Below are 111,301 nucleotides of genomic sequence, written 5' to 3'. Positions count from 1 at the left end.
CATAGGTCTGGCCCTTCGCGGGCTGTCCGGTTTGGATCTGCGCGATCACCTTGCCGCGCGCAGTGATATCAAGACCAAGGGTGATATCGCTTTCGAGCGTCATCTGCCCCCCGCTAAACATCACGGCCCGCCCGTCAAACGCCGCCCAACCGTGCCGCCCCCAGAGTGTCAGCCCCCGCCCAAGCGACACTCCGGGACGCAGTGCGCGTTGCTCAGCTACTTCGCCCAAGCCCAATTCGACCGCGATCTTGACCTTTCGCGCCGGGCGTCCAACGGGCCACCGGGCAAAGACGATGGTCTTGGTCATTTGCAGCGCGTCGCCGCCCAGATCAACGCCCAGCGTCAACCGCTCTGTTGCGCCATATTCGGCATAGAGTGTAAAGCTCTGACGTGCGAGGCCGGTTTCGTCGGGCGCATCGAGCTGTCCCGTTGCCGCGATAAAGATTTGCCCTTTGGCGCGCGGCCACGCGCCCGCCTCTGCCATGCCAACGAGCCATGGCAGTATCAGCACTGCAAAGAGCGGGCGTAATTGCATCGTCACCTCTGCATTAACCTTCATTAAAAAGGGTAAAGCGCAGGTTAAGATGGGCCGGGAATTTACCGGGCAGGGGGCGCGTGCTAGGCTTGCTCCCAAAAGGAGGTTTCCCATGCCCCATATCACCACCGACACCGACCATCAGACCGTGCTCACCACCTTTGAGGTGACGCCGGGCACCTGCCAGGATCTGATGGATTTGCTGACCGCCGCCTATCGCGACTTTATCTCGCAACAACCGGGGTTCATTGCTGCGGGTCTGCATGTCAACGATGCCCAAACCCGTATCGCCAATTACTCGCAATGGCGCGCGCGCTCTGATTTTCAGGCGATGCTACGCAGTGATGAGATGCGCGCCCGCAATCGCGAAATCAGTGCACTCTGCAAAGGGTTCGAGCCGGTCATGTATGACGTGGTGGCAACCTTCGGATGACGCAAGACAACAGGCCGACCGACGAGTTGACACGCGAGGTGGCAGCCTTGCGCCGCGAATTGCAGACGCTGAATGCGCATCGCTTTATCCGTGTCCACAATTCCGTGCCGCGCATGTTGGCCTTCAGCTTGGTGCGGGGGCTTGCCGCCGGGCTTGGCACGGTGCTGGGGGCAACGGTGCTTTTGTCGGTGATGATCTGGGCCCTCAGCCAGATCGAGTTTTTGCCGATCATTGGCGATTGGGCGGCACAAATTGCGGCGCAGGTGCGCGACATGCAGAACTGAACCGGGCCTGATCTGGATCATGGCAGAGCGCTGTCCCCTAGGGGATGATGGGCCTATCCAATAGAAAAGGACAGCCCATGTATGCACATATTCTGGTTCCCATATCCTTTGATCAGGACCGCGATTCGAATGCAGCGCTACGTGCCGCGCGGCTTTTGGCGGGAGAGACGGGCCGCATCAGCCTCTTGCATGTGATCGAGCAGGTACCGGGCTATGCAATTTCTTATCTGCCCCAAGGCTATGTGAACGAGGCGCGCAAGGCAATCGAGGTTGAACTGGCCGAAATCGCCGCCTCTTTGCCGAATGCCTCTGCCCATGTGGTAGAGGGGCATTCGGGGCGCACTATCCTCGACTGGGCCGAGGCCCACACTCCCGACTGTATCGTGATTGCCAGCCATCGGCCCGGTATGCAGGATCTTTTGCTGGGTTCTACTGCCGCCAAGGTGGTGCGCCATGCGGCCTGTGCGGTGCATGTAATCCGCTGAGTGGCGGGATGTTTGCGCTCTGGGTTGCACCGTCAGCGGTGCGACCCCACATGCCACACAAGGCAACAAAAGGAGAGCGCCCATGCAATGTCCAATCGACGGCACGCAACTGGTTCTGGCGGAACGCGCCGGGGTCGAGATCGACTATTGTCCACAGTGCCGGGGTGTCTGGTTGGACCGGGGCGAGTTGGACAAGATCATTGATCGCTCCGCCTCGGCGCCTGCGACTGCGGCACCAGCGTACGAGTCGCGCGACCAAGACGATCGCGGACAACGCCCCCGCAAAAAGCGTGGCGGCTTTCTTGAGGATCTCTTCGACTTCTGACGCGCGCCCTTGAAGCGCCAAGATGTTGGGGCTATGCGCAAGAATGGTAAAAATCCTGACGGCCCTGATGACGCTTGCAATCGGCGTTACAACTCTGATGCCCTCCACTGGGGGGCACTCACCGCTTCTTGGGCTGGATAAGTTGGCGCATCTTGTGGCGTTTGCCGCTTTGGTTATTCCGATGACGCTGGCGCACCCGCGGAGTTGGGCGCTGATTTGGCTTGTGGCTTTGTCTTATGGCGGCCTGATCGAGATTGTTCAGCCGCATTTCGGACGCGGAGCGGAATGGGCGGATTTTGTGGCGGACGGGCTGGGGGCCGCGATGGGAATCGCCTTGGCGCTTATACTGCGTCGACGTTTACCCGCCTTTCGGCAGTAGTACTCTTGCAGTACGTGCAAAAAGAACCCTTTTAAGTCATCTTTTTTTCCTGCGCTCTGCAAAAGTTGACCTCGATCAAGTTTCACCATTTGGAAGCCGCCTAGGGTCGACAAAGGCCCAATGTGTGGTGTTCGTTTTGCAAGTGTCATGAGTGGTTCGGGTGTGGGTATCGCGAACGAGGGTCTTGCCCTGAAAATGATTTTTATAAAGAGAACGCCATGATCACGACCCGCCGCCGTTTCCTCAGTATTACTGCTGCCGCTCTTGCGGCCCCCTCTGCCGCCATGGCTGCGCAAACTGCGCATTGGCAGGGTCGCGCCATGGGCGCACCGGCTCGCCTTGCCATTGCGGGTCTTTCCCCTGACGCGGCGCGCCCAGTCTTTGCGGCCATTGAGGCCGAGTTGGAGCGTCTTGAACAGATATTCAGCCTCTTTCGCCCCGACAGTTCCTTGAGCTGGCTCAACCGCTCTGGTCGTTTGGTCGCGCCCCCGCCCGAATTGCTCGACGTGCTGCTATTGGCGGACCGACTGCACCACGCATCGGGCGGTGTGTTTGATCCGACGGTTCTGCCTCTGCTTGAGGTCGGCACATTTGGACACGCGCGCGCCAAGGTTTTTGGGTTGATTGGCTGGAACAAGGTTTACATTGACCCGCGCGAAATCTGTTTTGCCAAGACAGGCATGGCGCTGACGCTGAATGGTATCGCTCAGGGCTATATCAACGACAAGATCGCCGACCTCATGCGTGCCCGTGGCTTGACGGATGTGATGCTTGATATTGGGGAATTGCAGGGTATTGGCCAGTGTCCCTTGCACAGGCCGTGGCAGGCGCGGATCTTTGCCACGGACGGGGCCTATGAGGATCACATCGTTCTGCGCAACCGGGCTGTGTCTACAACGCGACCGTTTGGCGGGCTTCGCCCCGGTGGGGGGGATCACGTTGTCTGCCCCGACGGGCATACGCCTTTTCACTCCATCGTCACAGTCTCAGCACCCAGAGCTGCTGTTGCGGATGGCCTGTCGACCGCGCTTGCGCTCATCCCGCGCGAAGAGACCCTTGCGGTCGTGGCGCAATTTCCGGGCGCACGCATCGAAATGATCCGCTGAGGCGGCTGTTGCGGGCTGTCAGGGTCTGTTGGTCAGATGGTCAAGCCTTGTTTCGGGCTTGTTGATCGCACAGATCCTGACATGCAGCACAGGCCCGGATCGGCGTTGCGCCTTTGTGGTTCGATGGGTATCTTAGGTGCCAGTTTACCGGAACCAAAGGGCGGGTATTGACAATCAAGGTGCATCCCTTTGGCGATTATGCGCACCGTCAGCCCTTGGCCTATGATCCCATTCGCCGGGCCTGCGCGCCCGCGATTACGGTCACGGATACGTTTGATGCGGCGGATATCATTCTGCTTGCCCATACCAAGGACCTCGATCGCCATGCCGAGGCGTTAGCGCCACGACTGGCGGCGCATCAGCGCCTTGTGCTCTTGTCAGAAGAACCACTTTGGGATTGTGTCTGGGCCAAAGATCCGCTCACCCCTGCGCAGGTCGTTGAGACTGAAGCGGGGCCTTTGCCCTATGTTTTCCTCAACCATGTGACATCCGACATCTATGAGTTTGAGCGGATTCCCTACTTCCTTTTGACGGATTACGCCTATCCCACGCGCTATGGGTGTTGGTTCGCGCAAAACGCGCGTCTGTCACAAGAGGATTGGACGGCTCGGTTCGCTGAGGCAAAATGGGATATGGCCTTTGTCGCCGAATACCGGGACGAGCCGCGCTTTGATGCGGCCTTTCCTGAGGCCGGGTTTTACGGCCTGGGGCGTTGGCGGACACGGCTGGCATTGGCCTGCACCGGCGAGCGGCTGTTGCGGATGGGGGCCGGGTGGAATGTGCTGCCGCGCAGGCAGATCCTGCCGGATTGGCATCTTGAGAAATACCTTGATCTGCGCGGTCGCTGCGCTGTGCTTTCGGCGGTCGAGAACACCTATCACCGGTCCTATATCACGGAAAAGCTGTTCGACAGCCTCGCGATTGGCGCTGTGCCGCTCTATGTCGCGGGGGCGGATCACCGGGTTCATGACCTGCTGCCGCAGGGGGCATTTGTCAACCTCAACGGTCTGACGCCAGAGGCGGCGGCAGAGCGGATAGCCGGGTTTGCCGCCGATCCACAGACCTTGTCCGCCTATTGCGAGGCGCAGGCGCGGATGGCGGCGCTGTTCAACACGCCATCCCTACTTTGTGCGGAATACGAGCGCTTGGCGCAGGCGTTGACGCGCAACCTTGCTGCGCTGATCTGATCCGGCATCATTTTCCGCGCGTAAACAGGCGCCGTAAAGGGGCTGTAATGCGCCAACTGCGCGAGGCCAGAACAGCGTTTAGATGCGCCTGCGCTTGGTTCAATTCGGCCTCAAGTGTTTGGACCCTCTGCGCACAGGCGGCGGTTTCTGCCTCTTGCCGTTGCCGTTCGGCATAGGCATGCTCCAGCGCGCGTTGCACCTGATGCAACTGTGCCAACAGGATTTGCTCGCCCGGTGTTGCCTGCGGGTTGGGGTCGGTATGCCGCGTCGTGTTCATGGCCTCTCCTGCAGATGCTTCGCGATCTTATGCCGCTCGAATGGTGGCGTCCATTGTCGTGAGCGGCCCCTTGGCCAGTCGGCTTGCGAATCGCCGCGGACTGCCGCAGGGGATAGACCATGACACACACCGTCACCCTTGATGATTTTACAGGCGTCTGGACGCTTGAGCGGGTCATTCAACATGAGGATGGCGCTTCGGCTCGGTTCAGCGGGCGCGCCGTCTGGAAACCGCACCCCAAAGGTTTGGCCTATCATGAGACCGGCGAGATGGTGCTGGAGACAGGCGCACGGTTTCTGGCTGAGCGGCGCTATCTGTGGTCCGTGGATCTGTCCGTCTGGTTCGAGGATGGGCGGTTTTTTCACACAGTGCCGGCTCAGGGCGGGCTGACCGCGCATTGGTGTGATCCGGATCAGTATGACGGGCATTACGATTTTGCGGATTGGCCCGCCTTTACGGTCACGTGGCATGTGCGCGGCCCGCGCAAGGATTACCGGATGGAGACGCGCTATCATCGTTCAGACGATTTTGCGGATGCGGCGGCGCAGGCGCTTGGCTAAGTTTGCGGTATGACAGAGATTCTTCAGACCCGATTGCCCTATGATCCCGAGGCCGCGCATGCCTTGCCGGGTATTTCCCCGCTCTTGATGGCCGACTGGTTGCAGGTCGATGAGGCCTTTGCCGGTCAGATGGCCGAGCGTGCCCGTCTTTTGTCCGAACAGCGCGCCAAGGTTCTGGCGGTCACAGACGGGGCGGGTCCTGCGGCGGACGAGCTTTTGCAATTTGTGCTGGATTGGTTGCAGGAATACGGCCAAGGTTATGGTGTTTCCGCAAAGCAAGTGCAGCGCCCCGATGGTGTCATTGTGCCGATTGATCGCACTGATCCCATGGGGACTTTGGGGCATCTGGTGCAAGAGGATCTTTGCCTCATGGAACGGCGGGGCGACGAGCATGTTTTGACCGCCGCAGTTCTGTGCTTTCCGGCAAGCTGGCACCTTGCGGACAAGATTGGTCGGCCCCTGACGACCATTCACGTGCCGGTCAAGACCTATGATGAGGCTCTTGCGCGCCGGGTGCAGCGGCTCTTTGATGGGGTGCAGGAGGGGCGGCCGCTTTGGCGGTTCAATGCCTTGCGCTATGCTGATCCAACGTTGCATCAGCCCCGATCAAGGGTGCAACCGAGCGCAGAGGCTGCGTATCCTTATTTGCGCAGCGAACGCCAATGCGTCTTGCGCCTGCCGCAAACGCGGGCCTGCGTGTTTTCGATCCATACCTACGTTTTGGCGCGCAAGGACGTCTGCTGAGCCGGTCTTTGGGATCCCAGATCAGCTCAAGAGCGGCTGTGCCTCCCGTAGGGTGGTATAGGCCAAAAGTGCTGCACCAAGCGGCGGCACATGCAAAAAGAGCGTAAGGCCAAAGGTAACAATCGTCAGCCGCATTGGCAAAGAGGCCTCTGGCACCGCCAATCGTGCGTCCACCGCATCCTCGGGGATGGGATGTTTGGGCCGCGCGCTGCTCTGGCCTCTATGCTCTTGACGGCGGGGTCTGGATTGCCGCGGGGCCGGGGTTGGGCGGCGATGCTGCGTGGCCTCATTGGCGCAACCGGACAGCAGCTCGAATGTCATGTCGAGCAGCGCGCTGCTGATGGGGCGGTTCGCGGCACCGTGCAGGACCGCGTCAAACGGCAGATAGCCGCGCACCCGTTCGACGAGACGCCGGGTGAGCATCTCATAGGCTTCTGGATCAAGCGTGATGTTGCGCTTGGCGTTGCGCGGCCCCACGGCCAGCACCAGATAACTGGGCTGGTCGAAGCCTTGGGCCGGAAGCCAGCCAAGTGCTATGCGCACTGCGTCCCGATCAATCAGCGCGATATCTTCGCCATCCCATGTCAGGCGGCGCAACTGCGGCGCAAGGCGCTGAGACGCGATGTCAAACTCCTCGACAATGTCGGGGAAGTCCATTTCTGGAGGATCGAAAAACTCCAGCGCGGCGATCTGACCGTAATTCTGTCTGCTCATTTCATGCCCCGTTCTTGAGAGGGTTCAGATGAAACCGGACATACTTGGCACGTTTACTGTAGGAGAGGGCGAACGATTCCGCGTTAGCCCCCGTCGATTTGCGCGGCCATCAGGGCAATCGCTTTTTGATAGACCCCGGCGGCGTTCCATTGCTGGATCACGGCGAAATTCGGTTGGCCTTCCTGATAGCCCTGTCCGGGTTGCCAGCCTTTTTGGCGCAGGAAGTTCGCGGTTGACGCAAGCGCGTCGGTGAGATTGTAGAAATCCACCCGCCCGTCGCCATTGGCATCAACCCCGTAGTTTAGGGCATTGCCCGGCAAGAACTGGGTATGCCCCAACTCGCCGTGTTTTGCCCCCTTGGTCTGGGCGGTGATTGCGCCACGATCCACCAACTTCAGCGCGCCAACGGCATGGGGCCGAAAGAAATCAGAGCGGCGGCAATCATAGGTCAGTGTGACGATGGCCGAAACAACGGCACTATCCCCCATGAACCCACCAAAGCCGGTTTCCATGCCGTGAATAGCAAGGAGCACCCCGGCTGGGACGCCATATTGACGCTCTAACGCGTCGTAAAACGCGGCATCCTGTGCGCGCCGCTTGCGACCTTGGGCCACAATGGTGGGAGCCCCGCGAACCTGCATGAATTTCTCAAGACTGTACTTGAAGCTTTTTTGGTTGCGGTCCGCCGCAATGGTGCTGCTGGCATATTGCGCCCCGGCCAAGGCCTCGAGCCCTCTTGGGCCAACGCCCTCGGCGGCAGCCTCCTTGGCAAAGGCGGCCTTCCAATTTGAGAAGCCGTCCGCACTGTTGCCACAGGGCGCGGCGAGGGCGCTCGTGGCCAGCAGGCTGAAACCAAGAGCCATGGTGAGTGGCTGAAGGGGGCGCATCATGGTCGTGAACATTACAATCTCCCGTGAAATAGCTTTCGATTGGAGTGTAACGCGCCACGCGCGCGCCACAAGTGCGCCTCTGCGGGGAATTTTCCGGTCGAGGTCATCCCAATAGGTCCTGCATGGCCTGCAGAGCTTGGGCTGTCGCGCCATTGACCTGCAGGGTGAGGAACAAGCCGGTCATCGCCGCCGTCTGAGAGGCGAGACGCAAGTTCTCGCCGCGCATGAGGTTGACAATGGCGAGCGCGGCAGCAACCGGAAGAGCAAAGAGCCCCAGCGTGATCGTCAATATCCAGACGCTCAGGCGTAGGGGGGCTGTGCTCTCGCGGATGCTGTCAGTTTGTATTGTGGCGGCGGGCGTTGTTTCAAGACTATCGCGAAAAACCGCACGCAACGCGCCAGCTACATGATCCTCCGGAGCGGCGTCGCTCTCTGAGACATAGCGTGCATGCAGCGCTTGATGGGTAAGTTCGATGTCTGGCAAGCGACAACGCGCTGCGGCGGCATTGGGGTGCGGCACGATTTCAGCTTGTGGTGCGGCTGGCTCATACTCGTCCTGAAAGGTGACAGCCTCGAGAAACTCGGCATGACTGAGCAGGGCCAGCGGGTGAATCCATTGCACAAAGTCCGGGGCGAGCGTGCTGTGCAGCGCCCGCAGAACATGTGCCATGACCGACAGCGCCAATTGGGTTTGGGGCGGTGCCTCTGGATCGGTTTGCAAGAGGCTCAGCGCGAGAAAGTGCTCAGCGGGCTGAGACAAAGCGCTAAGCTTGTGGTCCTGCTGGATTTCAATCCGCAGAACAAAATGATCAGAATTCAGGTTTGCCTCGCAATCAGAAAGAATACGCAAGCCTGTTGTCTGCTCATCTAGCCAGTCAAGGACCATGCTGATCCGGTTGCCGATCCTGACGATGTCGAAGTTTCTCGTACCGAGAAATACTAGCCCTGCCGTTACCCTTTGAGTGGAATTGGCCATGGGAGGTTCCATTATCTGCGTTGTGAGTGATCTATCTATGACAACCGAAGGTGGAGCCGATTTGTTTCAAATGAGGATTAATTTGGGCAATTCGTCAAAAATGCTGAGATTGATGCCAAACACGCAACGGTGAAGGGCATAAAAAAAGGGCACCCCGAATGGGATGCCCAGAATTTACAATCACAAGCTGTGCAATCAGCAGCTGTAATACATGCCGAATTCGACAGGGTGCGGTGTGTGCTCGTATTTGTGGACTTCGTCCATCTTGAGCGCGATGTAGGCCTCGATCTGGTCTTTGGTGAACACGTCGCCTGCCAGCAGGAAATCGTGATCAGCGGCCAGACAATCCAATGCTTCGCGCAGAGAGCCACAGACGGTCGGGATGTCTTTCAGCTCTTCGGCGGGCAGGTCATAAAGGTTCTTGTCCATGGCTTCGCCGGGATCAATCTTGGATTTGATACCGTCGAGGCCAGCCATGAGCAGAGCGGAAAACGCCAGATAGGGGTTTGCGCTCGGATCCGGGAAACGGGCCTCTACGCGCTTGGCCTTGGGGCTTTCGGTCCACGGAATACGGACGCAACCCGAACGGTTGCGGGCCGAATAGGCGCGCAGAACGGGGGCCTCGAAACCGGGGATCAACCGCTTGTAGCTGTTGGTGCCGGGGTTGGTGAAGGCGTTCAGCGTCTTGGCATGCTTGAGAATGCCACCGATGAAATACAGCGCCTCTTGGCTGAGGTCGGCATATTTGTCACCGGCAAAAAGCGGCTTGCCGTCTTTCCAGATCGACATGTTCACATGCATGCCCGACCCGTTGTCGCCATAGATCGGCTTGGGCATGAAGGTGGCGGATTTGCCATAGGCATGCGCCACGTTGTGAATGATGTATTTGTATTTCTGAATCTCGTCGGCCTGCTTGGTCAGCGTGCCGAAAATCAGACCCAGTTCGTGCTGGCAGCTTGCGACTTCATGGTGGTGTTTATCCACCTTCATGCCGATCCGCTTCATGGTCGAGAGCATTTCGGCGCGCAGGTCTTGGGCGTCGTCGATCGGGTTTACCGGGAAATACCCGCCCTTGAGGCCCGGACGATGGCCGGTGTTGCCCATCTCGTATTCGGTGTCACTGTTCCAAGACGCGTCAACAGCGTCTACCTGATACGAGACTTTGTTGATGGTGTTCGAGAAGCGCACGTCGTCAAAGATGAAGAATTCAGCTTCGGGGCCAAAATAGGCCACATCGCCGATACCGGACGACTTGAGATATGCCTCGGCTTTTTCTGCCGTGCCGCGCGGATCGCGATCGTAGGATTCGCCGGTGTCGGGTTCAACAACCGAGCAATGGATGCAAAGTGTCTTTTCCGCGTAGAACGGATCGACATATGCACTCTCGGTGTCGGGCATCAGCTTCATGTCGGAAGCCTCGATCGACTTCCAGCCAGAGATCGACGATCCGTCGAACATAAAGCCTTCTTCGAGGAAATCCTCATCGACCAGGTCCGCGACCACGGTCACATGCTGAAGTTTACCGCGCACGTCGGTGAACCGGATATCGACGTAGTCAACATCCTCATCCTTGATCAGCTTGAGAACTGCGTCTTTGCTCATTCTCTTGTCCTTTTCTTGTTAGGGTAGATTTCAGAGCGCGTCCGAACCGGACTCACCGGTGCGGATGCGAATGGCTTGCTCGACGGGGCTGACGAAAATTTTGCCGTCGCCAATCTTGTCGGTTTTGGCCGCGTCGATGATCGCTGCAATGGCCGCGTCCACCTGATCGTCATCGAGCACGACGTCGATTTTCACCTTGGGAAGAAAATCGACTACGTATTCGGCACCACGATACAGCTCGGTATGGCCCTTTTGACGACCAAAGCCCTTGACCTCGATCACCGAGAGGCCCTGAATGCCAGCTTCCTGAAGCGCCTCTTTCACCTCGTCGAGTTTGAAGGGTTTGATAATCGCTTCGATCTTTTTCATCGGCTCGGCCTCTCGCGGTTACGTTTGGAACGTGCAGACCACTTCTCAGCAGGAGGCTCAATCGGTTAAGCTGGATTTTGCAGCGCCCCGGACGGGTTCAAAGAAGTAATTGCCTAACTTTTAGGCAAAATGCCGAAAAAAGCATCGAAAATAAAACGCAGAGGGACCCGGTATGCTAGAAATTCTGACAGCCACTGAAATGCGCGCACGGGAACAGGTGGCCATCGAGTCGGGCGGAGTAACTGGGCTTGATCTAATGGAGCGCGCGGGACGTGCCGTGGTCGAGGCGGTGTTCGCTGAATGGCCGGAACTTGCGCAAACGCCACAAACTGCGGCGGTTCTGTGCGGACCGGGTAACAATGGCGGCGACGGTTTTGTCATCGCGCGGCTTTTGAAGGCGTGGGGCTGGGAGGTGGGTGTCTACCTTTATGGTGATCCGGAGCGGCTGCCACCGGATGCGCGGATCAACCATGATCGGTGGTGCGCCATGGGATCTGTGCATGATCTTGCGCAGGCCTCTGTCGAGGGACTCAAGGTCGCGTTGATGGTCGATGCGCTGTTCGGAACCGGTCTGCGACGACCGCTAGAGGGCGTGGCGCAGCAAGGCTTGAACCAACTGGCGGCACGTGTTGTGGCCGTGGATCTGCCCTCTGGGCTGTGCAGCGACAGTGGGCGGGTGTTGGGCATGGTTTCAAACGCGGTCCGGGCGGCGCTTACGGTTACGTTTCACGCGCCCAAGCTGGGACATGTGCTGGCGGATGGGCCTGCGGTCTGTGGTCGGGTCATGGTGGCAGACATTGGTCTTGCGGCGCAGGCCGAGGGCGCGGTCAGGCTGATCGCGCCTCCGGATGCGCAAAGCCTTAACAAGGCAGAAACAGCACATAAATTTGGCCATGGTCATGCGCTGATCCTGACGGGTGGTGCGGGCACGACCGGCGCGGCGCGGTTGGCTGCGCGCGCGGCGCTTCGGATTGGGGCAGGGGTGGTGACCCTTGGCGTGCCGCCCTCGGCACAGATGGAAGTGGCTGCCCAAATCACCGCGCTGATGTTGCGCCGGATTGAAGATGGCCAAACCTTGCACGCCGCGCTGACGGACAAGCGCATCACTGCGCTCTGCTCGGGGCCAGGAATGGGCACAGCGCGGGCGCGCGACTTGGTGCCGGTGGTGCTGCGCCATGAAAGCGCCCCGCGCGTGGTTCTTGATGCCGATGCGCTGACCGCTTTTGCCGATGCCCCTGAGACTCTCTTTGGCTTGCTGCACGAGGGCTGTGTTTTGACGCCGCATGGTGGCGAATTCACGCGGCTCTTTCCCGATATTGCCGCGCGTTTGGCCGCGCCTGCCACGCAAGGCCCTGCCTATTCCAAGGTTGAGGCCACCCGAGAGGCCGCCAAGCGGGCTGGCTGTGTCGTCCTTTTGAAAGGGGCCGATACCGTGATTGCTGCGCCAGACGGCGCCTGCGCCATTCATGCGGCGGCCTATGGGCGTGCAGCGCCATGGCTGGCCACGGCCGGCGCGGGCGATGTGCTGGCGGGGTTTATCGCCGGGTTGCTGGCCCGTGGGTTTCCCCCGATGCAGGCCGCCGAAACAGCGGCGTGGCTACATGGCGAATGTGCGCGCTGCTTTGGCCCCGGCCTGATTGCCGAGGACCTACCCGAGGTCCTGCCCAAAGTGCTGCGCGCGTTGCCGGATCAGGCCGCGCGGGCGTCAAGCCGCATGTCGGCGTTGCTGGCCAATTCCAACCCGTCGACATAAAGGATGTGGGGGGCTGCGAAATCGAGGCTGAAGAGCGTCATTTCCTGCGCCGCCTCAAGCGTCACAAACTCGCCATCCACCAGCCGTGTCGCGGATACGAGCGCCTGAGTGTCGCCAAAAAGCGCCTTGGCGCGCCAGTCGCGCACAAGCAAAAGCTGGCCAGCAGGCAGGGTCACATCCCGTTCGGGCCGGGTATGCCCGAGCGTGCCCGCCATGATCCGCACCGCCGCCGTGCGCAGCCTGTGCCGAGCGATGCCACGCAAGACCGCCGTGCCGCTATCGCGGGTGATCACACGATCCCCGACATTCAAATCGGCAACGCGCCGCTCGCCGTCGAGGGTGAGAATGATGCTGTCGGCCAACAGGCCGCATGTGTCCACAGGTGGAAAGACGGCCAATCCGCCATCTGACCGCCCGACCGTTTTCGGTTTCATGGCGTGTCTCGCTTGTTTTCTGCCTCAGATTACATCCAGAATATGGCAAGATTGGGTTTATGTCCTGCTTTTTTTCGTCATGATCCTGTCAAGCCAAGCTTAATTTTCCTCTCGCATCCAGCGAGACGCTTTGCTAGACACCGCGCCAGCGGCCTGAAAGGGCGCGCGACGGATGCGGGTGTGGCGAAATTGGTAGACGCACCAGATTTAGGTTCTGGCGCCGCAAGGCGTGGGGGTTCAAGTCCCTCCACCCGCACCAACAGACCGGCGAAATCAGGCCGGATTCCCCTTGCACGTTGGCGGGGGCCTCAATAGAACACGCGTGATTTTGACCGCCGCGGACGCCTCCGCGGCCCGATGCATATGAGAGGACGAAAATGCAGGTCACCGAGACCCTGAACGAAGGGCTGAAGCGCGGCTACAAGATGATCTTGTCAGCCAAGGATCTGGACGAGAAGGTAAACGCCAAGCTCAAGGAGGCCCAGCCGGATATCGAGATCAAGGGGTTCCGCAAGGGCAAGGTGCCGCTGCCGCTCTTGAAAAAGCAGTTTGGCCAGCGCGTGCTGGGCGAAGCTATGCAAGAAAGCGTCGATGACGCGATGAAGGCGCATTTCGAAGCCAAGGGCGAGCGCCCGGCGTTCGAACCTGATGTCAAAATGGCCAATCAAGACTGGAAAGAGGGCGACGATGTTGAAATCGTCCTGAGCTACGAGGCTCTGCCCGCGATTCCCGATGTCGACCTCAAGTCACTGAAGCTGGAGCGTCTGGTCGCCAAAGCCGATGATGCCGCCGTTGATGAGGCGCTCAAGAACCTTGCCGAGAATGCGCAGGATTTCAAGGATCGCAAAAAAGGCTCCAAATCCAAAGACGGCGATCAGGTCGTGATCGACTTTGTTGGCAAGGTCGATGGCGAAGCTTTTGACGGCGGCAGCGCCGAAGATTATCCGCTGGTCATTGGCTCGGGCAGCTTTATCCCCGGCTTTGAAGAGCAGTTGGTGGGCGTCAAAGTTGAAGAGGTCAAGGCTGTGACCGTGACCTTCCCCGAGGCCTATCAGGCCGCGCATTTGGCGGGTAAAGAGGCCGTGTTCGATTGCACTGTCAAAGCAGTGAAAGAGCCTGTCGCCGCTGAGATCAACGACGAGTTGGCGCAAAAATACGGTGCCGAAGACTTGGCCGCGCTCAAAACTCAGATCTCCGAGCGTCTTGAGATGGAATATGCTGGGGCGGCACGTGCGATCCTCAAGCGTCATGTTCTGGATCAATTGGACGAGAAGGTCAGCTTTGACTTGCCGCCAAGCATGGTGGACGCCGAAGCCAAGCAGATCGCGCATCAGCTTTGGCATGAGGAAAACCCTGACGTGCAGGGCCATGATCACCCCGAGATCGACGTGACCGAAGAGCATATCAAGCTTGCAGAGCGGCGTGTCCGTCTTGGTCTCTTGCTCGCAGAGTTGGGGCAGAAGGCTGAAGTGCAGGTGTCGGATGCGGAAATGACGCAAGCGGTTATGAACCAGGCGCGCCAATATCCGGGCCACGAGCGGGAGTTCTTTGAATTCGTGCAGAAGAACCCGCAAATGCGCCAGCAGCTGCGCGCGCCCATCTTCGAAGACAAGGTCATCGACTATGTGGTCGAACTGGCTGAGGTGACGGATAAAGAGCTGTCCAAAGAAGAGCTTGAGAAAGCCATCGAAGCGATGAACGACGAGTAATCGCCAGACACGTTCTGGAAAAAATGAAGGGCCGCCCCGGGGAGAAGTGGGGCGGCCCTCTTCGTTCTAGCGCAAGTGACGTAGACGACAGTGCCGGTCGTCAGTCAGGATCGCGCGCCCCTGGGGGTCAGGCACGTTGATCCATGCGCGAACGAATCTTGTCCTCAAGAGCGGCCTTGAGCCGCAGAGCGGCAATCCGCTCTTTTTCCGAGGTTGCCGAGGCAATTTGCTCATCGCAATATTGCTCGAGTGGTGTTTTCGGTGTGACGTGGCCTGCAATCGCTGGCAGTGCGAGCGCCGCGTCATCGCTGATAAAAACGTCTCCCTCAACTCCGCCAAAGGCGCGGATGCGGTCGATTCGCTCGTCCGTGCAATCCAGCAATGCCGCGAGGGCGGGAACCTTGCCCATATCGGCAGTCTTGCCGACATAGTCATAGGGCGCGTTGCCTGAGCGTTTCAGGACCCGATCCATCACCGGATCAATCACGGTCACAATGTCCGAAACACCCGCACTTTTTGCCGCTTCGAGTGAGGCGATCATCAGTTCGCAGGTCGCGTAAGAGACCGAGTTGCGATCACGTCCGCGTCCGAGGCGACGTGTGTCGACGCAGAAGCGAGTGGATTCCCAAAGGGTTGCGCTGCGCAATGGCGGCTCGCCATCGAGGATATCGGCAAAGACATCGGCCAGCATGTGCGGACCAGTGGTCTGCAGCGCGCGCACGCAGGATACGACATTTCCTTCATCGTCGAGACCCACGGCGTAGGCCGGGTTCAGGTCATCGAACAGATCGCGCTCGCGACCATCCTTCACTTCAACCTGCCAACCGAGTCGATCCCCAAAGACTCGTGCGCGCAGTTTGAACATCTCATCCAGCACATGGCTGAACCTGTCCTTATTGATGGCATCAATTACCAAAATCATCGTTGCGTCTCCCCAAAAGTGGCGTGTCCCGTGTGAGTGGTGTATTCGGCAATCTTGAGGTTAGTAAATTCCACGAAGTATACCATTGGGGAAATCCCGTAGCGGTGCGCACGAACACGCACCAAAGTGTGAAAAAATGTTTGGAAATGAAGGTAATGCTACGCCTTTGATGAAAGGCGGGACCGCGTTCAACGCGGATAGATCAAACCGAGGTTGATCGCACGCCCAATTGCCTGCGGAGTTGTCAGCGCATTGAGCTTTTGGCGCGCAGACCGCAGGTGCACTTCGACTGTGCGGTGCGAGATCGACAGGATATCGCCGATGTCCTGTTGGGATTTGCCGGCTGCTGTCCATTGCAGGATTTCAATCTCCCGGGTCGAGAGAGAAGGGGTGTTCAGCATCCGGGTTAGGGGATCGGACTGAATCACCATGTCATGCATATGCACAGCCGCTGCCTGAAGGTTACCGATGATCCCCGAGATCAACAGTTGCCATTCGCGTTCAGAACAATCGCGATTGATGCTGAGGCCGCCGACATCACCATAGGGGCCATGAATGGGAATCGTTAGCCCTCTATCCGATATCCCGAAATCACGAGCCGCCTGAAAAATGGTTTGAAACTCGGCCCCCCGTTCCAGCCTGTTCCAGTCAACCGGCGCGATACTGTGGCGCGCCTTGAGCAGGGTGGGGTCAATCTCGTAGTACTTGTGCTGGAGATAGTGAGAGGTCCAATCCGCGCCATAGGTCATATGCCCATGTGATTGCCCGCTGATCGGATTCATTCCGGCATAGGCCACATGATCAAGCTCGAACCTGTTGCGCAGATCGTCAAGAAACTGCCTGAAGGGGTCGACCTGGATCATTTACGGTGCCCTCTTCGTCAGGTTGGGCGGACTGTTCGGTAGGGGAATGGAGATGAACAACATGCCCGTTCTACACTTGGGGCAAGTACTCTCATGGCTTTTCCCAAGGGACATTTTTTCAACACACAGGTGCTGCCTGTGGGGGGGCACCGCCCTATTCAGTCTGTGTGGATGTTCCATGTCGGGCGGACCCAAGAGTTGTGGTGACAGGGGAACTGGTTGGCCCCGAAACATTCGTCAGCAAAGACCATGACGATGGGGTTACAGCGCGAGAACCAAAAAAACACCAAACACTACGATCAAACAAAAGTGAACTCATCGTGAAGCGTAGCATTACATGGCTCATCTTGTCGACTACCACGTCACATAGCTGTGCCGCGCAGGGGGCTGCGCGGCACTTTATTCAGAACAATTGCCGAATTCAGGCGTTATTGTCGCGACGATCTGAATAATCGTCGTCGTCGCCGGCGGCACCACCGATGTCGTCAAACAGTTCGGCAATCTCAAAATCTGCGGCCTGATCGGCCTCGGCGGCGGCATCTTGGATGCTCTTGCCAGAGGCTTGCAGGGCTGCTTCTTCGACCGAACGCGCAACGTTCAACTGGATCATGGCAACCACCTCGGGGTGCAGCGTGACGAGAACGTCATGCAGGCCAAGGTCTTTGATCGGGCGGGTCAGGGCAACCTGCTTGCGCTCGACGGTAAAGCCATTCTCGGTGGCGGCATCAGCCGCATCGCGGGTGCTGACCGAACCGTAGAGTGCGCCGCTGTCAGAGGCCTGACGGATGACAATGAACTGCTGACCGTTCAGCTTGTCGGCCATCGCCTCGGCTTCTTTGCGGGTCTCGAGGTTCTGAGCCTCAAGTTGCGCCTTGCGGTTTGCGAAATCAGAAATGTTCTTTTCCGAAGCCGACAGCGCCTTGCCCTGCGGCAGCAGGTAGTTGCGGGCAAAGCCGGGCTTGACGTCGACGACATCGCCCATCTGGCCAAGCTTGGCAACGCGTTCAAGAAGGATCACTTGCATCTGAGGTCTCCTTATTTCACGGCATAGGGCAGAAGGGCGAGGAAACGGGCACGCTTGATGGCGCGCGCGAGTTCACGCTGCTTCTTGGCCGAAACGGCGGTGATGCGCGACGGCACAATTTTGCCACGCTCGGAAATGTAGCGTTGCAGCAGGCGCGTGTCTTTGTAGTCGATCTTGGGCGCGCTATCGCCCGAGAACGGACAGACCTTGCGGCGACGGAAAAACGGTTTTGTAGCCATGGTTTATGCTCCTTGTCTCAGGGGATGGATCAGCGACGTTCGCGGCGTTCGCCACGATCGGGACGGTCCCCACGGTCGGGGCGGTCGCCACGATCAGGGCGGTCGCCGCGGTCGGGACGGTCGCCCCGCTCGTCACGCTTCTGCATCTGAACAGAGGGGCCCTCTTCATGCGCATCGACCTTGACGGTCAGCACGCGCATGACGTCGTCATGCAGACGCATCAGGCGTTCCATCTCTTGCACAGCGCTCGAGGGCGCATCGCTCTTGAGAAAGGCATAGTGGCCTTTGCGGTTCTTGTTGATCTTGTAGGCCATCGTTTTGACGCCCCAATACTCGTGCTCGACGAGTGTGCCACCATTTTCGGTCAGCACGGCACCAAAATGCTCGATCAGGCCTTCGGCTTGCGCGCTGGACAGGTCCTGACGCGCGATCATCACATGCTCATAAAGCGGCATGTTCACTCCATTTCTATCAAGGCGCATTTCATAGGACGGGCTTTGGCTCTTTCGCGCCCCATCCACGAGAGACTGCGCGGTTCATAACGATTGCGAAAGATTGGGCGCGTATACATCGCCCCGCAGGGCGGCGCAAGGCGCATTGATCCGGCCCGCAGAATGCCGCTGACCTGCCGCAATACGGACGAATTTGGTGGGCACGGTTGTGTTGTTCGAGGTGAAAAGGAGTATGACCATGGTTGCCCTTCCGGATTTTGAGCGCGAGTTCACGCACGCACCATTCGATTACTACGAGAGCACTGGCCATGCTCAGGCAGAGGCCCCGGCACTCGATCTTGGTCGCGCCACGCAGACCTTGTGCGGCAGTGCGCTCATCTTTTCGGCCTTCGGTCTCTGGCTGGTTTCTGCGGGGGCGCAGGACTCTGCCATGATGATGATCAAACTTCTTTTTTTTGTAACTCTGCTCTTCGCGGGCCTGATGTGTCTGAGCCGCGCGCGTGCGGTGCAGGCAGGGCCTGAAATTCAGGTTGATGTGATGAACCGCCGCCTCCATGTGATCGCCCCGGTTGCGGGCGGTCGGGCCGCGCGGGTTGCGGTCCATGATCTTGACAGCCTTTCGGAACTGTCGATGCGGGACCGCGTGCTGACAGCGCGCGATGCCGCCGGTCGTCAGATCGTTGCGATGAAGATCGAGGATCGTGCAACGGCCAAGGCCCTGCGTCGTGCTTTGGGCTTTCCAGCCTGAACCAAGCGAGGGCTTGATGTTGGCAGGTGTTCGCCAATCCACAGAGGTTGTTTGAAACTACGGGATTGTGATTTCGTCCCAGAGCGCCAAATGTGAACAGGTAAGTCACATTTCACCCTCTGGAGGTTTCCGATGAAGAATATCCTGCTCGCCACAGCGCTTGCTTTGACCGCGACTGGCGCGGTTGCTGCCCCTGAAAAATATGAGCTAGACCCCAGCCACAGCCAGGTTGTGTTTTCTTACAACCACTTGGGATTTTCCACGACCTACGGCATGTTCTCTGGCTTTGCGGGTGAGATCATGTTCGACGCCGAAGACCCGGCCGCCTCGTCGGTCAATGTGTCGATGCCGGTCATGTCGATGTTCACCGGTTGGGAAAAGCGCGACGAGCATTTCATGTCCGAGGATTTCTTTGGCGCGACCGAGGGCGATATGGTCACCTTCACCTCGACCGGGATCGAGGTTACGGGCGACACCACTGCCCTTATCACCGGCGATCTGACCATGAACGGTGTGACCAAGTCGGTCGTGCTCGATGCGCGCCTCAATCAAAAGGCCGATGCACATCCGATGAATAGCAAGCCTTGGGTCGGGTTTGACGCCACCACAACGCTGCTGCGTTCGGACTTCGGCGTGGATAAATTCACGCCCTTCGTCAGCGACGAGGTTGCGGTGCAGATTTCCGTCGAAGCCGGCAAAGCCGAGTAAGGCGCAATCAGAGTCCCGTCGGGCCGTCCGTGGAGTGCGGGCGGCCCTTTTTATTTCGGGTCAGGTGCCGTAGGCGCGGCTGCGGCCCATCACATCCTCTGCCGCCAGGACCAGCGCATCGGCGATCAGATCAAGATCGGGGCGGGTCAGGCGCGCGGGCAAGCGGGTGTCGCAGGCGCGCATCAACATCGCGCGGGTTTTTGGCAGCACTGGGGCCGCACCCGGCAGAAACTGCCAGTTCCAAAAGGCGCGGGCATTATCGGTACTCAGGCCAAACACCTGCACCTTGATACCGCGGTCCGCCGCCGCTTGGGCAAAGGCGCGGGTGTCGTCTTCGGTCATCCCCTCCAGATTGAATTGGATGGAGTCTGGCGCGCGCTCTTCACGGGGTAATTTTTCGGGCACCTGCATCCAAGGCGAGGTATTGAGCCGCGCCGCGACATAGTCATGGTTGGTGCGCCCATCGCGCACCCGCCGCGCCACCTCGGCCAGTTGAGGGCGGATGATTGCCGCCGACAGGTTGTTGAGCCGCAGATTGTAGAGCGGCAATTGGTTCTGAGCGCGGGCAAACGCCGCCTCAAGGGCTGCATCCGGTGCTGTCAGATGCTTGGCCCAGTTGTGCTCATAAGCACCCGACATGATGACCGCGCGGGCGATCAGATCGGCATCGTCGCTGACCATGATCCCGCCTTCGCCAGCATTGACCAGCTTGTAGGATTGAAAGCTGAAACAGCCGATTTGCCCGATGGTGCCGATGTTGCGCCCGCCCCATGTGGTGCCAAGCGAATGTGCCGCGTCCTCGATCACTGGAATGTTCCGCGCTGCGCAGAGCGCCATGATCGCATCCATATCCGAGGTATGGCCGCGCATATGGCTGATGATGACCGCCTGCACCGTGTCCAGACGTGCCGTGAAATCGGCGATGTCGATGCGGTAATTCTCGCCCACTTCACAGAGCACGGGCACACAATCGGCATGCAGCACCGAAGAGGGCACGGCGGCAAAGGTAAAGCCGGGGATCAAGACCCGCGCATCGCGCGGCAGGCCAAGCGCCTTGAGTGAGAGAAACAGCGCGGCCGAGCAAGAGGACACGGCCAGCGCGTATTTCGAGCCCAGAAGTGCAGCAAACTCCCGCTCCAGCAGCGTCACGGGGGCATTTTCCGGAGCGGTATACCGGAAGAGATCGCCCGATTGCAGCATCCGGTCGATTTCCGCGCGGGCGGCTTCCGGGATGGGTTCTGCGTCATAGACATTAGGGGCAAGGGCCATGTTTTCGGATTTCCTGAAGCTAGGTTTCGGGTTTCCGGAACATATAGGCGTTAATTGTGACAGTTTGTCAAAGAAAACCCCACTGGCGATGGGGCAAAGGGCAATATCACGCTGATGATTGGATCAGAGACCGAGGCGGTCGCGCAGCGAAAACCATGTCATCGCCAGCACCAAAAGTGGGCTGCGCAGGGCGGTGCCCCCCGGAAACGCCGGGGCCGGGACGCGCGCCATGCAGTCAAACCCGGATGCCTCGCCGCGCACGGCCTCGGCCATCAGGCGGCCCGCGTGGGTGGCGGTGCCCACGCCATGCCCGGAATAGCCCGATGCGGTCAGAATATTAGGCGCAAGCCGTGCCAGATAGGGCATCCGCCGCATCGTGATGGCCAGCGTGCCGCCCCACGCATAGTCGAGCTTTGTGTCGCGCAGATGCGGAAAAATCTCGAGCATCGGTTTGCGCACGGTGGCACGGATATCCTTGGGAAAGCGATAGCCATAACTCTCGCCGCCACCGAACAGCAGGCGCTTGTCATGGCTGAGGCGAAAGTAATTGACCACGAACTTTGTATCCGCCACCGCCACGTCGCGCGCCAGCACGCGGGCTGCTGCATCCCCCAAGGGTTCTGTTGCCACGATGAAATTGTTGATCGGCATGACCCGCGCGGCGACCTTGCGCTCGAGCCCGCCAAGATAGCCGTTGCAGGCCAGAATAAGGTGATCCGCCTCGATTGATCCCGCATCGGTGGCAACGCGCAGCTTGGCACCGCGGGTGATCTGATGCACGGCAGAGCCTTCGTGGATACGCACGCCTGCCGCAAGAGCGGCGCGTGCAAGGCCGAGCGCAAGGCCAAGCGGGTGCAAATGTGCGGCCCCCATATCCAGAGTGCCGCCGTGATAGGCTGGCGAGGGACAGAGTGCTGCAAAGCCTGCTGCATCCAGCTTTTCGATCTGCTCATATCCGTATCGCGCGGCCAGATGATCGGCATAGTCGTGTTCCGCCGCCATTTCGCGCGCCGAGAAACAGGCATGTGCCACACCGGGCTTTAGATGACAGTCTATTCCATGTCGCGCGACGAGGGATTTTACCAGATCCTTGGCCTCTTCGGCCAAATGCCAGAGGTGCAGGGCATCCTCTGCGCCCACCAGACGTTCCAGCGCGGTTTGTTCCATCCGCTGACCGCTGCCCAGTTGCCCGCCATTGCGCCCCGATGCGCCAAAGCCCACGCGCTGCGCCTCGAGCAGGACGACATCAAATCCCGCCTCTGCAAGGTGTAGCGCCGCCGAAAGGCCGGTATAGCCCGCGCCCACCACGCAGACATCGGCCCGCTCTGTGCCGCGCAACGGCGCGAACTCTGGCAGGGGTGTGGCCGTGGCCGCATACCAGCTTGGCGGATAGCAGCCGCGCCGGTCGTTGGAATAGAGCAGGTTCATGGCTTCTTCTTGGTGCAAATACTCATTAGCACGCCCCTGCCGCGCGGCTCAGACGTTGAGAAGGAGATGCTCACGCTCCCATGGGCTGATGACCTGGAGGAATTCCTCGTATTCGGTGCGTTTCACGATGGCGTAGACACGGGCAAATTCCGGCCCGAGGATCTCGTGCAGCGCCTTGGCCTCTTCGAACATATCAAGTGCGTCGCCCATGACATTGGGGATATCCGGCTCACCGGAATAGGCGTCGCCCTTGAACTGTTTGTCGGGCCAATCCTCGTTGAGGATACCCAAGAGACCGCAGGCAAGGCTGGCCGCGATGCCCAGATAGGGGTTGCAATCCATGCCCGCCATGCGGTTTTCCACCCGCCGCGCCTCGGGGCCCGAGAGCGGCACGCGAATGCCCGTGGTGCGGTTGTCGCGGCCCCATGCAAGGTTGATCGGCGCGGCGTGATCCTTGACGTAGCGACGGTAGGAATTGACGTAGGGCGCCAGTACCGCGATGGCCGAGGGCAGGTGTTTCTGCAAGCCGCCGATAAAGTGGAAAAACGCGTCGGTTTCACCGCCCTGTGGCCCGGCAAAAATGTTGCGGCCTGTTTCCATGTCGAGGATCGAGTGGTGGATATGCATGGCACTGCCCGGCTCGTCGGCGATGGGTTTGGCCATGAAGGTGGCAAAACAGTCATGGCGCAGGGCGGCTTCGCGGATCAACCGTTTGAAATAAAACACTTCATCCGCCAGCTTTATCGGATCGCCATGGCGCAGGTTGATTTCCAGTTGCCCGGCCCCGCCTTCTTGGGTGATACCGTCGATCTCGAACCCTTGTGCTTCGGCGAAATCATAGATGTCGTCGATCACGGGGCCGAATTCATCGACCGCTGTCATGGAATAGGCCTGACGGGCGGCGGCGGGGCGACCGGAGCGGCCCATCATCGGCTTGATCTCATGCGCCGGGTCGAGATTGCGGGCCACGAGGAAGAATTCCATTTCCGGGGCGACCACGGGGTTCATGCCATGGGCGTGATACATATCGACCACCCGGCGCAGCACGTTGCGCGGGGAAAAGGGGATGGGCGCGCCTTCGCGGTCAAAGGCGTCGTGGATCACCTGCAGCGTCCAGTCGGCCGTCCAGGGGGCGGCGGTGGCGGTGGACATGTCAGGGCGCAGGATCATGTCGCGCTCGATAAAGCCGCCTTCGCCGGCTGCTTCGCCCCAATCGCCTGTAATGGTTTGGAAAAAGATGGAATCCGGCAGGTGAAAGTATTTCTGCCTGGCGAATTTTGTGGCGGGCACCGCCTTGCCGCGTGCGATGCCGGGCAGATCCGAGATGATGCATTCCACCTCGTCTAGGCGGCGGTTCTCCAGATAGGTCTGGGCTGTTTTGGGCAGGGAATTTGTAAGTTCACTTAGATCGGCCATGGCTGGCACCTCGTTTGAAAAACTCCGCCATGCGGGCGGCTATCGTTGCATTTGCGGTGGGATGGTCAAGTTTTGACTTGGCCGCTGCAATCAGGTCTGGGGGCACCACGCCGGGTGCGCGGTGGTGAATAAGGCGGTCAATCATGGTGGCGGTAAACTCTGGATGCGGCTGAATCGTGTAGATCCGATCGCCGTATAGCAGGGCCGCATTCTCGCAAAATGCGCTTGAGCCAACCACTTCGGCCCCTTTGGGCAGTTCCGTGACTTGATCTTGATGCCAAGCGTTGAGGGGCAGGCGCTGGCCTTCGATGTCATAGTCGGTGACGCCCACCTGCCAGCCGCCGCCGAATTTCTCGACCTTGCCGCCCATGGCCTGCGCGATGATCTGATGGCCAAAGCAGACACCCACCAAGGGACGCCCGCTCGCGTGGATGTCGCGGATCAGCTGTTCCAGCGGCGCGATCCAAGGATGGTCCTCATAGGCCCCATGTTTGGAGCCGGTGATGAGCCAGCCGTCTGCGGCGTCCGGTCCGGTAGGGAATTCTTCATCCACCACGTTGTAATGATCAAACTCAAAGCCGTGCCCATCAAGCAGCTGGGCGAACATCACCTCGTAGTCACCCAACTCGTCTTGGACGATGTCGGGGGCGTGGCCGGTTTTCAGGATGCCGATTTTCATGGCGGTCTCTTGATTTGATCAAATTAAGGCGGGGTTGCCCCTTCAGGCTACACCGTTTCGAGATAGGTCTTCCAGTGGTCTTCTTTGGGAATCGGCGACATATAGGCCAATTCCTGACGCTTGGTCATCACGAGGTTGCGGATCAGATCGGGGTGAAAGATGCGCGCCATCATGGCATCCTGTTCAAACCAGTCAATTGCCGTGGCCCAATCTGCGGCCAGTTGCGGCATCTCGACCTCGTAGGCATTGCCGCTGATGGGCGGGGGCGGGGTAAGCCCCTCTTCGATCCCGGTGATCGCGGCGCCTAGAATAGCAGCAAAGCTGAGATATGGATTGATATCGCCGCCCGCAACGCGGTGCTCGATGCGGCGCGCAGCGGGCGGGCCGCCGGGAATGCGGACCGCTGTGGTGCGGTTCTCATAGCCCCAGCCCGCACCGGTTGGCGCATGCGCGCCGGGCACCAGTCTTGCATAACTGTTGGCATGTGGCGCAAAAATCAGCGTGGATGGCGGCATTGCTGCAAGACACCCGGCGACGGCGGCGCGCAGGACGTCGGTGCCAGCCGCTGTGCCATCGTTGAAAACATTATTGCCGGCCTTGTCCATCACCGAGAAATGCATATGCATCCCGTTGCCGGTGTCATCCTCGAAGGGTTTGGCCATAAAGGTGGCGACATAGCCGTGCTGGCGGGCCAAGCCCTTGATAAGTGTCTTGAAAAGCCAAGTATCATCAGCGGCGCGCAGGGCGTTTTGGTGATGCAGGGTCAATTCGAACTGGCCAATCCCCGCCTCGCTGACGGCGGTCTCGACCGGAAGGCCCATTTCCAGACCGGCGTCGTACAAGGCGCTGAGAAATCCGTCGAACGCATCCATCTGGCCGAGCGAAAGAATGCCCGGAGATTTCATGCGGCGGCCATTGCGGGGGTCGCGTATGTTCTTGAGAGTATTGCCTTTTCCGTCCACCAAGGTGAACTCTAGCTCGGTCGCGGCGGCGACATGCCAGCCGTAGGCGGAGTAGCGATCCAGTACGGCGACCAGTGCGTGGCGGGGATCGCCGGCAAAGGGCGTGCCGTCTTCGTGGTGCATGACCATGGGCACAAGGCCCTGTGGCACTTCGAGCCAGGGCAGGGGCACCGGGCCGCGGTCGGTGGGCAGGAGCACGCCGTCGATGTCGCCCGTATCAAAAACGAGGGGCGAGTTTTCAATGTCTGCCCCAAAGATATCAAGATTTAGCGATGAGAGCGGCATACGCACGCTACCTGTGCTGAGTTTGTCGGCATGGGCGGCGGGAAGGCGTTTGCCGCGCATCCGGCCATTGAGGTCACAGGCAGCCACGCGGAAGGTCTGGAACTGTGTAAGATCCATTGGAAGAAAGTCCTGATGATGATTTTGTAACAGCCTAGCCCGGCAATGGGGGGCTTGCCAAGATAATTTGATCAAAAAATTTGAAGGGTGACGAATGGTAAGGTTTGTAAGGTTGGTACGGGGGTTTTGTAAGGTGGTTGGGGGTGAGAGGTCCTCGGGTCAAGCCCGAGGATGACGGGGGATCAGGGCAGGCTTTGGTGCCAGCGGTTTTCGAGCTTTTCGATGGCGGCGATCCGTTCGGCGGTCTTGGGGTGGCTGAGCAACCATGCGGGCATGGCGCCGCCCGCACCGTTTGTTAACGCTTCGAGTTTTTCAAACAGCGATTTTTGCGGGGCGGTGCCGATGCCCGCCTTGGTCAAGAGGGCGGCGGCATAGGCATCGGCCTCATACTCGTCGCCGCGTGAGAGGCGGGCAGCGAGCAGCGTGGTCAGACCATTGGCGATCCAGACGCCCAGACCGGGGATGAAACGCGACAGGATCATTGCAAGGGCGGTGCGCAGGGCGTTCTGCCCGGAAAAGTCGATCATCCGGCGGCGCGAATGCCCCAAGGCGACATGGCCCAGCTCATGCGCGATGACCGAGGCCATTTCTTCGGCTGAAACCTCGCCGGTCTGAAACTTGCGATAGAAACCACGGGTGATGAAAATCCGCCCGTCAGGGGCTGCCAGACCATTTACCGGGTCAATCTCGTAGATATGCACCCGCACGCGGGGCAGGTCGAGCGCACGGGCGAGGCGGTCTGTCATCGCCTTGAGCTTGGGGTCGGCCAATTCGGTCGATTGCGCATCCAATTCCCGCGAGGTGCGCCAGACCGAGAAGCGGTACATGGCGAGCGCGTAAAGGATGGCGAGAAGGATCGGGGTGAATTTCAACATGAGGGGAATATGGGGTGGGGGGAGGGGGCTGGCAAGAAGGGTTTAAGGGGATTGGGGTTCGCTGAGATTTGCATCAAGAGATGAGCCGCGCGGCCCGGCGATCCGCGCGGCGGCGCGACGCGCCTTGTTCCGCGCGGGGTTTCCGAGCAAGGCGCAGGCGAAACCCCGCCTTTCCCGGTGGACGCCGCGCGCGCCCTCGCATAAGTCTGGGCGCGACTGCCCAAGACCGGAGCGCGTGCCATGATCCCACAGGTCTATCTGATCCTCTTCCTTGCCATTCTCGCTGAAACAGCGGGCACCACGGCATTGCAGGCAAGCCAGCAATTCACCCGGTTCTGGCCTTCGGTTCTGGTGGTGGTGGCCTATGCGATCAGCTTTTACCTTCTTGCGCAAACGCTTAAGGTGATGCCCGTGGGCGTGGTCTATGCGGTCTGGTCGGGGCTGGGGATCGTGTTTATTGCCTGTATTGGCTATGTGGTCTTTGGTCAAAAGCTGGATCTGCCCGCGATCATCGGGACCGGCATGATCCTTGCGGGGATCGTGGTCATTCAGTTATTCTCGCGCACAACGACACATTGAGTGTCCAGACTGGGCGGCAAAGGGGCTGGTCAGAACCGCCCCTTGCGGGTAAGGCACCGCCGCAAGAGAAGATGAGGCCGCCCATGACTGAGACCATCACCGAGCGTTGCGAAGCCAAAGGGCTGCGCATGACGGAGCAGCGCCGCACGATTGCGTCCGTGCTGGAAGGGTCGGATGATCATCCGGATGTTGAGGAGCTCTATGCCCGCGCCTCGGGGCGTGATCCTCGGATCTCGATTGCGACGGTCTATCGCACCGTCAAGCTGTTTGAAGAGGCGGGCATTCTCGACAAGCTGGAATTCGGCGACGGGCGCGCGCGCTATGAGGATGCCGAGCGCGACCATCACGATCATCTGATTGACATGAATTCGGGTGAGGTGATCGAATTTGTCGATCCTGAGATTGAGGCGTTGCAAGACAAGATCGCTGAAAAGCTGGGGTATCGCCTGATCGGGCATCGGCTCGAACTCTATGGCGTGCCGATCAAATCCGGTGAGTGACGCGGGCACCGTCAACGCGCGGGTGATGCGGCTGGCGATTGGCAGCCTCATCGTGGGGTTGATCGTGCTGGCGCTCAAGGCGCTGGCTTGGGCGCTTACCGGGTCTCTGGCGCTGATGTCGGATGCGCTGGAGAGTCTTGTCAATCTGGCCACGGCCCTTGCGGTGATTGTCGCGCTGAGGGTGGCGCGGCGGCCTGCGGATGACAATCACCCGTTCGGACATCACAAGGCAGAGTTTTTCTCGGCGGTGCTGGAGGGGGTTTTGATCGTCATTGCGGCGCTCTTTATCCTGCGGGAGGCCTATGACGGGTTTCAGGCCCCGCGCGCGATGGATGCGCCCCTGCTGGGCATGGCGATCAATATGGCGGCGGGGGCGATCAACGCAATCTGGGCTCTGGCGCTTATCCGCAACGGGCGGCGCTATCGCTCGCCGGCGTTGGTGGCGGATGGCAAGCATCTGATGACGGATGTGGTGTCTTCTGTGGGCGTACTCTTTGGGGTGGGGCTGGCGCTGGCGACGGGGTGGCTCTGGCTTGATCCGGCGATGGCGTTGTTGGTGGCGGTCAATATCCTGTGGTCGGGCAGTATGGTGATCAAGGCGTCGCTGAGCGGGTTGATGGATGAGGCGGTATCCGAGGCGGAACTGGCCACCATTCGGCGGGTGATCGAAACGGCGGCCAGCGACGATGCCGCGTTGCAGGCGCATGATCTGCGCACGCGCCATGCCGGGCCGGTCACGTTCATCGAATTCCATCTGGTGATGCCGGGGGCAACCACGGTTGAGGCGGCGCATGATCTTTGCGACCGCATCGAGGCGGCGCTGATGGCGGCACTGCCGGGGGCGCGGGTCACGATCCATGTCGAGCCCGAGCATAAGGCCAAGCATAGCGGTCATGTTGTGCTGTCATAGCTCTGCCGCTTTTTTGGGCAGGTGATCCGGGCTATCACGGGCGTTCCACCGATTTGCAACCCGGCCAAGAAAGTCTGAGATGGAAAACCTGCGCGGCAGTATTCTGATGGTTCTCTCGATGGGCGGTTTCGCGCTGGAGGATATGTTCATCAAGCGGCTGGCGGATACTCTGCCGGTGGGGCAGATCATCATTCTGTTGGGCCTGGGCGGGGCGCTGATTTTTGGCGCGATGACGCGGGCGCAGGGGGGGCGGCTTTGGTCGCGGGATCTGGTGTCTCGGTCGGTGATCCTGCGCAACTGCGGCGAGTTGGTGGGCACGCTGGGATTTGTCATGGCGATTGCGCTGACGCCGCTGTCGTCGGCCTCGGCGATTTTGCAGGCCACGCCGCTTGCGGTCACTTTGGGGGCCGCGCTCTTTTTGGGGGAAGCGGTGGGCTGGCGGCGGTGGGCGGCGATCCTTGTGGGGTTTTGCGGCGTGCTGATGGTGATCCGGCCCGGCATGGCGGGGTTTGAGCCAGCGTCGCTTTTTGCGGTTTTGGCGGTCTTTGGGTTGGCGGCGCGCGATCTGGCGACGCGCCGCGTGCCAAGATCGATCTCCTCCATGCAGCTGTCGACCTATGCCTTTGCCACGCTGGTGCCGACGGGGGTAATTTTGCTGGCGTTTCACGGCACGCCTGCGATGCCCACGGCGGTGAACTGGCGCGATCTGGCGCTGGCGCTTTTGTGCGGGGTGTCGGCCTATTATGCCATCGTGGCGGCGATGCGACTCGGTGATGTGGCGGTTATCACGCCGTTTCGCTATTCGCGGCTGGTGTTTGCGCTGATCATCGGGGTCACGCTGTTTGACGAGCGGCCCGATGTCTGGACGCTGGCGGGGGCGGGGATCATCATCGCCTCGGGCATCTATACCTTTTGGCGCGAGCGGCGATTGGCGCGGCGGATGGCCTTGGCGTGAGGTTCAGCTCGCGGCGGCGGTCAGGTCGTCGATCACCTTGACCCAGAGGTCGGTGGGTTGGCAGCCTGGCACGGCATGTTGACCGCCGACGATGAAGGTGGGCACGCCGGTGATGCCCATCTGGCGAAATTGCGCATCGCGGGTGCGGATGTCTTCGCGGTCGGCTTCGGTGGCCAAAAGGCGCTGGATCATGGCGCCATCCAAGCTGAGGCTGTCGGCGAGATCGGCCAGAACCTCGGGGTCGCCGATGTCGCGGCCTTCGTTGAAATAGGCCTGAAAGAGAGCCATCGCCATGCGGTCCTGACAGCCTTCGATGCCGGCCCAATGCAGCAGGCGATGGGCGTCGAGCGTGTTGGGCGTGCGTTTGATGGCGGCGAAATCAATCGTGAGCCCCGCCGCCTCGGCGCGTTCCAGCACGGGGGCATAGGCGCGGATGGCCCCGTCTTTGCCGCCAAACTTGGTCTCTAGATAGTCGCGGCGGTCCATGCCTTCGGCGGGCATGTCGGGGTTGAGCTGAAACGGATGCCATTCAATCTCGAACGGGTGATCGGGGCGCTGGGCCAGGGCCTGATCGAGCAGGGTCTTGCCGATATAGCACCAGGGGCAGATCGGGTCGGAGATGATATCAAGCTTGACCATGGAGGCCCTCATAGATCGGCCGCAGGGCGCGGCGCAGGATTTTGCCATTGGCCCCGGTGGGCAGGGCCGCGACGTGGTGATAGGCGCGCGGGGCCTTGTATCCCGCGATCCGCGTCCGCGCAAAGGCGTCGAGCGTGGCGGGGTCGAGGGTTTGGGGACCAGTATAGAAGGCCATGATGACGCGCGCATCCTCTTTCACCGCAATATCGGTCACGGCGACGGCGGTGATGCCGGGATGGGCGCTGAGTGCGGACTCGACCTCCATCGGGGAGACGCGGTAGCCACCGGCGTTCATCATATCGTCGGCGCGGCCCAGATAGGTGATGTGACCTGCGGCATCCATCATCCCCTGATCGCCCGTGAGGAACCAATCGCCGGTGAATTTCTCGGCCGTGGCCTCGGGCGCGCCGAGATAGCCCAGCATCAGGCCGGGGTCTGAGCGGTGGATCGCAATGGTGCCTTCGGTGCCAAGGGGCACGGGGGTGCCGTTGGCAAGGATCGCGACCCGGCGGCCTGTCTGGGGGCGGCCAAGTGTGCCGGGGGCGGCGGGATGATCGGGGCTGCCGGAAATGAAGGTTGAGCATTCGGACATGCCGTAGGCCTCGTAGATTGGCGTGCCGGTGGCGTTTTGCCAATGCTGGCGGATGGTGTCCGAGAGTTTTTCGCCTGCCGCCAGCCCGTGCCGCAGATGCGGCAGAGAGAGGGAAGCACCCGGCTGAAAGAGTTTGCGATAGACGCCGGGGGCGGCGGCAAAGATCGTGGCGTCATGGCGTTTGAGCAGGAGCGGCAATTGTTCGGGCGTGATACCGGGCGCGGGGATGAGGGCGGTCGCGCCCATGGTCCATGGGTCCATCAGGCCGGTGCCAAGGGTAAAGGTCCAGTTGAAGGCACCCGCATGGCAGAGCCGGTCATCTGCGCGCAGCCCGTACCAGCCGTCAGACATCATCTGCCGCGCCCAGATGGCGCGATGGGCATGGACCACGGCACGCGGAATGCCCGAGGTGCCGGAGGTATAGATGATATAGGCGGGGCGGTCGGGATCGCCCATGTGCCAATCGGCGGGGGGCAGATCGCGCATCGCCTCAAGGGTGGGTTCATCGAGCGTGGGGATATCGGTTTCAGGACAGGCCACGCCTGCGGCGCGCAGGATCAGCGCCGGTTGGGTGGTTTCGATCATGCCCGCCACCTCGGGCGCGGTCAGTTGGCTGGAGGTGGGAATGGGGATGAGACCAACGGCGATGGCCCCGAGATAGGCAATCGGAAATTCCACCGTATTGCCCAGCCGCATCAAAACCCGGTCGCCGGGGGTGAGACCCGCGCGCAAAAGGCCGGTGCCGGTGCCGCGCACAGCGGCCAAAAGGCGGCCATAGCTCCAGCGGTCGGCTTTGGCGAGGCTGAGGACCGCCAGCGCGATCTTGTCCGGCTGCGCCTCGGCCCGGCCCAGAACATGCGCGGCGAGGTTGAAGGGGGTGGGACAGGGGGCGCTTGGCCCTTGGTCGAATATCGCGGTCATTGCGTTGGCTTAGGAGGCTCTGGCGGCGGTTGCAAGGGTGTCTGCGCTTGGCCTATAGCATGGGGCTATGACCGATCAAGCTTTACCCCCTCTGCTGCGCGTGACGCGCGAGACCGGCGGTGCCGCCGCACCTGAGCCGCTTGATCTGGGTGCGCGGGTGCGCAGCCTGCGCAAGGCGCGCGGTTGGACGCTGGAACAGGCGGCGAAGCAGGCGGGGCTGGCACGCTCGACCCTGTCGAAGATCGAGAATGGCCAGATGTCGCCCACCTATGACGCTTTGAAAAAGCTGGCGCAGGGGTTGGAAATCTCTGTCCCGCAGCTTTTTACCCCGCCGTCGCGCGACCGGATCAACGGACGCATGGCGGTGACGCGCGTGGGCGAGGGCACGCCCAAGGCGACCGCCACCTATGAGCATGATTTGCTGGCCGATGCGCTGAGCCAGAAACGCATGATGCCTTACCGCGCGCGGATTCGTGCCCGCTCGGTTGAGGAGTTCGGCGGCTGGGTGCGCCATGACGGCGAGGAATTTCTGTATGTGCTGACTGGGGTGGTGCGGCTCTTTACCGAGTTTTACGAGCCCATTGAGATGCGCCGGGGCGACAGCGCCTATTACGATGCCACGATGGGGCATAACGTGATTTCGGTCAGTGTCGAGGATGCCACGGTTTTGTGGGTGACATCGCTTGATTGAGGCAGGCGGGCACCACGCGGCCCGGCCATGGTGGAGAATGGCCGGGCCGTCTGCGCCGTGAGTGTGGCCGTTAGTCGACCGGGGCGGCAGGGGTTTGTTGCGATGTTGCGCCGTCGATCACGCTGGGTGGGGCGGTGGTGTCGCCGGTGTTCGACGGGCTGAGCATGCTGAAGGCGATCAGCGCGCCCATCAGGATCACGACAACCAGCAGGCCCGTCAGCCCGCCGCGCGTGCCCGCCGCCGGATCATGGCCGGGTGGGCCATAGCGGTTGAGGTCGCGATTGGCTTGGCGTTGGATGTCATCTTGGGGGATATGCATGAGAGGCTCCTTTCTGACTGGGATCACCATAGACCAGAGGTGGGGTGATCACCGAGCGTGCCCAAGGCCTGTGGGGATTTCCGGCGCTTTGCTGCCATTTTGGGGGGTGTCAAAAGGCAGATTCCCGCTGTAGGCCGAAACTGGCCGCTGGCATGTCTGCGGTTTGGCAAGGATTGGCCGGGTTCAGCGCAGTTTCGGGATGCCACCGGCATGGGTGCTGCGATCCACCACGCCCGCGCGCAAGGACCGCCCGATGCGATGCGCCAGCGCTGACCATGACGCGGCCTGATCGGGAGAGAGTTCGCGCAAGAGCACCGAATCAAAGAGCGCGAGCCATGTAGAGAACATGCCCGGTTGCACATTGCGGGCGTTGACATGGGCGGCCATCGGGCTGCCGTCATAGACGCGTTCGTGCAAAATCGAATTGGCCCAGAAATCGGCCACCTTGGCCTCGTGTGTGGGCCAGTCGGTGACATGGACCGCAAAGATCGGCCCAAGACCGGGATGCGCGCGCACCGCCGCGTAGAACGCGGTCACGACCCGCTCGATCTCGGGTCGGGTGATGGGGAAACGCGGGGGCAGGGTGGCGGTCATGCGTCTTATGTGGCGCGGGGTGCGGGCAGAGGCAATCCCCTGATTTGCTCTGGTGGGGGCGAATTCCTGAAAAGAATTCGGGCCGCTTTCTTTTCAGACAGGCGGGGGCTGCGCCCTCTGGACGCTTGGCCGGAGCGCGCCTATAAGGCGTCGCATGATGAGACGCAAAGCGATCATTATTCGAATTACATGCCCGGCGCTCTGAGACAATCGAGCTGCCGGGACAAGGCGTATGGGCACCCGCGCCACCTTTCACCCCCCAAATTCCAGACCAGTGACAAGGACGCAAACCATGTGCGCCGACACGACACAGACACCGGGCCAGACGCCGGATTACAAAGACACGCTGAACCTGCCCGAGACCGATTTCCCGATGCGCGCCGGATTGCCCGCGCGCGAGCCTGAGTGGCTGGCACGTTGGGCGCGGATCGGGGTTTATGAAAAGCTGCGCGAGCAGGCCGCAGGGCGTGTTCCCTTTACGCTGCATGATGGCCCGCCCTATGCCAACGGGCATCTGCATATCGGGCATGCGCTCAATAAAATCCTCAAGGATATGGTCGTGCGCAGCCAGCAGATGATGGGCCGCGATGCGCGCTATATCCCCGGCTGGGATTGTCACGGGCTGCCGATCGAGTGGAAGATCGAAGAGCAATACCGCGCCAAGGGGATGGATAAGGACAAGGTGGATGTGGTCGATTTCCGTCAGGAATGCCGCAAGTTCGCCGAGGGCTGGATAGATATCCAGCGCGAGGAATTCAAGCGGCTGGGGATCACTGGCTGTTGGGATCGCCCGTACCTTACGATGGATTTCCGCGCCGAACGGATCATCGCGGAGGAGTTCCAGAAATTCCTGATGAACGGCGTGCTTTATCAGGGGTCAAAGCCCGTGATGTGGTCGCCGGTCGAGAAAACCGCGCTGGCCGAGGCGGAGGTGGAGTATCACGACAAGGAGAGCTTTACGGTTTGGGTGAAGTTTGAGGTTGTTGATCCCGTCTCAGGAGACGGTTCAAAACTTGAAAACCGTGATCTTGTCGGGGCTTACGTCGTCATTTGGACCACGACCCCTTGGACTATGCCGTCAAATAAAGCTGTTGTTTACGGTGACGGCATTTCCTACGGACTTTATGAAGTGACGAGCACGCCAGAGGAATGCTGGGCAAAAACTGGCGAGAAATTTATCCTCGCTGACACACGCGCGGAAGATGTCATGACCCGTGCGCGCTTGGAAAAGCAGCATTGGAAACGTGTTCGAGACGTCGATCCAACTGTAATTTCAGGTCTTAGGCATCCTCTGGCTGGGGCCGAAGGCGGGAATGGCGAATGGGATGACCTGCGCGATTTCCGGGCCGCTGATTTCGTGAGTGACGAAGAAGGCACCGGGTTTGTTCATTGCGCGCCCTCGCACGGGATGGAGGAGTTCGAGCTTTACCGCGACTTGGGCATGCTGGAGCAGGTGATTACCTATAACGTGCTGGAAGATGGCTCTTTCCGGCCTGATCTGCCGTTCTTTGGCGGCAAGTTCATCCTTGATCGCAAGGGCAAGGAGGGCAATGCCAACAAGGCGGTGATTGACAAGCTGGCCGAGGTGGGCGGGCTGCTCGCGCGGGGCAAGATCAAGCACAGCTATCCGCATAGCTGGCGCTCCAAGGCCCCTGTGATCTATCGCAACACGCCGCAATGGTTTGCGGCGATTGACCGGGCGGTGGGCGACGGGCAGGACACCTATGGCACCAGCATTCGCGAGCGCGCCTTGCGCTCGATTGATGAGTTGGTGACATGGACGCCCAAGACTGGGCGTAACCGGCTCTATTCCATGATCGAGGCGCGGCCCGATTGGGTGCTGAGCCGTCAGCGTGCTTGGGGTGTGCCGCTCACCTGCTTTGTGAAGAACGGCGCGCAACCCACGGATTCTGATTACCTTTTGCGGAATGAAGAGGTGAATGCGCGTATCCTTGCGGCCTTTGAGGAAGAGGGTGCGGATGCGTGGTATAAAGAGGGCGCGAAAGAGCGGTTCCTGTCGGGCATCGTGAACCCGGACGACTGGCGCAAGGTCGATGACATTCTCGATGTGTGGTTCGATTCCGGCTCGACGCATGCCTTTGTGCTGCGCGACCGCGAGGACGGGTCTGAGGATGGTTTGGCCGATCTATACCTAGAGGGCACGGATCAGCATCGCGGCTGGTTCCATTCGTCGATGTTGCAGGCTTGCGGGACACGCGGGCGCGCGCCCTATCGGGGGGTGCTGACGCATGGCTTTACCCTTGATGAGAAGGGCAACAAGATGTCGAAATCCTTGGGCAATACGGTCGCGCCCGAGGAAGTGGTCAAGCAATATGGCGCGGATATTCTGCGGCTTTGGGTGGCGCAGGCGGATTATACTGCCGATTTGCGGATCGGGCCGGAAATCCTCAAGGGCGTGGCCGATGGCTATCGCCGTTTGCGCAATACGCTGCGGTTCATGCTGGGGGCCTTGGCCCCGTTCACCGAGGCGGATCGCGTGGACCCGGCAGAGATGCCGGAGCTGGAACGCTGGGTGCTGCACCGTCTGGCGGAGCTGGATCACAAGGTGAAGAAAGGCTATGAAACCTATGATTTCCAAGGGGTTTTCCAGCAAATCTTTAACTTCTGCACGCTCGATCTGAGTGCGTTCTATTTCGATATTCGCAAGGATGCGCTTTATTGCGATGGCGACACCGCGCGGCGGCGGGCGGCGCGCACGGTGCTTGATCTGCTGTTCCACCGGCTGACGACATGGCTCGCGCCAGTGCTGGTGTTCACCATGGAGGAGGTGTGGCTGTCGCGCTTCCCCGGTGAGGAGAGTTCCATTCACCTGACGGATATTCCCGACACGCCCGCCGAGTGGCTTAATGAGCCGCTGGCGGCGAAATGGGCCATGGTGCGGCAGGCGCGGCGGGTGGTGACGGCGGCGCTAGAGGTGCAGCGGACAGACAAGGTGATTGGGGCCAGCCTAGAGGCGGCACCGGTGGTGCATATCCGCGATGCCGAGATGCTGACGGCGCTGAAATCGGTGGATTTCGCGGATATCTGTATCACGTCGGATTTGATGCTGACCGGCGATCCGCGCCCCGATGAGGCGTTTCGTTTGCCCGAGGTGGACACGGTCGGCGTGGTTTTCGAGCGCGCGGAAGGCGAGAAATGCCAGCGCTGCTGGAAAATCCTGCCGGATGTGGGGCAGCACAAGCATCCCGGCACCTGCGGGCGCTGTGATGCGGCCTTGGGGTAAGCTAGGCGTCTATTACCCGCCCCGGGTCAAGCCCGGGGTGGGGTTTGGGGCTTAGAGCGCTCTGGCGATCTGGCGCAGCACGGCGATATTGCCGTGTTTGACGCCCGGTTCGCGAAAGGCGCGGTCGGCGGAGGTGGCGATGATCACCACCTCGCGGGCGCGGTCGATGTAGATATATTGGCCGTAAATGCCGTGACCGAAGAATTCGCCGGGTTGGGCATCGGCGGGCATCCACCATTGAAAGCCATATTGCAGATCGCCCGGTGCTGTGGGGGCGGTGGGTGTTGTGGCCGCGCGCATCCAATCCTCGGGCACCACCTGTTGCCCGTTGTAGCGCCCCAGATTGGCGGCCATCAGGCCAAAGCGGGCATAGTCGCGGGTGGTGACGTTGAGGCCACCAAGCGCAAAGGCCACGCCCTCGCCATCGGTGAGGTAATAGGGTTCGGAGTCGAAGCCTAAAGGTTGGATGATCTTTTCCGACAAGAGGTCTGGCAGGCTGCGCCCGGTGGCCCCGCGCAGCACCATGGCGAGAATATGCGTGTCAATCGAGACATATTGCCAGCGCGTGCCGGGGGCGGCATCGCGCGCCGTGAGACCGGCGGCAAAGCCGTCCATCGTGCCGCCAAGGGCCAGCACGCGGCCCATGCGGTTGATGTCTGATGCGTAGTCGAGATAATCCTCGTCAAAGGCAACGCCGCTCATCATCAGCAACACGTGGCGGATGCTGGCGCCGTCATAGGCGCTGCCCGCGAGGCTGGGGGCGTAGCGCGTGACCGGATCATCGAGCGAGGCAATCTGACCCTCGGCTATGACCACCCCGAAGAGGGCCGACAGAAAGCTTTTGGCGACGGACCAGCTTATGCGGCGATCCTCGGGGGCGGTGCCACGGTGATAGCTTTCATGCACCACAGCGCCCCGGTGCAGGACCATGAGCGAGGTCACGTTGCGGGCGGTGATCCAGTCAGAGGCCACGGCGGGCAGGGTCATGGCCGGGCCTGCGGGCAGGGGCGAGACGGGGCCGGTGCCGCGCGGCACGGGCACGGATAAAAAGGCGCGGTCCATATGCGAGAAGTTCTGGACGATGCGGTCTGCGTCAAAGAGGCTGTTGACCGCCCAGAGGCGGGTGATCTGGTCGCGTTTCCAGAGGCCCACCGCTGCCGTAGCAAGGACCAACAGCAGCAGGATCCGTCCCAGCCATTTGAGAGCGTTGCGCATTCCCATCCTCTTCGGTTTTGTCGGCAGTTGAGCAGTGCCGCCGCGCTTGATCAAGCCTTACCTTGAGATCAATGGCCTAACGGAATTTGTCCATCAGCTTTTGCATGGGCGAGCGAGGGTCTGGTGTGGCCTCAGGCTCTGGGGGTGGGGCGCGGTCGGTCTGCACTGGGGCAGGGCGCGCGGGTTTGGGGGGTGTCATGGCCTGCGCCACGGCGTTCTGAAAGCGGTCGGGTTTGCCTTGGGCGAGCCATGGCGCGCCTTTGCCGATGCCGCGCAAAAGATCGTCGAGCCAGTCGGCCTCGGATTTGGCGAAATCCTGAAGGACGTACTGCGCTACGCGGTCTTTGTGGCCGGGATGGCCGATGCCAAGGCGCACGCGGGCATAGGCCTCGCCAATATGCTGATGGATCGAGCGCAGCCCGTTGTGGCCTGCGTGCCCGCCGCCCGTCTTGCAGCGCAGCTTGCCGGGGGCGAGATCCAATTCATCGTGAAAGACGGTGACATCGGCGGGGATGAGTTTGTAGAACCGCACCGCTTCGCCCACGGATTGACCGCTGAGGTTCATGAAGGTCATCGGCTTGAGCAGGACGGTGCGCGCGCCGTCCAAGGTGCCCTCAGAGACCATGCCCTGAAACTTGGACCGCCATGGGCCAAAGCCGTGATCCTCGGCGATGCGGTCAAGCGCCATGAAGCCGATATTGTGGCGGTTTCGTTCGTATTTCGCGCCCGGATTGCCGAGACCTACGAAGAGCTGCATGGGTGGTGCCCCCGATCCTGAATGGGCCACGGTCTAGGGGTTTGGGCGGCGGGAATCAACAGGGCGCGGTGGGGGCAAAAGAAAACGCGGCCCCGATGGGGCCGCGCGGTATAGAATAAGGTCTGGTCCGGCAGGATCAGTCCTCTTCGCCATCTTCTTCTTCTTCGTCATCGCCCTGCGAGCGCAGTGCCGACGGCGCGGAGATGTTGCAGATCACGAAATCGCGGTCCTTGATGACCGGCTCGGAGCCTGCGGGCAGATCGACCATCGAGATCGTGACGACATCGCCGATTTTCTCGACCTTCGAGAGGTCCACGGTGACGTGATCGGGGATATCGCCGGCGAGCACGTTGAGTTCCACCTCGGGGCGCACAACGGTCAGCACGCCGCCCTTGCGCAGGGCCTTGCACTGTTCGGCGTTGATGAAATCAACGTGAATGAACAGGTTGATCCGGGTGGTGCGGCGCAGGCGCATCAGGTCGACATGGGTCGGCAGATCCTTGACCACATCGCGCTGAACGTCGCGGCAGATCACGCGCACATCGTCATGGCCTTCAACCTGAAGGTTGAAGAGCGTCGACTTGAAGCGGCCCTTTTTCAGGCGCTTGAGCAGTGCGTTGAACGGAATGTTGATCGCCAGCGGCTCTTTATCGCCACCAAACACGACACCCGGAACCATACCCGCACGACGGGCTGCGCGAGCGGCGCCCTTGCCTGTCCCCGCGCGTTCCTGGGCTTGAAGATCAGGAATTTCTCCAGCCATTTAATCTCTCCATAAGTTAGGGCGGGGCTCCTCCAAGGCTGTAGTCCCCGCATGAAGCTGCGCCAATAGCCGGGTTTTGCGGATTTGAAAAGCGGAATCTTGTTGCTTGGGGGGGATGCCTGACCTATCCGTCGGTCCCGTGACGCAAGAGGAGCCTGACCCAAATGCCACGCCGCGCTTTCCTGCATGTCGGCATGCCCAAATGTGCAACGACGACGATACAGGCGGCGTTGGTGCAACGGCAAGAGGCGCTGCGGGGGCTGGGGATTGCCTATGAGATGCCCGAAGGGCCAGAGGCAGAGGGGCAGGGCAATGCCGCGCGTCTGGCGATTTCCATTTTGCGACAGCGGGAAGAGGCGATCGCGGCGGCGCTGGATTTCTTTTCCAGCGGGACGGGCGATGTGGTGCTGAGTTCAGAAGCGTTTTCGGCGCTTTATAAATCGGCGGCGGTCATCCAGTACATTGAGGCGTTGCGCGCGCGGGGGTTCGAGGTTTCGGTGATTGCGCTGTTTCGCAGGCAGGATCACTGGCTTGAGTCTGATTTCAAGCAGCATGTCAAAGGTGCCCATACCTGGGATGGCACCATCGCGGAACTGCTGGAAAAGCGCACGCAGCAAGATGTGCTGAACTATGCGCTTTTTACCCTGTATTGGGGGAAATATGTTGGTCGGGATCGGGTGTTCACTGCCGTGATACAGCCGGGGAGTGCGCGGCGCGATCCGGTGAATTTCGTGCTGGAGCAGATTGGCGCGGGGAGCCTGTGCTATGGCGAAGATGCCGATGTGCCACTGGCCAATGTCAGCCCGCCCACGGGCCTGATCGAGCCTGCGCGGCTGCTTAAGCAAGAGATGCGGGCGGCGGGGGCCTCGGCGGGGCAGGTGGATGTGGCGCTGGATCGGTTCTTTGCCGAAGCGCCGGGCGTGATCGCGGTGCCAAAGCGGCGGTTCTTGATGCCGCATGCCCTGCGGCAGGCGGTGGTGGACCGCTGGAAGGGGAGCAATCACGATCTTGTTCGGCGGGCGGAGCATCGCGGGGCGTTTGACGTGGATGTCGCAGAAGACCCTGCGTCGGAGGTGCCGTTGGACGAGGAGGCGCGCGCCGTTCTGGCGGCGTGGACTGCTGCTAGGGGCCCTGCGCCCGCACCTGAGGTGCAGGCGCGGCGCGGGTTCTTGCGGCGGTTGTTGGGGAAGTGACGCGCCTTACACCGTCCAGCGACCGGTGAAATCCTCGGGCACCAACAGGATATCGCGATCGAGCGTTTTCACGTCACGGCGACCGCAGAGGCCCATGGTGCTGTCCAATTCCTTGTGGATGACTTCGAGCGCGCGGGTCACGCCCGCCTCGCCCATCGCGCCCAGACCATAGACAAAGGCGCGGCCAATATAGGTGCCCTTGGCCCCAAGGCTGAGCGCCTTGAGCACGTCCTGACCCGAGCGGATGCCACTATCAAGATGCACTTCGATCTTGTCGCCTACGGCGTCGACGATGGCGGGCAGGGCGCGAATGGCCGAGAGCGCGCCGTCAAGCTGCCGCCCGCCGTGGTTTGACACGATGATGGCATCGGCCCCCACGTTGAGCGCCTCGCGCGCATCGACCGGGTCCATGATGCCCTTGATGATCAACGGGCCGTCCCACATCTTGCGGAATTGGCGGATGCGGTCCCAATCGAGCGCCTGATCAAAGGCCTCGGAGGTCCAGGTGCTGAGCGAGGAGGGATCGGTCACGCCCTTGGCATGGCCCACGATATTGCCGAAGAACCGCCGCTTTGTGCCCAGCATGCCCAGGCCCCAATGGACCTTGGTCATCATATTGGCGACGCTTTTGGGGGTCAGCTTGGGCGGGGCGGAGAGGCCGTTTTTCAGGTCTTTGTGGCGTTGCCCCAGCATTTGCAGATCGACGGTGATCATCGCCGCCGAACATTTTGCATCGCGCGCCCGGTCAAAGAGGCGCTGCATGAACTCATCGTCCTTGAGGGTATAGACCTGCATCCAAAAGGGTTTGGTGGTGTTTTCGGCCACATCCTCGATCGAGCAGATCGACATGGTGGAGAGGGTGAAGGGCACGCCGAATTTCTCGGCGGCGCGGGCTGCCTTGATCTCGCCATCCGCGTGTTGCATGCCGGTAAGGCCGACCGGGGCGAGGCCCACGGGCATGGCCACATCCTGTCCGATCATCTGGCTGGCGGTGCTGCGCCCGGTCATGTCGATGGCAACCCGCTGGCGCAGGTAAATCTTGTCAAAGTCGGTGGTATTCTCGCGGAAGGTCTGTTCTGTCCAGCTGCCGGATTCGGCGTAATCGTAGAACATCTTGGGGACGCGGCGGCGGTAGATCTGTTTGAGATCGGCGATATTGGTGATGACGGGCATGGCGTCCTCCGAAATTGGTTAGTTTCCTTTACCAACGCAAGCGGGGCCGCGCAATCACCCCTGTTGCCGCAGACTGCTGGGCTGTGATGGAATTTGGCGCACGGACCAGCGCCAGAACCGCACCAACATGAACACCCCTGCCAGCGCCAGCCCCGAGGCCAGGCCAAGCCAGATGCCGGGGCCACCCAAGCCAAAGGTGAAGCCCAGAAGGTAGCTAACGGGCACGCCGACCGCCCAATAGCTGAGGGCGGCGATCACCATGGGCACGCGGGTATCTTGCACCCCGCGCAAGAGGCCAAGCGCCTGCACTTGGGCGGCGTCCACCAGTTGAAAGAGGGCGGCGGCGGCAAGAAGCTGATGGCCAATGGCGATGACTTCGGCCCGATCAGGATCGTCGGGGGCCAGAAAGAGGCCCACCAGCAGATCGGGCAGCAGCAGAAGGAGTGCCATGGTCGCGAGCGCCACAGCGGCGGAGAGGCCAAGCACCACGCGCGCGCCGTCGCGCAGGGCCGTGCCATCGCCGCGGCCATGCGCCTGACCTGCGCGCACGGTCGCGACGTTGGAGAGGCCAAGGTGGATCATGAAAATGACCGACGTGATCTGCATGGCGATGCCATGGGCGGCCAAGGGCAGGGTGCCGAGCCACCCCATCATCACCGAGGCGGACGCGAAAAGGCCAACTTCGGCCAGATTGGTCAGGCCAATGGGCCAGCCTAGCCGAAAGACGCGGCCCAGTGCCTCGGGGTCGGGGCGCCAGAAGCGTTGAAAGATGGCGTGTTCAGGGGCGGAGCGATGAACATAGACGCCAAGCACCACAAAGGACGCGATATTGACCCCGAGCGAGGCGATGGCCGCGCCCTGCACGCCAAGTTCGGGAAAGCCGAAATGCCCGAAAATGAGCAGATAGTTGATGGCAGCGTTGAGCGCCACCGCGCCCAGCGTCACCCAGAGCACGACGGCGGTGCGTTCGAGCGCCGCGAGATAGGATTTGAGCACCATCACCATGAGCGCGGGTAGAATGCCCAGCCCAGCGATTTCGAGGTAGTCGGCGGCGAGGGCGGCGGTGGCGGGCTCTTGGCCCATACGGTCAAACAGAGCGCCAGAGCCCAGCATCAGCGGCAGCGTGGCAAGGCTGAAGAGGATCGAGGCCCAGAGGCCCATGCGCGTCACGCGGCGCACCTGGGGGATGGCCCCTGTGGCCTGTGCAGAGGCCACCATCGGCATCACGGCCCAAGCAAAGCCTGAGCCCATGATGAAGAGGACAAAGAACATGGTGCCGCCCAGAACCTCGGCGGCCAAGGCCTCGACCGAGTACCAGCCCAGCATGATTGCATCGGTGAAGGTGATGGCGAATTGCGCCACATGGCTGCCGATCAGGGGCAGGCCAAGGCCCAGCACGGCGCGGGCATGTTGGCGATATGTGAGCCGGGGTTGCATGGTCTTGGCGTTAGACGGGGGCGGGGCGGGGTGCAACCCTCGTCAGAGCGTGCCCAGCATGAGATGCGTCGAGAGTGCCGCAATGATCACGCCTGCCGCGATTTCAAAGAGCGGCAGGGCACGGGCGGTATCGCCAGCGGCGAGACGCGCCAGCGCGCCTTCGCGCAAGGTGACAGAGGCGAGGGCCACGGCGAGGGTGACGCTGGCGGTGCCAAGGCCCATCGCGAAAGCGCCAAGGATGCCCGCGAGGTCAAGGTCCATGCGCCAGGTGAGGATGAGGAGGAAGAGCGCACCGGTGCAGGGGCGGATCGCCACGGCGCCAATCAGGGCGGCGGCGTCGCGCCAGCCGGTGACGGCCTCGGCCTCGGCCAGAGTTGGCCCGTGTTTGTGCCCACAGGAGGAACAAGGCGCGTCGTGGTCATGGTGATTATGGTGATTATGGTCAGCGTGGTGGTGGTGGTCATGGTGCCGGGCGGGGCGGGATGCCCGCCAGCGGCGCAGGCCGCGAAAGGCCAGCCAGAGGCCGACGAGGGCAATCGCGGCGAAACTGGCGGGGGCCATGATGTCCTCGGCCAGATCGGTCATATGCTGGCGCGTGAGGTCAAAGAGGAACACGCCGGAGTAGACCAGCAGCACCGCCGCTGCGGCCTGTGCAAAGCTGGAGGCGAGCGCCAAGAGCGACAGGCGAAATGCGCTGACGCGTGCGGCCATGCCGTAGCCACCGATCAGGATCTTGCCATGGCCCGGCCCCGCCGCGTGAAAGAAGCCATAGGCAAAGCAAAGGCCCAGCAGCCCCGCCAGCGCCCCCGGTTCGCCCGCACGCAATGCGCGCAGAAGGCGGGCCATGGCCTGTTGCGTCTCGGCTTGTCCGGCGCGGGCCCAAGTTGAGACTTGCGCGGCCCCGCCAAAGCCCCAGAGCCAGATCACAAGGGCTGCGAGCGCAAGGGCCGCAAGGCTTAGGACGGGGCGGCGCATGTGACCGAAAGGCTCTCGGAAAAGAGATTGCCGATCTCGACCCCGGAATATTGTTCCTCGGCGCTGAGTTCGCTCAGCATCTGGCGGAATTGTTCCTGGCTTTCGTCAAGGTCGGGTTCGGTGATCGTATAGACGCAGCCCTTGGGCAGGGTGATGGGACCGGCAAGGCTATGGGCTACGTAATAGGTGGGATCGTACGCCTCGATGCGCAGAGCGTCGGCGTTGACTGGGCCGAAGGTGCGGGTATGGGTGGCAATGATGCGGCCATTGGTGAGGGCAATGCCGGTGGGGATCGGGTGATCAAGGGCAATCTTGGTCTCGCCCTGATACATGTAAAGATCGCCCTCAAAGCCGTCTGGCCACTCGATCAGATCAAACCCTTTGAGCTGGGCCAATTCCGCCTCGGTCAGGGTGCCGTCGCCATCGGGGTCTAGGCCCATGTCGGTGAGGATCAGGAGGGAAAAGAAATCATCATAGCTCCAGGTCACCTCGACCTCTGACAGGCGCCCTTGGGTATCCGCGGTAAAGCGCAGGGCAACATCAACAAACACATGCGGATGCGCGCCCAAGCGGGCGGCGGGCAGGCAGAGTGTTGCCGCGAGGGCCATCGGGATGAGCGGTTTCATACCGTCAGACTTAGGCGCGTGGCGCGCCTGCTGCAAGGCGCGTTTGCGGGGGCGGAATGCCCCGCGCGAAAGCTCGCCTAGGCCTTGATCACAAAGGATTGGCCGCTGGTCAGGGAGAGCACGTTTTCCGGCTTGTCGGCGAAAAATTCGTCAATCGCCTTTTTCGCGCCGGGGCAATCACCAGAGCCGTAATCGTCGCAGAGGATGACGCCGCCCGGCTTGACCCGAGGATAGAAGAATTCGACCGAGGCGAGTGTCGGCTCGTAAAGGTCCACATCGACATGGACGAGCGAAAATTCCTGATCCGCGACATCGTTGAAACGGTCGGGAATCCAGCCTTTGTGCAATTCCAGACGGTCGCCAAAGGCGCTGAGGTTCTGGCGCACGATATCCTCTGGCACGGCCAGATCACCCTTGGACCACTCCGATTTGCCACCCGATTGCACATCGGCGTCGCTGGGTTCCGACAGACCTTGGAAGGAGTCAAAGATGTGCAGGCGTTTGGTGCTTTGCGCGCCCGCGCCGGTCAGCAGGAAAAGCGAGGATTTGCCATAGCGCACGCCGCATTCGGCGAAATTACCCTCAATCGCGCGCACCATGCGGGCAGAGGTCATCAGCGTAAAGCAGCGATCATGTGGGCTGCCTTCGATGCCGCGGGCCTCGGCCATGTCGCGGGCGGCGATGAATTCGGGGTCTGTGAGCCAGATCAGATGCGGTTTGTAGACCTCAAAGCGCTGCCGCGCGGCCAGACGCTTGGCCAGTTTGTAATGGCCGCGGCGGTATTTTTCCCGCCCGAAAAGAAGCCCGCCGAGCGAGTCGAGTGCCTTGATGATCACGGATTGCCCCTTGTCTGACGCCTCAGGCGGGCCCTTTGACCGCCTGAGCGGTCTCTTGGCCCAGACCGGGGCACCGCGTCAAGGGGCGCGTCGTCGTGTCTCATCGGCTCTTGCGGTCCTCGGGGTGCAGGGATTTGCCCAAGATGTGATCGCTTTTGTGCAGCACATGCTGTGCGTTCGAGACGATGAGCGGATCGGGGGCCTGAGCGATTTTGGGGTCTTTGCCGGGGTAGTCGAGAGAGCTCAGGAAGTGCCGCATGCAATTGAGGCGCGCGCGTTTCTTGTCGTTCGACTTGATCACTGTCCAGGGCGCGTCGGCGGTGTCGGTGTAGAAGAACATCGCCTCTTTCGCCTCGGTGTAGTCGTCCCATTTATCGAGGCTGGCCTTGTCGATGGGGCTGAGTTTCCATTGCTTGAGCGGATCGGTTTCGCGGCTGGCAAAGCGGGCGCGCTGTTCGCCCTGCGTGACCGAGAACCAGTATTTGTAGAGCCGGATCCCCGAACGCACCAGCATCCGCTCTAATTCGGGGGTCTCGCGCATGAATTCGAGGTATTCATGCGGCTGGCAAAAGCCCATCACCCGCTCGACCCCGGCGCGGTTATACCAAGAGCGGTCATAAAGCACCATTTCGCCCGAAGTGGGCAGGTGTTGGACGTAGCGCTGAAAATACCACTGGCCGCGTTCTTGATCGGTGGGTTTGTTGAGGGCCACGACACGCGCGGCGCGCGGGTTGAGATGTTCGGTGAAGCGTTTGATTGTGCCGCCCTTGCCCGCTGCATCGCGCCCCTCGAAGATCAGCACAAATTTCTGCCCCGTCTCTTGGGCCCAAAGCTGCACCTTGAGCAATTCGGCCTGAAGATGCGCCTTTTGGGTCTCGTAGCTGCGGCGACCCATGCGGGTTTCATAGGGATAGGCCCCGCTTTCGAAGGCGTCACGCAGGGAATTGGGATCGTTCTCAGCCGGGGTGACAAGGAGGTTTGCCGCTGCAGGTGCCGGGGTTGGTTGCTCAACCGCAAGCTCGGGCAGGGTGGTGGGGATGGCCGCAGGTTCGGGCGTAGGCAGGGAGGACAGGGGCGACTCGGTCATGCGGCACTCCGTTTTGGATCAATGATTAATCCCGGAATGATATATGAATTTTTTGTGTCACACTTTGCGCCAAGTCAAATTTTGCGGGCAGAGCAGAGTGGGAGCTTGCCCGCGTCTCAGACCCCGGCTGCGCGGGCAAAGGCCACGAGCGCTGCGGTTGATCCGTCGCGCGTGGGGTTGGTGTCGCCGGTGAGCATGGCATCGACATCGACCGCCAGTACCTTGCCCAGTTCCACCCCCCATTGATCAAACGAATTGATCCCGAGGATCACGCCTTCGACGAACACGCGATGTTCGTAGAGCGCAATGATCTGGCCCAGACGGCGCGGCGTCAGCCGGTCATAGATCAGCGTGGTCGAGGGGCGGTTGCCGGGAAAGACGCGGTGGGCGGCCTGCCGCTCAAGCTCGGGGCCGGTGTAGCCTGCGTCGCGCATCAGCGCGCGCGCCTCGTCAAGCGAGCGCCCGCGCAAGAGCGCCTTGGATTGCGCAAGGCAATTGGCCACGAGCAGGCGGTGGTGATGCGCAAGCTCTGGCTCGTGCCCGGTGGCAGCCACGAGAAATTCGCAAGGAACCACGGCGGTGCCCTGATGGATCAGCTGATAAAAGGCATGTTGGCCATTGGTGCCCGGCTCTCCCCAGACGACGGGGCCGGAGGGGCGGCTGAGCGCTGCGCCGGACATGCTCACGCGCTTGCCGTTCGATTCCATTTCAAGCTGTTGCAGATAGGCGGGCAGGCGCGCGAGGCGTTGGTCATAGGGTAATACGGCGCGGGTGCCGTGGCCCAGGCCCTGATGATGCCAAAGGCCGATGAGACCGAGCATAAGGGGCATGTTCTCGAGCGGGGTGGCGGTTTGGAAATGCTGGTCCATCGCCTCGGCACCGCGCAGAAAGTCTTTGAACCGGTCTGGCCCGATGGCGATCATCAGCGGCAGGCCGATGGGCCCCCAAACCGAATAGCGCCCGCCCACGTAATCGCCAAAGCCGAATACAGCGCTTGCGTCGATGCCCCAGTCAGCGGCCCTTGCGGCGGCAGAGGATACGGCGGCGAATTGTGGCCCGGGATTGACCCCGGCGCGGGTCATCCACGCCTGCGCCGTGGCCGCATTGGTCATGGTTTCGATGGTGGTAAAGGTCTTGGAGGCGACAATCACAAGGGTGGTTGCCGGGTTCAGCCCCGCCAATGTATCGGCGATGTCGGCCCCATCGACATTCGAGACGAAATGGCAGCGCGGCCCGTCGTGATAGGGGCGCAGCGCGCGCACCGCCATCTCGGGGCCAAGGTGCGAGCCGCCGATGCCAATATTGACAACATCCGTGATCGGCCCCTGCCGGACGGTATCGGCAAAGCGGGCCATGCGGGCGCGGGTTTCGGTAATCTCGGCCATGATATCGCTGCCCTCGACCATCACCGGCTGGCCCGAGAGATTGCGGAGCGCGGTATGCAGAACGGGGCGCGCCTCGGTTTCGTTTATCGCCTCGCCCGCGAACATCGCGGCGCGGCGGGCCGCAACGCCTGCGGTTTGGGCGAGCGTCAGCAGGGCGGCGCGGGCAGGGACGGTGAGGGCGGTTTTGGAGTAGTCAAAAAGCATCCCGTCAAAACGGGTTGAAAAGGTCTCGGCGCGGGTGGGATCGCTGAACAACCCGGTGATGTCGATATCTCGCGCCGCTTTGGCGACCTCTTCCACCTCTGACCACATTTTGAAATCCTCTCAGGGGCACCAATGTACTCTGGCTCCCGCTAGCACGGCGGCAATCGGGGCCTCAAGGGGGCGCATATGCTGTGCGCGCTCGAACGCCGCACGTTTCTGTGTGCCGGTGATGACCACGTGTTTGCAAAGGGCCCCATTCAGGACATGCGCCGACAGGGTGACGCGCGGCTCTTCCAGACCCGGCGCGCGCATCGGCACGAGGATGGGCGCATCCTCGGCCAGCGCATCGGCGAGGCGATCGGCACCGGGAAAGAGCGAGGCGGTGTGCATATCTGTGCCCATGCCCAGCAGGCAGACATCAATCGGCAGGGCGGGGGCGATGTTGGTTTCCAACTCGGCCAGCACCTCCTCGGGTTCTGGCGATTTGGCATAGAGCGGCAGGTAGCGCGCCGCGGCGGCGCGGTCGCGCAAGAGGCGTTCACGCAGAAGGCGGGTGTTGGAGCGCAGATGTACCTCGGGGCGCCAGCGTTCGTCTGAGAGCAGGATATCGACCCGGTCCCAGTCAAGATCGAGGCCACAAAGCCCGTCAAAGATTGGCCCCGGTGTGGTGCCGCCGGGCACGACAAAGAGCACGCGGTCGCGGGTGCGCAGGGCGTTGCGCAGGTCGGTCGAGAGCACATCCACCAGCCCCATGACCAGCATTTCGTCATCGGCATAGTCTACGAAGGTCATGGTCGTATCTCCCGCCAGCGGCGTCCATCGCGGTGCATGAGCATCAGCGCATCATCTGGTCCTGAGGAGCCGGTGGCATAGTCGAGGGGCGTCGCGCCTTCTTCCTCCCAATCGGCGATAATGGGATCCGTCCAGGCCCAGGCTGCCTCGACCTCGTCGCCGCGCATGAAGAGGGTTTGATTGCCGCGGATCACATCCATGATCAGCCGCTCGTAGGCATCGGGGAAATCCGCCTCTTCCGGCCCTAGCGCCTCGGCAAAGGTCATGTCGAGGGGCACGTCGATCAGGCGCATGCCGCCCGGCCCCGGTTCCTTGATCGTCACGCCCAGCTCGATCCCCTCATTGGGTTGCAGGCGGATCGTGAGGATGTTGCGGTGTCGCCCGGCATCAGCGCCAAAGATCGAATGCGGCGCATCCTTGAACACCACGGCGATTTCGCTGGCGCGGTCGCGCAGGCGTTTGCCGGTGCGCAGATAGAACGGTGTGCCCGCCCAACGCCAGTTGGAAATATGCGCCTTTAACGCCACGAAGCTTTCGGTTGTGCTGTCGCGGTTGCCCACCTGATTGCGGTAGCCGGGTTGCGTGCCGTCGCCCTCATACTGGCCGCGCACCACATTGCGCCGTGCCACGGGATCAAGGGCGCGGATGACCTTGAGTTTCTCGTCGCGCACGGCGTCGGGTTCGAATTTCGCCGGCGGCTCCATCGCGATGAGGCACAAGAGCTGCATCATGTGGTTTTGCACCATGTCGCGCATGGCACCGGATTTGTCATAGTAATCACCACGCCCGCCGACGCCGACGGATTCCGCCACTGTGATCTGGATATGATCGACATATTGGCTGTTCCAGAGCGGTTCAAAGAGCACGTTGCCAAAGCGGATCGCCATCAGGTTCTGCACGGTTTCCTTGCCGAGGTAATGATCGATTCGGTAGATCTGACCTTCGCTGAAATGTCGCGCCAGCGTGCGGTTGAGGTCACGCGCGGTCTCGAGATCACGGCCAAAGGGTTTTTCCACCACGATGCGGCTGCGTTCATCGGCCATGCCGTGTTTGTGCAGGCGTTTGGCCAGATCGCCAAAGAGGGCCGGGGCCACCGAAAAATAGAAAGCGCGGATGCGGTCGGGGCGCATGAGGGCGGCCAGCGGTTCCCAGCCTTCGGTGCCGCGCGCATCGAGCGTGACAAAATCGAGCAGGTCGAGAAAGGCGGTGAGATCCTTTTTGCGGGCTGATTCCTCGCCGCCGAATTCGGTGATCGCGGCGCGCGCCATGGCGCGATAGCCGTCGCGGTCCATGTCGCCGCGTGCGGCACCGATCAGGCGCACATCGCCTTCGATCTGGCCTGCGACAAAGCGGCGGAAGAGGGCGGGCAAAATCTTGCGCCGTGCCAGATCGCCGGTGCCGCCAAAAATCACCAGATCGAAGGGATCGACCGGGATCACCCGAGAGGCCATGGCCCATCTCCTTTGCTCGTCATTCGCCCGTTTTTCGGGCGCAGTATCCGCCGCGGCAACTCTAACATGTTGGGGCGTCTTCACAATGGCGTCAGAACGCTTCTCTTGCCAGAGCGGGAGAGGTAGATAGGAAAAGAAAATCAGTTCGTGGATGACTTTATGAAAGATACCGTCACCGGCCCAGCCAATCAGGGCAAGTTTCAAGACCCGGCGCGCACCGCCAAGGGTGATGTGCGGGCCTCTGTTGCGCTAAGCCATCCTGAGACCTTGTGGTTCAACACCGGCACGCTCTGCAACATCGAGTGCCGCAACTGTTATATCCTGAGTTCGCCCAGCAATGACGCGCTGGTTTATATCTCCGAATCGGAGGTGCGCGACTATCTAGGGCAGGTGCGCGCGCGGGGCTGGCCGCTGCGTGAGATCGCGTTTACCGGCGGCGAGCCCTTTATGAATCCCGAGATGATCGGGATGGCGCGGGCGGCGCTGGAGGCAGGGTTCGAGGTGTTGATCCTGACGAATGCCATGCGCCCGATGATGCGCAAGACGATGCGCGCAGGGCTGCTTGATCTGGGGAAGACCTGGGGCGAGAAGCTGACCTTGCGGATTTCGGTCGACCACTGGTCGGAGGCTTTGCATGACGAAGAGCGCGGCGCGGGGGCCTTTGCCAAGACGCTGGAGGGCATGTGCTGGTTGCGTGACAATGGCATCCGAATGACCGTGGCCGGGCGCACCGTCTGGGGCGAGAGCGAGGCGCAGTCTCGTGCGGGGTATGCGGCGTTTTATGCGGAACACGGGTTTGAGATTGACGCCTATGATCCGGGTGCCACCGTGCTTTTCCCCGAGATGGACGAGGGGGCCGAAGTGCCCGAAATCACCACGGCCTGTTGGGATATTCTGGGCAAGCGGCCCGAGGACATCATGTGCGCCTCGTCGCGCATGGTGGTCAAGCGCCGGGGGGCGGCGCGGCCTGCGGTGGTGGCCTGCACGCTGCTGCCTTATGCGCCCGAGTTCGAGTTGGGCGAGACGCTGGCCGAGGCCGAGCGCGACGTGGCGCTGAACCATCCGCATTGCGCCAAGTTCTGCGTGCTGGGCGGGGCAAGCTGTTCGCGGTGAGGGGGGCTTGAGGTATCGGTAACGCGCCGCGCCTTGACTCCGCGCATTGGGGATTGGGGCAAACGTCCCCTCCAAGCCCCTCACGCCGCCTCACTCGCCCTTGAGCAGCCGATCCGCCTTTTTGCGCACCAGCACAGAGCGGAGGTCGTGCATCGCCAAGAGAAGCGAATCCGTCACCTGTTCAAGCTGGTCATCGGTCGCCTTGGACTGCACCCAATGGGTCGTGGTGTTGAGGTAATCCACCGCGCGCAGGATATCGTCGATGTCGCGATATTCGACCAGTTTCAGCCGTTCCTCCATCCACGCTGTGATGGCGGCACTGTCGGCGTCGGTCAGGGCACGTTCGCCATGCGGCTTGATTTCAGATTTGCGGATGTTGACGGTGGCGATCTGTTCCATCTCGATCCGGCGCTGCCGGTTCTCGGTATCAACCCGGAACACGAAGGCCCCGTTTTCACGGACCCTGAAATAATATTCTGGCAGATCACCCGCCATCCGTCCCCCTAGCTCAGCCCTTTGCAGAACGTCTGAATCCGCGTGCAGGCCTCGTGCAGCGCTTCATCGGAGGTCGCATAGCTGATCCGGAAATTCGGGGATAGCCCAAAGGCTGCGCCAAAGACCACGGCGACGCCGGTTTCCTCCAGAAGGGCCGTGGCAAAGGCCTCGTCATCGGCGATCTTGGCCCCGCCTGCGCTGGTCTTGCCGATCAGCCCGGCAATGGAGGGATAGACGTAAAAGGCCCCGTTGGGGGTGGGGCATTCCAGGCCCTCGATCTCATTGAGCATCGCCACAACCAGATCGCGACGGCGGGCAAAGACGGCGTTGTTCTCGGCGATGAAATCATGGCTGCCGTTCAGCGCCTCGACCGCCGCCCATTGGCTGATAGTGCAGGGGTTCGACGTGCTCTGCGACTGGATCTTGCGCATGGCCCCAATCAGGTCTTGCGGACCTGCCGCATAGCCAATCCGCCAGCCGGTCATGCAATAGGCCTTGGAGACACCATTGCAGGTCAGCGTTCGATCATAAAGCGCTGGTTCCACCTGAGCGGGGGTGCAGAATTCAAAGCCGTCATAGGCGAGATGCTCATACATATCGTCGGTCATGATCCAGACATGGGGGTGACGCATCAAAACGTCGGTCAGACCCTTCAATTCATCCCAGGTATAGCCCGCCCCGGTGGGGTTGCTGGGCGAGTTGAAGATGAACCAACGGGTTTTGGGTGTGATCGCAGCTTCGAGCGCCTCTGGCGTCAGTTTGAACCCGGTTTCGATACCCGCAGGGGCAATCACCGGCTCGCCGCCTGCCAAGAGCACCATGTCGGGGTAGCTGACCCAATAGGGCGCGGGGATCAGCACCTCGTCTCCGGGATTGAGCGTGGCCATGAGGGCATTGTAGAGGATTTGCTTGCCGCCTGATGCGACGCTGACCTGGGCTGGCACATAGTCGAGCCCGTTGTCGCGCTTGAACTTGGCGCAGATTGCGGCCTTCAATTCCGGGATACCGTCAACGGCGGTGTATTTGGTCTTGCCCTCTTCGATGGCGCGGATGCCCGCGGCGCGGATATGTGCGGGCGTGGCGAAATCCGGCTCTCCAGCCCCAAGCCCGATCACGTCCCGCCCGGCTGCCTTGAGTTCCTGTGCCTTGGTGGTCACGGCGATGGTGGGCGAGGGTTTGACACGCGACAATGTCGCGGAAAGACGGGACATGACCGGCTCCGGTTTGAATTCACTCATGGAATGTCTTAGGGTGCGCTCAGTGCATGATCAAGCACGATCACTTGAAAGGAAGACGATGACCGCAGACAACACCGACGGCTGGTTCGATCCCGATGCCACCACCTTTGGCGACCGTGTGACCGGCGCGCGCGAGCGCTCTGGCATGAGCCAGTCTGATCTGGCGAAGCGGCTGGGCGTCAAGCTCAAGACGCTGAAGGCGTGGGAGAATGACCTGTCGGAGCCACGGGCCAACAAGCTGTCGATGATGGCGGGGATGCTCAATGTCTCGCTTTTGTGGCTGTTGTCGGGTGAGGGCGAGGGGCCGGGCGCGCCCGAGATGGGCGAGCTGTCGCGCGATGTGATGGATATGCTGACCGAGATCCGCGACATCCGTGCGCAGATGACCCGCGCGACCGACCGTCTGGGGCGGCTGGAAAAGACGCTGCGCGCCAAATTGCGGGAGGAGGCCGGTGAGTGACACGCCTGTAGAGGCGCCCGGCGCCGCTGACGAGCCGCCCGCCCACCGGATCAAGCGCCTGCGGATGCGGGCCATGCGCCGGGGGATCAAGGAAATGGACATCATCCTGAGCCGCTATGCCGAGGCGCGGCTGGGGGCGATGGATGCGGCCGCACTTGACGGGTTTGATGCGCTGTTGTGCGAAAACGATCAGGATCTTTATCAATGGGTCACGGGCCAAGCCGCGCCACCGGCGCAGTTCGCCCCCTTGGTGGCAGAGATCGCGGCAGAGGCCAGCGGGGGAAAGTAGATCGCATTTTAGGTGGTTTGGCCGCGATTTACCGAATGTTCGGGTTTTTGCCAGATGGTCCCCAGCGAGCAGTATCGCATGGAGACCAACATGAGCTATCACAGCCCCCTGACGACGAGCGCTATCCAAAGTGCCTTTATCAGCAGCTACCTAGACGCGCTATCGCTGGTGGAGCGTTTGCACCGGCTTTTGCTGGATGTCATCAAGGACGAGTTCGAGCGCGTCGGCGTGTTGGAAATCAACGCGGTGCAGGCGCTGTTGCTGTTCAATATCGGTGACCACGAGGTGACAGCCGGTGAGCTGAAGACGCGCGGCTATTATCAGGGCAGCAATGTCAGTTACAACCTCAAGAAGCTGGTGGATATGGGCTATATGCACCACCAGCGTTGCGAGGCGGATCGCCGGTCTGTGCGGGTGCGTCTGACCGAAAAGGGGCGCACGATCCGCGATCTTGTCGGTGATCTTTTTGCGCGGCATGCCGAGGGGCTGGAGGGGCGCGGCGTGCTGGGCCCCGATGGGATTGACCAGATCACCGCCTCGTTGCGGCGGGTGGAGCGCTATTGGACCGATCAGATCCGCTATATTTATTGAGGTAGGGGGCGGGGCGTGGGATGGGGCAGGGCACCCAGCATGAGATCGTTGATTTCACGGTAGAGTTTGCGCGACATCGCGCGCTCGAAATCCTCGAACCCTTGGGCGATTTCGAGAAAAGCCCCCGGACCACGCAGCACCTCGCGGCGGTAGTATTGCGTGACCTGCTGATCGTGCCCTTCGATGACCAGACCATTCACAGTGATGTTGTCAAAGGGGAAATGTTTGTAGGCCAGATCCGGGCCGAAGCCCTGATTGTTGACCCCGTCGCCCGAGACGTCAATCACCTGACGATCGCAGCGGGGGCCGCGCGCCATGAGCGCCGCCCCATAGCCCAACGCCGAGCCAAGGCCGGTGGGATAATCGCTGGTCGAGCGCTGCATGCCCGCAAGCACCGCCACTGCGCCGGTGATGTCGGCATCGTTGCGCAAGAACGTCCAATCGAGATGCAGCTTGTCCTGAAAGCGGCCGCTCCACTCGTAGACCGCCAGCGCCACATCGCCCGACCCGCCGCGCAGGATGGCCTCGCGGATGTCGGGCGCGTTCAGCGCCGAGGCAAGCCCGACCCGTTGCAGCCCATATTCCGCGTCATCGACCGAAGAGGACACATCAAGCGCGAGCACCAGCGCAAGGCGGCATGCACCCTGCGCCGGGGCCGCAAGGCTTGCGGCCAGAAGACAGGCCGCGAGCCTTACCAATGGCCGATATTCTCCATGCTGGCCCATGGCTCTGCCGGGGGCAGGGCGTCGCCCTCTTGCAAAAGCTCGACCGAGATATTGTCGGGGCTGCGCACAAAGGCCATGCGCCCGTCGCGCGGGGGGCGGTTGATGGTGACGCCATTGTCCATCAGGTGCTGGCAGAGGTCATAGATATTGCTGGTTGCATAGGCAAGATGGCCGAAATGCCGGCTGTCCGAGGGCAGGCCCTCGTCGCCATCCCAATTGTAGGTCAGTTCGACCGGGCAGTCCTCTTGTCCTTCGGGGGCCATGAACACGAGCGTAAAGCGCCCGCCCTCATTATCCCAACGGCGGGTTTCCTTGAGCCCGAGAAGGGCAAAGAACTGTTGTGTCGCCTCAAGGTCTTTGACCCGGACCATCGTGTGCAGGTATTTGATGCGCATGGTCATCCTCCGTGATTGCAATGGGTTGGAGGATAGTGGCCCGCGCGCCGGTGTCGAGGGCAATCTGGGATGGGCTGGGCGCTAAAACTCGGACCGGATCCCGAGCGTGATCGAGGTTTCCTCGACATCGAAACGGCTGATGTTGGATTCGCTGCGTTCGGTGGTCACGGAGAGGGTGGGCACAAAGCCCATGTAGCCCCAGTCGTTGAACGTGGCCGTGACCCCGCCGAACACCGAAGTGTCATCGCGCCCGCCCGGCACGACGATGAACCCAACCTGATAGCTGGAATAATCCAACTGGCTGATGCCAAGCGAGAATTCGAGGTTTGCCGGGCCAAGGGCGCGGCCCATCTGATAGCTTGCGATACCGGTCCATTGATCCGAGGCGCGGTTGACGCCATTGCTGTCAGTGTCGCGATACTGCACCTGAAATCCGATCTGACCGCCCCCCGTCAGGTTGACGCCCAGACCGGCAAAGCCGGTGGCGACGGTGCTGTCGGCCCCGCGCGGGCTCTCGTAGAGTTGATCCTCGAAGCTGGCCCCGAAACTAAGCTGCAGGCGCGCGCCTAGGCGCTGATGCCGCGTGGCCCCGACCCGCGCAAAATCATAGAGCGGATCCCCCCCATACCAGACGCGCCCGCCGTCGAGGTCGAATTTCCAGGTCACGGCCTCGGAGGTGCCGCGCAGATACTGGCTGAGGCCCAGTTCCAGCACGGTTGAGGACAGATCATCACCGCTGAGCCCCGGCACCGGGTCTGAGATATCGACCCGCCGCGCGTTGACCCGGCCACGAAGCCGCGTCTCATGGGTCTCGCTCTTGCTTAGGCGATAGGAGAGGGCGGCCTGTGCGGTGGTGACAAAGCCCGAGAGCGCCTGGGCCGAGGGGCTGAGTGTGCCCACCACCGGCACGCCGTCGATCACGTTGAGCGGGCTGTTGGCGCCGTTGTTCACATTGTCCGAGGGCGTGGTGGAAAAGCGAAAGTCGAACCGCAGCGGATTGCGCGCGCGCACGTTCTGAAAGGCGGTGACGGTCTGGGCGCGGGCCACCTCATCGGGGGCGTGATCAACCGCGCGGCGCAGCCAGAATTGCGAGCCGGTGAACCTGTCATCGGCAAAGCTGAGCTGGGCCGCGAGATTGGCGGCCTGAAAGCGCTGCTCATCCGTTTTGGCGTGCCAATAGGCAAGAGCCGCTTTCTTTTCCGCCGCGCCATAGGCCTTGGCCTGCGAGAGCGCCAAAGCCTGATAATAATGCGCGCGGGGATTGCGGCGGTCGGCCTGCAAGAGGCCTTTGCTGAGGTCATAGGCAAGGCGAGGCTGGCCTGCGCCCAGCGCCTGAGCGGCCAAGGCGTCGGCCTGGGCGAGGGTGAGGTTGGCCGGCGTTGCCGCGCCAATCCCTGCCAGACCGAGCGCCGAGAGAAAGACCCCCGCGCGCAGCAGGTGCCGGATATGACGCGGTCTGAGTGCGAAGCCTGTCTGCGCCTTGGTGTTCAGAGTTGCGGTCATCCCGCCGCCTCTAGCGATCAAGCACGAAGATTCCGGTTTCCAGTTCGTTGTTCAGTCCGAGCGGGTTGCCCGGCCCGTCGAATTCGTTGAGTTTGATCCCGCCAGCGACTTCTGTTGCGCCGGTGCCGCCAAATACGCCGGCGGAAGAACCAATACTGGTGCCGGTCACACGGTCGGCGGGAAAGGCGGATTGATCGTATTCAACCGTTCCACTGAACGTGCCGCCCTCGGTGATCTCTGCGTTGATCAGAACGAGCGACGGCAAATCAATCACGACGCCACCCGGTGTTTCGGAGAGGCGCCGGTTGATAATATTGCCCTCGATCTGGCGATCCCCGAAATTCGCGCGCAGCACCACATCGCCTTGGGTCGATGCGGCCTGGGTGGGGATCAGTTCCGGGGCAAGTCCGGCGGGGGGTGGCAGCAAGTCGCCCCCTTGGGAGTCAAGGTTGGTTATGCCGACATAGCGGCCGGTATAGACCACCTCGCCACTTGTCGGCTGGGTGTAACTGCCGGTTCTCTCAAAGAAGGCCCCAGTAAAGAAGCGGTTGCGCGGTCCGCCGGTGGCGGCAACCCCGGCAGTCACGGCACCCGAGGTCTGGCTTTGCGCGGCAAAGGCGGTGCTGTGGCGGGATGCGCCGTCTTGCTGGATTGTGTAGGCTTGATAGCCCGGCACGTCGAGCGCTGCGGCGCGGTTATAGGTAACCGGGTCAGTCGTGCCGTCAAAAGAAAGCCCTTCGACGGTCAGTGTCTGGGTCACGGGATCGAATGCTACCCCGGTTACATCCTGTGCGATTTCGGCCGGCACGCTGCTGCCCGCAGGGGGCGGTGTGGTGGTGTCGTCGTCTTCGCCTCGACCGTCAAACGGGTTGGATGATCCGCCACCCCCACAGCCGCCCAACAGGGCAGCGGCCATCAGGCCTGCCACGATGTGTTTCATGATGAGACTGCCCTCAATATATGTTTATTGTTTGTTTTGCGGTCAGCCTCAGGCCATTGCATTTAAAAGTCAATTCCCGATACATCTGCGGATTGCAAAAACTGCTGTGCTGTGGCGCATGGGCAAACACCCGATATGGGCTTTGCGTGGGGGGTATCCCCAAGATATAGTGATCTCCGACTCGTTCTTGTGATGAAAGGCCTCGCCATGCCCCTCTCTCCTGACCAAAAGGCCGAAATCGACGCGCAGCGCGCTCAGAGCCATAGCACCCTGCGCGCCACGGCGGCGGGGATGGAACAGCATCTCTACACCGCCTATCCGGTGCTTGATCACGGCTTTGTCCGGGTGATCGACTATATGGGTGATGATGCCGCCATCGTGCAGGCGGCGCGCGTGAGTTATGGCGCGGGCACCAAACATGTGCAGAATGATGAGGGGCTTATTCGCTATCTCATGCGGCACTGGCATTCGACGCCGTTCGAGATGTGCGAATTGAAGCTGCATGTGAAACTGCCGGTATTCGTGGCGCGGCAGTGGATCCGGCATCGCACCGCCAATGTGAATGAATATTCCGCGCGCTATTCGATATTGGATCGCGAGTTCTACATTCCCACGCCCGATATGCTGGCGGCGCAATCGACCACCAACAATCAGGGGCGGGGGGCCGCGCTTGAGGGCGAGGAGGCGCAGCGCGTGTTGCGCATCCTGACCGAGGACGCGATGCGCTGCTATGACCATTACGAGGGCATGATTTCGCAAGAGGGCCAGCAGGGGCTGGCGCGGGAATTGGCGCGGATGAACCTGCCCGCCAATATCTATACGCAATGGTATTGGAAGGTGGATTTGCACAACCTTTTGCATTTCCTGCGCCTGCGCGCGGATGCCCATGCGCAATATGAAATCCGGGTCTATGCCGAGGAGATTTGCCGCCTTGTGGCCGATTGGGTGCCCTATGCCTATAAGGCGTTCGAGGATTACCGTATGGGGGGCGCGAATTTGTCTGCCCCCGCGCTGGAGTGCGTGCGGCGGATGCTGAAAGGCGAGGTCGTGACGCAAGAGACCTCGGGCATGAGCAAGGGGGAATGGCGGGAGTTTGAGGGGGTTTTGAACGGTCCGGCGTAGCGGGGGCATAGCGGGCATCGGACCCCGTAGGGTGCGCATTCATTGCGCACCGTTCCGCCAGAGGGACCACATGCGCGGGGTCGGGGGTTTGCGGCGGTGCCATTGGTGCGCAATGAATGCGCACCCTACGGGAGCGTGTGGTGCCGCTGGTGATGGTGCGCAATGAATGCGCATCCTACGGGGTTGGTGCCAGTGGTGATGACGGCGCATCCTAGGGCCAATCGGCGGGGCCGTCGCGGTGGATCGAGGAATAGGGCCAAGCCTCGGGGCGGTCGGCCAACCCATGTTTGACCGGGTTGATCCAGCAATAGCGGATTGCGGCGGTTTTGTCCGCTTCGCTGCGGAGATGATGTTCCCAGAACCGCCGCTGCCAGATGCCATGTTCGCGCCGGCCTGCGTGGCTGGGGCGGCGCGGTGTGGGGGGCATGGCGCGCGAGAACCGGGCTTTGATCACGCTCCAGCGGGTCGAGAAATCCCTATCACCGTCCGGCAGGGTCCAGACACAATGCATATGGTCGGGCAGCACAACCCAAGCGTCAATGGCGAAGGGCCGTTCGGCTTTGGTGCGCCGGACCGCCGCGCGCAAAGCTGCGATTTCGCGGGTGAGCAGCTGTGAGTGTCGGTTGGCGAGCGTCACGGTGAAAAAGACGCAGGCCCCGGCAATCTGGGGGCGGATGTAATTGGACATGGCTTCAGAGAACCATGGCAGGGTTAAGAAATCGTTGCTGGCCTTGGGAGGGGGCGGTGCCGAGGCCCCGGAGCGCCGCGCCAGCAAGCCTTAGCCCCCTCGCCCCTTAAGTGGCGTGCCAGTCGAGCGGGAATCCGGGGTCAAAGACGGTGACGGGCCCGTCGGCGGTGTCGATCTTTTGGGGGTATGTGACCGGATCGCCTTTGGTCAGGGTCAGCGTGGTCTCATTGGCGGGCAGGCCATAGAAGGCAGGGCCGTTCAGCGATGTGAAGGCCTCAAGCTGCGCAAGCGCGCCCTCTTCTTCGAACACATGCGCAAGGATGGACATCGTGTTGGTGGCGGTGAAACAGCCCGCGCAGCCACAGGCGCTTTCCTTGAGCGGGTCGATATGCGGCGCGCTGTCGGTGCCCAGGAAAAAGCGCGCATCGCCAGAGGTCGCGGCGGCGCGCAGGGCAAGGCGGTGCTCTTCGCGTTTGGCCACGGGCAGGCAGTAGTAATGCGGCTTGATCCCGCCCACGAGGATGTGGTTGCGGTTGATCACAAGGTGATGGGTGGTGATCGTGGCCCCAAGATCGCGATCATGGGCGCGCACATAGTCCACGCCGTTAGCGGTGGTGATGTGTTCCATCACCACGCGCAAACCGGGGGTGGCGCGGCGCACAGGATCGAGCACACGGTCGATAAAGACCGCCTCACGGTCAAAGATGTCAACGCTGGGGTCGGTCACCTCGCCATGCACGCAGAGCGGCAGGCCGATTTCGGCCATTTTCTCGAGCACGGCGCGCACTTTGTCAAAATCGCGCACACCGCTTGCGGAATTGGTGGTGGCACCGGCGGGGTAAAGTTTGACCGCAGTCACCAGCCCGCTGGCATGGGCGGCGGCCACATCCTCGGGGTCGGTGTTTTCGGTGAGGTAAAGGGTCATCAGCGGGGTGAAATCCGCGCCCTCAGGCATCGCGGCCATGATCCGCGCGCGGTAGGCGGAGGCATCCTGCCCCGTGACCACTGGCGGCACCAGATTGGGCATCACGATGGCGCGGGCGAAATGGCGCGTGGTTTCAGGCAGGACGGCGCGCAGCATTGCGCCATCGCGCAGATGCAGGTGCCAATCGTCGGGGCGGCGGAGGGTCAGGATCTGGCTCATGCGCTTGCGCATACACAATCGCGCGGGCCAAGACCAGAGGCGGATCAGAGGGTGTTAGTCGTCTGATTGGTCTGTCTGCTGGCCTTTGGTCTGCACATGCTTGAGCGCGCGCCGGAAGCGCGGGCCGCCGACGCCGCGGCCAATGGCGTTGCGGCAATGCAGGACGGTCAGGGCATCGCGTTCGTCCGCCATGAGCCGTTGAAGCACATTGGCGAGATAGGGCGTATCCTCGCGCCGTTTGCGGTAGAGCTGTGCAAGGCTGAGCCGCGTCAGGCGGTTGGCGCTGACTTGGGCCAGCAGGCGGAACAGCACGCCCATGCGCAGCAGCGCCGGTTCGATCTGATACCCCAGATAGCGGGTGCGGAATTTCATCACATTGGAGCGGGTGAAGAGGGCGGCATGCATGGCGTCCAGCTCGACCTCGGGATCGTAGATCAACACGGCAGAGGCCGCGGCATCCAGCATATCAGGGGCATAGCCGTAGCGGTCGCAGAACGAGACCCGCCGCATGCGCAGGAATCGGTCGTCCCATTCGGCGACGCGCGGATCGAGCGTGGCTTGGGGGCTGAGCATGACGACCTTGGCGCCGGGGGCCGCGACCGAAAAGGCCGCCGCCGCATAGCCGCAGGGGCCTGCACCGTAAAAGATTACCTGTTCGAAATCGTCAAAGAAGCCATCGTCGATCAGCCGGTCGAAATAGCCATAGACCCGCTTGTCGCGAAACCATGTGTCGCGCTCGCTGATGAGGCAGAGATGCGACCAGCCCAACGCCTTGGTCAGGGCCCAGCCCAGCGGCTGCGCCTGCGGAGAGAGCGTGGGCAGGCGATGAAACGCCTCGAAAGACACAAGCAGCGTGGGCTTGCGTTCGATCAGCACGGCGGCGTGTTTATCGCCCAGACGTTCGGCATAGCCATCCTCACCCGCAAGCTCGTTGGCGCGCTCGCACCAGGCGGCCCAATCCAGACCGGAGAGGTCGGCGTCAAAGATGTCGGCATTGTCCTGCATGGTCGCTCTTGTCCTCGGTCGTAGCGGCACCGTTCGAATGCGGGCCTGTTGAGACGGATCATGCCGGTGAAATCAGGCAAAACTTTGGAGAAACCGTGGGTATTCCGGGGGCGGGTCATCCAGGCCCTACCATAGCCGCCCTTGACCCGCCGGGGGTTGCGATGCAGTTCTGGTGCAAGCGAGGGCGACGGGAGGCGACAACGTGCAAAAACCCACATCCATTGACGCGGTGCAAAGTCTTTTTGCCGGGCAGGATTATGTCTGTGGCCGGGCCTTGGGCACGGTGACCTATCTGGCGCTGACGCTCGGTCGCCCGCTCTTTCTGGAAGGGGAGGCCGGCACCGGCAAGACCGAGATCGCCAAGGCGCTGGCACGGGCGTTGGGGCGGCGATTGATCCGGTTGCAATGCTACGAGGGGTTGGACGCGGCAAGCGCGGTTTATGAGTGGAATTTCACCGGGCAGATGATCGCCATCCGCGCCGCCGAGGCATCGGGGGGCGTGGACCGCAGTCATCTCAAGGACGAGCTTTTCACGCAAGAGTTCCTAATCGAGCGTCCGCTCTTGCAGGCGATGCGCCCACAACCGGGTGGCGCGCCGGTGTTGCTGATTGATGAAATCGACCGCACCGATGAGCCCTTCGAGGCATTTTTGCTGGAAGCGCTCAGTGATTTTCAGGTGACGATTCCAGAGCTTGGCACGATCCATGCGCCCGAGCCGCCGATTGTTATCCTGACGTCCAACCGGACCCGCGAGGTGCATGATGCGCTCAAGCGGCGCTGTCTGTACCACTGGGTCGACTATCCGACCTTTGATCGCGAGATCGAGATTTTGCAGGCCCGCGCGCCCGAGGCCGCAGAGGTTTTGAGCCGCGAGATCGTGGCCTTTGTGCAGCGGTTGCGCACCGAGGACCTGTTCAAGAAGCCGGGTGTGGCGGAAACGATTGACTGGGCCAAATGCCTGCTGGCGCTGGATGTGATCAGCTTAAGCCCCGAGGTGATCGCCGATACGCTGGGCGCGATTTTGAAATATCAGGACGATATCGCAAAATTGCAGGGCTCCGAGGCCAAGCGCCTGCTGGATGAAGTGCGGGCGGGGTTGGAGCCGACGTGATGTTTCAGCTGGCTCAAAATACCTCGGGGGTGTGGGGGCAGCGCCCCCACGTCGCGCCATGACCGACTATGCGCCGCTTGACCTTCCGGACGACCCGAAACTCACGCATAACATCACGCATTTCGCGCGGGCCTTGCGGGCGGCGGGGGTGCCGGTTGGCCCCGGGCGGGTGATTGACGCAATCCGGGCGGTGGCTGTGGCAGGGTTTTCCAGCCGGATTGATTTCTTTTACACGCTGCGCGCCTGTCTGGTGACGCGACCAGAGCATCTGCTTGTTTTTGCGCAGATTTTTCGCCTCTACTGGCGTGATCCGCGCTATGTGGAACATATGATGGCGATGATGCTGCCCGCCATTCGCGGCGTGCAGGAGGACCGTAGCGCGCAGGCAGCCGAAAAGCGTGCGGCAGAGGCGCTCTTGGATGGGGTGATGCGGGATGCCCCCCAAATCGACGAGCGCGACGACGATGAGGTCAAGATCGAGATCGACGCCACGGCCACGATGTCGGGCGAGGAACGGTTGCGACGGCTTGATTTCGAACAGATGAGCACGGCGGAAATGGCGCAGGCCAAGCGCATGTTGGCGCGGCTTACACTGCCGGTGAAGCCCTTTGCCTCGCGGCGGGGTATGGCGGCGCAAAGCGGCGCACGGTTGGATGCGCGGCGCACGCTGCGTGCGGGGCTGCGCCATGGCGGAGAATTGCGCCGCTTGCATTGGCAAAAGCCGCGCGAGCGCTGGCCCAATCTTGTGGTGCTTTGCGATATTTCAGGTTCCATGAGCCAATACAGCCGGATGGTTTTGCATTTTCTTCATGCTGTCGCCAATACCAAGGGGGCGGGCTGGGCGCGGGTGCATGCCTTTACCTTTGGCACGCGGTTGACCAATATCACCCGGCAACTGGCAACGCGGGACGTCGACGCGGCCCTTGCTGCCGCTGGAAAACAGGCGCAGGATTGGGAGGGTGGCACCCGGATTGGGGCCTGTCTGCATGCGTTCAATCGCGATTGGTCGCGGCGGGTGATGGGGCAGGGGGCGGTGGTGCTCTTGATCACCGATGGGTTGGACCGCGACGCGCCCGAGGCGCTGAGCCACGAGATGGAGCGGCTGCATCTCTCGGCGCGGCGGCTTATCTGGCTCAATCCGCTGTTGCGCTGGGAGGGGTTCGCGCCCAAGGCCCAAGGGATCAAGGCGATGTTGCCGCATGTCGATGCGTTCCGCGCGGGGCATTCCATCGCCACGTTGGAGGAGCTGGCCGAGGCCATTTCGCGCCGCGACGACAGTGGGGAAAAGGCACGGCTGATGGCGGCGATGCAAGGGAGATGAGCAAGATGGACCGTTTTGACGATATCCCGGAGACAGCCCTTGCCTGGCATCGGGCGGGCAAGGGGGCGGCCTTGGCCACGGTGGTCGAGACCTGGGGCAGCGCGCCGCGCCGGGTGGGCAGCCAATTGGCGATTTCTGGCGCGGGCGAGATTGCCGGGTCGGTTTCGGGGGGCTGTGTCGAGGGGGCGGTTGTGCTCGAGGCGGTGGAGGCCATCGAGACGGGCAAGCCGGTGCTCTTGGACTATGGCGTATCGGATGGCGATGCCTTTGCCGTGGGGCTGGCCTGTGGCGGCACCATCCGGGTGTTGGTGGAGCCCATCGGATCGGTGATGCCCGAGGCGCTGCTGAGCGATCTGGTTCTGGCGCGGGATGCCCGCGTGCCGGTGGCCTATGTCACCGGGCCGGATGGGCGGCGGCTGGAGCGCGAGGGGCATGACGCGCGGTTTCGCATGGACCGCTCTGGCTTTGAGGAGGATGGCGCAACCTTCGTGGCCATTCACAACCCGCCCCTGCGCCTGATCATCGTCGGGGCGGTGCATATTGCCCAAGCGCTGGTGCCGATGGCGCGGATTGCGGGCTATGATCCGCTGCTGATTGATCCGCGCGAGAGTTTTGGGTCTGAGACGCGGTTTCCGGGCGAGACGGTGGTGCAGGACTGGCCCGACGAGGGGGTGCGCGCCTTTGGTCTGGATGCGCGCAGCGCGCTGGTGCTGTTGACGCATGATCCCAAGCTGGATGATCCGGCGCTGATCGAGGCGCTGCGTTCTGAGGTGTTTTACATCGGCGCGCTGGGATCGACCCGCACCCATGCCAAGCGGGTGGCGCGGTTGCAGGAGGCGGGATTTTCAGAGGCAGAGATTGCGCGCATTCATGGCCCCATCGGTCTGGATATCGGGGCGGCGGGCCCATCGGAAATCGCGGTGAGCATCCTTGCCGAAATGACGCGCGTGCTGAGGAAAGGCGCATGAAATTTGGCCCCGTGCCGCTGGACCGGGCCGAAGGGGCGATTCTTGCGCATTCCGAACAGGTGGGGACGGGGCGGTTGCGCAAAGGGGCTGTGCTTGACGCCGATCAGATCGCGGCGTTGCGCGCGGCCGGGTATCGGGCGGTCACAGTAGCGATGCTGGACCCCGAGGACATGCATGAAAATGACGCGGCGGCGGCATTGGCGGCGGCCTTGGCTGAGGGGGCTGAGGCGATGACGTGCAGCGCGCCCTTTACAGGCCGGGTCAATCTGATTGCGGCGCGGCCCGGTGTGGTCTGTCTTGATGTGGCGGCGATCCATGCCGCCAATGCGGTTGATCCGATGATCACCGTGGCCACCGTGGTGCCGCATCATCAGATCCACGAAGGCGGTATGATCGCGACGGTCAAGATCATCGCCTACGGCGTGCCCCGTGCGGCGCTGGAACGCGCGGCCGAGGCGGCGCGGGGCGCGGTGCGGCTGGCGGTGGCGCAGTATCGCACGGCAAGCCTGATCATTACCGATGTCCCCGGCGGGCCGGGGGACAAGGGGCGCGATGCGATTGCGGCGCGTGTCACCGGGCTGGGCATGGAGATGGTGGACACGCTGATCTGCCCGCATGACGAGGCAGCGCTGGCGGCGGCGATCACCCGCGCCAAGGGCGAGATCGTGCTGATTCTGACCGCTTCGGCCACGTCGGACCCGTTTGACACCGCCCCGCAGGCGCTGCGCGCGGCGGGCGGAGAGGTGGAGCGGTTCGGCATGCCGGTGGACCCCGGCAATCTGCTTTTTCTGGGGCGCTTGGGGGCGCGGCCTGTTATTGGCCTGCCCGGATCGGCGCGCAGCCCGGTGCTGCACGGCGCTGATTGGGTTTTGGCGCGGGTGGCCTGTGATCTGCCCTGCGGAGCGGCAGAGATTGCGGCGATGGGCGTCGGCGGCTTGCTCAAGGAAATTCCCACCCGGCCCCAGCCGCGCCGGGGCGGGCGTGGCTGAGGGGCAAGAAACCGGGTTCTCAAGGGGCAAGAGGCATGCTTTAGTCGCACTGGACAGCGGGGCCTTTCCTACTAAGGTCTCATGAGGAGACGGACAATTCAAACCGGGAGGAGCCAATGCCTGAGGTCAAAATGACCGTGAATGGCAAGCCAGCGTCGGGCCAGATCGAGGGCCGCACGCTTCTTGTCGAATTTCTGAGAGAGACCCTTGGCCTGACAGGCACGCATGTGGGCTGTGACACCAGCCAATGTGGGGCCTGCGTGGTGCATGTGGATGGCAAGGCCGTGAAATCCTGCACGATGTTTGCCGCCGAGGCCGAAGGTGCCGAGATCAAGACCATCGAAGGCATGGCCGAGCCGGATGGCACGCTGCATCCGATTCAGCAGGCGTTTCAGGATCATCACGGCTTGCAATGCGGGTTCTGCACGCCCGGTATGGTGATGTCGGCGGCGGCGCTCTTGGCAGAGAACCCAACGCCAAGTGAGTCTGAGGTGCGCGATTACCTCGAGGGCAATCTTTGCCGCTGCACGGGCTATCACAATATCGTCAAGGCGATTTTGGCGGCCAGTGGTCAGGACGTGAGCCGGATCGCGGCGGAATAAGGCGTATTAGGGGGCGCTGCCCCCGCGCCTGCGGCGCACCCTCGGAGTATTGGGGGAATGATGAAAGCGCTGCGGGTTTGATGGGGGAAACCCCGCATCATTCAGGGAGGAGAATGTCATGCCAAAAGACGGCGGCATTGGCGCCAGCACCAAGCGGCGCGAGGATATCCGGTTTCTGACCGGGAATGGCAATTACACCGATGACATCAATCTGCGCGGGCAGGCCTATGTGCATTTCCTGCGCTCGGATGTGGCGCATGGGCGGCTGAACAAGGTCGACACGCGCACGGCAGAGAGCATGCCGGGGGTGTTGCGGATTTTCACCGGCGCGGATTTCGAAGGCGTGGGCGGGCTGCCCTGTGGCTGGCAGGTCACCGACCGGTTTGGCGAGGTCATGCAAGAGCCGGGGCATCCGGTGCTGGCGCGCGGCAAGGTGCGCCATGTCGGCGATCCGATTGCCGCCGTGGTGGCCGAGACCTATGCGCAGGCGCGCGATGCCGCCGAGGCGATTGAGCTCGACATCGAGGAATTGCCGGCGGTTGTGGACATGAAGAAGGCGCTGGAGGCGGGCGCGCCGCTGGTGCATGACGAGTTGAAGAACAACCTCTGTTATGATTGGGGGTTTGTCGAAGAGAACAAAGGCGCGGTGGATGAGGCCTTTGCCAAGGCGGCGCATGTCACCACGCTGGAACTGATCAACAACCGGCTGGTGGCCAATCCGATGGAACCGCGTGTGGCGGTGGGCGATTTCAACCGCTCAACGGGCGATTCGACGCTTTACACCACCAGTCAGAATCCGCATGTGATCCGCTTGCTGATGGGGGCCTTTGTGCTGGGTATCCCCGAGCACAAGCTGCGCGTGGTGGCGCCCGATGTGGGTGGTGGATTCGGATCCAAGATCTTTCACTATGCGGAAGAGGCGTTTTGCACCTTTGCGGCCAAGGCGCTCAACCGGCCGGTGAAATGGACCAGTTCGCGGTCCGAGGCCTTTATGACCGATGCCCATGGGCGCGATCACGTGACCAAGATCGAATTGGCGCTGGATGCCGAGAACAACTTTACCGCTGTTCGCACCGATACTTATGCGAATATGGGGGCGTATCTGAGCACCTTTGCGCCGTCGGTGCCCACCTGGCTGCATGGCACGCTGATGGCGGGGAATTACCGCACGCCGCTGATCTATGTGAACGTCAAGGCGGTGTTCACCAACACGGTGCCGGTGGATGCCTATCGTGGCGCGGGCCGCCCCGAGGCGACCTATCAATTGGAGCGGGTGATCGACAAGGCGGCGCGGGAATTGGGTGTTGATCCCATCGCGCTGCGTCGTCAGAACTTTATCACCCAGTTCCCCTATGCCACGCCCGTGGCGGTGGAATATGACACCGGCGATTACCATGCCACGATGGACAAGCTGGAAGAGATCGCGGATTTCGGTGGTTTCGAGGCGCGGCGTGAGGCAAGTGCCGCCAAGGGCAAGCTGCGCGGTCTGGGCATCAATTGCTATATCGAGGCCTGCGGCATCGCGCCCTCGAACCTTGTCGGGCAATTGGGCGCGCGTGCGGGTCTTTACGAGAGTGCGACGGTGCGGGTGAATGCCACCGGCGGGCTTGTGGTGATGACCGGCAGCCATAGCCACGGGCAGGGGCACGAGACCTCTTTCGCGCAGGTGGTGGCCGAGATGATCGGCATTGACGCCAATATGGTCGAGATCGTGCATGGCGACACCGCCAATACGCCGATGGGGATGGGCACTTACGGGTCGCGGTCCATCGCGGTTGGTGGCTCGGCGATGGTGCGTGCGACCGAAAAGATCATCAACAAGGCCAAGAAGATCGCGGCGCATCTGATGGAGGCCTCGGAGGCCGATATCGAGCTGAAAGATGGCAAGTTCAGTGTTGCGGGCACGGATAAATCGGTGGCCTGGGGCGATGTGACCCTCGCCGCCTATGTGCCGCATAACTATCCGCTGGCGGATATCGAGCCGGGTCTGGAAGAGACGGCGTTTTATGATCCGTCGAATTTCACCTATCCCTCGGGGGCCTATGCCTGTGAGGTTGAGGTGGACCCGGACACAGGGAAAGTCACGATCGAGCGCTTTGCCGCCGCTGACGATTTCGGCAATATCATCAATCCGATGATCGTGTCGGGGCAGGTGCATGGCGGCATTGGTCAAGGGATTGGTCAGGCCTTGCTGGAATCCTGCGTCTATGACGAGAACGGACAGCTTCAGACGGGCAGCTACATGGATTATGCCATGCCGCGTGCCGATGATGTGCCGTTCTATCAGGTGGATCATTCCTGTCAGACGCCCTGCACGCACAACCCCTTGGGTGTGAAGGGCTGTGGCGAGGCCGGGGCGATTGGCAGCCCGCCTGCGGTGGTCAATGCGGTGATTGATGCGCTGCAACGGTCGGGGCGGAACATCACCCATATTGATATGCCGCTGTCGCCGTCGCGCGTCTGGCAAGCGATGCAAGGGTAAGGAGAGCGATCATGTATGCATTCGATATCGAACGTCCCGCTACCATCGCTGATGCCATTGCGGCGCTGGGCACAGAAGAGGCACAGGCGCTGGGTGGGGGGCAAACCCTGATCCCGACGCTGAAGCAACGGCTGGCGGCACCTGCCAAGCTGGTGTGCCTGTCGGCGATCAAAGAGATGCAGGGGATTTGCACCGCTGATGACGGGGCGCTTTGCATCGGTGGGGGCACCACCCATGCCGAAGTGGCAGCCGGGGCCGGGGCCTATCCGGCGCTGGCGGGGTTGGCGGGGCATATCGGTGATCCGGCGGTGCGCAATCGCGGGACCATCGGCGGGAGCCTTGCCAATAACGACCCCTCTGCCTGTTATCCGGCGGCGGTGCTGGGATCGGGGGCGACGGTGATCACTTCCAACCGGAGCATCGCGGCGGATGACTATTTTCAGGGCATGTTCACCACGGCTCTTGAGGATGGCGAGATCATCACCGAAGTGCGTTTTCCTGTGCCGGAAAAGGCCAGCTATCAAAAGTTCGAGCAACCGGCCTCGCGCTTTGCGCTCGTGGGGGTGTTTGTTGCCAAATACGCCGGGGGTGTGCGCGTGGCCGTGACGGGCGCGTCGGAAGAAGGTGTGTTCCGCTGGGCCGAGGCCGAGGCGGCGCTGTCGGGCAATTTTGCGCCCGAGGCTTTGGAGGGGCTGACCCTGTCGGGGGATGGCATGATCTCGGACCTGCATGGGTCGGGGGCATACCGCGCGCATCTGGTTGGTGTGATGACGCGGCGGGCGGTTGCGGCGGCACACTGAGCGCTGTTAGACTGCGGTGAGGTTTGAAATGGCGGGTCTCGGGACCCGCCATTTTCATGAGGGACAGGGGACGACATGCAAGAAATCGACAATCCGTGGCGTGGTGAGGGATTGCCTGAGACGGTTCTGACCGGCGCACCATGGCCAAGCGTGGATGTGGGCGCGGTGCAAGCACTTTTGGGGCGGTGCCCGGCAGCGGCCGAAACGCCGCTGGTGCCTGTAACGGGATTTGCGCCAAAGGTCTGGGCCAAGGATGAGCGTGGCCGAATGGGGCTGGGCAGTTTCAAGGCGCTGGGGGCGGCCTATGTGATTGCCCATGAGGCGGCAGAAACCGGGGCCGAGGATATGAGCCACGCGCTGGCGGGGCGCACCTATGTGACGGCGAGTGCGGGCAATCACGGAATGTCGGTTGCGGCGGGGGCGCGGTTATTCGGGGCGCGGGCGGTGATCTATCTGGCGGAAACCGTGCCCGAGGGGTTTGCCGCGCGACTGCGTGCCAAGGGCGCCGAGGTGGTGCGCGAGGGGCAAGAGTACGAGGCCAGTATGGTCGCGGCGGGGCGCGCGGCGATGGATAACGACTGGACCCTATTGTCGGACAGTTCCTGGCCCGGTTATCTTGATTTGCCGCATCGGTTGATGGAGGGATATCTGGCCATGGCTGAAGAGGCCGCGCGCCAGATGCCGGAAGTGCCTACGCATATTCTGTTGCAAGCGGGGGTAGGCGGGCTGGCGGGGGCTTGCGCGGCATGGTTTCGGCAGGTCTGGGGCGATGCGCCCCGGATCATCGTGGTGGAACCTGACCGCGCGCCAGCCCTTTACGAGAGCATTCGCGCGGGACGCGCCCTAGAGACAAGCGGGCCGGTGTCCAATATGGGGCGGCTGGATTGCAAGGTGCCATCACTGATCGCGCTCAAGGGATTGGCGCGGGATGCGGATGCGTTCGTGACGATCACGGATGACGAGGCCGAGGCGGTGCTTGAGGGGTTGGCGGCGCAGGGGCTGGCGACGACGCCTTCGGGGGCGGCTGGGGTGGCGGCGATTGCGGGGCTGGCGCTTGGTGCGGGCGCGCGGGTGCTTTGTATTCTCAGCGAAGGTCCAGAGGCGTGAGGCGCGGGTTCGCGCCGGCAGAGTTCAAGGCGCGGTTGCGCGCGGCGCAAGCAGGTATGGCCGAGATAGGGCTGGGCGCGCTTTTGCTGACAACCGAGCCGGAAATCCGGTATTTCACCGGCTATCTGACCCGGTTTTGGGAAAGCCCAAGCCGCCCTTGGTTTCTGATCCTGCCTGCGTCGGGTGATCCGGTGGCGGTTATCCCTACGATTGGCGCGGCCCTGATGGGGCGGACATGGGTGCGCGATATTCGTACATGGGCGGCCCCGGACCCCGAAGATGATGGCGTGTCGCTCTTGGCCGAGACGCTGCGCGAGATTGGCGGGCCGGTGGGTGTGCCCTCTGGCCCTGAGAGCCACTTGCGCATGCCTTTGGCGGAGTTTGAGCGGGTCAAGCGCGCGAGCGGGTTGGTGTTTCGTGACGAGGCCGGGATTGTTGCGGGGCTGCGGGCCATCAAATCCGAGGCCGAAATCGTCAAGATCGCGCATATTTGCGATATTGCGGGGCGGGCCTTTGACCGGGTGGGCGAGATTGCGGAACCGGGCGTGCCACTGAGCGCAGTGTTTCGCGATTTTCAGCGGCTCTTGCTGGAAAAAGGCGCCGATTGGGTGCCCTATATTGCCGGAGGCGCGGGCCCGATGGGCTATGCGGATGTGATTTCGCCCGCCGGAGAGACACATCTGGCGGCGGGCGATGTGCTGATGCTGGATACGGGCGCGGTCTGGGATGGCTATTTTTGCGACTATGATCGCAACTTTGCCATAGGCCATGCCACGGCAGAGCAAAGTGCGGCGCATGCGCGGTTGATCGAGGCGACAGAGGCCGGGGAAGAGGCGGCGCGCGCAGGCGCGACCGCCTTTGACGTCTGGCAGGCGATGGCGCGGATCACCGGGGCGGATGAACGCTCGGGGCGATTGGGGCATGGTTTGGGGATGCAATTGACCGAAGGCCTGTCGCTAACGGCCAAGGATCACACGGTGCTGAGGCCCGGCATGGTGATCACGCTAGAGCCGGGGGTAGAGGTCGCGCCGGGGATGATCATGGTGCATGAGGAAAACATCGTGATCCGCGAGGGACGGGCGCAGCGGCTTTCCCGGTTTGCACCGCCCAACCTGCCGGTGATCTGAGCGGGCTGGATCTGAGCGGTCTGCCCGAAAATCCGGCAGCGCGAAAAAAAAGGCCGAGCACTAAGCTCGGCCGAAGTCCAACAGGGAGGTATGAGGGTGACTGCCTTGCGGCTATCACCGTCACGATTGGCAAATAAGGGTGCAGTTCTGTCCAATCAAGATGAAATTTGCCGCAGGTGCAGCATGCCCGCTATGCGGTTTGCGCATGGCTTAAACCAAGCCTGCTTGAAACCTTAGCTAACTGCCTGTTCCTTAACCGTTTTGCGGTAGGAGATGATTTCGTCTTGCACGAAATCCCGAAAGGCGGCGATCCGCTTGGAATGGCGCAGCTCTTCTGGATAGGCGAGAAATACCGGCACTTCGACGGATTGGACCTCTGGCAGGACGCGGACAAGCTGCGGAAAATCGCGGATCAGGTAATCGGGCAAAACGCCGATGCCCAGATCATTCAGCACGCCCTGCAACACCCCAAAGTAGTTGTTGACCGTCAGCAAAGACGAGATGTCGTTGGTCATCAGCTCGTTGACCAGCATCGCGCCCGCGCCCACCTGCGCCGAACGTGGATTCTGGCAGATCAGGCGATGCGCGCTCATGTCTTCTAGCGAGGAAGGTTCACCATGGGCGTCAAGATACGATTGCGTGGCATAGAGGCACATATGCACGCTCATCAACCGCTTGCGGATGAGGTCGGCCTGAGACGGTTCTTTCATGCGAATGGCAACATCGGCCTCTCGCATCGGCAGGTCGAGCACGCGTTCTTCGAGCATGAGGTCAATCTTGAGGTCGGGATATTTTTCGTAGAGTTTGGGCAGGCGCGGGGCCAGCCAAAGCGTGCCGAAACCGGTGGTGGTGGTGACGCGCAGATCACCGAACACCTCTTCTTCGCTGTCACGAATGCGGGCGGTGGCGGCGTCCAAGCGTTTCATCATCGCGCGGGTCGCATCGAACAGCAATTCGCCTTGTTCCGTGAGAATCAGTCCGCGTGCATGACGGTGAAACAGCGTAGCGTTGAGCGATTCCTCAAGCGCGCGCACCTGCCGACTGACGGCGGATTGCGACAGGTGTAGCTGCTCTCCGGCATGGGTGAGACTGCCCGCGTCTGCAACGGCATGAAAGATTCTGAGCTTGTCCCAATCCATAACTTTCACTTTCTTAGGAAACTGGCACCGATAACGTAATAGCAGATAATCATCCATCACTTATAGGACAGCTGCGACATTTTCACAAAAATCTACTTGGTAGGTCATAATTTATGACCTAATATTGCCCTATATTGAGGCATGGCCCTCAACCAAGGGAGGCACGCTATGACCACGCAAAAGGTGACGCTGAACGACCGTTTCGATCTGGAAAAATCGCCGGTTCTTTTGAATGGAACGCAGGCGCTGGTGCGGCTGATGCTGATGCAGGCAGCGCGCGACCGGGCTGCGGGATTGAACACCGCAGGCTATGTGACAGGCTATCGCGGTTCGCCGCTTGGGGCTGTGGATCAACAGATGCTGCGGGCAGAAAAGGTGCTGCGCGCGGCTGAGGTGCGGTTCGAGGAAGGGCTGAACGAAGATCTGGCGGCGACTGCGCTCTGGGGATCGCAGCAGGCGGAATTGCGTGGCGAAGGCAAATATGACGGTGTTTTTGGCCTTTGGTATGGCAAGGGGCCGGGGGTGGACCGCTCTGGCGATGTGATGCGGCACGCCAATATGGCGGGCACCTCAAAGCATGGCGGCGTTCTGATGGCGATGGGGGATGACCACACGGGCGAGTCGTCTACCGTGCTGCATCAGAGCGAATGGGCGCTGGTTGATGCCTATATGCCGGTGGTCAGCCCGGCGGGGGTGCAGGAGATCTTGGACTATGGCATTTACGGCTATGCGCTCAGCCGCTTTGCCGGGGTTTGGGTGGGTCTCAAGACGATGAAGGACACGGTCGAGGCGACATCGGTTGTGGATGGCCGACCGGACCGGGTGCAGCTTGTGACGCCCGATTTGCCGATGCCAGAGGGCGGGCTGAACATACGCCTGATCGACACGCCGCATGCGCAAGAAACGCGGATGATTGATTTCAAACGCTTTGCCGCCGAGGCGTTTTCGCGTGCCAATGGCATGGACAAGCGCATGTTGGGCAAAGCGGGGGCCAAGATCGGTTTTGTCGCGGCGGGCAAGAACTGGCTCGATCTGGTGCATGCGCTCGACCTTTTGGGGGTTGATGCGGAAGAAGCGGAGCGGTTGGGGATCACGACCTACAAGGTGGGGCAGGTCTTTCCGCTCGACATGCAGGGATTTCACGATTGGGCCGAGGGGCTCGACCTGATCGTGGTGGTTGAGGAAAAGCGCAAGCTGATCGAGGTGCAGATCAAAGAGGCGATTTTTGACGACCGGCGCGGGCGGCGCGTCTATGGCTGGTACAAGGGCGGCGCAGGTGGCATGCACCGCGAAGAGCTGTTCCCGACGCGCGGCGCGCTTGATCCCATATGGATCGCGGAAAAGCTGGGCGGTATCCTGATCGAAGAGGGGCGCGGCACGGACCGGATCAAGGCCGGGCTGGAGGCGCTGAGCGAGGCGCGGCGCAATGACAACGCGGCCGAGATTGCAACCCGTCTGCCCTATTTCTGTTCAGGCTGCCCGCATAACACCTCGACCCGGTTGCCCGAAGGCGCGCGCGCCTATGCCGGGATCGGCTGTCACTACATGGTGCAGTGGATGGACCGCGAGACGACCGGCTTTACCCATATGGGCGGCGAGGGGGCAAATTGGATCGGCGAGGCGCCGTTTTCGACGCGCAAGCATGTGTTCCAGAACCTTGGCGACGGCACCTATAACCATTCGGGCGTGCAGGCCATTCGCGCGGCTTTGGCCGCGGGCACGACGATCACCTATAAGATCCTTTACAACGATGCCGTGGCGATGACCGGCGGGCAACCGAATGAAGGCGGGTTGAACGCCCCGCGCATTGCCGCCGAACTGCGGGCCATGGGGGTGCAACATCTGGCTGTCGTCTATGACGAAAAAGAGGATGTTGACCTTAAGTCTTTCCCGCAAGGCATTGAATTTTCGGAACGATCTGATCTTATGGCGGTGCAGGAGCGATTGGCGGACATCGAGGGGGTGAGTGTCATCCTTTATATCCAGACCTGCGCCGCTGAAAAACGCCGCCGCCGCAAGCGGGGCAAGTTTCCTGATCCGGATCGTCGCGTGTTCATCAATACCGATGTCTGCGAGGGCTGCGGTGATTGCGGGGTGCAGTCGAATTGCGTTTCGATTGTGCCGGTGGAAACCGAACTGGGCCGCAAGCGGGCGATTGATCAATCGAGCTGCAACAAGGATTTTTCCTGCCTCAAGGGGTTTTGCCCGTCGTTCGTGACGGTGGAAGGCGCGAAGATCCGGAAAGACAGCACCGCCGAAGTGACCCTGCCCGAGATGCCAGCCCCCGCGCTGCCCGCGATTGACGGGACCTATAATGTGGTCATCACCGGGGTGGGTGGCACCGGGGTTGTGACCATCGGCGCGGTGATGGCGCAGGCGGCGCAGATTGATGGCAAGGGGGCGGGCATGATGGAAATGGCCGGTCTCGCGCAAAAGGGCGGGGCGGTGCATATCCATTGTCGGCTGGCCGAAAATCCCGGTGATATCAGCGCCATTCGCGTGGCGACGGGCGAATGCGACGCGCTGATTGGGGGCGATCTGGTGGTCTCTGCCGGGGCCAAGACCTTGGGCTTGACGCGGGCGGGCCGCACCGGGGCAGTGGTGAACAGCCACGAGATCATCACCGGTGATTTTACCCGCAACACGGAATTCACCCTGCCTGCCGACCGGTTGCGTCTGGCGCTAGAGGCGCGGTTGCGTGACGCGGTGCAGATGTTCGACGCCTCGGATCTGGCCAAGGCCGTGATGGGGGATTCGATCTATTCCAACATGATGATCTTTGGTGCTGCGTGGCAGCGGGGTTTGATCCCGCTCAGCCATGACGCCATCACCGAGGCCATTCGCCTGAATGGGGCGGCGGTGGATGCCAATCTGCGGGCGTTCGAGGTGGGCCGTTGGGCGGCGCTCTATCCGGCGGAGGTTGAGAAACTGTTGACGCCCAAGGTTGTCGCCAAGCCAAAAACGCTGGCGGAGCGGATCGATTATCGCGTGGCGCATCTGACCGCCTATCAAAGCAAGCGTTTGGCGCGACGGTATCTGCGCCTGCTTGATGGGATCACCGATGAGGGGGTCAAGGACGCGGTGGCGCAAGGCTATCACAAGCTTTTGGCCTATAAGGACGAATACGAGGTGGCGCGGCTGCATCTGGAGACGGCGCAGAAGGCGCGCGCCGAATTTGGCGGCGATTTCACACTGAAATTCCACCTTGCCCCGCCGATGTTGTCCAAGATGGGCAGCGACGGGCGACCGAAGAAGCGCGAATTCGGTTCCGGCATCCTGCGGGCCTTTGGCGTATTGGCGCGGCTCAAGGGGCTGCGCGGCACGCCGCTTGATCCTTTTGGCCGCACCGCAGAGCGGCGGATGGAGCGGGCTTTGATTGTGCAATACGAGCTTGATATGGCCGAGGTTCTGCCCAAGCTGACGGCGCAGACCCGGGACGCGATCATTGCGCTGGCGCTTTTGCCCTTGTCGATCCGGGGGTTTGGCCCGGTCAAGGAGGGTAACGCCGCCAAGGCCGCAACCCGGCGCACAGAGCTATTGGCGGTCATCCGATCGGGCGGAACGGAAATGGCACAGGCTGCAGAATAGGTGTCACGATAATGTCACGTGATCTGGTCACGTCTGTCGCATAACTCTATGAAACGCGACTCAGCCGAGGATCGCCTATGCGCCAAGACCGCCAAATCGCCCGTGACATTTCTTATTCCTATTCTGCTCAGACCAAGAGCGGGCGGGCGCTGATCCGCACGATGGAAAACCTGACCGGGCGGATCGAACTGATCAAGCGCGCGGCAGGCTATGAGACCGAGGTTTTGCAGGGTCGCGATTTCTGGGAAGTGATCGTCGAGCGCTATGGGCTCACGCTGGATGTGGTGGGGGGCAGTCTGTCGAATATCCCGAAAGAGGGGCCTTTGGTGCTGATTGCCAATCACCCTTACGGCATTCTTGACGGGTTGATGATGGGCCATATCCTGAGCCAGACGCGCGGTGATTTCCGCATTCTGGCGCATCAGATTTTTCGCAAGGCCGAGGATCTGAACAAGGTCATCCTGCCGATCAGTTTCGACGAGACCAAGGAAGCGGTCGCGCTTAATTTGGCCACCCGCAAGACGGCGCTTGATTATCTGGGGCAGGGGGGGGCTATCGGCATCTTTCCGGGCGGCACCGTCAGCACGGCGGCCAAGCCGTTTTCGCGCCCGATGGACCCCGGCTGGCGTGGATTTACCGCCAAGATGATCGCCAAAAGCCAAGCCGCTGTGGTGCCGGTTTATTTCGACGGTCACACCAGCCGCCTCTTTCAACTGGCCAGCCATCTGCATGTGACGCTGCGCATGGGGCTTTTGATCAAGGAATTCCGCAAGCGGGTGGATACGCCGGTGCGCGTGGTGGTGGGTGATCCCATTCCGCGCAGCACGCTGGCGCAATATGCAGGCGATACGAAATCCCTCATGGCATTCCTGCGCGCCAAGACATATGAATTGTCCCCAAGCCCGATTGTTGCCTCTGAAATCGGGTTCGAGTTCGAATAACGGCACTGGACGCGGGACATGGCGGTAGGAATTTTCGACAGCGGGCTGGGTGGCCTGACGGTGTGGGATGCGGTGAGCAAGCGCCTTCCGGAGGTGCCTCTTGTGTATCTGGGCGATAACGCCCATGCGCCTTATGGCGTGCGCGATGCCGATGACATCTATGATCTGACCACCTCATCGGTGGAGCGGCTGTTTGCGGCGGGTTGCGATCTGGTTATTCTCGCGTGCAACACCGCCTCGGCGGCGGCGCTGCGGCGGATGCAAGAATCCTGGGTGCCGCGTGACAAGCGGGTTCTGGGGGTCTTTGTGCCGCTGATCGAGGCGCTGACCGAGCGGCAATGGGGCGACAATTCCCCGCCGCGCGAAGTGGCTGTGAAAAACGTGGCGCTCTTTGCCACGCCTGCGACGGTGCGCAGCCGGGCGTTTCAACGCGAATTGGCGTTTCGTGCCATCGGTGTCGATGTCGAGGCGCAGGCCTGTGGCGGCGTGGTCGATGCCATCGAAGACGGCGACATGATCCTAGCCGAAGCGCTGGTGCGCAGCCATGTTGACGCGCTCAAGCGCAAGATGCCGCATCCCGAAGCGGCGGTTCTGGGCTGCACGCATTATCCGCTCGTGCAAGAGGTGTTTCAGGACGCGCTTGGCCCCGATGTGGCGGTTTATTCGCAGCCCAATCTGGTGGCGTCGAGCCTTGCCGATTATCTCGGGCGGCATCCAGACAAGATCGGGGCGGGCGCTGAGGCTGCATTCTTGACCACCGGTGATCCCAAGCGGGTGTCGAGCCGGGCGACGCAGTTCTTGCGACGAGAAATCAAGTTCTCTGCGGCCTGAGCCGTGCCGGATCTTACGGCTGTCGCAGGCATGACGTCGCCTTGTGGCGTGGCCTGAATTGAAATATTCTCAACCTATCTGAAAGTGAGGTCACAATGACCCATAACATCGCCATTCTGGGTGCCTCTGGCTACACCGGGGCCGAGCTTGTTCGGCTGATCGCCACCCATCCCAATATGCGGATCACCGCATTGGCCGCCAATTCCAAGGCGGGGCAAAGCATGGGGCAGGTGTTTCCACATTTGCGGCATCTCGACCTGCCCGATCTTGTCACTATCGAAGAGATTGATTTCTCGGGCATTGATCTGTGTTTCTGCGCCTTGCCGCATAAGACCAGCCAAGAGGTGATTGCAAACCTGCCGCGCGATCTGAAGATTGTCGATCTCTCGGCGGATTTCCGGCTGCGTGATCCGGCTGCTTATGAAAAATGGTATGGCAATCCGCATGCCGCGCCAGAGGTGCAGCAAGAGGCGGTCTATGGTCTGACCGAGTTTTACCGCGAGGATATCCGCAGCGCGCGGTTGGTGGCGGGCACCGGGTGCAACGCGGCGACGGGGCAGTATATCCTGCGCCCGCTGATTGCGGCGGGGGTGATTGATCTGGATGAGATCATCCTTGACCTCAAATGTGGCGTGTCGGGCGCGGGGCGCAGTCTTAAGGAAAATCTGCTGCATGCGGAATTGTCTGAGGGCTATCACGCCTATTCGGTGGGCGGCACCCATCGGCATCTGGGCGAGTTCGATCAAGAGTTTTCCGCTCTGGCCGGACGCCCCGTCGAAATACAGTTCACCCCGCATCTCATCCCCGCCAATCGCGGGATTCTGGCCACTGGCTATGTCCGGGGGGAGGCGGCGCAGATTCATGCCACGCTGGCGGCGGCCTATGCCAATGAGCCGTTTGTTGTGGTTCTGCCGATGGGCGAAACCCCGAGCACGCGGCACATTCGCGGCAGCAATTTCTGTCATATCGGCGTGGTGGCGGATCGGCGCGCGGGACGGGCGATTGTGATTGCCGCGCTGGATAATCTGACAAAAGGTAGCAGCGGGCAGGCGTTGCAAAACGCAAATCTGATGTTATCTGAGCCTGAGACCACGGGGCTGATGCTTGCCCCGGTCTTTCCGTAAGGGTGACACCGATGAAATCGCTCAAGAAAAAGCGCCGCGTTCAAATCATCGCGATAGCTGCTGTGGCGCTTGTGATGGCCACGGCCCTGATTGGCTATGGCATGCGGGACGGTATCAACTTCTTTCGTTCGCCCACGCAGGTGTTGGCCGAACCGCCCAGCCCGTCAGAAGTGTTCCGCATCGGTGGGCTGGTCGAAGAAGGCAGTCTCAAGCGTGGCGAGAGCGAGACCATCCGGTTTAACGTGACCGATGGCAATGGTGTGGTGGCTGTGACCTATCGTGGCGTTCTGCCTGATCTTTTTGAGGAAAATCAGGGCATGGTCGGCACTGGCAGTTACCGCGACGGGATCTTTGTCGCCACCGAGATCCTCGCCAAACATGACGAGACATACATGCCCAAGGAAGTGGTTGACGCGCTCAAGGCGCAGGGCGTCTATCAGGAGCCGGACGGCAGCTAAGGCTGCCACCGGCCTATTTGAAAGTTTTCCAAAGACATCCGCCGGTCATGCAAGGCCGGTGCGCGCGCTGAAAAAGGGTGGCGTTAACGCTTGGTTCTGATGCTGAGGCTCGTATTCCTCGGAAGAAGGCGGCAAGCGGATGCAAACTGTTGAACAGATAGCGCAAGAGATCGTCGCGCGTGAAGGCGGCTATGTGGATGATCCTGACGACCCCGGCGGTGCAACGAATTTTGGCGTGACAATTCATACGATGCGGCGCTTGGGGCTGGACCTGACGCGCGATGGCGTGGTGGATGCCTTGGACGTCCGGGCGTTGACGCGGGATCAGGCGGTGTCGCTGTTCATCGACCACTATTATCAGCGTCCGGGCATCGCGCGGCTTCCACAGAGCCTGCGGCCGAGTGTCTTCGATATGTATGTCAACGCCGGGTCCAATGCGGTCAAGATCCTGCAACGGCTCTTGCGTGAGATGGGGCAGGAGATCGAGGTGGACGGCGTGATCGGGCCGCAAACTGCGGCGGCGGCAGAGGCCGCAGCCAAGGCGGCCCCGGATCATATTGCCGATGCTTATGGCATTGCGCGGCGCAATTATTACCTGCGCCTTGCCGATGCCCGCCCGGAAAGTCGCAAATTCGCGCGCAGTCGCACGGGGGGCAAAGGCGGCTGGATCAAGCGGGCCGAAGTGTTCATCTCGCCGCGCTTTCACCTGAGTCAGGCTCAATTCAACGCGAGGATCAGCGCATGGTGATGGATATCTTGCGCGCGCTCTTTGGCAGCGGGGCCAATGTGGTGCGCGAAACCGCCGAAGTGTTTCGCGTCAATGCCGAGGCCGCCGACCAGCGCAGTATCGAGACGCAGCGCGCGGCGCTCGAGCAGATGGCGGGCGAGTTCCGCCTGGAGAACCGGGGGCTGTTTGACCGCATCATTGACGGTCTCAATCGCATTCCGCGCCCGGCGATGGCGCTTGGCACGATTGGTCTTTTTGTGGCGGCGATGGTTGATCCGCTGTGGTTTGGCGAACGCATGGCGGGGCTTGCGCTGGTGCCAGAGCCGCTTTGGTGGTTGTTGGGGGCGATTGTCAGTTTCTATTTCGGCGCGCGCTATCAGGCCAAGGGGCAGGATTTTCAACGCTCGATTGCCAGCACCGTCGCCCGCGCGCCGCATGTGGCCGAGAGCATCCGGACCCTGCGCGCGCTCAACCCCTCCAGCCCCGGTGTGGCGGACAACGGCGGGGACGCAGATCTGGCGCTGACGGCTTTGACGCCGGCCGACAATCCGGCGCTGGCGGAATGGCGGCGGCGGGGCTGAGCCCGCGACAATGTGGTCCGGTATTGACGTCGATTGCGATTGGCCAGAGCGTGCTCCTGTCCTATATTCGGGACATGATTACAGAACTCGGTCACTTCGCCCTCATCCTCGCCTTTCTGGTGGCCTGTGTTCAGGCCACCATCCCCTTGATTGGCGCCTATAAACGCTGGCCGGGCTGGATGGCCCTTGCCGAACCCGCAGCCACACTTCAGTTCATGCTGACGGCTGTGTCCTTTGCCGCGCTCACATGGGCCTTTGTGATCTCGGATTTCTCGCTGCGTCTTGTGGTGCTCAACAGCCACACGGATAAGCCGATGCTTTACAAGATTACCGGTGTCTGGGGTAATCACGAAGGGTCGATGCTGCTTTGGGTGTTGATTGTGACGCTGTTTGGCGCGGCGGTGGCGTGGTTCGGCTCTAATCTGCCGCCGTCGTTGCGCGCGCGGGTGCTGAGCGTGCAGGCCATGGTGGGTGTGGCGTTTTTCCTGTTTATCCTTCTGACGTCGAACCCGTTTTTGCGTATGGCGGTGCCGCCCTTCAACGGGCAGGACTTGAATCCGCTCCTGCAAGATCCGGGCTTGGCCTTTCATCCGCCGTTCCTGTATCTTGGCTATGTCGGTCTTTCGATGACCTTTTCCTTTGCCGTGGCGGCGTTGATCGAGGGGCGGGTGGATGCGGCCTGGGGGCGGTGGGTGCGGCCCTATACGCTGGCAGCCTGGATTTTCCTGACAATCGGTATCGGGCTTGGGTCTTGGTGGGCCTATTACGAATTGGGTTGGGGCGGGTTCTGGTTCTGGGACCCGGTTGAAAACGCCAGTTTCATGCCTTGGCTTATTGCCGCAGCCCTGCTGCATTCCGCAATCGTGGTGGAAAAGCGCGAAAGCCTGAAAAGCTGGACGATCCTGCTTGCGATCATTGCATTCGGGTTCTCGATGGTTGGTGCCTTCATCACCCGGTCGGGCGTTCTGACCTCGGTGCATGCCTTTGCCACTGACCCGGAGCGTGGCGTGTTCTTGCTGGCGATTCTTGCGGTGTTCATGGCTGGCGCGCTCACGCTCTTTGCGGCGCGGGCGGGGGTGATGCAGGCCAAGGGCGTGTTCAGCCTTGTCAGCCGCGAATCCGCGCTCGTCCTCAACAACCTGCTTTTGGCGGTGGCGTGTTTTGTGGTCTTTATCGGCACCATCTGGCCGTTGATCGCCGAGATGTTGTTTGATCGCAAACTGTCGGTGGGCGAGCCGTTCTTTAACGCGGCCTTTACCCCCTTCATGGTGGCGCTTGGGCTGGTTCTGCCGGTGGGGGCGATGCTGCCGTGGAAGCGGGCCACTCTGGGCCGGGTCATTCGGCAACTGGCCCCGGCGTTTGCGCTCGCTTTGGCGATTGGCGCACTTGCTTGGGCGATGCAGACCGGGCGTTCGGCGCTTGGTCCGGTGGGGCTGTTTCTTGCGGCGTGGCTGATTGGGGGCGCTGCGGTTGATCTTTGGTCGCGCACCGGGCGCGGAGACGGGCGTTTGTCGCGCCTTACGCGGTTGCCGCGGGCCGACTGGGGCAAAGCGGTGGCGCATGCTGGCCTTGGCGTGACCATGGCCGGTATCGCGGCGATGATGGCCTGGCAACAAGAGGATATTCGCGTTCTCAAGATCGGTGATCAGTTCGACATTGCGGGCTACACGCTGCGCCTTGACGAGGTTCACGACGAGGAAGGCCCGAATTATCTGTCCACGATGTCGACGTTTACGCTGTCCAAGGATGGGGTTGAAATCGCGACAATGACGCCTGAAAAGCGCGAATACCCTGTCGCGCAGATGCCAACCACCGAAGCGGCGCTCGACAGTGGCTTTTTGCGAGACATCTATGTTGTGATCGGTGATCCGCAGATTGGCGGGGGCTGGGCGGTGCGCAGCTATTACAAGCCTCTGGCCAATTGGATTTGGGGTGGCTCTATCCTGATGGCGCTTGGCGGGTTCCTGTCGCTCAGCGACCGACGCTACCGGGTGGCTGCGGGCGCGCGCAAGGTGCCGCAGGGGGTGCCTGCGGAATGAAACGCCTGATCCTTGCGCTCTGCGTGATTGCCGCGCCGGTGTTTGCGGTGCAGCCGGATGAAATCCTTGATGATCCTGCACTTGAGGCGCGGGCGCGGGATATTTCCTCGGGCTTGCGCTGTCTGGTGTGTCGCAACGAGAGCATTGACGATTCCAACGCGGAACTGGCGCGCGATCTGCGTCTTTTGGTGCGCGAGCGTCTGGTGGCGGGCGACAGCAACGATGAGGCCGTCGATTTCATCGTTGCGCGTTATGGCGAATACGTGCTGCTCAAGCCGCGGTCGGGCGGGGCCAACATGCTTTTGTGGTGGGCGGGGCCGCTCATGCTGGGGGCTGGCCTTCTTATTGGCGCGGCCTATTTGCGAGGCCGGGCGCGCACGCCCGAGACAGAGGTTGCCCGGCTTAGCGAAGCCGAGGAAAACCGTCTGCGCGAAATCCTCAAGGAGTGACGCGCGGTTTCGCTTGGCGCGCGGGATGGTCTGGGGTTTGATGCCGCAAACCAGACTGAAAGGCGCGAATCCGTGAAAGACTATCAAACCATCACACTGGAGATCGCCGACGGCGTGGCGCTTCTCAGCCTCAATCGCGCGGATAAGATGAACGCGCTCAACACCCAGATGCGGGCCGAAATCACCGATGCGGTGATCCATGCCGGGCGAGAGGCACGGGTTGTGGTTCTGACGGGCAACGGCAAGGCGTTCTGCTCGGGGCAGGATCTGAGCGATGGCGGCAACGCCACCACGCTTGATCTGGAGCGGGTGCTGCGCGAGGAATATGTGCCGATGCTGCGCGCCATCACCGATTGCCCGGTGCCCACGATCAGTGCGGTCAATGGGCCTGCGGCAGGGGCAGGGGCCAATTTGGCGCTGTCGGCAGATGTGGTGATCGCAACCGAGAGTGCCTATTTCCTACAGGCCTTTGCCCGGATTGGCCTTATTCCCGACGCGGGCGGAACCTATGCGCTGCCGCGCCAGATGGGCATGGCCAAGGCGATGGGCGCGGCGCTTTTTGCGGAACCGATCACGGCCCGACAAGCCAGCGACTGGGGCATGATCTGGGAGGCGGTGGACGACGCAGGTTTTGACGCCCACTGGCGGGCGCGGGCGGCAAAGCTGGCCATGGGGCCGACGCAAACCTATGGGGCGATCAAACAGGCGATCCGCAGCACGTGGGACAACACGCTTGAGGGGCAATTGGACCTTGAGGCCAAATTGCAGGGCGCCTGCGGGCAGACCCGCGACTTCAAGGAAGGCGTGGTGGCATTTCTGGAAAAACGCCCCCCGAGGTTCGAGGGGCGCTGAACCGGTTATGCGGCGACTGCCGGGGGGCGCGCAATGAGCGCGACATCGGCGGCTGTGAGCGTGCTGCCTGCGCCCAAGATACGGGCCACCGCGATCCCATCCGCGAGCACGGTAACATCCCCTGCGGCGTTGGTGGTCAGTGTTACAACAGGCGGGGCTGCATCTGGGGTGGCTGCCGTGTAGACATAGGCGATCTGATCGTCGGCCCGGTCGAAATCGGTGATCGTCGCGATATCGGCCCCGCGACCCCATTCGCCAAGCCAGAACTGATCTTCGCCGACGCCGCCCGTGGCGGTATCGTCGCCGCCGATGATAAGCACATCGTTCTCGCTGCCCCCTGACAGGTTGTCGTCGCCGCTTGTTTCTTCGGCTGAGCTGCGCGCAAAATCGTCAAGCAGAGCACGCGGGGTCGCAGGATCAAGGCCCTGTGCCGCAATGTCTGCGGCGCTGCCAGAGCCAAGCTGTATATCAATGCCAATGATCAGGTCGTTGCCCGCGCTACCGAACAGGACATCGCGCAGGGCACCGCCGATCAACACGTCATCGCCCGCTTCGCCCCAAACGCTATCCGAGCCACTGCCGCCGTCCAGAATATCGTTACCAGCCCCGCCGAACACCTGATCATCGCCGCCGCGCGCACCAACCACGTCGTTGCCTTCGAGGGCCGTGATTTCATCGCCGATTGAGCGCCCGGTGATCAAATCGTTGCCGGTGCTGCCAGTAATCTGGTTGAGCGGGGTTTCACGTTCGATGATCACGATTTCTGCTGCCGTCAGCGTGCTGCCCGCGCCTGTCACCTCGGCTACGGGTACGCCATCCGCAAGTATGATCGCATCCCCCGCCGCATTGGTGGACAGGGTAATGACCGGTGTTGCCGCGCCAAGCGCAACCGGGCTGTGGTAATAGACGATCTGATCTACAGCCGGCTCATAATCGGTGATGGTGGCCGTGTCTGCGCCCCCAACCCACTCGCCCAGCCAAAAACGATCAGCCCCAAGGCCGCCCGTCGCCGTATCATCGCCCCCGATCACGAGCACGTCGTTACCGCTGCCGCCCAAGAGCGTATCGTCGCCGCTGAGATCCTCTGACGGGGTGCGAATGAGACCTTCAAGCAGGGCCTCTGGTGTTGCGGAGTTCAGATTGAAGGCCGAGATGGCCGCCGCACTGCCAGAGCCAAGAGGAATATCGAGCCCTAGAATGAGGTCATCGCCGGAATTGCCCTGAAGCGAGTCGCCCCCGGCCCCCCCGATAACCACGTCATTCCCGACCCCGCCCCAGAGGATGTCAGCGGCGTTGCCGCCAAACACGACGTCATTGCCATCCCCCGCAAACACCTCGTCACGCCCTCCGCCAGAGGCGATGAGATCATTGCCGCCGCGGGCTGTGATTTCATCGCCAACGTTGCTTCCGTCGATGAGGTCAGCCCCGTTCGTGCCCCTCAGGATGTTCAGGCCGCTTTCGGTGCTGCTGTCATCTGCTCTCTCGGAGAGGATGACACTTGCTGGAGTCAGAGTTGTGGCGGCCCCCAAAACGCGCGCAATGACTACGCCATCAACGCTGAGCAAGGCGTTGCCATCGTCATCCGGCGCAACAGAGACTTGCGGAGCGGTGCCGTTGGACACGTAGCTATAGTCTATGAAGTCGGAGGCCGGGACATAGTCGGTGATCGTGGCCACAGTGTCCGCTTCGATCCAATCCCCGATCTGGAAACGGTCCTCACCGGCCCCACCAGTGCCAAAATCGCCACCACTAAGGAATAGCGCATCTTCTCCGTCGCCGCCGATCAGAGTGTCGGAGCCATGCTGATCCGTGCCGATACTTGGGCGCAAGGCGTCAATGGTCGGATTGCTTTGGATCAACCTATTCAATTCATCACCGGTTTGGCTGTTCAGGCCACCGTCAATGCCGATGAGCACGTCGTCGCCTGCGCCGCCTTCGATCAGGTCGTCGCCCCGGCCCCCGATCAGAACGTCGTCGCCGCCGTCGCCAGAGAGCGTGTCGGCACCGCTGCCGCCCAGGATGATATCAACGCCCGTGCCGCCCTGAACAAAATCATCGCCGCCGCCTGCCGATACGATATCGTCACCGCCGCGCGCCGTGATTTCGTCGGCGCGTGCGGTTCCATCAAGGATATCATCGCCAGGTGTGCCGGATATGGTATCATCAGTGTTGATGTCGTTAGTGTTGGTGTCGTCGTCGTCCTCGTTGACTTCGTCGATCACAAACGCCGTAAGTCCTACGCCTGCCAAAAGGCCAAGTAAAAGCAAACCACCCATTACTCAGGGTCCCCCCAGACCAATCAAATAAACATTCGCATCCGTGAATTCACTTACCCGTTCAGATATTCCCCAAACACGTTGAAAATCAAGTATAAAGTCGATTGATCCCGGGCTCCTGACAGGGGCTGGAAACAATGCGATACGGGGATTGGAATTGTTCTGATTGGTACTCTAAACAAGAAAAACCCCAGCCGTTGGAGCCGGGGTTCGTCTTTGATGATTTCAGCGCTTAGCGCTTTTCGATGTCAACATAGTCGCGCATCGTCGCCCCTTTGTAGAGCTGGCGCGGGCGCCCGATCTTGAGCTGCGGATCGGCGATCATTTCCTTCCACTGCGAAATCCAGCCAATGGTGCGGCTGACCGCGAAAATCGGCGTGAACATCGATGTCGGAAAGCCCATCGCCTCGAGGATGATGCCCGAGTAGAAATCCACATTCGGGAAGAGCTTTTTATCCGCGAAATAGGGATCGGCGAGCGCTTGCCGCTCCAACTCCTTGGCCACCTGAAGCGTCGGGTTATTCTCGACGCCCAGCAATTCCAGAACCTCATCGGCGGATTGTTTCATCACCTTGGCGCGGGGATCGAAATTCTTGTACACCCGGTGGCCAAAGCCCATCAGGCGGAACGGATCGTCCTTGTCCTTAGCGCGCGCGATGAATTCGGGGATGCGGTCTGGCGTGCCGATTTCCTGCAGCATTTCAAGACAGGCCTGATTGGCGCCGCCATGTGCCGGACCCCAGAGGCAGGCGATGCCCGCAGCCACGCACGCAAACGGGTTGGCCCCGGAAGACGACGCCAGACGCACGGTCGAGGTCGAGGCGTTCTGTTCGTGATCGGCATGCAGCGTGAAAATCCGGTCCATCGCGCGGCTCAGGATCGGGTTCACGACGTAATTCTCGGCCGGAACGGCAAAACACATGCGCAGGAAGTTCGACGCATAATCGAGCTCGTTGCGCGGATATTCGAACGGCTGCCCGATGGTGTATTTGAACGCCATCGCAGCGATGGTCGGCATCTTGGCGATCAGGCGGATCGAGGCCACTTCGCGCTGCCAGGGGTCGGTGATATCCGTGCTGTCGTGATAGAACGCGCTGAGTGCGCCCACCACGCCCACCATGATCGCCATCGGATGCGCATCCCGGCGAAAGCCGCGGAAGAGGAAATGCATCTGTTCGTGGATCATCGTGTGGTTGGTGACACGGCTTTCGAAATCCTCAAGCTGTGCGGGGCTGGGCAGCTCGCCGTAGAGCAGCAGATAGCACACTTCGAGATAATGCGATTTCTCGGCCAATTGGTCGATCGGATAGCCGCGATGCAGCAGTTCACCCTTGTCGCCGTCGATAAAGGTGATGGTGCTGTCACAGCTTGCCGTCGAGGTATAGCCGGGGTCATAGGTGAATACGCCCGCATCGGCATAGAGCTTGCGGATGTCGATGACATCCGGGCCCGCCGTCGGGGAATGCAGCGGCAATTCATAGGTCTTGCCGTCGATTTCCAGCTTTGCCACTCTCTTGACTTCTGACATCAGGGGTCCTCCCTCTCAGCGCCCGATTACGCCATGCGCGTATCGAGCTGAATAAACGTAGTGCCTTGCCAAGGGATTAATCCCCTCCGCAGGCCGCATCGGTCAACCGGGCGATGGTTTCATCCCGCCCAAGGACCAGCATCATGTCGAACACGCTTGGTGTCGCACTGCGGCCCGCCAGAGCCGCCCGGAGGGGGCCTGCCAGCTTGCCGAATTTCATTCCATGGTCTTCGGCGAATTGGGTCGCCAGACCCTCGATATCCTCACGTGTCCACGTAGCAGTTTGCAACTGCGGCGTCAATTCTTTCAGTATACCACGGGATACTGTGTCAAGCTGCTCTGCCGCCTTCTCTTCGGGCTGAATTGGCCGTGTTGCAAGAATAAACGCAGCCTTATCAAGAAGTTCCGGAAAGGTCTTGGCACGTTCCTTGAGGCAATACATGCCGCGAGAGAACAGCGTCAATTTCGTGTCGTCAAGCGCGGGTTGCCCCGTTGCGGCCAAAAACCCCTGCAATTCATGCAGCAGCGCAGCATCGTCAGCGGCGGCGATATGCTGACCACAGAGATTCTCCAGCTTTTTGAAGTCTAGCCGCGCCGGGGATTTGCCGATTCCCTTAAGGTCGAACCACGCCTGCGCCTGTGCGTCGTCAAAGAATTCCGCATCGCCATGGCTCCAGCCAAGACGCGCGAGATAGTTGCGTATCCCTGCCGCGGGATAGCCCATCTTTTGATATTCCTCGACGCCAAGCGCGCCATGCCGCTTGCTCAGCTTCTTGCCGTCGGGTCCGTGAATGAGCGGGATATGGGCGTAAACCGGCAGAGGCCAGCCCATCGCCTGATAGATCATCATCTGCCGCGCGGCATTGTTCAGGTGATCGTCGCCCCGGATGACATGGGTGACACCCATGTCGTGATCATCGACCGCCACGGCCAGCATATAGACCGGCGTGCCATCGCTGCGCAGCAGGACCATATCGTCAAGCTGATCGTTGCGAATGGTCACATCGCCCTGCACCTCATCCCGGATCACGGTCACGCCGTCGCGGGGGGCCTTGATTCGGATCACATGGGGCATGTCAGTGGGGTGCTGATCGGGTGTCGCGTCACGCCACGGGCTGTGATACAGGGTGGATCTGCCCTCTGCGCGCGCGGCTTCGCGGAAGGTTTCGATCTCGTCCTGTGTGGCAAAGCATTTATAGGCCATCCCTTCGGCCAGCAATTTGCGTGCCACCTCGGCGTGCCGGTCGGCGCGTTCAAATTGGCTGATCGCCTTATCATCGTGGTCCAGCCCAAGCCAGGCCAACCCATCGAGAATCGCCTGTGTCGCCTCGGGGGTTGAGCGCGCCCGGTCGGTGTCTTCGATCCGCAGCAGGAACTTGCCGCCGCGCCCGCGCGCAAACAGCCAGTTGAACAACGCCGTGCGCGCGCCCCCAATGTGCAGATAGCCAGTGGGCGAAGGGGCAAAGCGGGTCACGACCTGTTGCGACATGGGGCAGATTAACCTTTCGGTAACGATGATTGGGCTAGCGTTGTCGTCTGTCTATCGGCCTGTCATGGGGGAAACAAGCCTTGGGCATCTGGCACCGGTTTGAGGCTATCTGGCTCGCACAACGCGGCGCGCTTTTTCCTTGGGTGCCGGTTGGTCTGGCCTGCGGTGTGGGGACATATTTCGCACTGCTGCGCGAGCCGTCGGTTGCGGCGCTGTGGGGCTGTGGCGGTGCGGCGCTTTGCTCTGCGCTTTTGGCTGCACGGGGGCGGGAATGGTCCGGCCCGCTGCTCTGGACCGTGGCGCTGGTGCTGGCGGGCTTTGCTCTTGCGGGCTTGCGCGCGCATCTGGTGGCGGGGCCGGTGCTGGGTTGGCGCTACTATGGGCCTGTCGAGGGGCGGATCGTGGGCATTGACCGCTCGGCCTCGGATGCGCTGCGCCTCACGCTTGACCGCGTGGTTCTGGAACGCACAGACCCCGCGCGCATGCCGGGCCGGGTGCGGGTCTCGCTGCATGGCGATCAGAGCCATTTCATGCCGCTGGCGGGGCAGCGGGTGATGATGACGGCGCATCTGGGCCCGGCGGGCGGTCCGGTCGAGCCGGGCGGCTTTGATTTCCAACGCCATGCGTGGTTTCTGGGGATTGGGGCGGTGGGCTATACCCGCACGCCGGTTCTGCGGCTTGAGGCGGGGCAGGGCGGACAGCCGCTTTTTCGCGCGCGCATGGCCCTGTCGCAGCATGTGCAAAGCCGCCTGCCGGGGCAAACCGGCGCCTTTGCCGCGGCGATCATGACCGGCGACCGCGCAGGACTGAGCCTTGTCACGCTCGAGGCGATGCGGGTTTCGAACCTCGCACATCTCTTGGCGATTTCCGGGTTGCATATGGGGCTATTGGCGGGGTTCGTCTTTGCCGCCTTTCGCCTTGGCTTTGCCGCTGTCCCGCGCCTTGGCCTGCGCTTGCCCGCCAAGAAACTTTCTGCCTTTCTGGCGCTTGTTGCGGGGGCCGGGTATCTGGGCCTTTCTGGCGGGAATGTCGCAACCGAGCGCGCCTTTGTCATGGTGGCGGTGATGCTGGGCGCGGTGATCCTCGAGCGGCGCGCCTTTAGCCTGCGTGCTGTGGCGGTGGCGGCGATCATCGTGTTGGTGTTGCAGCCCGAGGCGCTGCTTGGTCCCGGCTTTCAGATGTCTTTTGCGGCAACGGTGGGTTTGGTTGCGGTGTTCGGCTGGCTGCGCGATGCGGGGTGGTCTCGTGGTCCTCGCTGGCTGCGCCCGGTGTTGGCTGTGGTGATCTCTTCCGCCGTCGCGGGGGCTGCGACAGCACCGGTCGCCGCTGCGCATTTCAACCAATACGCACAATTCGGCCTTTTGGCCAATCTGGTGAGCGTGCCCTTGATGGGGGTGTTGGTGATGCCTGCGGCCGTTCTGGCCACGCTCTTGTTGCCGCTCGGGCTTGATTGGATCGCGCTGCGGGTGATGGAGCTTGGCTTGCGCTGGATTTTAACGGTGGCAGACTGGGTTGCGGCCTTGGATGGTGCGCGTGTGCCGGTGGTGGCCCCCGGCCCCTATGTGCTGCCGCTCCTCGCGCTTGGGGCGCTCTTTATCGTGCTCTGGCAGGGGCGGGGGCGGATTTTGGGGGTCTTGCCGGTGATGGTCGCCGTTGCGCTCTGGGGGGCGGCGGACCGGCCTGTGATGATCGTGTCGGATACGGGGGGGCTGATCGGGATCATGACAGAGGCGGGGCGCGCGCTCAATAAACCTACAGGGGGTGGGTTCGTGGCTGACAACTGGCTTGAGAATGACGGCGATGATGCCAGCCGCGAGGTGGCTTTTGCCCGCTGGTCCGAGGATCTGGCCTTGGCCCATGGTGTGCGGGTGATGGCAGGCAAGGCGGCCACCGATATGCCGGATTTTTGCGACGGGGTCATGCTGGTTGTGATGAGCGTCACGCCAGATCCGCCCCCGGCGCAACACCGTGATTGTCAGATTGTCACGCCCGAGACGCTGCGCAAAACGGGATCGCTCGCGCTTCACCTCGATAAGGCGGGCCCGCGGCTTGTCAGTGCGCGCGACACCAACGGTGTGCGCCTCTGGAATTCTCAGTAGCTGCGGATCAACCCGACCAACCGCCCCTGAACCCGAACCTGATCCTCTGGGAAAAGGCGCGTTTCATAGGCGGGATTGGCCGCCTCAAGGGCGATAGCATTGCCGCGCCGATAAAAGCGTTTGAGCGTCGCCTCTTGATCCTCGATCAGGGCCACAACGATATCGCCATTATCCGCAACCGATGTTTCACGGATGATCACCACATCGCCATCGTTGATCCCGGCCTCGATCATCGAGTCGCCACGCACCTCAAGCGCATAGTGATTGGCGGCACCCCGGATCATGTTGCTGGGAACGGAAACATTGTGCTGCGCATGGGCAATCGCCTCGATCGGGACACCGGCAGCGATGCGCCCCATCAGAGGCACCTCAAAGGCATGCGCCACCTCGACCGGTTGGGCATTGGCGGGGCGGGGGGCATCGGACAGATCACCGTCAATGACGCGGGGCGAAAAGCTGTGCCGCGCTTCGCCGCCCAAGCTTTCAGGCAGGCGCACAATTTCAAGGGCCCGCGCGCGATGTGCCAGACGCCGGATGAAACCGCGTTCCTCCAACGCTGTGATCAAGCGGTGAATGCCGGATTTCGAGCGCAGATCAAGCGCTTCTTTCATTTCGTCAAAGCTGGGTGGAACCCCGTCCCGCTGCACACGCTTTTGGATAAACTCCAGCAAATCGAGTTGTTTCTTGGTCAGCATGGGCCGCGTCCTCTTACGGGTCAGTTTGTTTTGTTCTACACATGTTCCCGTTTTGTGTCAATCAGTGTGGCGGATCTTGGTTGGATGCTGTGCCTGCGCCATTGCATCGCGGGTGCGGGGGGGATATGCGCTGCGCCAAACCGTATGACCCTGTGACAGCAAAGGGGGGCCAGATGATTCCGACACCCTATTACCTGATCGACGAAGACCGCCTGTTGCAGAACATGCGCAAGATCGAGCGCCTGCGTGCGCTCTCGGGGGCCAAGGCGCTATTGGCGCTGAAATGTTTTGCCACGTGGTCGGCCTTTCCAACGATGAAGCCCTATATGGATGGCACCACGTCATCGTCGCTGTTCGAATTGCGTCTGGGGCGTGAGAAATTCGGTCAGGAAACCCATGCCTATTCGGTGGCCTGGTCCGATGCCGAGATTGAAGAGGCGGTATCCTACGCGGATAAGATCATCTTCAACACCGTCGGGCAGTTGCAACGCTATGATAGCCAATCTGCCGGAATTGAACGGGGTCTGCGCCTCAACCCCCGCTTTTCGACATCGAGTTTTGATCTCGCCGATCCTGCGCGGCCCTTTTCGCGCTTGGGCGAATGGGAAGTGAACAAGATCCTTGGGGTGATCGACCGGATTTCCGGCGTCATGATCCATTACAATTGCGAGAACCGCGATTTTGATCTTTTCGACCAGCAGCTAACCCGCATTGAAGACGAATTTGGGCCGGTGTTGGAGCGGTTGCAATGGGTCTCGCTTGGGGGCGGGATTCATTTTACCGGCGACGATTATCCGCTCGAGGAATTGGCCGCGCGGCTCAAGCAGTTTGCCGAGAAGTTCGACGTGCAGGTCTATCTGGAGCCGGGCGAGGCGGCCATCACCGGCACGACCACGCTTGAGGTGACGGTGCTTGACCTGCTCGACAATGGCAAGGATCTGGCCATCGTCGATTCCAGCACCGAGGCGCATATGCTGGACCTTCTGATCTACCGCGAAAGTGCAAAGCTGCCACAAGACGGCGCGCATACCTATCAGATCTGCGGCAAATCCTGCCTTGCCGGGGATATTTTCGGCGAGGCGCGCTTTGCTGCGCCGCTGAGCATCGGTGATCGGATTTCAATCGGTGATGCCGCCGGTTACACGATGGTCAAGAAAAACTGGTTCAATGGCGTGAATATGCCCGCCATTGCCATCCGGCGCGCCGATGGGCGCATCGACGTGATCCGCAGCTTTACCTTCGAGGACTTTGCCGCCTCGCTCTCATGAGGACTACTCGCTCTTTTTTCCGGGGCTGAACGCCCTCCTTCCCCTGTCCTGCAAGAAAAGGAGACAGCAGAAGTGAAACGTAACGTGCTCATCATCGGTGCTGGTGGCGTGGCTCAGGTCGTCGCCCATAAATGCGCCCAGAACAACGATATTCTGGGCGATCTGCACATCGCCTCGCGCACGCAGGCCAAATGCGACGCGATCATCGCCTCGGTTCACGAAAAATCGGCGATGAAGGTGCCGGGCACGTTTGCCAGCCATGCGATTGATGCCATGGACAGCGCCGCCGTGGCCGCGTTGATCCGTCAAACCGGGGCAGAGATCGTGATCAACGTCGGCTCGCCTTTTGTGAATATGTCGGTGCTCGATGCCTGTCTCGAAACAGGCGCCGCCTATATCGACACGGCCATTCACGAAGACCCCGCCAAGATCTGCGAAACGCCCCCTTGGTATGGCAATTATGAGTGGAAGAAGCGCGATCTTTGCGCGCAAAACGGCGTGACCGCCATTCTGGGGATCGGCTTTGATCCCGGTGTCGTCAACGCCTTTGCCCGTTTTGCCGCTGACGAATACATGGACAAGGTGACGTCCATCGACATCGTGGATATCAACGCAGGCTCGCATGGGCGCTATTTCGCGACCAATTTCGATCCCGAGATCAATTTCCGAGAGTTCACCGGCACGGTCTATTCTTGGCAAGACGGCGCATGGCAAGAGAACAGCATGTTCGAGGTTGGGCGCGATTGGGATTTGCCCGTGGTTGGCACCTGCCGCGCCTATTTGTCGGGCCATGACGAGGTGCACTCGCTGGCGGCCAATTATCCAGAGGCCGATGTGCGGTTCTGGATGGGTTTTGGCGAGCATTACATCAATGTCTTCACCGTGTTGAAGAACCTTGGCTTGCTGTCGGAGCATCCGGTAAAGACCGCCGAAGGGCTAGAGGTGGTGCCGCTCAAGGTGGTCAAGGCCGTGTTGCCTGATCCGGCCTCATTGGCCCCGAACTATACCGGCAAGACCTGTATCGGGGATCTGGTCAAAGGCACCAAGGATGGCGCGCCGGTTGAGGTCTTTGTCTACAACGTGGCCGATCACAAGGACGCGTTCGAAGAGGTTGGCAGCCAAGGGATTTCCTATACCGCCGGTGTGCCGCCGGTCGCGGCGGCAATCCTGATCGCGCAAGGGGACTGGGACGTGGGCGCGATGCGCAATGTCGAAGAGCTAGACCCCAAGCCCTATTTCCCGGTGCTGGATCGTTTGGGCCTGCCGACGCGGGTGCAGATCAACGGCGTCGACAAGGCTTGGAACGAATAGTCTGAAACCTTGGGGCAGGTGGGTTTCTCAACCTGCCCCAAGCCAGTGCTCAGGCGCTTTCCTTGCGGGCAAACCGCGCGTCAAGATCATCGCCCATAGAACCCAGATCGAATTCGAAACCGCCCTCTGATTTCGTGGCTTTGGTGGGTTTCGCCTGAGAGGCGGCCTTGCCACGCTTGAGCGGGATGACCGAGTTGGTCGCAGTGCTGCGGGTCTCGCGTCTGATCTCGCTGACGGGCTGTTCCACGACCTTGAAGAAGCCCATGGCGACCGTCAGCTCATCAGCGAGGCTGGCAAGCTGGGTTGCGCTGCTTGACAGTTCCTCTGAGGCTGCGTTGTTGGTTTGGGTCACAAGGTCAAGCTGCTGGATTGACAGAGCAATTTGCGACGAGCCGCTCGAAAGTTCGCGCGAGGCATCGCTGATTTCCGTGACCAGGCCCGAGGTGCGCTCGATATTGGGCACCAATTCCGCCAACATCGTCCCGGCCCCAACAGCCGTGCTTACGGTGGTGGCGGAGAGGGATGAAATCTCGGCTGCGGCGGTTTGGCTGCGTTCGGCCAGCTTGCGCACCTCTGCGGCCACAACGGCGAAGCCTCGGCCATGTTCCCCGGCACGGGCGGCCTCGACGGCGGCGTTGAGCGCCAAGAGATCGGTTTGCCGCGCAATTTCCTGAACGATCATGATGCGATCCGCAATCGTCTGCATTGCACTGACAGCGTCAGCCACGGCGCGGCCACTTGTGCGCGCATCCGCGGCGGATTTGATTGCGATGCCTTCGGTCGTTTGCGAATTCTCGGCGCTTTGCTTGATATTCGCGGTCATCTGTTCCACCGCAGACGAGGCTTCTTCTGTTGCCGCAGCCTGATCAGAGGCCCCGCGCGCCAGCTCTTCCGAGGTTTCCGCCAGTTGCGCCGCGCCAGATGACACGTTGCGTACCGAGTTTGTGACATCGGACACGATATCGCGCAGACGCAGAACCATATCGTTGATCGACGCTTGCAAGGTCGACACCTCATCGCGACCGCGCACGTCGAGCGTATGGCGCAGATCGCCCTTGGAAATGCCATGGGCCAGATCTGCGGCCTTTGCCACCCGCCGCGAGATGGAGAGCGTGATCACCGTTGCTGCAGCGAGGCCGACCAGCAGCGACAGGATCAGCATCAGAATGAGATTGAACTTGGCAGTTTCATAGGCTTCGGTTGCCTCCGCGGCGCGCACATCCAAGTTACCGATGATCGTCTCGCGCATCTCTTGCAGCGCGGCACGAATTTCCACACCCATATCCATCAGGTCAGTGTGAAACAGCGTGTTGGCCGCATCGCCATTGCCTGCGGCCTCAAGCGAGATCACGCGGGTGTTCATCGCAAAGGCGCGTTTGTGCAGATCTTCGAAGGCTTCCAACTCGGCCACCAGCTTGGGGCTTTTTGCCATTCCGCGCAGTTCGACGATCTTGTCGTCGACGATAGAGGCCTGCGCCACGACGCCTGCCTTTATCTTATCGAGATGACCCGTGGGGGCATTGGGCAGGCCAATCAGGTAAGAGGCTACACCAGTCAGAACCATCAATTTTGCTTCGAACATCTCGTTGATCACGCCGAGTTCTGTCACTTCCAGGCGCATGATGTCCTGAAGTTCCTGATCGGCGGCTCTGAGGTCCCTCAGGGCCATAACGACCGAGGCGCCAAACAGGGCAAAGATAAAGATGTAGGTTGCGGCTAGTTTGGCTTTGATACTCAATCTCATGGTCGGTCCTTTGGTCTGGCCGCGCCGCAACAGACTGCGGGTGCGGAGGAAATTAAGAGGGCGAAACACCGAAACGCTTGGCTCGCTGGTGCGCGCCCGGACCGGACGGCGCTGGATGCGCCGTGGGTGTTTGGCCCCAGATGTGTTTCAGTCTGTCCCGCCTGTGATGATCACCCTTCGCAGGGCTGGCGTGAGGCTCTCCTCACAGCTTTGAACGACCCGCAACATCACGGCTATTAGCTATCCTGATGGGTATGTTGTGGGCCAACGGGGCGGGGTTATTTCAGGGCTAGGCCCTTATACGGGCGATTTTTGCGCGCGACCGGTGGCAAAGCCGCGCTGGTGCGCGCGTTAGATCGCGCCGCAAACTTTCGCGACAAACGCTGATCTTTCGATGGGCCCAGCCGGTCTTTGGCGCTTGTAAACAATGCCAAGGCGCGACCGTTGAACGCGAAGACACCTGTTGAACCCGACAGTTCTGAAAAGGTCACGTTGACGACCCTTTCGGATCTGTCCCCAAGAACGGACCACAGACCCCATGACCAAGAAACTGCCTCTGACGGGGGATTTGAAGATCGCCGCGGCAGACGATCTTGCAAAGCAATTGAGCACTGCCCTGATCTCGGGCGATGTCACCCTATGCACCAAGAAACTCGTCAGCATTGATGCCGCCACCATTCAGGTATTGGTGTCGGCCTTTGTGACAGCGCAGGGCGCTGCGCATCGGTTTGCCGTCGACATGCCTGCGCAAAGCGTTTTGGAAACCGCGTTTGACCGGCTGGGGCTCTTGCCTTTGCTGGTGGTCGAGAATGGCGTTCTTGTCGGGATCAGGGACGCTCAGATTGTGCAGGTGGCGGCATGAAAACGGTTTTGGCAGTCGACGATTCCCCATCTATCCGGCAAATGGTTGGGCTGACCCTGCGCGGGGCTGGCTATAATGTCATCGAGGCCGTCGATGGGCAGGACGCTTTGGAAAAGGCCACCACGCTCAAGATTGACGCGGTTCTGACCGATCAGAACATGCCGAACTTGGATGGTCTGGGCTTTATCCGCGCCTTTCGCGCCCATCCCAGCAGTCAGGGTATCCCTGTCATCTTCTTGTCCACCGACTCGGCCGATGCGCTGAAGCAAGAGGCGCGCTCGGTCGGTGCCCTTGGCTGGATGGTCAAACCCTTTTCACAGGCGCAACTGCTGAGCGTCATTCAGAAGGTTCTGGGATGATGGACAATGACATTTCTGCGGTCTTTCTTGAAGAGGCCAGAGAGCTTCTTGAAAGCCTTGAACAGGGCCTGCTGAGGCTACAAGCTGACCCGAACAACATGGACCTGATCAACGCGGCCTTTCGGGATTTGCATACGATCAAGGGGTCCGGTGCGATGTTCGGGTTTACGGACCTTGCCGCCTTCATCCACAAATTCGAAACCGCGTTTGAAAAGATCCGCTCGGGTGAGATCAAGGTCAGTGCCTCGCTGATCCGCGTGGCGCTGCGCGCTGCAGATGAGATCAAGGGCTATTTGGCCGGAGAGGCCGCCTTGACCCCCGCACGTCAGGCGATCCTGGACGATCTTGAGCAGGCCGTAAGCCCCGACAAGGCGCTTGGCGAGCCCCTCGCGGAGACATCTTCTGACGCCGGATGGCGATTGGATTTTCGGCTGGCCTCGGATGCCCTGGCTCTTGGCGCGCGGCCAGAGGTGCTCTTGGACGAGTTGCGCGGGCTGGGGGCCACCAACCTTGTGGCGGACATCCGTCGCATTCCGTCTCTGGACCGGATCGAGGCGCAGGCCTGCCTATTGGGATGGTCCATGGACCTGCCCGCTGCGGCCCCTGAGGACGACATCAAGAGCGTTTTCATGTTCCATGAGGGCAACATGGAGTTCAACCTCGTCAATCTTGCGGCGCCTGTGGCGGATGTCGCCGTTGCTGCGCAACCTACCGAGGCTGCGCCAACCGGCCCTCAACCTGCCCAGCAAAGTGCGACGATGCGCGTGCCCGCCGAGCGTCTGGACGAGTTGATGGATCAGGTGGGCGAGTTGGTCATCGCCGAGGCCCGCCTGAGCGCTCTGGCCAACAGCAGCAAAGATCCTTCGATCATGGCTGCCGCCGAGGATATTCAGCGCCTCTCTGCCCGGATGCGCGACACCACCATGAGCATCCGCATGGTTCCCATCAGCTCGATCATCGGCCGGTTCCGCCGCCTTGTGCATGACCTTTCCGAAGGTTTGGGCAAAACGGTCAATTTTGTTGTCACCGGGGCGGATACCGAACTTGATAAAACCGTGATCGAACGGCTGGGTGATCCGCTGGTGCATATCATCCGCAACGCGATTGATCATGGGCTAGAGACCGATGAGGCGCGCGCCGCCGCCGGCAAACCGGATTGCGGGACTATCGAGCTTAGCGCCGAACATCTGGGGGCCGAGGTGGTGATTTCGGTCAAGGACAACGGGCGCGGTCTGGATCGCAACAAGCTGCGGGCACGGGCCATTGATCAAGGCTTGCTCACGCCGGACGCCACGCCGTCCGAGGCCGAGCTGTTCGCGCTTATCCTCGAGCCGGGATTTTCCACAGCGGCCAAAGTCACAGAGCTTTCGGGGCGCGGGGTTGGCATGGATGTGGTCAAACGCACGGTCGAAGGTCTGAGAGGCCGGATCGTGATTTCGTCCGAGCCGGGCCATGGCACAACCTTAACCCTGCGCTTGCCGCTCACGCTGTCGATCATCGACGGGCTTCTCGTCGAGGTGGGTGGCGATCGCTACATCATTCCGATGGCGGCCGTGCAAGAGATCGTGGAACTTCCCGCAAGCGATGCTGGGGCGGACACCATCTCCAGCTTTTTGCAGATACGCGATTCTCTGGTGCCTTTCCTGCGGCTTAGAACGCTTTTGGACTGTGCCGAGGAACGCAACACCTTGCAGAATGTGATCGTGGTCTCTGCGGCCAGCCTGCGGGTCGGGCTGGCGGTCGACCGCATCCTTGGCACCAATCAAACCGTCGTCAAACAGATGTCGCGCTTGCACGCGGGCGTCAAATCCATCTCTGGGGCGACGATACTTGGGGATGGCTCGGTCGCTCTGGTGCTTGAAGTTGGCAATCTTGTGGAGCTTGCCCGGACCGACCTCAGAAAAATCGAGAAAGCAGCATGACCAAAGACCTCAACAGATCGGCCAAGACCCTGACAGTGGTTGCCCTGCGCCTTGGAGAGCGAATTTTCGCGATTGAGACCAGTGCTGTTCTGGAAATTCTCTCGCCAATTCCCGTTACCCGCGTGCCCCATGGCGGGGCGTTCGCGCAGGGGGTCATCAATGTGCGGGGCGGGGTCGTGCCTCTGGCCGATCTGCGCGTGATCTTCAGCATTCCCACGCCCCCTGTCGATGAAAACACGCGCGTTCTGGTTCTGCAAATGCCGATTGAAAACGAACTGATCACCGTCGGTGTCTCCGCCGACGAGGTGCGCGAAGTGGTGACGATCGACTGTGATCGCATCGAACCCCTGCCACCCACGGGCACGATCTGGCCTGCCGATTATGTGCGGGGCCTCGTCCAAGGCCCCGAAGGCATCACCATCCTGCCTGACCTCAACAACATCTTTGCCGCACATATCGCGACAGCCAACGCTCTCTAGTTTTTCAAAGGTTACATCATGAGACTGACAATAAAGGCAAAACTGACCGCGACATTCCTATTGGTTCTGGGCATGGCTGGATGTGCCATGATCCTGGCATTGAAGGATATGGCAGAGTTCAATCACAGCCTGAATAACATCATGAACGAGAATGTCGCTCGTGTGATGGCATCAGAGGCGCTGATCACCGAGCAAGTTCAAATGCAGCGTGATATTCGTTCCTATCTCTTGGCCGACTCTGCCCTTGATAAACGTGACCTTCAGAAAACGATCAAGGCTGCCATAGACAAGAAGGTGGTGCTTTTCGACAAGCTCTTTGCGATTGCCAGCCCCGAAGGTCGGACCTTGTTGGACGATTACACCAAGGTCGAGGCGGAGCTTTTGAGTGTCTACGCCAAAGCCATGTCCATGAAGGACATGAACCAGCAGTCAGAGGCCGCCAGCTACCTCCAATCCGAGGGTGTGCAACGAGGGCGCGAGATGCAGGGCGTTCTGGACAAGATCAGCAAGATGAACACGGATGGCGTGGCAGAGGTCGTGGTGCAAACCAACGAGCAATTCAACACGTCCCGCAACATCCTGATGTTGCTGATGTCCGCCTCCATCGTGATCGGTGTTGGTGCGGGCGCTTGGGTCACGCTCTCGATCTCCAAGGGGCTTAAAAGCGCTATCGCCATCACGGGTCGGGTCGCCGCAGGCGACTTGACCAGAACCGTGGCCATTCGCGGCAATGACGAGGTCAGCGATCTTCTTCAGTCGGTCAATACGATGGTTGCCAAGCTGCGCGATGTTGTGGGGGATGTAACATCCGCCATCCGCAACGTGGCCTCGGGCAGTCAGCAAATGGCCGCCACATCCGAGGAATTGTCCCAAGGTGCCACCGAGCAGGCCTCGTCCACCGAAGAGGCGTCGTCCTCGGTCGAGCAGATGTCGGCCAATATCAAGCAGAGTGCGGAAAACGCCGCTGAAACCGAGCGTATGGCCGTCAAATCCGCGCAAGATGCCCGCGAGAGTGGCAAGGCCGTGGCCGAAGCCGTCACCGCCATGCAAGATATCGCCAACCGGATCATTGTTGTGCAAGAGATTGCGCGTCAAACCGACCTTCTGGCGCTCAACGCGGCGGTCGAGGCGGCGCGTGCTGGCGAACATGGGCGCGGCTTTGCGGTTGTCGCGGCTGAAGTGCGCAAACTGGCCGAACGCAGTCAGACAGCAGCGGCTGAAATCTCTGCCCTGTCGGCGACCACGGTTCGGTCAGCCGAGAATGCCGGGTCGATGCTCCAAGGTCTTGTGCCCGATATCGAACGTACATCGGTGCTTGTCAGTGAAATCTCTTCGGCCTCGCAGGAACTGGCTGCCGGTGCCACGCAGGTTAATCTGGCCATCCAGCAACTCGACAAGGTGACACAAGAGAACACCTCGGCGGCAGAGGAGCTATCTGCCACAGCCGAAGAACTGTCGACCCAATCCGAGCAGTTGCAGGTTGCGGTGTCCTACTTTGTCTTGGCAGAAAAGGCTGCGGCTGTGCAGGAAAACCCTGTCCCGGCCCGTCCTGCCACCCGAGCAGTCCAAGCCAGCTCGAGCAAATCCTCGCGGACCTCTGGCGGCTTTTCTTTCAATCACGGTGCGAACAAGGATGATCTCGATCATGGCTTTGCATCGCGCGATGCAGCGTGAGGCTGGTGCAATGAACGAGAACACCCAAGTCGTAACTTTTCAATCGAGCGGATCGCTCTTTGCTGTCCCTGTTAACCGGGTGCGGCAGATCCTCGACACGCAACCGATTGCTCCGCTGCCAAATAGCCCGGCAGAACTTTTGGGTCTGATTGACGTGCGCGGCGAGAGCATCGCCGTCACAGACCTCTCGGAGCTCTTGTCCCGAGGGCCGACCGAGGACACATCCGAGACGCGCATTCTTATCCTCAGCCTTGTGAATGGCCAACATGGCGCGACCGTCGGTCTTAAAACCGAGCGGGTGATCGAAGTAACAGAGCTGGACGCGGGCGGGATCAAATCCCCTGCCGATGCGGGCATCACCACTTGGGATGAAAATGTGCTGACGGGTATCGGGCGCCGCAACGGCACCTTTGTCTGCATTCTCAACCTCGAAAAGCTCTTTAGCGAGGGTGTCCGGCGCAAGACCCCAGAATTCGCGTCTCAACGCGCGATCGAGACTTCAGAAGAGTTTACGCTGACATGAGCCTGTCCCGTGCCAAATCCTATCACGACCACTTTGCAGAGGTGATTTCCCGCGAAACCGGGATCAAACTGCCGTCTGGTAAAAAGGTGATGATCGAAAGTCGCCTTCGCCGCCGTGTGCAAAGCCTTGGTTTCAACTCTCTAGAGGACTATTACCGCCACCTCTTCGAGGACGGCGGGTTTGGTGCGGAGCGTGATGATGTCATTGATCTCATCACGACCAACAAGACCGATTTCTTTCGGGAACCGGCCCATTTCCGTTGCCTCATGAATGACATGCTGCCCGAGATTTTGCGGCGCAAGCAGCGGCTCAACAAACCTGTCGATGTCAAGTTCTGGAGTGCGGCCTGTTCGGACGGGTCCGAGGCCTATACGACGGCTATGCTGCTGGAAGAAGCCGTGCGCAACGGGGCCGGGTTTCAATACGCCATCCTCGGCACGGATATTTCCACCCGCATGGTCGAGGCCGCCAAGCGCGCGATTTACACGACAGAGGCCCTCGCGCCTGTGCCCTCTGCCCTGCGCAAACGGTATGTTATGCAAGGTCACTCCGAAGATATGCGCGGGATGGCACGGATTGTGCCAGCCTTGAGAAGCAAGGCTAACTTTACTCATCTCAACCTTATGGATGACACATATCCCGTGGATCAGGACGTGGACATCATATTCCTGCGTAACGTGCTCATCTACTTTGAGCCCGAGGACCAAGCCAGGGTGATCGCCCGGCTGGCCCGCCACCTGACACCCCAAGGGTATCTGGTGGTTGGACATTCTGAATCCATGACCGTGAAACAACCCAATCTTAAGCAGCTTGCCACGGCTGTGTTTCAAAAAGAGTAGACCGCGATGCTGGACATAGCCTGCAAACCTCAGATTTCGGTCTTGATCGTTGACGATTCCGCCTCGGCGCGGGCCATGCTGATGCGGATTGTGGAAACTGATCCGACCCTTAAACTGTTTGGCACCGCGGCGGATGCGTTCATCGCAGTTTCAAAAATGCAATCGGGTCTGCCCGATGTCATGCTGCTTGATATGGAATTGCCGCGCATGTCCGGTCTGGAATTTCTGCGCAAGATCATGGCGCAGCGGCCAATTCCGGTGGTGATCTGTTCCAGCCATGCCGCAGCCGGGTCAGACCTTGCGCTGACGGCGCTTGCCAGTGGCGCGGTCGAGGTTGTCTCGAAACCGGCACCAAAAACGGATGCGGATTTTCAGGAATCCGCTATCGCAATCTGCGACGCGATCCACGCGGCTGCGGAATCCGGCCACAAAGCGGCCCGCAGGGTGACGCCCCCCCGCGAGACCGGCACCAAGCTTTTGGCGGATGCTCTGATTCCGCCTGCGCGGCCCAAAAACATCGCCCATACCTCGCCCATCGTTTGCATCGGGGCCTCTACCGGGGGCACAGAGGCCATCCGCTCGGTTCTGGTGGACCTGCCGGTGACATGCCCCCCAGTCGTGATCGTGCAGCATATGCCTGCCGGGTTCACGACGGCCTTCTCGCGGCGTCTGAACGGGCTGTGCCGTGTCAACGTCAAAGAGGCGGCCGATGGCGATCTGTGCAATCCCGGCGAGGTGCTGATCGCGCCGGGGAATTTCCACATGATGCTGGTCCGGCAGGGGCGCGGGTATGGTGTCAAGATCGTGGATGGTCCGTATATCTGCCGGCACCGCCCTTCGGTCGATATTCTGTTTCGATCCGCCGCCCAGACCGCAGGACATAACGCGCTCGGGATCATCCTTACGGGCATGGGCGATGACGGCGCGCGCTCGTTGCGGGAAATGCGCGAGGCGGGGGCCACGACCCTGGCGCAGAACGAAGAAACCTGCGTCGTCTTTGGCATGCCGCGCGAGGCGATCCGCATGGGGGCTGCGACGCGCGTTGTCGCTCTCTCCGAGGTTCCGGGCGCAATTTCCGCCTTTGCCAATACCCACCAGTTGCGTGCGAGGTAGACCGGATGAATCCTGCCATGCGAACCCTGTTGTCTAACGCCTATATCGACTGTCTCCGCAAGGCGACGGGCACTATCGAGGCGATCTTTCTAAGGGCCGGGCAGGGGCTTGGGACAAGCGTAGAGGACCTTATGCAACTGCGCGAGGTGCTCGCGCGGCTCAGCGTGGTGTTGGGCCCGGAAGAGACCCAGACGCTGCGGATGCTCTGCCTGAACTCTGTCGAGCACAGTGCAGAGATCAGCGGGGATGTGCAGGCCTTTGTCCAGATGGCCGAAACCCTGCGTGCGGGTATCCGCAAAATCCAGAGCAATGTCAGCCATCTGTCCGTGGTTATCCGCACGATGTCTGCCTCGGCCCCGATTTCGCGGATATTGGGGAAATCGCTGACAAGGCAGGAATCCAAGATTGACGAATTCTCGATCGAGCTGGCCCGCATCGCGGCCTCTGCTGACGAGCAACTCAAATCCCTGCAAGCCCATATCGAGATCATCGAGGTCGAGATGGCGGATCTTGATCTGATCTCTTTGAACCTCTCGCGGGATATGAAGGATAGGGTCATGCCGGCGCTTGATGGTCTCGAGGCGCAAATCAGCGAAATTCAACTGGACCGGCATGAATTGGCCACGGGCAATGCTGTAATCGAAGCCGGGATGCGGGACATCTTTGCAGAAATCTCTGCCATCGTCGGTGAACTTCAGACAGGTGACTCTGTTCGCCAGCGGCTGGAGCATGTCGAGGTGATCGCCCGCGCCTCTCTTGGTGCTGCTCTGGCCCAAGAGCGGCCAGAGGCAAGCGATGGGCTGGGCTATCTGGCAATTTGTCAGGCCGAGGCAAGTCGGGATGAAATGGCGCGCGATGTCGCGTCTGTTCTGGTGCGGCTTGCTGCCATACGTCGGAAATCCGATCAGGTTCTCGGGGCGGCGGAACAGGTCTATCTTGATCCCAATGACACCCAGAGAAAGCGGGTTTCGGCGATGATCACCTGTGCCAACCGGCTGTCGAGCGCGCTGCAATCCAGCCAGTCAAATCTGGATGTTCTGCACCGGATTGGCCGAACCACACAGGATCATATCGGGTCGATCCAGACCATCGCGGCTGAAATGGGGCTGCTCGATCATCATATTCGGATGCTTGGCCTCAATACATTCATTGTGTGTTGCAACATGGGTTCAGAGGCGGGCGCGCTTCAGGAACTCTCGCGTCAGGTCTTGTCGCTGACCAAGATATCCAACGAGATCTTTGATCAGATCGCCACAACGACGCGCGCGCTTGCTGCCACGACCATGCCCGATGTGTCGTCAGCGGATGACAAAATGTCTCGCACGGTGGGGTTTGCGCAGGATATTTCCGAGCGGCTGAATGCCACGGATCAGGCGGTTCTTGCGACCAAACAGGGCTGTGCCATCAAGGGCGACGCGCTCAAGATCGCGCTTCACGCGAGCGAGACATCGCTGTCGTCGCTGGTCGCGGCCAAGGCAGAGCTCGGCACTTTCATTACAGGCTTCAATGGTTTGATTTCAAATGAAAATGCAAATCGAAGCCTATATGACGTGCAGCCCTCTGAACAGGATCGGTTAAGCCAGCTTTACGCGATTTACACGATGGATGCCGAGCGCGAGATTCACGACCGCATTTTTGAAGGTGAGGCAACACCTGCCTCCGCATCCGAAATCGCGGTGCAAGCCCCCGGAGACGAACTGGCGGATATCTTCTTTTGAGGGTGATGGGCGGTGCGCTGCCTGACGCGATATCCGCGCCCAGCCCCCATAGCTCAACACAAAGTTAAAACGCGCGCACTCTGACGATGCGCGCGTTTCTGCTGTTTATTCAGTGGCCTACAGGGCACTTCTCAAGCGGGAAGGTGGATCTTGAACCGTTCACGAATGGCCGCGTCCGTCACCGGATCAAACCGGGCAGCCGCCCGTTCTGACAGAATCTTCAACTTCTTTTCCGTGGCTTTGGCGATCAGGTCGGGCTTGCCCAACTCGTCCCACTCCTTGGGCGACGAGCGGTTGGCGATGCAGGGATAAAGATAATCCGTCTGCATCCGCCCCAGCGTTTGATCCGCGCCAAGGTAATGACCGGGGCCACCGATGCAGGTGGCGCGGATCACCTCAAGGCTGAGCGTGTCCTCGTCCACTTCGATGCCACGCGTGCAGCGCAGGGCCTGACCAATAAGGTCATCGCCAAGGATCAGCGATTCAAGGCAGAACCCCAGCAAAGAGGCATGCATGCCCGCCGCCTCATAGACCATGTTCAGGCCCGAAAGGCCTGCCATGACATTCGAGGTTGCCTGTTCCCAGCCTGCCTGCATGTCGGGCAACTTCGCATCGGCGATGCCCGCCGCCGCGCCACCGGGAAGGCCGTAATATTTGTGCATCTGCGCGCAGCCTGCCGTCAGCAGCGCCTGTTCGCCCGATCCCCCGGACATCGCACCCGTGCGCAAATCGCTGACAAAGGGCCAAGTGCCGAAAATGGCCGGAAACCCCGGCTTGACCGCATTCACATAGACGAGGCCCGCCAGACATTCCGCCGTTGCCTGCACGATCGCCCCGGCAATCGGGGCAGGGGCGGTGGCCCCGGCCTGACCGGCCGAGAGAAGCAGCACCGGCATGCCCAAGCGGATACACTCCTCCATCACCAGACAGGATTCTGTGGCGAATTTCATCGGCGGTACGACAAAGCAGTTGGAGTTGCTGACAAAAGGCCGCTCGCGCCATTTATCCTCACCGCCTGCGATCAGATGCAACATCTCGATCGCATCGGCGACAAATCCCGGCTCGGTAAAGGAGGTGCCGACATGCTTCGTGGTGCCCGCACAGCAGGCATAGAGCGTGTTGAGGTCCATCTCGCGGTTGTCGACGATATCGCGGCAAACCATGGGGCGCTGCACGAAATGGATATTGTCGAGTTGGTCCGCGATGCGCGCGGCATCATGCAAGTCTTGCACGGTGCTTTCGCGGTAAGTGCGGGTGTTGACCTCGACCACATGCACCGCCGCCCCGGCGGTGCCGTAATGCACGCGGTTGCCCTGCAACAGCATATCGTGGCGCGGATCGCGGCCAAAGAGCGTGATCTCGCGGTTGGCCTTGGCAATCGTGTCCTCAATCAGCGCCCGTGGGAACCGGATACGCCCGTCAGAGCCAAGGATCGCGCCGGCCCCTGTCAGATAGGCCACGCCAGAGGGGGGCGCATCGGCAAGGCCGATCTGTTCCAGCGCATCCAGCACGGCGTGGTGGATGCGGTCCATCTGCGCCTTGCTCAGCGGGTGATAGGTGCCGCCCTCTTGGCCCGGATGAACGGGGCGCAGATTGGCGGCGAGCGGGTTGGAACGGGCCTCACGGCGGGCAGCGCGGCCACCGGCGCGGCGCGTAATTGTATCGGTCATATCTTGGGTATCCTGTTGGAAAAGAACGGGCTGGTTTTGCTCTGCTCAGGCCGCCACAGGGCCACCGCGCGCGGCACGGCCCCGCTCCGCACCGATGGTGCGGACAACGAGCGCGATCTTGCTGCGTGGGTGCATGATGTTCTCCAACAGATAGTCAAAGAGCATATGATTCTGGCTGGCCTGTCTGTTCCAAATCCGACGCGTGTCGCAAATGCGACCTCGATCGTCGCGCTTGACGGGGGCAAGGGCCGAGGCTACGAGGGGGTATGAACACCGCCCCCTGTATTATCTGCTGCATTTACACCTGAGTTTTCTCGGGCGGGCCGGTCTTGTGTTTCCAAGCGATCACGAAGTTGCTAAGCCCGCCGCGGGACCGCGCGCGAGGACAAGATGACGACGATCAAGCTGCACAACACCCGAACCCGTCGGAAAGAGGAATTCACACCTCTCGATAAGGATAACGTGCGCATGTATGTCTGTGGGCCGACGGTCTATGACCGGGCGCATCTGGGCAATGCGCGGCCCGTGGTGGTCTTTGACGTGCTTTACCGTTTGCTGCGGCATGTCTACGGGGCCGAGCATGTGACCTATGTGCGCAATTTCACCGATGTTGACGACAAGATCAACGCGCGAGCCGCTGAAAGCGGGCGCTCGATTGGCGAGATCACGGCGGAAACGACGCAATGGTTTCTCGACGATATGGCGGCTTTGGGGGCGCTGGAGCCGGACCACATGCCGCGCGCCACGCAGTATATTCCGCAGATGGTGGCGATGATCGAAGGGTTGATCGCCAAGGGCCATGCCTATGAGGCGGAAGGCCATGTTCTTTTCGCCGTCGATAGCTGGCGCGAGGGATATGGCAAGCTGTCGGGCCGCTCGGTTGATGACATGATCGCGGGCGCACGGGTTGAGGTGGCCCCCTATAAGCGCAACCCGATGGATTTCGTTCTCTGGAAGCCGTCGAGCGATGATTTGCCGGGATGGGACAGCCCTTGGGGGCGCGGACGACCGGGCTGGCATATCGAATGCTCTGCCATGGCGCATGAGCTTTTGGGCGAGAGTTTCGATATTCACGGCGGCGGCAATGATTTGATGTTCCCGCACCACGAAAACGAGATCGCGCAAAGCTGCTGCGCCCACCCCGAGGGAGAATTCGCGAAGGTCTGGCTGCATAACGAGATGTTGCAGGTCGAGGGCAAGAAGATGTCCAAGTCTCTGGGCAATTTCTTTACCGTGCGGGATTTGCTGGATCAGGGGATACCGGGCGAGGTGATCCGGTTTGTGTTCCTGAGCACGCACTACCGCAAGCCGATGGATTGGACGGCGGAGAAGGCCGAAGAGGCAGAGAAGACGCTAAGAAAATGGCGGGGATTAGTTCAAGGTGCTGAAACTGGACAAGTTCAAGAAATTGAACTCGCACCGCTTTATGATGATCTAAACACGCATGGCGTCATCCAACGTCTTCGCGCCATGGCGCGAGCGATTGAACTCGGTATAGATACTCCGGAAGGTACAGTAACGCCTGGGGATTTTTTGGCTACAGCACGGATGCTTGGATTACTTGAGGACGGGATGGGGGATTGGATTGCCCAGCATGCCGATGATCTGTCCGATCTTTCACTTACGCTTGATAAAGAGCGCATGAAAGCTAAGCAGACCAAAGACTTCACCATCGTCGATGCGCTGAAATCCGCCCTCACCGATGCAGGCGTCGAAGTTCGCATGACGAAAGACGGTGTAGATCTAATTCCCGGTCCCAACTTCGACCCCGCCAAACTAGAGGCGTTGAAGTGATGCGCCTGTCCGCACACCACCTACAAGCCGCGCGGTGCCCGACCGCCGGGGGGGCGCTGCAACGGCTGTGGTCGGCGCTTTATGGTGCCAAATACTTGAACGGTCGCGCAATGTGCGACGTTGCAAAAGCGCCCGCCCGGGGGGGCGGTCGGGCGCTCGCGCGGCGGCACCTGCGGTGCCTTGATTCCGCGCGGGGGTGCTGAATGACCAAGCACCGCCTCTATCTCTACGACACCACCCTGCGTGACGGGCAGCAGACGCAGGGCGTGAGCTTTGCCACGCAGGAAAAAATCCAGATCGCCCAAGCGCTTGACCGCCTTGGCGTGGATTATATCGAGGGCGGCTGGCCGGGGGCCAATCCCACCGACAGCGCGTTTTTTGACGACGCCCCGAAAACGCGCGCCACG

Annotated in this window: 109 protein-coding genes and 1 tRNA gene (2 of these 110 only partly in view); 59 read left to right on the top strand and 51 right to left on the bottom strand. The window is 61.2% G+C overall.

What is annotated here, in order from left to right; genetic code table 11:
• A protein-coding gene (locus RAK1035_RS17060; protein ID WP_112303108.1) for a hypothetical protein crosses the window boundary here: on the bottom strand, positions 1 to 535 show its 5' portion. The gene continues 125 nt to the left of window position 1, outside the view; 535 of the gene's 660 nt are visible here — the first part of the coding sequence; the start codon lies at positions 533 to 535; its stop codon lies off the left edge, out of view.
• 112 nt (positions 536 to 647) lie between these two features.
• On the opposite strand from RAK1035_RS17060, the gene RAK1035_RS17055 reads away from it, so the two are divergent.
• From RAK1035_RS17055 to RAK1035_RS17025, 7 genes are all read left to right on the top strand, one after another.
• The gene (locus tag RAK1035_RS17055) at positions 648 to 968 is read left to right on the top strand and encodes an antibiotic biosynthesis monooxygenase family protein (protein ID WP_008282318.1); all 321 of its coding nucleotides are present in this window, start codon (positions 648 to 650) and stop codon (positions 966 to 968) included.
• The gene (locus RAK1035_RS17050; RefSeq protein ID WP_008282317.1) at positions 965 to 1,252 is read left to right on the top strand and encodes a DUF5665 domain-containing protein; all 288 of its coding nucleotides are present in this window, start codon (positions 965 to 967) and stop codon (positions 1,250 to 1,252) included. The genes RAK1035_RS17055 and RAK1035_RS17050 overlap by 4 nt, the downstream gene beginning before the upstream one ends.
• Positions 1,253 to 1,329: 77 nt before the next feature.
• Positions 1,330 to 1,737, top strand: coding sequence for a universal stress protein (locus RAK1035_RS17045; protein WP_008282316.1), 408 nt, complete (start codon positions 1,330 to 1,332; stop codon positions 1,735 to 1,737).
• 82 nt (positions 1,738 to 1,819) lie between these two features.
• Positions 1,820 to 2,062: a TFIIB-type zinc ribbon-containing protein gene (locus tag RAK1035_RS17040; RefSeq protein ID WP_008282315.1), complete on the top strand. Its 243-nt coding sequence runs from the start codon at positions 1,820 to 1,822 to the stop codon at positions 2,060 to 2,062.
• 67 nt (positions 2,063 to 2,129) lie between these two features.
• Positions 2,130 to 2,441, top strand: a complete 312-nt coding sequence (locus tag RAK1035_RS17035; protein WP_254683684.1) for a VanZ family protein — start codon at positions 2,130 to 2,132, stop codon at positions 2,439 to 2,441.
• A 218-nt stretch (positions 2,442 to 2,659) separates the two neighbouring features.
• Positions 2,660 to 3,547: an FAD:protein FMN transferase gene (locus RAK1035_RS17030; protein WP_008282313.1), complete on the top strand. Its 888-nt coding sequence runs from the start codon at positions 2,660 to 2,662 to the stop codon at positions 3,545 to 3,547.
• Between the two features lie 167 nt (positions 3,548 to 3,714).
• Positions 3,715 to 4,734 carry a glycosyltransferase family 10 domain-containing protein gene (locus tag RAK1035_RS17025; protein WP_008282312.1) on the top strand — a complete coding sequence of 340 codons (1,020 nt, stop codon included), beginning with the start codon at positions 3,715 to 3,717 and terminating at the stop codon, positions 4,732 to 4,734.
• A gap of 7 nt (positions 4,735 to 4,741) precedes the next feature.
• On the opposite strand, the gene RAK1035_RS17020 is transcribed toward RAK1035_RS17025, so the two are convergent.
• Positions 4,742 to 5,011: a hypothetical protein gene (locus tag RAK1035_RS17020; RefSeq protein ID WP_008282311.1), complete on the bottom strand. Its 270-nt coding sequence runs from the start codon at positions 5,009 to 5,011 to the stop codon at positions 4,742 to 4,744.
• Between the two features lie 119 nt (positions 5,012 to 5,130).
• Between RAK1035_RS17020 and RAK1035_RS17015 the strand changes: the two genes are divergently transcribed.
• Together RAK1035_RS17015 and RAK1035_RS17010 are read left to right on the top strand one after the other, a co-directional pair.
• On the top strand, positions 5,131 to 5,571 hold the full coding sequence (locus tag RAK1035_RS17015) for a DUF6314 family protein (RefSeq protein WP_008282310.1): 441 nt from the start codon (positions 5,131 to 5,133) through the stop codon (positions 5,569 to 5,571).
• Between the two features lie 9 nt (positions 5,572 to 5,580).
• The gene (locus tag RAK1035_RS17010) at positions 5,581 to 6,315 is read left to right on the top strand and encodes a heme-dependent oxidative N-demethylase family protein (RefSeq protein ID WP_008282309.1); all 735 of its coding nucleotides are present in this window, start codon (positions 5,581 to 5,583) and stop codon (positions 6,313 to 6,315) included.
• A gap of 21 nt (positions 6,316 to 6,336) precedes the next feature.
• Here the strand turns inward: RAK1035_RS17010 and RAK1035_RS17005 are convergent, their stop codons facing one another.
• The 5 genes from RAK1035_RS17005 to RAK1035_RS16985 form a co-directional block, all read right to left on the bottom strand.
• Complete coding sequence (locus RAK1035_RS17005; protein WP_008282308.1) at positions 6,337 to 7,029, bottom strand: hypothetical protein; 693 nt, start codon at positions 7,027 to 7,029, stop codon at positions 6,337 to 6,339.
• A gap of 83 nt (positions 7,030 to 7,112) precedes the next feature.
• Positions 7,113 to 7,916: a lytic murein transglycosylase gene (locus RAK1035_RS17000; protein WP_037298573.1), complete on the bottom strand. Its 804-nt coding sequence runs from the start codon at positions 7,914 to 7,916 to the stop codon at positions 7,113 to 7,115.
• 106 nt (positions 7,917 to 8,022) lie between these two features.
• A complete protein-coding gene (locus RAK1035_RS16995; protein WP_232279236.1) occupies positions 8,023 to 8,895 on the bottom strand; it encodes a hypothetical protein in 873 nt (290 codons plus the stop codon).
• Positions 8,896 to 9,090: 195 nt separating this feature from the next.
• On the bottom strand, positions 9,091 to 10,497 hold the full coding sequence (gene glnA / locus RAK1035_RS16990; RefSeq protein ID WP_008282304.1) for a type I glutamate--ammonia ligase: 1,407 nt from the start codon (positions 10,495 to 10,497) through the stop codon (positions 9,091 to 9,093).
• 30 nt (positions 10,498 to 10,527) lie between these two features.
• Positions 10,528 to 10,866, bottom strand: coding sequence for a P-II family nitrogen regulator (locus tag RAK1035_RS16985; protein ID WP_008282302.1), 339 nt, complete (start codon positions 10,864 to 10,866; stop codon positions 10,528 to 10,530).
• Positions 10,867 to 11,038: 172 nt separating this feature from the next.
• On the opposite strand from RAK1035_RS16985, the gene RAK1035_RS16980 reads away from it, so the two are divergent.
• Positions 11,039 to 12,619 carry a bifunctional ADP-dependent NAD(P)H-hydrate dehydratase/NAD(P)H-hydrate epimerase gene (locus tag RAK1035_RS16980; RefSeq protein ID WP_008282300.1) on the top strand — a complete coding sequence of 527 codons (1,581 nt, stop codon included), beginning with the start codon at positions 11,039 to 11,041 and terminating at the stop codon, positions 12,617 to 12,619.
• Here the strand turns inward: RAK1035_RS16980 and RAK1035_RS16975 are convergent.
• A complete protein-coding gene (locus tag RAK1035_RS16975; RefSeq protein ID WP_037298476.1) occupies positions 12,556 to 13,053 on the bottom strand; it encodes a Hint domain-containing protein in 498 nt (165 codons plus the stop codon). The genes RAK1035_RS16980 and RAK1035_RS16975 overlap by 64 nt on opposite strands.
• 174 nt (positions 13,054 to 13,227) lie before the next feature.
• Here RAK1035_RS16975 and RAK1035_RS16970 point away from each other — a divergent pair.
• Both RAK1035_RS16970 and tig read left to right on the top strand, forming a co-directional pair.
• Positions 13,228 to 13,312, top strand: a tRNA-Leu gene (locus RAK1035_RS16970).
• Positions 13,313 to 13,430: 118 nt separating this feature from the next.
• Complete coding sequence (gene tig, locus RAK1035_RS16965) at positions 13,431 to 14,762, top strand: trigger factor (protein WP_008282298.1); 1,332 nt, start codon at positions 13,431 to 13,433, stop codon at positions 14,760 to 14,762.
• A gap of 127 nt (positions 14,763 to 14,889) precedes the next feature.
• Here the strand turns inward: tig and RAK1035_RS16960 are convergent, their stop codons facing one another.
• The 5 genes from RAK1035_RS16960 to rpsF all read right to left on the bottom strand — a co-directional run bounded on the left by RAK1035_RS16960 (position 14,890) and on the right by rpsF (position 18,265).
• Complete coding sequence (locus RAK1035_RS16960; protein WP_008282297.1) at positions 14,890 to 15,684, bottom strand: acyl-homoserine-lactone synthase; 795 nt, start codon at positions 15,682 to 15,684, stop codon at positions 14,890 to 14,892.
• Positions 15,685 to 15,872: 188 nt separating this feature from the next.
• Positions 15,873 to 16,547, bottom strand: a complete 675-nt coding sequence (locus RAK1035_RS16955) for a LuxR family transcriptional regulator (protein ID WP_008282295.1) — start codon at positions 16,545 to 16,547, stop codon at positions 15,873 to 15,875.
• A gap of 421 nt (positions 16,548 to 16,968) precedes the next feature.
• Positions 16,969 to 17,571 carry a 50S ribosomal protein L9 gene (gene rplI / locus RAK1035_RS16950; protein WP_008282294.1) on the bottom strand — a complete coding sequence of 201 codons (603 nt, stop codon included), beginning with the start codon at positions 17,569 to 17,571 and terminating at the stop codon, positions 16,969 to 16,971.
• Between the two features lie 11 nt (positions 17,572 to 17,582).
• On the bottom strand, positions 17,583 to 17,810 hold the full coding sequence (gene rpsR / locus RAK1035_RS16945) for a 30S ribosomal protein S18 (RefSeq protein ID WP_008282293.1): 228 nt from the start codon (positions 17,808 to 17,810) through the stop codon (positions 17,583 to 17,585).
• Positions 17,811 to 17,839: 29 nt separating this feature from the next.
• Entirely contained in the window at positions 17,840 to 18,265 is a 426-nt protein-coding gene (rpsF, locus tag RAK1035_RS16940; RefSeq protein WP_008282292.1) for a 30S ribosomal protein S6, read from the bottom strand.
• Between the two features lie 235 nt (positions 18,266 to 18,500).
• Between rpsF and RAK1035_RS16935 the strand changes: the two genes are divergently transcribed.
• Together RAK1035_RS16935 and RAK1035_RS16930 are read left to right on the top strand one after the other, a co-directional pair.
• The gene (locus tag RAK1035_RS16935; protein WP_232279235.1) at positions 18,501 to 19,010 is read left to right on the top strand and encodes a hypothetical protein; all 510 of its coding nucleotides are present in this window, start codon (positions 18,501 to 18,503) and stop codon (positions 19,008 to 19,010) included.
• A gap of 132 nt (positions 19,011 to 19,142) precedes the next feature.
• Complete coding sequence (locus RAK1035_RS16930; RefSeq protein WP_008282290.1) at positions 19,143 to 19,718, top strand: YceI family protein; 576 nt, start codon at positions 19,143 to 19,145, stop codon at positions 19,716 to 19,718.
• A gap of 60 nt (positions 19,719 to 19,778) precedes the next feature.
• On the opposite strand, the gene RAK1035_RS16925 is transcribed toward RAK1035_RS16930, so the two are convergent.
• The 6 genes from RAK1035_RS16925 to RAK1035_RS16900 all read right to left on the bottom strand — a co-directional run bounded on the left by RAK1035_RS16925 (position 19,779) and on the right by RAK1035_RS16900 (position 26,749).
• Positions 19,779 to 20,987, bottom strand: coding sequence for a DegT/DnrJ/EryC1/StrS family aminotransferase (locus RAK1035_RS16925; RefSeq protein ID WP_008282289.1), 1,209 nt, complete (start codon positions 20,985 to 20,987; stop codon positions 19,779 to 19,781).
• A 123-nt stretch (positions 20,988 to 21,110) separates the two neighbouring features.
• The gene (locus RAK1035_RS16920; RefSeq protein ID WP_008282288.1) at positions 21,111 to 22,415 is read right to left on the bottom strand and encodes an NAD(P)/FAD-dependent oxidoreductase; all 1,305 of its coding nucleotides are present in this window, start codon (positions 22,413 to 22,415) and stop codon (positions 21,111 to 21,113) included.
• A 48-nt stretch (positions 22,416 to 22,463) separates the two neighbouring features.
• Positions 22,464 to 23,831, bottom strand: coding sequence for a glutamine synthetase family protein (locus RAK1035_RS16915; RefSeq protein ID WP_008282287.1), 1,368 nt, complete (start codon positions 23,829 to 23,831; stop codon positions 22,464 to 22,466).
• On the bottom strand, positions 23,815 to 24,510 hold the full coding sequence (locus tag RAK1035_RS16910) for a type 1 glutamine amidotransferase (protein WP_008282286.1): 696 nt from the start codon (positions 24,508 to 24,510) through the stop codon (positions 23,815 to 23,817). The genes RAK1035_RS16915 and RAK1035_RS16910 overlap by 17 nt, the downstream gene beginning before the upstream one ends.
• A 47-nt stretch (positions 24,511 to 24,557) precedes the next feature.
• On the bottom strand, positions 24,558 to 25,874 hold the full coding sequence (locus tag RAK1035_RS16905) for a glutamine synthetase family protein (protein ID WP_008282285.1): 1,317 nt from the start codon (positions 25,872 to 25,874) through the stop codon (positions 24,558 to 24,560).
• Positions 25,875 to 26,056: 182 nt separating this feature from the next.
• Positions 26,057 to 26,749: a M48 family metallopeptidase gene (locus RAK1035_RS16900; protein WP_008282284.1), complete on the bottom strand. Its 693-nt coding sequence runs from the start codon at positions 26,747 to 26,749 to the stop codon at positions 26,057 to 26,059.
• 240 nt (positions 26,750 to 26,989) lie between these two features.
• Here RAK1035_RS16900 and RAK1035_RS16895 point away from each other — a divergent pair, with 240 nt between their 5' ends.
• The 4 genes from RAK1035_RS16895 to RAK1035_RS16880 all read left to right on the top strand — a co-directional run bounded on the left by RAK1035_RS16895 (position 26,990) and on the right by RAK1035_RS16880 (position 29,693).
• A complete protein-coding gene (locus tag RAK1035_RS16895; RefSeq protein WP_008282283.1) occupies positions 26,990 to 27,328 on the top strand; it encodes a DMT family transporter in 339 nt (112 codons plus the stop codon).
• Positions 27,329 to 27,411: 83 nt separating this feature from the next.
• Positions 27,412 to 27,828: a Fur family transcriptional regulator gene (locus RAK1035_RS16890; RefSeq protein WP_008282282.1), complete on the top strand. Its 417-nt coding sequence runs from the start codon at positions 27,412 to 27,414 to the stop codon at positions 27,826 to 27,828.
• Positions 27,821 to 28,738, top strand: a complete 918-nt coding sequence (locus RAK1035_RS16885) for a cation diffusion facilitator family transporter (RefSeq protein ID WP_008282281.1) — start codon at positions 27,821 to 27,823, stop codon at positions 28,736 to 28,738. The genes RAK1035_RS16890 and RAK1035_RS16885 overlap by 8 nt, the downstream gene beginning before the upstream one ends.
• 79 nt (positions 28,739 to 28,817) lie before the next feature.
• Positions 28,818 to 29,693, top strand: coding sequence for a DMT family transporter (locus tag RAK1035_RS16880; RefSeq protein WP_008282280.1), 876 nt, complete (start codon positions 28,818 to 28,820; stop codon positions 29,691 to 29,693).
• Positions 29,694 to 29,696: 3 nt separating this feature from the next.
• Here the strand turns inward: RAK1035_RS16880 and RAK1035_RS16875 are convergent, their stop codons facing one another.
• The gene (locus tag RAK1035_RS16875; protein WP_008282279.1) at positions 29,697 to 30,332 is read right to left on the bottom strand and encodes a DsbA family oxidoreductase; all 636 of its coding nucleotides are present in this window, start codon (positions 30,330 to 30,332) and stop codon (positions 29,697 to 29,699) included.
• Positions 30,319 to 31,845 carry a class I adenylate-forming enzyme family protein gene (locus tag RAK1035_RS16870; RefSeq protein WP_008282278.1) on the bottom strand — a complete coding sequence of 509 codons (1,527 nt, stop codon included), beginning with the start codon at positions 31,843 to 31,845 and terminating at the stop codon, positions 30,319 to 30,321. The genes RAK1035_RS16875 and RAK1035_RS16870 overlap by 14 nt, the downstream gene beginning before the upstream one ends.
• A gap of 67 nt (positions 31,846 to 31,912) precedes the next feature.
• Here RAK1035_RS16870 and RAK1035_RS16865 point away from each other — a divergent pair, with 67 nt between their 5' ends.
• Entirely contained in the window at positions 31,913 to 32,536 is a 624-nt protein-coding gene (locus RAK1035_RS16865) for a helix-turn-helix domain-containing protein (protein ID WP_008282277.1), read from the top strand.
• Between the two features lie 70 nt (positions 32,537 to 32,606).
• Here RAK1035_RS16865 and RAK1035_RS16860 read toward each other — a convergent pair whose 3' ends face one another.
• Complete coding sequence (locus tag RAK1035_RS16860) at positions 32,607 to 32,855, bottom strand: hypothetical protein (protein ID WP_008282276.1); 249 nt, start codon at positions 32,853 to 32,855, stop codon at positions 32,607 to 32,609.
• 183 nt (positions 32,856 to 33,038) lie between these two features.
• Complete coding sequence (locus RAK1035_RS16855; protein WP_008282275.1) at positions 33,039 to 33,449, bottom strand: group III truncated hemoglobin; 411 nt, start codon at positions 33,447 to 33,449, stop codon at positions 33,039 to 33,041.
• 292 nt (positions 33,450 to 33,741) lie between these two features.
• Here RAK1035_RS16855 and ileS point away from each other — a divergent pair, with 292 nt between their 5' ends.
• Positions 33,742 to 36,693 (top strand): isoleucine--tRNA ligase, encoded by a 2,952-nt coding sequence (ileS, locus tag RAK1035_RS16850; RefSeq protein WP_008282274.1) that lies wholly within the window; start codon positions 33,742 to 33,744, stop codon positions 36,691 to 36,693.
• Between the two features lie 51 nt (positions 36,694 to 36,744).
• On the opposite strand, the gene RAK1035_RS16845 is transcribed toward ileS, so the two are convergent.
• The 3 genes from RAK1035_RS16845 to RAK1035_RS16835 form a co-directional block, all read right to left on the bottom strand.
• Positions 36,745 to 37,908 carry a serine hydrolase domain-containing protein gene (locus RAK1035_RS16845; protein ID WP_037298470.1) on the bottom strand — a complete coding sequence of 388 codons (1,164 nt, stop codon included), beginning with the start codon at positions 37,906 to 37,908 and terminating at the stop codon, positions 36,745 to 36,747.
• Positions 37,909 to 37,984: 76 nt separating this feature from the next.
• Positions 37,985 to 38,665, bottom strand: a complete 681-nt coding sequence (gene pth / locus RAK1035_RS16840; RefSeq protein ID WP_008282272.1) for an aminoacyl-tRNA hydrolase — start codon at positions 38,663 to 38,665, stop codon at positions 37,985 to 37,987.
• A gap of 136 nt (positions 38,666 to 38,801) precedes the next feature.
• Positions 38,802 to 39,428 carry a 50S ribosomal protein L25/general stress protein Ctc gene (locus RAK1035_RS16835; protein WP_008282271.1) on the bottom strand — a complete coding sequence of 209 codons (627 nt, stop codon included), beginning with the start codon at positions 39,426 to 39,428 and terminating at the stop codon, positions 38,802 to 38,804.
• A 164-nt stretch (positions 39,429 to 39,592) separates the two neighbouring features.
• Here RAK1035_RS16835 and RAK1035_RS16830 point away from each other — a divergent pair, with 164 nt between their 5' ends.
• Positions 39,593 to 40,621 (top strand): hypothetical protein, encoded by a 1,029-nt coding sequence (locus RAK1035_RS16830; RefSeq protein WP_008282270.1) that lies wholly within the window; start codon positions 39,593 to 39,595, stop codon positions 40,619 to 40,621.
• A 6-nt stretch (positions 40,622 to 40,627) separates the two neighbouring features.
• Here RAK1035_RS16830 and RAK1035_RS16825 read toward each other — a convergent pair whose 3' ends face one another.
• The 9 genes from RAK1035_RS16825 to zwf all read right to left on the bottom strand — a co-directional run bounded on the left by RAK1035_RS16825 (position 40,628) and on the right by zwf (position 50,587).
• Positions 40,628 to 41,794, bottom strand: coding sequence for an alpha-hydroxy acid oxidase (locus RAK1035_RS16825; protein ID WP_008282269.1), 1,167 nt, complete (start codon positions 41,792 to 41,794; stop codon positions 40,628 to 40,630).
• 54 nt (positions 41,795 to 41,848) lie between these two features.
• On the bottom strand, positions 41,849 to 43,231 hold the full coding sequence (locus RAK1035_RS16820; protein ID WP_008282268.1) for an MATE family efflux transporter: 1,383 nt from the start codon (positions 43,229 to 43,231) through the stop codon (positions 41,849 to 41,851).
• Between the two features lie 42 nt (positions 43,232 to 43,273).
• Complete coding sequence (locus RAK1035_RS16815) at positions 43,274 to 44,206, bottom strand: nickel/cobalt transporter (RefSeq protein WP_008282267.1); 933 nt, start codon at positions 44,204 to 44,206, stop codon at positions 43,274 to 43,276.
• Positions 44,188 to 44,832, bottom strand: coding sequence for a DUF1007 family protein (locus RAK1035_RS16810; protein WP_008282266.1), 645 nt, complete (start codon positions 44,830 to 44,832; stop codon positions 44,188 to 44,190). The genes RAK1035_RS16815 and RAK1035_RS16810 overlap by 19 nt, the downstream gene beginning before the upstream one ends.
• A 77-nt stretch (positions 44,833 to 44,909) precedes the next feature.
• On the bottom strand, positions 44,910 to 45,668 hold the full coding sequence (locus tag RAK1035_RS16805) for a TylF/MycF/NovP-related O-methyltransferase (protein WP_008282265.1): 759 nt from the start codon (positions 45,666 to 45,668) through the stop codon (positions 44,910 to 44,912).
• Between the two features lie 100 nt (positions 45,669 to 45,768).
• On the bottom strand, positions 45,769 to 46,755 hold the full coding sequence (gene ppk2, locus RAK1035_RS16800; RefSeq protein ID WP_008282264.1) for a polyphosphate kinase 2: 987 nt from the start codon (positions 46,753 to 46,755) through the stop codon (positions 45,769 to 45,771).
• Positions 46,756 to 46,871: 116 nt separating this feature from the next.
• On the bottom strand, positions 46,872 to 48,452 hold the full coding sequence (gene pgi, locus RAK1035_RS16795) for a glucose-6-phosphate isomerase (RefSeq protein WP_008282263.1): 1,581 nt from the start codon (positions 48,450 to 48,452) through the stop codon (positions 46,872 to 46,874).
• Positions 48,453 to 48,464: 12 nt separating this feature from the next.
• Complete coding sequence (gene pgl / locus RAK1035_RS16790; protein ID WP_008282262.1) at positions 48,465 to 49,136, bottom strand: 6-phosphogluconolactonase; 672 nt, start codon at positions 49,134 to 49,136, stop codon at positions 48,465 to 48,467.
• Positions 49,133 to 50,587: a glucose-6-phosphate dehydrogenase gene (gene zwf / locus RAK1035_RS16785; protein ID WP_008282261.1), complete on the bottom strand. Its 1,455-nt coding sequence runs from the start codon at positions 50,585 to 50,587 to the stop codon at positions 49,133 to 49,135. The genes pgl and zwf overlap by 4 nt, the downstream gene beginning before the upstream one ends.
• Positions 50,588 to 50,746: 159 nt before the next feature.
• Here zwf and RAK1035_RS16780 point away from each other — a divergent pair, with 159 nt between their 5' ends.
• Entirely contained in the window at positions 50,747 to 51,700 is a 954-nt protein-coding gene (locus RAK1035_RS16780) for a radical SAM protein (protein WP_037298467.1), read from the top strand.
• Positions 51,701 to 51,790: 90 nt separating this feature from the next.
• Here RAK1035_RS16780 and RAK1035_RS16775 read toward each other — a convergent pair whose 3' ends face one another.
• Positions 51,791 to 52,195 carry a hypothetical protein gene (locus RAK1035_RS16775; protein WP_008282259.1) on the bottom strand — a complete coding sequence of 135 codons (405 nt, stop codon included), beginning with the start codon at positions 52,193 to 52,195 and terminating at the stop codon, positions 51,791 to 51,793.
• An 8-nt stretch (positions 52,196 to 52,203) separates the two neighbouring features.
• Positions 52,204 to 53,406 carry a pyridoxal phosphate-dependent aminotransferase gene (locus RAK1035_RS16770; protein ID WP_008282258.1) on the bottom strand — a complete coding sequence of 401 codons (1,203 nt, stop codon included), beginning with the start codon at positions 53,404 to 53,406 and terminating at the stop codon, positions 52,204 to 52,206.
• An 85-nt stretch (positions 53,407 to 53,491) separates the two neighbouring features.
• Between RAK1035_RS16770 and RAK1035_RS16765 the strand changes: the two genes are divergently transcribed.
• From RAK1035_RS16765 to RAK1035_RS16755, 3 genes are all read left to right on the top strand, one after another.
• Positions 53,492 to 53,893 (top strand): helix-turn-helix domain-containing protein, encoded by a 402-nt coding sequence (locus RAK1035_RS16765; protein ID WP_008282257.1) that lies wholly within the window; start codon positions 53,492 to 53,494, stop codon positions 53,891 to 53,893.
• Positions 53,886 to 54,182 (top strand): FAD assembly factor SdhE, encoded by a 297-nt coding sequence (locus tag RAK1035_RS16760; RefSeq protein WP_008282256.1) that lies wholly within the window; start codon positions 53,886 to 53,888, stop codon positions 54,180 to 54,182. The genes RAK1035_RS16765 and RAK1035_RS16760 overlap by 8 nt, the downstream gene beginning before the upstream one ends.
• A gap of 90 nt (positions 54,183 to 54,272) precedes the next feature.
• Positions 54,273 to 54,773, top strand: a complete 501-nt coding sequence (locus tag RAK1035_RS16755; protein ID WP_037298563.1) for a MarR family winged helix-turn-helix transcriptional regulator — start codon at positions 54,273 to 54,275, stop codon at positions 54,771 to 54,773.
• On the opposite strand, the gene RAK1035_RS16750 is transcribed toward RAK1035_RS16755, so the two are convergent.
• The 4 genes from RAK1035_RS16750 to RAK1035_RS16735 all read right to left on the bottom strand — a co-directional run bounded on the left by RAK1035_RS16750 (position 54,767) and on the right by RAK1035_RS16735 (position 58,336).
• Positions 54,767 to 55,498 (bottom strand): DUF1194 domain-containing protein, encoded by a 732-nt coding sequence (locus RAK1035_RS16750; protein WP_008282254.1) that lies wholly within the window; start codon positions 55,496 to 55,498, stop codon positions 54,767 to 54,769. The two genes, RAK1035_RS16755 and RAK1035_RS16750, sit on opposite strands and share 7 nt — an antisense overlap.
• Complete coding sequence (locus RAK1035_RS16745; RefSeq protein WP_008282253.1) at positions 55,465 to 55,893, bottom strand: VOC family protein; 429 nt, start codon at positions 55,891 to 55,893, stop codon at positions 55,465 to 55,467. Before RAK1035_RS16745 ends, RAK1035_RS16750 begins: the two co-directional genes overlap by 34 nt.
• A gap of 81 nt (positions 55,894 to 55,974) precedes the next feature.
• On the bottom strand, positions 55,975 to 57,396 hold the full coding sequence (locus tag RAK1035_RS16740; RefSeq protein ID WP_008282251.1) for a hypothetical protein: 1,422 nt from the start codon (positions 57,394 to 57,396) through the stop codon (positions 55,975 to 55,977).
• Between the two features lie 10 nt (positions 57,397 to 57,406).
• Entirely contained in the window at positions 57,407 to 58,336 is a 930-nt protein-coding gene (locus tag RAK1035_RS16735; protein WP_008282250.1) for a transferrin-binding protein-like solute binding protein, read from the bottom strand.
• A 207-nt stretch (positions 58,337 to 58,543) separates the two neighbouring features.
• Here RAK1035_RS16735 and thyX point away from each other — a divergent pair, with 207 nt between their 5' ends.
• Positions 58,544 to 59,458 (top strand): FAD-dependent thymidylate synthase, encoded by a 915-nt coding sequence (gene thyX / locus RAK1035_RS16730; RefSeq protein ID WP_037298561.1) that lies wholly within the window; start codon positions 58,544 to 58,546, stop codon positions 59,456 to 59,458.
• 211 nt (positions 59,459 to 59,669) lie between these two features.
• Here thyX and RAK1035_RS16725 read toward each other — a convergent pair whose 3' ends face one another.
• From RAK1035_RS16725 to RAK1035_RS16715, 3 genes are all read right to left on the bottom strand, one after another.
• The gene (locus RAK1035_RS16725) at positions 59,670 to 60,146 is read right to left on the bottom strand and encodes an REP-associated tyrosine transposase (RefSeq protein WP_008283206.1); all 477 of its coding nucleotides are present in this window, start codon (positions 60,144 to 60,146) and stop codon (positions 59,670 to 59,672) included.
• Positions 60,147 to 60,252: 106 nt separating this feature from the next.
• Entirely contained in the window at positions 60,253 to 61,290 is a 1,038-nt protein-coding gene (gene pyrC / locus RAK1035_RS16720; protein ID WP_037298984.1) for a dihydroorotase, read from the bottom strand.
• 54 nt (positions 61,291 to 61,344) lie between these two features.
• Complete coding sequence (locus tag RAK1035_RS16715) at positions 61,345 to 62,295, bottom strand: phosphoadenosine phosphosulfate reductase (RefSeq protein WP_008283204.1); 951 nt, start codon at positions 62,293 to 62,295, stop codon at positions 61,345 to 61,347.
• A gap of 202 nt (positions 62,296 to 62,497) precedes the next feature.
• Between RAK1035_RS16715 and RAK1035_RS16710 the strand changes: the two genes are divergently transcribed.
• The 9 genes from RAK1035_RS16710 to RAK1035_RS16670 all read left to right on the top strand — a co-directional run bounded on the left by RAK1035_RS16710 (position 62,498) and on the right by RAK1035_RS16670 (position 72,802).
• Entirely contained in the window at positions 62,498 to 63,406 is a 909-nt protein-coding gene (locus tag RAK1035_RS16710) for an AAA family ATPase (protein ID WP_008283203.1), read from the top strand.
• 58 nt (positions 63,407 to 63,464) lie between these two features.
• Complete coding sequence (locus RAK1035_RS16705) at positions 63,465 to 64,727, top strand: vWA domain-containing protein (protein ID WP_008283202.1); 1,263 nt, start codon at positions 63,465 to 63,467, stop codon at positions 64,725 to 64,727.
• Positions 64,728 to 64,732: 5 nt separating this feature from the next.
• Positions 64,733 to 65,695: an XdhC family protein gene (locus RAK1035_RS16700; RefSeq protein WP_037298982.1), complete on the top strand. Its 963-nt coding sequence runs from the start codon at positions 64,733 to 64,735 to the stop codon at positions 65,693 to 65,695.
• Positions 65,692 to 66,684 (top strand): molybdopterin-binding protein, encoded by a 993-nt coding sequence (locus RAK1035_RS16695; protein ID WP_008283200.1) that lies wholly within the window; start codon positions 65,692 to 65,694, stop codon positions 66,682 to 66,684. Before RAK1035_RS16700 ends, RAK1035_RS16695 begins: the two co-directional genes overlap by 4 nt.
• Before the next feature lie 116 nt (positions 66,685 to 66,800).
• On the top strand, positions 66,801 to 67,286 hold the full coding sequence (locus RAK1035_RS16690) for a (2Fe-2S)-binding protein (protein ID WP_008283199.1): 486 nt from the start codon (positions 66,801 to 66,803) through the stop codon (positions 67,284 to 67,286).
• Positions 67,287 to 67,404: 118 nt separating this feature from the next.
• Entirely contained in the window at positions 67,405 to 69,768 is a 2,364-nt protein-coding gene (locus RAK1035_RS16685) for a xanthine dehydrogenase family protein molybdopterin-binding subunit (RefSeq protein WP_008283197.1), read from the top strand.
• Positions 69,769 to 69,779: 11 nt separating this feature from the next.
• Positions 69,780 to 70,568 (top strand): FAD binding domain-containing protein, encoded by a 789-nt coding sequence (locus RAK1035_RS16680; RefSeq protein ID WP_008283195.1) that lies wholly within the window; start codon positions 69,780 to 69,782, stop codon positions 70,566 to 70,568.
• A 75-nt stretch (positions 70,569 to 70,643) separates the two neighbouring features.
• Positions 70,644 to 71,675, top strand: coding sequence for a pyridoxal-phosphate dependent enzyme (locus RAK1035_RS16675; RefSeq protein ID WP_008283194.1), 1,032 nt, complete (start codon positions 70,644 to 70,646; stop codon positions 71,673 to 71,675).
• Complete coding sequence (locus RAK1035_RS16670) at positions 71,672 to 72,802, top strand: M24 family metallopeptidase (RefSeq protein ID WP_008283193.1); 1,131 nt, start codon at positions 71,672 to 71,674, stop codon at positions 72,800 to 72,802. The genes RAK1035_RS16675 and RAK1035_RS16670 overlap by 4 nt, the downstream gene beginning before the upstream one ends.
• 233 nt (positions 72,803 to 73,035) lie before the next feature.
• Here the strand turns inward: RAK1035_RS16670 and RAK1035_RS16665 are convergent, their stop codons facing one another.
• A complete protein-coding gene (locus RAK1035_RS16665) occupies positions 73,036 to 73,941 on the bottom strand; it encodes a LysR family transcriptional regulator (protein WP_008283192.1) in 906 nt (301 codons plus the stop codon).
• Between the two features lie 168 nt (positions 73,942 to 74,109).
• Here RAK1035_RS16665 and RAK1035_RS16660 point away from each other — a divergent pair, with 168 nt between their 5' ends.
• From RAK1035_RS16660 to RAK1035_RS16615, 10 genes are all read left to right on the top strand, one after another.
• The gene (locus RAK1035_RS16660) at positions 74,110 to 77,529 is read left to right on the top strand and encodes an indolepyruvate ferredoxin oxidoreductase family protein (protein ID WP_008283191.1); all 3,420 of its coding nucleotides are present in this window, start codon (positions 74,110 to 74,112) and stop codon (positions 77,527 to 77,529) included.
• Positions 77,530 to 77,606: 77 nt separating this feature from the next.
• Positions 77,607 to 78,470, top strand: a complete 864-nt coding sequence (locus RAK1035_RS16655; protein ID WP_008283190.1) for a lysophospholipid acyltransferase family protein — start codon at positions 77,607 to 77,609, stop codon at positions 78,468 to 78,470.
• Between the two features lie 18 nt (positions 78,471 to 78,488).
• Complete coding sequence (locus RAK1035_RS16650; protein WP_008283189.1) at positions 78,489 to 79,301, top strand: glutamate racemase; 813 nt, start codon at positions 78,489 to 78,491, stop codon at positions 79,299 to 79,301.
• Positions 79,302 to 79,396: 95 nt separating this feature from the next.
• Positions 79,397 to 80,425 carry an N-acetyl-gamma-glutamyl-phosphate reductase gene (gene argC / locus RAK1035_RS16645; RefSeq protein ID WP_008283188.1) on the top strand — a complete coding sequence of 343 codons (1,029 nt, stop codon included), beginning with the start codon at positions 79,397 to 79,399 and terminating at the stop codon, positions 80,423 to 80,425.
• A gap of 11 nt (positions 80,426 to 80,436) precedes the next feature.
• Entirely contained in the window at positions 80,437 to 80,883 is a 447-nt protein-coding gene (gene ccmE / locus RAK1035_RS16640) for a cytochrome c maturation protein CcmE (RefSeq protein ID WP_008283187.1), read from the top strand.
• Positions 80,884 to 81,022: 139 nt separating this feature from the next.
• On the top strand, positions 81,023 to 81,631 hold the full coding sequence (locus RAK1035_RS16635; RefSeq protein WP_008283186.1) for a holin-associated N-acetylmuramidase: 609 nt from the start codon (positions 81,023 to 81,025) through the stop codon (positions 81,629 to 81,631).
• The gene (locus tag RAK1035_RS16630) at positions 81,625 to 82,191 is read left to right on the top strand and encodes a holin family protein (RefSeq protein ID WP_008283185.1); all 567 of its coding nucleotides are present in this window, start codon (positions 81,625 to 81,627) and stop codon (positions 82,189 to 82,191) included. Before RAK1035_RS16635 ends, RAK1035_RS16630 begins: the two co-directional genes overlap by 7 nt.
• A gap of 74 nt (positions 82,192 to 82,265) precedes the next feature.
• The gene (locus RAK1035_RS16625) at positions 82,266 to 84,230 is read left to right on the top strand and encodes a heme lyase CcmF/NrfE family subunit (protein ID WP_037298980.1); all 1,965 of its coding nucleotides are present in this window, start codon (positions 82,266 to 82,268) and stop codon (positions 84,228 to 84,230) included.
• Entirely contained in the window at positions 84,227 to 84,679 is a 453-nt protein-coding gene (locus RAK1035_RS16620) for a cytochrome c-type biogenesis protein (protein ID WP_008283182.1), read from the top strand. The genes RAK1035_RS16625 and RAK1035_RS16620 overlap by 4 nt, the downstream gene beginning before the upstream one ends.
• A gap of 72 nt (positions 84,680 to 84,751) precedes the next feature.
• On the top strand, positions 84,752 to 85,531 hold the full coding sequence (locus tag RAK1035_RS16615) for an enoyl-CoA hydratase-related protein (protein ID WP_008283181.1): 780 nt from the start codon (positions 84,752 to 84,754) through the stop codon (positions 85,529 to 85,531).
• 5 nt (positions 85,532 to 85,536) lie between these two features.
• On the opposite strand, the gene RAK1035_RS16610 is transcribed toward RAK1035_RS16615, so the two are convergent.
• The 3 genes from RAK1035_RS16610 to gltX all read right to left on the bottom strand — a co-directional run bounded on the left by RAK1035_RS16610 (position 85,537) and on the right by gltX (position 90,824).
• On the bottom strand, positions 85,537 to 87,807 hold the full coding sequence (locus RAK1035_RS16610; protein WP_008283180.1) for a calcium-binding protein: 2,271 nt from the start codon (positions 87,805 to 87,807) through the stop codon (positions 85,537 to 85,539).
• 232 nt (positions 87,808 to 88,039) lie between these two features.
• Positions 88,040 to 89,335, bottom strand: coding sequence for a citrate synthase (gltA, locus tag RAK1035_RS16605; protein ID WP_008283179.1), 1,296 nt, complete (start codon positions 89,333 to 89,335; stop codon positions 88,040 to 88,042).
• Between the two features lie 76 nt (positions 89,336 to 89,411).
• A complete protein-coding gene (gene gltX / locus RAK1035_RS16600; RefSeq protein ID WP_008283178.1) occupies positions 89,412 to 90,824 on the bottom strand; it encodes a glutamate--tRNA ligase in 1,413 nt (470 codons plus the stop codon).
• A gap of 80 nt (positions 90,825 to 90,904) precedes the next feature.
• Here gltX and RAK1035_RS16595 point away from each other — a divergent pair, with 80 nt between their 5' ends.
• Positions 90,905 to 92,923 (top strand): ComEC/Rec2 family competence protein, encoded by a 2,019-nt coding sequence (locus tag RAK1035_RS16595; protein ID WP_008283177.1) that lies wholly within the window; start codon positions 90,905 to 90,907, stop codon positions 92,921 to 92,923.
• On the opposite strand, the gene lexA is transcribed toward RAK1035_RS16595, so the two are convergent.
• Positions 92,917 to 93,618 (bottom strand): transcriptional repressor LexA, encoded by a 702-nt coding sequence (gene lexA / locus RAK1035_RS16590; protein ID WP_008283176.1) that lies wholly within the window; start codon positions 93,616 to 93,618, stop codon positions 92,917 to 92,919. The genes RAK1035_RS16595 and lexA overlap by 7 nt on opposite strands.
• Positions 93,619 to 93,791: 173 nt before the next feature.
• Between lexA and RAK1035_RS16585 the strand changes: the two genes are divergently transcribed.
• Positions 93,792 to 94,886, top strand: coding sequence for a carboxynorspermidine decarboxylase (locus RAK1035_RS16585; RefSeq protein WP_008283175.1), 1,095 nt, complete (start codon positions 93,792 to 93,794; stop codon positions 94,884 to 94,886).
• Between the two features lie 72 nt (positions 94,887 to 94,958).
• Positions 94,959 to 96,197, top strand: coding sequence for a saccharopine dehydrogenase family protein (locus RAK1035_RS16580; protein ID WP_008283174.1), 1,239 nt, complete (start codon positions 94,959 to 94,961; stop codon positions 96,195 to 96,197).
• A gap of 49 nt (positions 96,198 to 96,246) precedes the next feature.
• Here the strand turns inward: RAK1035_RS16580 and RAK1035_RS16575 are convergent, their stop codons facing one another.
• The gene (locus RAK1035_RS16575; RefSeq protein WP_008283173.1) at positions 96,247 to 97,941 is read right to left on the bottom strand and encodes a methyl-accepting chemotaxis protein; all 1,695 of its coding nucleotides are present in this window, start codon (positions 97,939 to 97,941) and stop codon (positions 96,247 to 96,249) included.
• Between the two features lie 538 nt (positions 97,942 to 98,479).
• On the opposite strand from RAK1035_RS16575, the gene RAK1035_RS16565 reads away from it, so the two are divergent.
• Genes RAK1035_RS16565 through RAK1035_RS16525 form a run of 9 tightly spaced genes read left to right on the top strand, consistent with a single transcriptional unit; the run spans position 98,480 to position 107,430 of the window.
• Positions 98,480 to 98,803, top strand: a complete 324-nt coding sequence (locus tag RAK1035_RS16565) for an STAS domain-containing protein (protein WP_008283172.1) — start codon at positions 98,480 to 98,482, stop codon at positions 98,801 to 98,803.
• Entirely contained in the window at positions 98,800 to 99,162 is a 363-nt protein-coding gene (locus RAK1035_RS16560) for a response regulator (RefSeq protein WP_008283171.1), read from the top strand. Before RAK1035_RS16565 ends, RAK1035_RS16560 begins: the two co-directional genes overlap by 4 nt.
• Positions 99,159 to 101,084 carry a chemotaxis protein CheA gene (locus RAK1035_RS16555; protein WP_037298963.1) on the top strand — a complete coding sequence of 642 codons (1,926 nt, stop codon included), beginning with the start codon at positions 99,159 to 99,161 and terminating at the stop codon, positions 101,082 to 101,084. The genes RAK1035_RS16560 and RAK1035_RS16555 overlap by 4 nt, the downstream gene beginning before the upstream one ends.
• Positions 101,081 to 101,563: a chemotaxis protein CheW gene (locus tag RAK1035_RS16550; protein ID WP_008283169.1), complete on the top strand. Its 483-nt coding sequence runs from the start codon at positions 101,081 to 101,083 to the stop codon at positions 101,561 to 101,563. The genes RAK1035_RS16555 and RAK1035_RS16550 overlap by 4 nt, the downstream gene beginning before the upstream one ends.
• Before the next feature lie 18 nt (positions 101,564 to 101,581).
• Positions 101,582 to 103,237, top strand: a complete 1,656-nt coding sequence (locus RAK1035_RS16545; protein WP_008283168.1) for a methyl-accepting chemotaxis protein — start codon at positions 101,582 to 101,584, stop codon at positions 103,235 to 103,237.
• Positions 103,209 to 103,760, top strand: a complete 552-nt coding sequence (locus RAK1035_RS16540; RefSeq protein WP_050775796.1) for a chemotaxis protein CheW — start codon at positions 103,209 to 103,211, stop codon at positions 103,758 to 103,760. Before RAK1035_RS16545 ends, RAK1035_RS16540 begins: the two co-directional genes overlap by 29 nt.
• Entirely contained in the window at positions 103,757 to 104,599 is an 843-nt protein-coding gene (locus RAK1035_RS16535) for a CheR family methyltransferase (protein WP_008283166.1), read from the top strand. The genes RAK1035_RS16540 and RAK1035_RS16535 overlap by 4 nt, the downstream gene beginning before the upstream one ends.
• Positions 104,600 to 104,605: 6 nt before the next feature.
• Positions 104,606 to 105,712 carry a protein-glutamate methylesterase/protein-glutamine glutaminase gene (locus RAK1035_RS16530; RefSeq protein ID WP_008283165.1) on the top strand — a complete coding sequence of 369 codons (1,107 nt, stop codon included), beginning with the start codon at positions 104,606 to 104,608 and terminating at the stop codon, positions 105,710 to 105,712.
• Between the two features lie 17 nt (positions 105,713 to 105,729).
• Positions 105,730 to 107,430: a transducer-like protein, TlpC gene (locus RAK1035_RS16525; RefSeq protein WP_198133634.1), complete on the top strand. Its 1,701-nt coding sequence runs from the start codon at positions 105,730 to 105,732 to the stop codon at positions 107,428 to 107,430.
• A gap of 131 nt (positions 107,431 to 107,561) precedes the next feature.
• Here the strand turns inward: RAK1035_RS16525 and RAK1035_RS16520 are convergent, their stop codons facing one another.
• Positions 107,562 to 109,100 carry a trimethylamine methyltransferase family protein gene (locus tag RAK1035_RS16520; RefSeq protein ID WP_008283163.1) on the bottom strand — a complete coding sequence of 513 codons (1,539 nt, stop codon included), beginning with the start codon at positions 109,098 to 109,100 and terminating at the stop codon, positions 107,562 to 107,564.
• Between the two features lie 390 nt (positions 109,101 to 109,490).
• Here RAK1035_RS16520 and cysS point away from each other — a divergent pair, with 390 nt between their 5' ends.
• A complete protein-coding gene (gene cysS, locus RAK1035_RS16515) occupies positions 109,491 to 110,894 on the top strand; it encodes a cysteine--tRNA ligase (protein ID WP_008283161.1) in 1,404 nt (467 codons plus the stop codon).
• Between the two features lie 203 nt (positions 110,895 to 111,097).
• Positions 111,098 to 111,301, top strand: partial view of a citramalate synthase gene (gene cimA, locus RAK1035_RS16510; RefSeq protein WP_008283160.1) — the 5' end (the start) only. Its footprint extends 1,416 nt past the window's final position; only the first 204 of its 1,620 coding nucleotides appear in the window; the start codon lies at positions 111,098 to 111,100; the stop codon falls past the right edge of the window.

The sequence above is a fragment of the Roseovarius sp. AK1035 genome (assembly GCF_003288315.1).
Classification (GTDB): domain Bacteria; phylum Pseudomonadota; class Alphaproteobacteria; order Rhodobacterales; family Rhodobacteraceae; genus Roseovarius; species Roseovarius mucosus_A.
Note: the sequence above shows the minus strand (reverse complement) of the source record. Positions and strands in the feature narration are given on the sequence as shown.

Bases quoted from the DNA above. Each gene is read 5' to 3' on its own strand.
- RAK1035_RS17055 (WP_008282318.1), top strand. From the start codon at position 648: ATGCCCCATATCACCACCGACACCGACCATCAGACCGTGCTCACCACC.
- RAK1035_RS17050 (WP_008282317.1), top strand. From the start codon at position 965: ATGACGCAAGACAACAGGCCGACCGACGAGTTGACACGCGAGGTGGCA.
- RAK1035_RS17045 (WP_008282316.1), top strand. From the start codon at position 1,330: ATGTATGCACATATTCTGGTTCCCATATCCTTTGATCAGGACCGCGAT.
- RAK1035_RS17040 (WP_008282315.1), top strand. From the start codon at position 1,820: ATGCAATGTCCAATCGACGGCACGCAACTGGTTCTGGCGGAACGCGCC.
- RAK1035_RS17035 (WP_254683684.1), top strand. From the start codon at position 2,130: ATGACGCTTGCAATCGGCGTTACAACTCTGATGCCCTCCACTGGGGGG.
- RAK1035_RS17030 (WP_008282313.1), top strand. From the start codon at position 2,660: ATGATCACGACCCGCCGCCGTTTCCTCAGTATTACTGCTGCCGCTCTT.
- RAK1035_RS17020 (WP_008282311.1), bottom strand. From the start codon at position 5,011: ATGAACACGACGCGGCATACCGACCCCAACCCGCAGGCAACACCGGGC.
- RAK1035_RS17015 (WP_008282310.1), top strand. From the start codon at position 5,131: ATGACACACACCGTCACCCTTGATGATTTTACAGGCGTCTGGACGCTT.
- RAK1035_RS17010 (WP_008282309.1), top strand. From the start codon at position 5,581: ATGACAGAGATTCTTCAGACCCGATTGCCCTATGATCCCGAGGCCGCG.
- RAK1035_RS17005 (WP_008282308.1), bottom strand. From the start codon at position 7,029: ATGAGCAGACAGAATTACGGTCAGATCGCCGCGCTGGAGTTTTTCGAT.
- RAK1035_RS17000 (WP_037298573.1), bottom strand. From the start codon at position 7,916: ATGCGCCCCCTTCAGCCACTCACCATGGCTCTTGGTTTCAGCCTGCTG.
- RAK1035_RS16995 (WP_232279236.1), bottom strand. From the start codon at position 8,895: ATGGCCAATTCCACTCAAAGGGTAACGGCAGGGCTAGTATTTCTCGGT.
- glnA (WP_008282304.1), bottom strand. From the start codon at position 10,497: ATGAGCAAAGACGCAGTTCTCAAGCTGATCAAGGATGAGGATGTTGAC.
- RAK1035_RS16985 (WP_008282302.1), bottom strand. From the start codon at position 10,866: ATGAAAAAGATCGAAGCGATTATCAAACCCTTCAAACTCGACGAGGTG.
- RAK1035_RS16980 (WP_008282300.1), top strand. From the start codon at position 11,039: ATGCTAGAAATTCTGACAGCCACTGAAATGCGCGCACGGGAACAGGTG.
- RAK1035_RS16975 (WP_037298476.1), bottom strand. From the start codon at position 13,053: ATGAAACCGAAAACGGTCGGGCGGTCAGATGGCGGATTGGCCGTCTTT.
- tig (WP_008282298.1), top strand. From the start codon at position 13,431: ATGCAGGTCACCGAGACCCTGAACGAAGGGCTGAAGCGCGGCTACAAG.
- RAK1035_RS16960 (WP_008282297.1), bottom strand. From the start codon at position 15,684: ATGATTTTGGTAATTGATGCCATCAATAAGGACAGGTTCAGCCATGTG.
- RAK1035_RS16955 (WP_008282295.1), bottom strand. From the start codon at position 16,547: ATGATCCAGGTCGACCCCTTCAGGCAGTTTCTTGACGATCTGCGCAAC.
- rplI (WP_008282294.1), bottom strand. From the start codon at position 17,571: ATGCAAGTGATCCTTCTTGAACGCGTTGCCAAGCTTGGCCAGATGGGC.
- rpsR (WP_008282293.1), bottom strand. From the start codon at position 17,810: ATGGCTACAAAACCGTTTTTCCGTCGCCGCAAGGTCTGTCCGTTCTCG.
- rpsF (WP_008282292.1), bottom strand. From the start codon at position 18,265: ATGCCGCTTTATGAGCATGTGATGATCGCGCGTCAGGACCTGTCCAGC.
- RAK1035_RS16935 (WP_232279235.1), top strand. From the start codon at position 18,501: ATGGTTGCCCTTCCGGATTTTGAGCGCGAGTTCACGCACGCACCATTC.
- RAK1035_RS16930 (WP_008282290.1), top strand. From the start codon at position 19,143: ATGAAGAATATCCTGCTCGCCACAGCGCTTGCTTTGACCGCGACTGGC.
- RAK1035_RS16925 (WP_008282289.1), bottom strand. From the start codon at position 20,987: ATGGCCCTTGCCCCTAATGTCTATGACGCAGAACCCATCCCGGAAGCC.
- RAK1035_RS16920 (WP_008282288.1), bottom strand. From the start codon at position 22,415: ATGAACCTGCTCTATTCCAACGACCGGCGCGGCTGCTATCCGCCAAGC.
- RAK1035_RS16915 (WP_008282287.1), bottom strand. From the start codon at position 23,831: ATGGCCGATCTAAGTGAACTTACAAATTCCCTGCCCAAAACAGCCCAG.
- RAK1035_RS16910 (WP_008282286.1), bottom strand. From the start codon at position 24,510: ATGAAAATCGGCATCCTGAAAACCGGCCACGCCCCCGACATCGTCCAA.
- RAK1035_RS16905 (WP_008282285.1), bottom strand. From the start codon at position 25,874: ATGGATCTTACACAGTTCCAGACCTTCCGCGTGGCTGCCTGTGACCTC.
- RAK1035_RS16900 (WP_008282284.1), bottom strand. From the start codon at position 26,749: ATGTTGAAATTCACCCCGATCCTTCTCGCCATCCTTTACGCGCTCGCC.
- RAK1035_RS16895 (WP_008282283.1), top strand. From the start codon at position 26,990: ATGATCCCACAGGTCTATCTGATCCTCTTCCTTGCCATTCTCGCTGAA.
- RAK1035_RS16890 (WP_008282282.1), top strand. From the start codon at position 27,412: ATGACTGAGACCATCACCGAGCGTTGCGAAGCCAAAGGGCTGCGCATG.
- RAK1035_RS16880 (WP_008282280.1), top strand. From the start codon at position 28,818: ATGGAAAACCTGCGCGGCAGTATTCTGATGGTTCTCTCGATGGGCGGT.
- RAK1035_RS16875 (WP_008282279.1), bottom strand. From the start codon at position 30,332: ATGGTCAAGCTTGATATCATCTCCGACCCGATCTGCCCCTGGTGCTAT.
- RAK1035_RS16870 (WP_008282278.1), bottom strand. From the start codon at position 31,845: ATGACCGCGATATTCGACCAAGGGCCAAGCGCCCCCTGTCCCACCCCC.
- RAK1035_RS16865 (WP_008282277.1), top strand. From the start codon at position 31,913: ATGACCGATCAAGCTTTACCCCCTCTGCTGCGCGTGACGCGCGAGACC.
- RAK1035_RS16860 (WP_008282276.1), bottom strand. From the start codon at position 32,855: ATGCATATCCCCCAAGATGACATCCAACGCCAAGCCAATCGCGACCTC.
- RAK1035_RS16855 (WP_008282275.1), bottom strand. From the start codon at position 33,449: ATGACCGCCACCCTGCCCCCGCGTTTCCCCATCACCCGACCCGAGATC.
- ileS (WP_008282274.1), top strand. From the start codon at position 33,742: ATGTGCGCCGACACGACACAGACACCGGGCCAGACGCCGGATTACAAA.
- RAK1035_RS16845 (WP_037298470.1), bottom strand. From the start codon at position 37,908: ATGCGCAACGCTCTCAAATGGCTGGGACGGATCCTGCTGCTGTTGGTC.
- pth (WP_008282272.1), bottom strand. From the start codon at position 38,665: ATGCAGCTCTTCGTAGGTCTCGGCAATCCGGGCGCGAAATACGAACGA.
- RAK1035_RS16835 (WP_008282271.1), bottom strand. From the start codon at position 39,428: ATGGCTGGAGAAATTCCTGATCTTCAAGCCCAGGAACGCGCGGGGACA.
- RAK1035_RS16830 (WP_008282270.1), top strand. From the start codon at position 39,593: ATGCCACGCCGCGCTTTCCTGCATGTCGGCATGCCCAAATGTGCAACG.
- RAK1035_RS16825 (WP_008282269.1), bottom strand. From the start codon at position 41,794: ATGCCCGTCATCACCAATATCGCCGATCTCAAACAGATCTACCGCCGC.
- RAK1035_RS16820 (WP_008282268.1), bottom strand. From the start codon at position 43,231: ATGCAACCCCGGCTCACATATCGCCAACATGCCCGCGCCGTGCTGGGC.
- RAK1035_RS16815 (WP_008282267.1), bottom strand. From the start codon at position 44,206: ATGCGCCGCCCCGTCCTAAGCCTTGCGGCCCTTGCGCTCGCAGCCCTT.
- RAK1035_RS16810 (WP_008282266.1), bottom strand. From the start codon at position 44,832: ATGAAACCGCTCATCCCGATGGCCCTCGCGGCAACACTCTGCCTGCCC.
- ppk2 (WP_008282264.1), bottom strand. From the start codon at position 46,755: ATGACCGAGTCGCCCCTGTCCTCCCTGCCTACGCCCGAACCTGCGGCC.
- pgi (WP_008282263.1), bottom strand. From the start codon at position 48,452: ATGTGGTCAGAGGTGGAAGAGGTCGCCAAAGCGGCGCGAGATATCGAC.
- pgl (WP_008282262.1), bottom strand. From the start codon at position 49,136: ATGACCTTCGTAGACTATGCCGATGACGAAATGCTGGTCATGGGGCTG.
- zwf (WP_008282261.1), bottom strand. From the start codon at position 50,587: ATGGCCTCTCGGGTGATCCCGGTCGATCCCTTCGATCTGGTGATTTTT.
- RAK1035_RS16780 (WP_037298467.1), top strand. From the start codon at position 50,747: ATGAAAGATACCGTCACCGGCCCAGCCAATCAGGGCAAGTTTCAAGAC.
- RAK1035_RS16775 (WP_008282259.1), bottom strand. From the start codon at position 52,195: ATGGCGGGTGATCTGCCAGAATATTATTTCAGGGTCCGTGAAAACGGG.
- RAK1035_RS16770 (WP_008282258.1), bottom strand. From the start codon at position 53,406: ATGTCCCGTCTTTCCGCGACATTGTCGCGTGTCAAACCCTCGCCCACC.
- RAK1035_RS16765 (WP_008282257.1), top strand. From the start codon at position 53,492: ATGACCGCAGACAACACCGACGGCTGGTTCGATCCCGATGCCACCACC.
- RAK1035_RS16755 (WP_037298563.1), top strand. From the start codon at position 54,273: ATGAGCTATCACAGCCCCCTGACGACGAGCGCTATCCAAAGTGCCTTT.
- RAK1035_RS16750 (WP_008282254.1), bottom strand. From the start codon at position 55,498: ATGGGCCAGCATGGAGAATATCGGCCATTGGTAAGGCTCGCGGCCTGT.
- RAK1035_RS16745 (WP_008282253.1), bottom strand. From the start codon at position 55,893: ATGCGCATCAAATACCTGCACACGATGGTCCGGGTCAAAGACCTTGAG.
- RAK1035_RS16740 (WP_008282251.1), bottom strand. From the start codon at position 57,396: ATGACCGCAACTCTGAACACCAAGGCGCAGACAGGCTTCGCACTCAGA.
- RAK1035_RS16735 (WP_008282250.1), bottom strand. From the start codon at position 58,336: ATGAAACACATCGTGGCAGGCCTGATGGCCGCTGCCCTGTTGGGCGGC.
- thyX (WP_037298561.1), top strand. From the start codon at position 58,544: ATGCCCCTCTCTCCTGACCAAAAGGCCGAAATCGACGCGCAGCGCGCT.
- RAK1035_RS16725 (WP_008283206.1), bottom strand. From the start codon at position 60,146: ATGTCCAATTACATCCGCCCCCAGATTGCCGGGGCCTGCGTCTTTTTC.
- pyrC (WP_037298984.1), bottom strand. From the start codon at position 61,290: ATGAGCCAGATCCTGACCCTCCGCCGCCCCGACGATTGGCACCTGCAT.
- RAK1035_RS16715 (WP_008283204.1), bottom strand. From the start codon at position 62,295: ATGCAGGACAATGCCGACATCTTTGACGCCGACCTCTCCGGTCTGGAT.
- RAK1035_RS16705 (WP_008283202.1), top strand. From the start codon at position 63,465: ATGACCGACTATGCGCCGCTTGACCTTCCGGACGACCCGAAACTCACG.
- RAK1035_RS16700 (WP_037298982.1), top strand. From the start codon at position 64,733: ATGGACCGTTTTGACGATATCCCGGAGACAGCCCTTGCCTGGCATCGG.
- RAK1035_RS16695 (WP_008283200.1), top strand. From the start codon at position 65,692: ATGAAATTTGGCCCCGTGCCGCTGGACCGGGCCGAAGGGGCGATTCTT.
- RAK1035_RS16690 (WP_008283199.1), top strand. From the start codon at position 66,801: ATGCCTGAGGTCAAAATGACCGTGAATGGCAAGCCAGCGTCGGGCCAG.
- RAK1035_RS16685 (WP_008283197.1), top strand. From the start codon at position 67,405: ATGCCAAAAGACGGCGGCATTGGCGCCAGCACCAAGCGGCGCGAGGAT.
- RAK1035_RS16680 (WP_008283195.1), top strand. From the start codon at position 69,780: ATGTATGCATTCGATATCGAACGTCCCGCTACCATCGCTGATGCCATT.
- RAK1035_RS16675 (WP_008283194.1), top strand. From the start codon at position 70,644: ATGCAAGAAATCGACAATCCGTGGCGTGGTGAGGGATTGCCTGAGACG.
- RAK1035_RS16665 (WP_008283192.1), bottom strand. From the start codon at position 73,941: ATGGATTGGGACAAGCTCAGAATCTTTCATGCCGTTGCAGACGCGGGC.
- RAK1035_RS16660 (WP_008283191.1), top strand. From the start codon at position 74,110: ATGACCACGCAAAAGGTGACGCTGAACGACCGTTTCGATCTGGAAAAA.
- RAK1035_RS16655 (WP_008283190.1), top strand. From the start codon at position 77,607: ATGCGCCAAGACCGCCAAATCGCCCGTGACATTTCTTATTCCTATTCT.
- RAK1035_RS16650 (WP_008283189.1), top strand. From the start codon at position 78,489: ATGGCGGTAGGAATTTTCGACAGCGGGCTGGGTGGCCTGACGGTGTGG.
- argC (WP_008283188.1), top strand. From the start codon at position 79,397: ATGACCCATAACATCGCCATTCTGGGTGCCTCTGGCTACACCGGGGCC.
- ccmE (WP_008283187.1), top strand. From the start codon at position 80,437: ATGAAATCGCTCAAGAAAAAGCGCCGCGTTCAAATCATCGCGATAGCT.
- RAK1035_RS16635 (WP_008283186.1), top strand. From the start codon at position 81,023: ATGCAAACTGTTGAACAGATAGCGCAAGAGATCGTCGCGCGTGAAGGC.
- RAK1035_RS16630 (WP_008283185.1), top strand. From the start codon at position 81,625: ATGGTGATGGATATCTTGCGCGCGCTCTTTGGCAGCGGGGCCAATGTG.
- RAK1035_RS16625 (WP_037298980.1), top strand. From the start codon at position 82,266: ATGATTACAGAACTCGGTCACTTCGCCCTCATCCTCGCCTTTCTGGTG.
- RAK1035_RS16620 (WP_008283182.1), top strand. From the start codon at position 84,227: ATGAAACGCCTGATCCTTGCGCTCTGCGTGATTGCCGCGCCGGTGTTT.
- RAK1035_RS16610 (WP_008283180.1), bottom strand. From the start codon at position 87,807: ATGGGTGGTTTGCTTTTACTTGGCCTTTTGGCAGGCGTAGGACTTACG.
- gltA (WP_008283179.1), bottom strand. From the start codon at position 89,335: ATGTCAGAAGTCAAGAGAGTGGCAAAGCTGGAAATCGACGGCAAGACC.
- gltX (WP_008283178.1), bottom strand. From the start codon at position 90,824: ATGTCGCAACAGGTCGTGACCCGCTTTGCCCCTTCGCCCACTGGCTAT.
- lexA (WP_008283176.1), bottom strand. From the start codon at position 93,618: ATGCTGACCAAGAAACAACTCGATTTGCTGGAGTTTATCCAAAAGCGT.
- RAK1035_RS16585 (WP_008283175.1), top strand. From the start codon at position 93,792: ATGATTCCGACACCCTATTACCTGATCGACGAAGACCGCCTGTTGCAG.
- RAK1035_RS16575 (WP_008283173.1), bottom strand. From the start codon at position 97,941: ATGAGATTGAGTATCAAAGCCAAACTAGCCGCAACCTACATCTTTATC.
- RAK1035_RS16565 (WP_008283172.1), top strand. From the start codon at position 98,480: ATGACCAAGAAACTGCCTCTGACGGGGGATTTGAAGATCGCCGCGGCA.
- RAK1035_RS16560 (WP_008283171.1), top strand. From the start codon at position 98,800: ATGAAAACGGTTTTGGCAGTCGACGATTCCCCATCTATCCGGCAAATG.
- RAK1035_RS16555 (WP_037298963.1), top strand. From the start codon at position 99,159: ATGATGGACAATGACATTTCTGCGGTCTTTCTTGAAGAGGCCAGAGAG.
- RAK1035_RS16550 (WP_008283169.1), top strand. From the start codon at position 101,081: ATGACCAAAGACCTCAACAGATCGGCCAAGACCCTGACAGTGGTTGCC.
- RAK1035_RS16545 (WP_008283168.1), top strand. From the start codon at position 101,582: ATGAGACTGACAATAAAGGCAAAACTGACCGCGACATTCCTATTGGTT.
- RAK1035_RS16540 (WP_050775796.1), top strand. From the start codon at position 103,209: ATGGCTTTGCATCGCGCGATGCAGCGTGAGGCTGGTGCAATGAACGAG.
- RAK1035_RS16535 (WP_008283166.1), top strand. From the start codon at position 103,757: ATGAGCCTGTCCCGTGCCAAATCCTATCACGACCACTTTGCAGAGGTG.
- RAK1035_RS16530 (WP_008283165.1), top strand. From the start codon at position 104,606: ATGCTGGACATAGCCTGCAAACCTCAGATTTCGGTCTTGATCGTTGAC.
- RAK1035_RS16525 (WP_198133634.1), top strand. From the start codon at position 105,730: ATGCGAACCCTGTTGTCTAACGCCTATATCGACTGTCTCCGCAAGGCG.
- RAK1035_RS16520 (WP_008283163.1), bottom strand. From the start codon at position 109,100: ATGACCGATACAATTACGCGCCGCGCCGGTGGCCGCGCTGCCCGCCGT.
- cysS (WP_008283161.1), top strand. From the start codon at position 109,491: ATGACGACGATCAAGCTGCACAACACCCGAACCCGTCGGAAAGAGGAA.